The 113935-nt window shown below is 71.1% G+C and carries 102 protein-coding genes and 2 riboswitches (2 of these 104 cut by a window edge); of the genes, 38 read left to right on the top strand and 64 right to left on the bottom strand.

Features of this window, described 5'->3' with window-relative positions; genetic code table 11:
* The 8 genes from ftsW to rsmH all read right to left on the bottom strand — a co-directional run.
* On the bottom strand, window positions 1-1261 hold the 5' portion of the coding sequence (gene ftsW, locus ACQEXA_RS39955; RefSeq protein ID WP_433132477.1) for a putative lipid II flippase FtsW. It extends 74 nt beyond the left edge of the window; only the first 1261 of its 1335 coding nucleotides appear in the window; its start codon is at window positions 1259-1261; its stop codon lies beyond the left edge, outside the window.
* 202 nt (window positions 1262-1463) lie between these two features.
* On the bottom strand, window positions 1464-2891 hold the full coding sequence (gene murD, locus ACQEXA_RS39950) for a UDP-N-acetylmuramoyl-L-alanine--D-glutamate ligase (protein ID WP_433132475.1): 1428 nt from the start codon (window positions 2889-2891) through the stop codon (window positions 1464-1466).
* Window positions 2873-3946, bottom strand: coding sequence for a phospho-N-acetylmuramoyl-pentapeptide-transferase (mraY, locus tag ACQEXA_RS39945; RefSeq protein ID WP_359389167.1), 1074 nt, complete (start codon window positions 3944-3946; stop codon window positions 2873-2875). Before mraY ends, murD begins: the two co-directional genes overlap by 19 nt.
* Complete coding sequence (locus ACQEXA_RS39940) at window positions 3943-5358, bottom strand: UDP-N-acetylmuramoyl-tripeptide--D-alanyl-D-alanine ligase (protein ID WP_432926676.1); 1416 nt, start codon at window positions 5356-5358, stop codon at window positions 3943-3945. Before ACQEXA_RS39940 ends, mraY begins: the two co-directional genes overlap by 4 nt.
* Window positions 5359-5362: 4 nt before the next feature.
* Entirely contained in the window at window positions 5363-6883 is a 1521-nt protein-coding gene (locus ACQEXA_RS39935) for a UDP-N-acetylmuramoyl-L-alanyl-D-glutamate--2,6-diaminopimelate ligase (protein WP_433132473.1), read from the bottom strand.
* A 216-nt stretch (window positions 6884-7099) separates the two neighbouring features.
* Window positions 7100-9097 carry a peptidoglycan D,D-transpeptidase FtsI family protein gene (locus ACQEXA_RS39930; RefSeq protein ID WP_432926679.1) on the bottom strand — a complete coding sequence of 666 codons (1998 nt, stop codon included), beginning with the start codon at window positions 9095-9097 and terminating at the stop codon, window positions 7100-7102.
* Window positions 9098-9102: 5 nt separating this feature from the next.
* The gene (locus tag ACQEXA_RS39925) at window positions 9103-9663 is read right to left on the bottom strand and encodes a septum formation initiator family protein (protein WP_433132471.1); all 561 of its coding nucleotides are present in this window, start codon (window positions 9661-9663) and stop codon (window positions 9103-9105) included.
* A gap of 189 nt (window positions 9664-9852) precedes the next feature.
* Complete coding sequence (rsmH, locus tag ACQEXA_RS39920; RefSeq protein WP_432926683.1) at window positions 9853-10809, bottom strand: 16S rRNA (cytosine(1402)-N(4))-methyltransferase RsmH; 957 nt, start codon at window positions 10807-10809, stop codon at window positions 9853-9855.
* A 438-nt stretch (window positions 10810-11247) separates the two neighbouring features.
* On the opposite strand from rsmH, the gene ACQEXA_RS39915 reads away from it, so the two are divergent.
* The 4 genes from ACQEXA_RS39915 to ACQEXA_RS39900 all read left to right on the top strand — a co-directional run bounded on the left by ACQEXA_RS39915 (window position 11248) and on the right by ACQEXA_RS39900 (window position 16944).
* Window positions 11248-11790 (top strand): beta-class carbonic anhydrase, encoded by a 543-nt coding sequence (locus ACQEXA_RS39915; protein ID WP_433132469.1) that lies wholly within the window; start codon window positions 11248-11250, stop codon window positions 11788-11790.
* Window positions 11791-12062: 272 nt separating this feature from the next.
* Complete coding sequence (locus tag ACQEXA_RS39910) at window positions 12063-13085, top strand: AAA family ATPase (protein WP_432926687.1); 1023 nt, start codon at window positions 12063-12065, stop codon at window positions 13083-13085.
* Window positions 13085-14443 (top strand): DUF58 domain-containing protein, encoded by a 1359-nt coding sequence (locus tag ACQEXA_RS39905; RefSeq protein ID WP_432926689.1) that lies wholly within the window; start codon window positions 13085-13087, stop codon window positions 14441-14443. Before ACQEXA_RS39910 ends, ACQEXA_RS39905 begins: the two co-directional genes overlap by 1 nt.
* Window positions 14440-16944, top strand: coding sequence for a transglutaminase TgpA family protein (locus tag ACQEXA_RS39900; RefSeq protein ID WP_432926691.1), 2505 nt, complete (start codon window positions 14440-14442; stop codon window positions 16942-16944). The genes ACQEXA_RS39905 and ACQEXA_RS39900 overlap by 4 nt, the downstream gene beginning before the upstream one ends.
* A gap of 551 nt (window positions 16945-17495) precedes the next feature.
* Here ACQEXA_RS39900 and ACQEXA_RS39895 read toward each other — a convergent pair.
* The 3 genes from ACQEXA_RS39895 to ACQEXA_RS39885 form a co-directional block, all read right to left on the bottom strand.
* A complete protein-coding gene (locus tag ACQEXA_RS39895; RefSeq protein ID WP_432926693.1) occupies window positions 17496-17888 on the bottom strand; it encodes a DUF3040 domain-containing protein in 393 nt (130 codons plus the stop codon).
* A gap of 448 nt (window positions 17889-18336) precedes the next feature.
* On the bottom strand, window positions 18337-19107 hold the full coding sequence (locus ACQEXA_RS39890; RefSeq protein ID WP_432926695.1) for a methyltransferase: 771 nt from the start codon (window positions 19105-19107) through the stop codon (window positions 18337-18339).
* 262 nt (window positions 19108-19369) lie between these two features.
* Window positions 19370-19909, bottom strand: a complete 540-nt coding sequence (locus ACQEXA_RS39885) for an SAV_6107 family HEPN domain-containing protein (RefSeq protein ID WP_432926697.1) — start codon at window positions 19907-19909, stop codon at window positions 19370-19372.
* A gap of 190 nt (window positions 19910-20099) precedes the next feature.
* Between ACQEXA_RS39885 and ACQEXA_RS39880 the strand changes: the two genes are divergently transcribed.
* The 4 genes from ACQEXA_RS39880 (at window position 20100) to ACQEXA_RS39865 (ending at window position 25854) form a co-directional block, all read left to right on the top strand.
* On the top strand, window positions 20100-21080 hold the full coding sequence (locus ACQEXA_RS39880; RefSeq protein ID WP_433132467.1) for an ATP-binding cassette domain-containing protein: 981 nt from the start codon (window positions 20100-20102) through the stop codon (window positions 21078-21080).
* Window positions 21052-23136, top strand: coding sequence for a YhgE/Pip family protein (locus tag ACQEXA_RS39875; RefSeq protein WP_433132465.1), 2085 nt, complete (start codon window positions 21052-21054; stop codon window positions 23134-23136). Before ACQEXA_RS39880 ends, ACQEXA_RS39875 begins: the two co-directional genes overlap by 29 nt.
* A gap of 56 nt (window positions 23137-23192) precedes the next feature.
* On the top strand, window positions 23193-23825 hold the full coding sequence (locus tag ACQEXA_RS39870) for a TetR/AcrR family transcriptional regulator (RefSeq protein ID WP_432926702.1): 633 nt from the start codon (window positions 23193-23195) through the stop codon (window positions 23823-23825).
* Window positions 23826-24357: 532 nt separating this feature from the next.
* The gene (locus tag ACQEXA_RS39865; RefSeq protein WP_433132463.1) at window positions 24358-25854 is read left to right on the top strand and encodes a phytoene desaturase family protein; all 1497 of its coding nucleotides are present in this window, start codon (window positions 24358-24360) and stop codon (window positions 25852-25854) included.
* Between the two features lie 36 nt (window positions 25855-25890).
* Here the strand turns inward: ACQEXA_RS39865 and ACQEXA_RS39860 are convergent, their stop codons facing one another.
* The 6 genes from ACQEXA_RS39860 to ACQEXA_RS39835 all read right to left on the bottom strand — a co-directional run bounded on the left by ACQEXA_RS39860 (window position 25891) and on the right by ACQEXA_RS39835 (window position 30865).
* Window positions 25891-26823, bottom strand: coding sequence for a hypothetical protein (locus ACQEXA_RS39860; RefSeq protein WP_432926705.1), 933 nt, complete (start codon window positions 26821-26823; stop codon window positions 25891-25893).
* A gap of 56 nt (window positions 26824-26879) precedes the next feature.
* The gene (metF, locus tag ACQEXA_RS39855) at window positions 26880-27803 is read right to left on the bottom strand and encodes a methylenetetrahydrofolate reductase [NAD(P)H] (protein WP_432926707.1); all 924 of its coding nucleotides are present in this window, start codon (window positions 27801-27803) and stop codon (window positions 26880-26882) included.
* Between the two features lie 100 nt (window positions 27804-27903).
* Entirely contained in the window at window positions 27904-28554 is a 651-nt protein-coding gene (gene thiE / locus ACQEXA_RS39850) for a thiamine phosphate synthase (protein WP_432926709.1), read from the bottom strand.
* Between the two features lie 110 nt (window positions 28555-28664).
* Window positions 28665-29030 (bottom strand): Rv2175c family DNA-binding protein, encoded by a 366-nt coding sequence (locus ACQEXA_RS39845; RefSeq protein ID WP_359389114.1) that lies wholly within the window; start codon window positions 29028-29030, stop codon window positions 28665-28667.
* Between the two features lie 225 nt (window positions 29031-29255).
* Entirely contained in the window at window positions 29256-30482 is a 1227-nt protein-coding gene (locus ACQEXA_RS39840) for an NAD(P)/FAD-dependent oxidoreductase (RefSeq protein WP_432926712.1), read from the bottom strand.
* 32 nt (window positions 30483-30514) lie between these two features.
* The gene (locus ACQEXA_RS39835) at window positions 30515-30865 is read right to left on the bottom strand and encodes a hypothetical protein (protein WP_432926714.1); all 351 of its coding nucleotides are present in this window, start codon (window positions 30863-30865) and stop codon (window positions 30515-30517) included.
* A 51-nt stretch (window positions 30866-30916) separates the two neighbouring features.
* Window positions 30917-31028, top strand: a riboswitch (TPP riboswitch).
* On the opposite strand from ACQEXA_RS39835, the gene thiO reads away from it, so the two are divergent.
* From thiO to ACQEXA_RS39805, 6 genes are all read left to right on the top strand, one after another.
* Window positions 31027-32193 (top strand): glycine oxidase ThiO, encoded by a 1167-nt coding sequence (gene thiO / locus ACQEXA_RS39830; protein ID WP_432926716.1) that lies wholly within the window; start codon window positions 31027-31029, stop codon window positions 32191-32193. (Overlaps the previous riboswitch by 2 nt.)
* A complete protein-coding gene (gene thiS / locus ACQEXA_RS39825; protein ID WP_359389103.1) occupies window positions 32190-32390 on the top strand; it encodes a sulfur carrier protein ThiS in 201 nt (66 codons plus the stop codon). The genes thiO and thiS overlap by 4 nt, the downstream gene beginning before the upstream one ends.
* Before the next feature lie 3 nt (window positions 32391-32393).
* Entirely contained in the window at window positions 32394-33188 is a 795-nt protein-coding gene (locus ACQEXA_RS39820; protein ID WP_361821424.1) for a thiazole synthase, read from the top strand.
* 115 nt (window positions 33189-33303) lie between these two features.
* Complete coding sequence (gene pknB, locus ACQEXA_RS39815) at window positions 33304-35223, top strand: Stk1 family PASTA domain-containing Ser/Thr kinase (protein ID WP_433132461.1); 1920 nt, start codon at window positions 33304-33306, stop codon at window positions 35221-35223.
* 70 nt (window positions 35224-35293) lie between these two features.
* Complete coding sequence (locus tag ACQEXA_RS39810; protein WP_433132459.1) at window positions 35294-36193, top strand: deoxyribonuclease IV; 900 nt, start codon at window positions 35294-35296, stop codon at window positions 36191-36193.
* Window positions 36194-36293: 100 nt separating this feature from the next.
* Entirely contained in the window at window positions 36294-36854 is a 561-nt protein-coding gene (locus ACQEXA_RS39805; protein WP_432926722.1) for a DUF4396 domain-containing protein, read from the top strand.
* 26 nt (window positions 36855-36880) lie between these two features.
* Here ACQEXA_RS39805 and ACQEXA_RS39800 read toward each other — a convergent pair whose 3' ends face one another.
* A complete protein-coding gene (locus ACQEXA_RS39800; protein ID WP_359389089.1) occupies window positions 36881-37513 on the bottom strand; it encodes a sulfite oxidase-like oxidoreductase in 633 nt (210 codons plus the stop codon).
* 154 nt (window positions 37514-37667) lie between these two features.
* Between ACQEXA_RS39800 and bfr the strand changes: the two genes are divergently transcribed.
* Complete coding sequence (gene bfr, locus ACQEXA_RS39795; protein WP_432926724.1) at window positions 37668-38147, top strand: bacterioferritin; 480 nt, start codon at window positions 37668-37670, stop codon at window positions 38145-38147.
* Here bfr and ACQEXA_RS39790 read toward each other — a convergent pair.
* Together ACQEXA_RS39790 and ACQEXA_RS39785 are read right to left on the bottom strand one after the other, a co-directional pair.
* Window positions 38144-38422, bottom strand: coding sequence for a (2Fe-2S)-binding protein (locus tag ACQEXA_RS39790; protein ID WP_432926726.1), 279 nt, complete (start codon window positions 38420-38422; stop codon window positions 38144-38146). The two genes, bfr and ACQEXA_RS39790, sit on opposite strands and share 4 nt — an antisense overlap.
* 149 nt (window positions 38423-38571) lie before the next feature.
* Window positions 38572-39924, bottom strand: a complete 1353-nt coding sequence (locus ACQEXA_RS39785) for a class II 3-deoxy-7-phosphoheptulonate synthase (RefSeq protein WP_432926728.1) — start codon at window positions 39922-39924, stop codon at window positions 38572-38574.
* A 96-nt stretch (window positions 39925-40020) separates the two neighbouring features.
* Here ACQEXA_RS39785 and ACQEXA_RS39780 point away from each other — a divergent pair, with 96 nt between their 5' ends.
* Both ACQEXA_RS39780 and ACQEXA_RS39775 read left to right on the top strand, forming a co-directional pair.
* The gene (locus ACQEXA_RS39780) at window positions 40021-40077 is read left to right on the top strand and encodes a trp operon leader peptide (protein WP_359389524.1); all 57 of its coding nucleotides are present in this window, start codon (window positions 40021-40023) and stop codon (window positions 40075-40077) included.
* Window positions 40078-40178: 101 nt separating this feature from the next.
* Window positions 40179-42086, top strand: coding sequence for an anthranilate synthase family protein (locus tag ACQEXA_RS39775; RefSeq protein ID WP_432926730.1), 1908 nt, complete (start codon window positions 40179-40181; stop codon window positions 42084-42086).
* On the opposite strand, the gene ACQEXA_RS39770 is transcribed toward ACQEXA_RS39775, so the two are convergent.
* The 5 genes from ACQEXA_RS39770 to ACQEXA_RS39750 form a co-directional block, all read right to left on the bottom strand.
* Complete coding sequence (locus ACQEXA_RS39770) at window positions 42032-43033, bottom strand: 2-hydroxyacid dehydrogenase (protein ID WP_432926732.1); 1002 nt, start codon at window positions 43031-43033, stop codon at window positions 42032-42034. The genes ACQEXA_RS39775 and ACQEXA_RS39770 overlap by 55 nt on opposite strands.
* A gap of 120 nt (window positions 43034-43153) precedes the next feature.
* A complete protein-coding gene (locus ACQEXA_RS39765) occupies window positions 43154-44182 on the bottom strand; it encodes a 6-phosphofructokinase (protein ID WP_433132457.1) in 1029 nt (342 codons plus the stop codon).
* Window positions 44183-44332: 150 nt separating this feature from the next.
* Window positions 44333-45025, bottom strand: coding sequence for a response regulator (locus ACQEXA_RS39760; protein ID WP_433132455.1), 693 nt, complete (start codon window positions 45023-45025; stop codon window positions 44333-44335).
* A 148-nt stretch (window positions 45026-45173) separates the two neighbouring features.
* Entirely contained in the window at window positions 45174-46409 is a 1236-nt protein-coding gene (macS, locus tag ACQEXA_RS39755; RefSeq protein ID WP_432926736.1) for a MacS family sensor histidine kinase, read from the bottom strand.
* A 30-nt stretch (window positions 46410-46439) separates the two neighbouring features.
* Window positions 46440-47198: a lysophospholipid acyltransferase family protein gene (locus ACQEXA_RS39750; protein WP_432926738.1), complete on the bottom strand. Its 759-nt coding sequence runs from the start codon at window positions 47196-47198 to the stop codon at window positions 46440-46442.
* Window positions 47199-47360: 162 nt separating this feature from the next.
* Here ACQEXA_RS39750 and ACQEXA_RS39745 point away from each other — a divergent pair, with 162 nt between their 5' ends.
* Window positions 47361-48140, top strand: a complete 780-nt coding sequence (locus tag ACQEXA_RS39745) for an alpha/beta hydrolase (RefSeq protein WP_359389059.1) — start codon at window positions 47361-47363, stop codon at window positions 48138-48140.
* The gene (locus tag ACQEXA_RS39740; protein WP_432926740.1) at window positions 48133-48696 is read left to right on the top strand and encodes a hypothetical protein; all 564 of its coding nucleotides are present in this window, start codon (window positions 48133-48135) and stop codon (window positions 48694-48696) included. Before ACQEXA_RS39745 ends, ACQEXA_RS39740 begins: the two co-directional genes overlap by 8 nt.
* A 5-nt stretch (window positions 48697-48701) precedes the next feature.
* On the opposite strand, the gene ACQEXA_RS39735 is transcribed toward ACQEXA_RS39740, so the two are convergent.
* The 6 genes from ACQEXA_RS39735 to ACQEXA_RS39710 all read right to left on the bottom strand — a co-directional run bounded on the left by ACQEXA_RS39735 (window position 48702) and on the right by ACQEXA_RS39710 (window position 54033).
* On the bottom strand, window positions 48702-49460 hold the full coding sequence (locus ACQEXA_RS39735; protein WP_433132453.1) for an endonuclease/exonuclease/phosphatase family protein: 759 nt from the start codon (window positions 49458-49460) through the stop codon (window positions 48702-48704).
* A 215-nt stretch (window positions 49461-49675) separates the two neighbouring features.
* Entirely contained in the window at window positions 49676-50629 is a 954-nt protein-coding gene (locus tag ACQEXA_RS39730) for an ROK family glucokinase (RefSeq protein WP_359389052.1), read from the bottom strand.
* A gap of 110 nt (window positions 50630-50739) precedes the next feature.
* Window positions 50740-51255 carry a DUF5304 domain-containing protein gene (locus tag ACQEXA_RS39725; RefSeq protein WP_432926744.1) on the bottom strand — a complete coding sequence of 172 codons (516 nt, stop codon included), beginning with the start codon at window positions 51253-51255 and terminating at the stop codon, window positions 50740-50742.
* A 102-nt stretch (window positions 51256-51357) separates the two neighbouring features.
* Entirely contained in the window at window positions 51358-52536 is a 1179-nt protein-coding gene (locus ACQEXA_RS39720) for an ArsA family ATPase (protein WP_433132451.1), read from the bottom strand.
* 90 nt (window positions 52537-52626) lie between these two features.
* Window positions 52627-53073: an SRPBCC family protein gene (locus tag ACQEXA_RS39715; protein WP_432926748.1), complete on the bottom strand. Its 447-nt coding sequence runs from the start codon at window positions 53071-53073 to the stop codon at window positions 52627-52629.
* 162 nt (window positions 53074-53235) lie between these two features.
* A complete protein-coding gene (locus ACQEXA_RS39710; protein WP_433132449.1) occupies window positions 53236-54033 on the bottom strand; it encodes a metallophosphoesterase family protein in 798 nt (265 codons plus the stop codon).
* A 302-nt stretch (window positions 54034-54335) separates the two neighbouring features.
* On the opposite strand from ACQEXA_RS39710, the gene ACQEXA_RS39705 reads away from it, so the two are divergent.
* Complete coding sequence (locus ACQEXA_RS39705) at window positions 54336-56132, top strand: AMP-dependent synthetase/ligase (RefSeq protein WP_432926752.1); 1797 nt, start codon at window positions 54336-54338, stop codon at window positions 56130-56132.
* Between the two features lie 18 nt (window positions 56133-56150).
* Here the strand turns inward: ACQEXA_RS39705 and ACQEXA_RS39700 are convergent, their stop codons facing one another.
* The 6 genes from ACQEXA_RS39700 to ACQEXA_RS39675 form a co-directional block, all read right to left on the bottom strand.
* Window positions 56151-57737, bottom strand: a complete 1587-nt coding sequence (locus ACQEXA_RS39700) for a GMC oxidoreductase (protein ID WP_432926754.1) — start codon at window positions 57735-57737, stop codon at window positions 56151-56153.
* Between the two features lie 213 nt (window positions 57738-57950).
* Window positions 57951-59186, bottom strand: coding sequence for an IS701 family transposase (locus ACQEXA_RS39695; protein WP_433132447.1), 1236 nt, complete (start codon window positions 59184-59186; stop codon window positions 57951-57953).
* A 139-nt stretch (window positions 59187-59325) separates the two neighbouring features.
* Window positions 59326-61299, bottom strand: a complete 1974-nt coding sequence (locus ACQEXA_RS39690) for a zinc ribbon domain-containing protein (RefSeq protein ID WP_433132445.1) — start codon at window positions 61297-61299, stop codon at window positions 59326-59328.
* Window positions 61296-61691 carry a recombinase family protein gene (locus ACQEXA_RS39685; RefSeq protein WP_433132443.1) on the bottom strand — a complete coding sequence of 132 codons (396 nt, stop codon included), beginning with the start codon at window positions 61689-61691 and terminating at the stop codon, window positions 61296-61298. Before ACQEXA_RS39685 ends, ACQEXA_RS39690 begins: the two co-directional genes overlap by 4 nt.
* A complete protein-coding gene (locus ACQEXA_RS39680) occupies window positions 61586-61915 on the bottom strand; it encodes a helix-turn-helix domain-containing protein (protein WP_433132441.1) in 330 nt (109 codons plus the stop codon). The genes ACQEXA_RS39685 and ACQEXA_RS39680 overlap by 106 nt, the downstream gene beginning before the upstream one ends.
* A 15-nt stretch (window positions 61916-61930) precedes the next feature.
* Complete coding sequence (locus tag ACQEXA_RS39675) at window positions 61931-63085, bottom strand: glycosyltransferase family 4 protein (RefSeq protein WP_432926761.1); 1155 nt, start codon at window positions 63083-63085, stop codon at window positions 61931-61933.
* Between the two features lie 139 nt (window positions 63086-63224).
* Here ACQEXA_RS39675 and ACQEXA_RS39670 point away from each other — a divergent pair, with 139 nt between their 5' ends.
* Window positions 63225-64457 carry a glycosyltransferase 87 family protein gene (locus ACQEXA_RS39670; RefSeq protein ID WP_432926763.1) on the top strand — a complete coding sequence of 411 codons (1233 nt, stop codon included), beginning with the start codon at window positions 63225-63227 and terminating at the stop codon, window positions 64455-64457.
* Here the strand turns inward: ACQEXA_RS39670 and ACQEXA_RS39665 are convergent.
* A complete protein-coding gene (locus ACQEXA_RS39665; protein ID WP_433132439.1) occupies window positions 64418-65728 on the bottom strand; it encodes an MATE family efflux transporter in 1311 nt (436 codons plus the stop codon). The genes ACQEXA_RS39670 and ACQEXA_RS39665 overlap by 40 nt on opposite strands.
* A 98-nt stretch (window positions 65729-65826) precedes the next feature.
* Here ACQEXA_RS39665 and ACQEXA_RS39660 point away from each other — a divergent pair, with 98 nt between their 5' ends.
* Window positions 65827-66351, top strand: coding sequence for a PadR family transcriptional regulator (locus ACQEXA_RS39660; protein ID WP_432926767.1), 525 nt, complete (start codon window positions 65827-65829; stop codon window positions 66349-66351).
* Window positions 66352-66376: 25 nt separating this feature from the next.
* Here ACQEXA_RS39660 and ACQEXA_RS39655 read toward each other — a convergent pair whose 3' ends face one another.
* From ACQEXA_RS39655 to ACQEXA_RS39635, 5 genes are all read right to left on the bottom strand, one after another.
* Entirely contained in the window at window positions 66377-67597 is a 1221-nt protein-coding gene (locus ACQEXA_RS39655) for a hypothetical protein (protein WP_432926768.1), read from the bottom strand.
* Between the two features lie 44 nt (window positions 67598-67641).
* Window positions 67642-68655 (bottom strand): NlpC/P60 family protein, encoded by a 1014-nt coding sequence (locus ACQEXA_RS39650; protein WP_432926770.1) that lies wholly within the window; start codon window positions 68653-68655, stop codon window positions 67642-67644.
* A 217-nt stretch (window positions 68656-68872) separates the two neighbouring features.
* Entirely contained in the window at window positions 68873-69907 is a 1035-nt protein-coding gene (locus ACQEXA_RS39645; RefSeq protein WP_432926772.1) for an NlpC/P60 family protein, read from the bottom strand.
* Window positions 69908-70235: 328 nt separating this feature from the next.
* Entirely contained in the window at window positions 70236-71585 is a 1350-nt protein-coding gene (locus tag ACQEXA_RS39640) for an NYN domain-containing protein (protein WP_432926773.1), read from the bottom strand.
* A 34-nt stretch (window positions 71586-71619) separates the two neighbouring features.
* Complete coding sequence (locus ACQEXA_RS39635) at window positions 71620-71859, bottom strand: hypothetical protein (protein WP_103843079.1); 240 nt, start codon at window positions 71857-71859, stop codon at window positions 71620-71622.
* Window positions 71860-72014: 155 nt separating this feature from the next.
* On the opposite strand from ACQEXA_RS39635, the gene ACQEXA_RS39630 reads away from it, so the two are divergent.
* Both ACQEXA_RS39630 and ACQEXA_RS39625 read left to right on the top strand, forming a co-directional pair.
* The gene (locus tag ACQEXA_RS39630; protein WP_432926775.1) at window positions 72015-72746 is read left to right on the top strand and encodes a rhomboid family intramembrane serine protease; all 732 of its coding nucleotides are present in this window, start codon (window positions 72015-72017) and stop codon (window positions 72744-72746) included.
* A complete protein-coding gene (locus tag ACQEXA_RS39625; protein WP_265566520.1) occupies window positions 72743-73024 on the top strand; it encodes an Lrp/AsnC family transcriptional regulator in 282 nt (93 codons plus the stop codon). Before ACQEXA_RS39630 ends, ACQEXA_RS39625 begins: the two co-directional genes overlap by 4 nt.
* A 79-nt stretch (window positions 73025-73103) precedes the next feature.
* Here ACQEXA_RS39625 and ACQEXA_RS39620 read toward each other — a convergent pair whose 3' ends face one another.
* From ACQEXA_RS39620 to ctaE, 6 genes are all read right to left on the bottom strand, one after another.
* Window positions 73104-74465: an aminotransferase class V-fold PLP-dependent enzyme gene (locus ACQEXA_RS39620; RefSeq protein ID WP_432926777.1), complete on the bottom strand. Its 1362-nt coding sequence runs from the start codon at window positions 74463-74465 to the stop codon at window positions 73104-73106.
* A gap of 193 nt (window positions 74466-74658) precedes the next feature.
* Window positions 74659-74775: riboswitch (SAM riboswitch) on the bottom strand.
* 629 nt (window positions 74776-75404) lie between these two features.
* The gene (trpD, locus tag ACQEXA_RS39615) at window positions 75405-76469 is read right to left on the bottom strand and encodes an anthranilate phosphoribosyltransferase (protein WP_432926778.1); all 1065 of its coding nucleotides are present in this window, start codon (window positions 76467-76469) and stop codon (window positions 75405-75407) included.
* 140 nt (window positions 76470-76609) lie between these two features.
* Window positions 76610-78271 (bottom strand): cytochrome bc1 complex cytochrome b subunit, encoded by a 1662-nt coding sequence (gene qcrB, locus ACQEXA_RS39610; RefSeq protein WP_432926780.1) that lies wholly within the window; start codon window positions 78269-78271, stop codon window positions 76610-76612.
* Window positions 78268-79326, bottom strand: a complete 1059-nt coding sequence (qcrA, locus tag ACQEXA_RS39605; RefSeq protein ID WP_432926782.1) for a cytochrome bc1 complex Rieske iron-sulfur subunit — start codon at window positions 79324-79326, stop codon at window positions 78268-78270. Before qcrA ends, qcrB begins: the two co-directional genes overlap by 4 nt.
* The gene (gene qcrC, locus ACQEXA_RS39600; protein WP_432926784.1) at window positions 79323-80135 is read right to left on the bottom strand and encodes a cytochrome bc1 complex diheme cytochrome c subunit; all 813 of its coding nucleotides are present in this window, start codon (window positions 80133-80135) and stop codon (window positions 79323-79325) included. Before qcrC ends, qcrA begins: the two co-directional genes overlap by 4 nt.
* Before the next feature lie 113 nt (window positions 80136-80248).
* Entirely contained in the window at window positions 80249-80869 is a 621-nt protein-coding gene (gene ctaE, locus ACQEXA_RS39595; RefSeq protein ID WP_432926786.1) for an aa3-type cytochrome oxidase subunit III, read from the bottom strand.
* Window positions 80870-81057: 188 nt separating this feature from the next.
* On the opposite strand from ctaE, the gene ACQEXA_RS39590 reads away from it, so the two are divergent.
* A complete protein-coding gene (locus ACQEXA_RS39590) occupies window positions 81058-81459 on the top strand; it encodes a hypothetical protein (RefSeq protein ID WP_359388984.1) in 402 nt (133 codons plus the stop codon).
* Between the two features lie 124 nt (window positions 81460-81583).
* On the opposite strand, the gene ACQEXA_RS39585 is transcribed toward ACQEXA_RS39590, so the two are convergent.
* The 4 genes from ACQEXA_RS39585 to ctaC form a co-directional block, all read right to left on the bottom strand.
* Window positions 81584-82861 carry an Ig-like domain-containing protein gene (locus ACQEXA_RS39585; protein ID WP_433132437.1) on the bottom strand — a complete coding sequence of 426 codons (1278 nt, stop codon included), beginning with the start codon at window positions 82859-82861 and terminating at the stop codon, window positions 81584-81586.
* A gap of 131 nt (window positions 82862-82992) precedes the next feature.
* Entirely contained in the window at window positions 82993-83391 is a 399-nt protein-coding gene (locus ACQEXA_RS39580; RefSeq protein WP_359388978.1) for a cytochrome c oxidase subunit 4, read from the bottom strand.
* Entirely contained in the window at window positions 83388-85124 is a 1737-nt protein-coding gene (ctaD, locus tag ACQEXA_RS39575; protein WP_432926790.1) for an aa3-type cytochrome oxidase subunit I, read from the bottom strand. The genes ACQEXA_RS39580 and ctaD overlap by 4 nt, the downstream gene beginning before the upstream one ends.
* Entirely contained in the window at window positions 85121-86080 is a 960-nt protein-coding gene (gene ctaC, locus ACQEXA_RS39570) for an aa3-type cytochrome oxidase subunit II (protein WP_359388971.1), read from the bottom strand. The genes ctaD and ctaC overlap by 4 nt, the downstream gene beginning before the upstream one ends.
* Window positions 86081-86357: 277 nt before the next feature.
* Here ctaC and ACQEXA_RS39565 point away from each other — a divergent pair, with 277 nt between their 5' ends.
* On the top strand, window positions 86358-87734 hold the full coding sequence (locus ACQEXA_RS39565) for a cysteine desulfurase/sulfurtransferase TusA family protein (RefSeq protein ID WP_432926792.1): 1377 nt from the start codon (window positions 86358-86360) through the stop codon (window positions 87732-87734).
* Between the two features lie 30 nt (window positions 87735-87764).
* Here the strand turns inward: ACQEXA_RS39565 and ACQEXA_RS39560 are convergent, their stop codons facing one another.
* Window positions 87765-88739, bottom strand: a complete 975-nt coding sequence (locus tag ACQEXA_RS39560) for a carbohydrate kinase family protein (RefSeq protein WP_432926794.1) — start codon at window positions 88737-88739, stop codon at window positions 87765-87767.
* A gap of 132 nt (window positions 88740-88871) precedes the next feature.
* On the opposite strand from ACQEXA_RS39560, the gene ACQEXA_RS39555 reads away from it, so the two are divergent.
* Window positions 88872-89081: a hypothetical protein gene (locus tag ACQEXA_RS39555; RefSeq protein WP_432926796.1), complete on the top strand. Its 210-nt coding sequence runs from the start codon at window positions 88872-88874 to the stop codon at window positions 89079-89081.
* Between the two features lie 180 nt (window positions 89082-89261).
* Complete coding sequence (locus ACQEXA_RS39550; RefSeq protein WP_433132435.1) at window positions 89262-90797, top strand: hypothetical protein; 1536 nt, start codon at window positions 89262-89264, stop codon at window positions 90795-90797.
* Window positions 90798-90884: 87 nt separating this feature from the next.
* Here ACQEXA_RS39550 and ACQEXA_RS39545 read toward each other — a convergent pair whose 3' ends face one another.
* Entirely contained in the window at window positions 90885-91241 is a 357-nt protein-coding gene (locus ACQEXA_RS39545; RefSeq protein WP_366028572.1) for an iron-sulfur cluster assembly accessory protein, read from the bottom strand.
* Window positions 91242-91609: 368 nt separating this feature from the next.
* On the opposite strand from ACQEXA_RS39545, the gene nadA reads away from it, so the two are divergent.
* Window positions 91610-92794 (top strand): quinolinate synthase NadA, encoded by a 1185-nt coding sequence (nadA, locus tag ACQEXA_RS39540; RefSeq protein WP_432926800.1) that lies wholly within the window; start codon window positions 91610-91612, stop codon window positions 92792-92794.
* A gap of 415 nt (window positions 92795-93209) precedes the next feature.
* On the opposite strand, the gene ACQEXA_RS39535 is transcribed toward nadA, so the two are convergent.
* The 5 genes from ACQEXA_RS39535 to ACQEXA_RS39515 form a co-directional block, all read right to left on the bottom strand.
* Window positions 93210-96335: an efflux RND transporter permease subunit gene (locus ACQEXA_RS39535; RefSeq protein ID WP_433132433.1), complete on the bottom strand. Its 3126-nt coding sequence runs from the start codon at window positions 96333-96335 to the stop codon at window positions 93210-93212.
* A gap of 191 nt (window positions 96336-96526) precedes the next feature.
* Window positions 96527-97207 (bottom strand): response regulator, encoded by a 681-nt coding sequence (locus ACQEXA_RS39530; RefSeq protein ID WP_432926802.1) that lies wholly within the window; start codon window positions 97205-97207, stop codon window positions 96527-96529.
* Between the two features lie 22 nt (window positions 97208-97229).
* A complete protein-coding gene (locus ACQEXA_RS39525) occupies window positions 97230-98456 on the bottom strand; it encodes a sensor histidine kinase (protein ID WP_433132431.1) in 1227 nt (408 codons plus the stop codon).
* 242 nt (window positions 98457-98698) lie between these two features.
* On the bottom strand, window positions 98699-98977 hold the full coding sequence (pspAA, locus tag ACQEXA_RS39520) for a PspA-associated protein PspAA (RefSeq protein WP_433132429.1): 279 nt from the start codon (window positions 98975-98977) through the stop codon (window positions 98699-98701).
* Window positions 98978-99013: 36 nt separating this feature from the next.
* Window positions 99014-99808 (bottom strand): PspA/IM30 family protein, encoded by a 795-nt coding sequence (locus ACQEXA_RS39515; RefSeq protein WP_359388939.1) that lies wholly within the window; start codon window positions 99806-99808, stop codon window positions 99014-99016.
* Window positions 99809-100108: 300 nt separating this feature from the next.
* Here ACQEXA_RS39515 and ACQEXA_RS39510 point away from each other — a divergent pair, with 300 nt between their 5' ends.
* The 3 genes from ACQEXA_RS39510 to ACQEXA_RS39500 all read left to right on the top strand — a co-directional run bounded on the left by ACQEXA_RS39510 (window position 100109) and on the right by ACQEXA_RS39500 (window position 102688).
* The gene (locus tag ACQEXA_RS39510) at window positions 100109-100735 is read left to right on the top strand and encodes a DUF3043 domain-containing protein (RefSeq protein ID WP_433132427.1); all 627 of its coding nucleotides are present in this window, start codon (window positions 100109-100111) and stop codon (window positions 100733-100735) included.
* Between the two features lie 83 nt (window positions 100736-100818).
* Entirely contained in the window at window positions 100819-101520 is a 702-nt protein-coding gene (locus ACQEXA_RS39505; protein WP_433132425.1) for a class I SAM-dependent methyltransferase, read from the top strand.
* 91 nt (window positions 101521-101611) lie between these two features.
* Window positions 101612-102688, top strand: coding sequence for a S1C family serine protease (locus ACQEXA_RS39500; protein ID WP_433132423.1), 1077 nt, complete (start codon window positions 101612-101614; stop codon window positions 102686-102688).
* Window positions 102689-102765: 77 nt separating this feature from the next.
* On the opposite strand, the gene ACQEXA_RS39495 is transcribed toward ACQEXA_RS39500, so the two are convergent.
* A complete protein-coding gene (locus ACQEXA_RS39495) occupies window positions 102766-102972 on the bottom strand; it encodes a hypothetical protein (RefSeq protein ID WP_359388927.1) in 207 nt (68 codons plus the stop codon).
* A gap of 113 nt (window positions 102973-103085) precedes the next feature.
* Between ACQEXA_RS39495 and ACQEXA_RS39490 the strand changes: the two genes are divergently transcribed.
* Window positions 103086-104285 (top strand): bifunctional adenosylcobinamide kinase/adenosylcobinamide-phosphate guanylyltransferase, encoded by a 1200-nt coding sequence (locus tag ACQEXA_RS39490; protein WP_433132421.1) that lies wholly within the window; start codon window positions 103086-103088, stop codon window positions 104283-104285.
* Here the strand turns inward: ACQEXA_RS39490 and ACQEXA_RS39485 are convergent.
* Window positions 104274-105368: a class I SAM-dependent methyltransferase gene (locus tag ACQEXA_RS39485; protein ID WP_433132419.1), complete on the bottom strand. Its 1095-nt coding sequence runs from the start codon at window positions 105366-105368 to the stop codon at window positions 104274-104276. The two genes, ACQEXA_RS39490 and ACQEXA_RS39485, sit on opposite strands and share 12 nt — an antisense overlap.
* Window positions 105369-105541: 173 nt before the next feature.
* Between ACQEXA_RS39485 and cobT the strand changes: the two genes are divergently transcribed.
* Together cobT and ACQEXA_RS39475 are read left to right on the top strand one after the other, a co-directional pair.
* A complete protein-coding gene (gene cobT / locus ACQEXA_RS39480; RefSeq protein ID WP_432926813.1) occupies window positions 105542-106618 on the top strand; it encodes a nicotinate-nucleotide--dimethylbenzimidazole phosphoribosyltransferase in 1077 nt (358 codons plus the stop codon).
* Between the two features lie 90 nt (window positions 106619-106708).
* Window positions 106709-108517, top strand: a complete 1809-nt coding sequence (locus ACQEXA_RS39475; RefSeq protein ID WP_432926815.1) for a phosphatidylglycerol lysyltransferase domain-containing protein — start codon at window positions 106709-106711, stop codon at window positions 108515-108517.
* Between the two features lie 667 nt (window positions 108518-109184).
* Here the strand turns inward: ACQEXA_RS39475 and ACQEXA_RS39470 are convergent.
* Entirely contained in the window at window positions 109185-109949 is a 765-nt protein-coding gene (locus ACQEXA_RS39470; RefSeq protein WP_433132417.1) for a hypothetical protein, read from the bottom strand.
* Window positions 109950-110023: 74 nt separating this feature from the next.
* Between ACQEXA_RS39470 and ACQEXA_RS39465 the strand changes: the two genes are divergently transcribed.
* Entirely contained in the window at window positions 110024-110806 is a 783-nt protein-coding gene (locus ACQEXA_RS39465; RefSeq protein ID WP_432926819.1) for an adenosylcobinamide-GDP ribazoletransferase, read from the top strand.
* Between the two features lie 134 nt (window positions 110807-110940).
* Here ACQEXA_RS39465 and ACQEXA_RS39460 read toward each other — a convergent pair whose 3' ends face one another.
* A complete protein-coding gene (locus ACQEXA_RS39460; protein WP_432926821.1) occupies window positions 110941-111723 on the bottom strand; it encodes an endo alpha-1,4 polygalactosaminidase in 783 nt (260 codons plus the stop codon).
* A 369-nt stretch (window positions 111724-112092) separates the two neighbouring features.
* Between ACQEXA_RS39460 and ACQEXA_RS39455 the strand changes: the two genes are divergently transcribed.
* Window positions 112093-113634 carry a leucyl aminopeptidase gene (locus tag ACQEXA_RS39455; protein ID WP_432926823.1) on the top strand — a complete coding sequence of 514 codons (1542 nt, stop codon included), beginning with the start codon at window positions 112093-112095 and terminating at the stop codon, window positions 113632-113634.
* A gap of 297 nt (window positions 113635-113931) precedes the next feature.
* Window positions 113932-113935 carry the beginning of a dihydrolipoyl dehydrogenase gene (gene lpdA / locus ACQEXA_RS39450; protein WP_432926825.1) on the top strand. It continues 1385 nt past the right edge of the window, so the window shows 4 of its 1389 coding nt (coding positions 1-4); the start codon lies at window positions 113932-113934; the stop codon falls past the right edge of the window.

The raw sequence follows: 113935 nt of genomic DNA, 5'->3' as shown, positions 1-113935 counted from the left end.
CAAAGCGGGGTTGCCGCATGGCAAGCGCCGCCCGCGCAGCGGGCTCCTCGCGCGCGAAGGCGATCAGCAACCCGATGGCGAACATGGTCGGCAGCAGGGCGGATCCCCCGTAGGAGAACAGCGGGAGGGGGACGCCGGCGATCGGCAGCAGGCCGAGCACCGCACCGATGTTGATCACCGCCTGAGCGATGATCCATGTCGTCACACCTCCCGCGGCATACCTCACGAAGGGGTCCTCCGTGCGTCCGGCCACGCGGATACCCGCATAGCCTAGAGCCGCGAAGAGGGCGAGCACCGACAGCGTCCCCGCGAGACCCAGTTCCTCACCGGTGACGGCGAAGATGAAGTCGGTGTGCGCTTCGGGTAGTTGACCCCATTTCTCCACACTCGCACCGAGTCCGGAACCGAAGATTCCGCCCGAGGCCAGGGCATAGATGCCGTGCACGGCCTGCCAGCAGTCGACGGGACCCGCCTGCGGTTCGGTGGCTCCGATGCAGTCGAGGCGGGCCATGCGGTTCGGACTCGTCTTGATCAGGAGGAAGCCGATGGCCGCGGCGACGGACAGCACCCCGGCGAACATCCGGGTCGGCGCCCCGGCCAGCCACAGCAGCCCGAAGAGGATCGCCGTGAGGATGATGGCCGTGCCCATGTCACCGCCGAGCATGATCAGCCCGAGCAGCAGGAACGCCACCGGGACCAGCGGCACCAGCATGTGCTTCCACTGCCCGAGCAGCCGCTTCTCCTGCTTGCGCGCGATCAGGTCGGCGCCCCACAGCACGAGCGCGAGCTTGCCGAACTCACTGGGCTGGATCTGGAAGGAACCGCCCAGCGAGATCCAGTTCTGGTTGCCGTTGACCGCCATCCCTATCCCCGGCACCTGCACCAGCACCATCAGGAAGACGGCACCCGCCAGGATCGGGTACGCCAGCGCCCGGTGCAGCTTCACCGGCATCCGGGTGGCGGCGAGCAGCAGCACGGCACCGATGGAGGCGGCCAGGAACTGCTTGCGGAAGAAGTAGGACCCGGGCAGCGACATCTGCAGCGCGGTGATCTGGGAGGCCGAGTAGACCATCACCAGCCCCAGCACGGTGATCAGCAGACTCCCGCCGAGGATCAGGTAGTAGGCGGTGAGCGGCCGGTCCCAGGCCCGCCGGGCGCGGAGGTAGAGACGGACCAGCGCCTTGTCACGCGGGGCCCGGGAGCCTGCGGGCCGCTTGGGGGTGGGCTGGACGGGAGGACGGCCCGTACGGCTATCGGCCACCGGCGCTCACCCCATCCCGCCGTCGCAGAACGTCCCGCCCCCGGGCTCGGCTTCGCCCGCCCCGGGGGCGCCCCCAGGGCGGCAACGGCTGGCACGGCACCGTGCCGCCGGCGGGAAACCGCCGACGACGCCCCGACCACATCCGAGTCACGCGTCCCTCCAAGGGTCCCCGAAGCGCACCCGCCGTGGCGGAGACCCGCCGTCAGGCGCCCGCTGAGCCGAGCTCGCGCACCGCTTCCGCGAACGCGTCCCCGCGCTTGTTGTAGTTCGCGAACATGTCCATGGAGGCGCACGCGGGGGCCAGCAGCACCGTGTCCCCGGCGTGTGCAAGCCGTTGCGCCTCCCGCACAGCCGCACGCATCGCCCCAGTGTCGGTCCGTTCGAGGTTGACGACGGGTACCTCCGGCGCGTGTCGCGCGAGGGCCTCGCGGATCAGCTCACGATCCGCGCCGATGAGCACCGCGCCGCGAAGCCGCTTCGCCGAAGTGGCGACCAGTTCGTCGAAGGTCGCGCCCTTGGCGAGCCCTCCCGCGATCCAGACGATCGACTCGTACGCGGCCAACGAGGCCTGCGCCGCATGCGTGTTGGTGGCCTTGGAGTCGTCGACGTACGCGATCCCGTCCACCTCCGCCACATGCGCGATGCGGTGGGCGTCCGGGGTGAAGGCCCGCAGGCCGTCCCGTACGGCCTGCGGGGGCACCCCGAAGGCGCGCGCGAGGGCCGCCGCGGCAAGGGCGTTGGCGATGTTGTGCGGGGCCGGCGGGTTGACGTCGGAGACCTCGGCCAGCTCCTGCGCGTTCTTCTGCCGGTTCTCGACGAAGGCGCGGTCGACCAGGATGCCGTCCACGACGCCGAGTTGGGACGGGGCGGGCGTGCCCAGCGTGAAGCCGACGGCCCGGCAGCCCTCCTCGACGTCCGCCTCGCGCACCAGGTCCTCGGTCGCCTTGTCGGCCACGTTGTAGACGCAGGCGACCCGATTCCCCTCGTAGATGCGGCCCTTGTCGGCGGCGTACGCCTCCATGGAGCCGTGCCAGTCGAGGTGGTCGGGCGCGAGGTTGAGCACGGCGGCCGAGTGGGCGCGCAGCGACGGGGCCCAGTGGAGCTGATAGCTCGACAACTCCACCGCGAGGACGTCGTACTGCTCCTCGCCGAGGACGACGTCCAGCAGCGAGACCCCGATGTTGCCGACGGCGGCCGTGCGCAGGCCCGCCGCCTTCAGGATCGAGGCCAGCATCTGCACGGTCGTGGTCTTGCCGTTGGTGCCCGTCACCGCGAGCCAGGGCGCGGCGTCCGGGCCGCGCAGCTGCCAGGCCAGTTCGACGTCGCCCCAGACCGGGACGCCCGCCTTCGCCGCGGCCGCGAAGAGCGGCTTGTCGGGCTTCCAGCCGGGTGCGGTGACGATCAGCTCGGTGCCTTCGGGCAGGGTCGCTCCGTCGCCGAGCCGGACCGTGACGCCGAGCGCCTCCAGCTCCGTGGCCTGCGCCCGGGCCCGCTCGTCGTCGCCGTCGTTGACGACGGTGACGATCGCGCCGAGCCCGTGCAGCACCTTGGCCGCCGGGACGCCGGAGACGCCGAGTCCGGCGACGGTGACGTGCTTGCCCTGCCAGTCGGTCACTTTTCCGCTGCCCATCCCGCGTAGAAGATGCCCAGACCCACGATGACGCAGATGCCCTGAATGATCCAGAAACGGACCACCACAAGGACCTCCGACCACCCCTTGAGCTCGAAGTGGTGCTGGAGTGGCGCCATCCGGAAGACCCGGCGGCCGGTGAGGCGGAACGAGCCGACCTGGATGACCACCGACATGGTGATCAGGACGAAGAGGCCGCCGAGCAGCGCGAGCAGCAGCTCGGTGCGGGAGCAGATCGCGAGACCGGCGAGCGCGCCGCCGAGGGCCAGCGAGCCGGTGTCGCCCATGAAGATCTTGGCGGGCGAGGTGTTCCACCACAGGAATCCGAGGCAGGCGCCCATCAGTGCGGAGGAGACGACCGCCAGGTCGAGCGGATCCCGTACCTCGTAACAGGCGGCCGGGTTGGTCAGGGTCTGCGCGTTGGCGCAGGACTCCTGGAACTGCCAGACGCCGATGAACGTGTAGGCGCCGAAGACGAGCACGGAGGCGCCGGTGGCGAGGCCGTCGAGACCGTCGGTGAGGTTCACGCCGTTCGACATGGCGAGGATCATGAAGATCGCCCAGACCACGAAGAGCACCGGGCCGATGGTCCAGCCGAAGTCCTGCACGAAGGAGAGCTTCGTGGAAGCCGGGGTGTTGCCCCGGGCGTCGGCGAACTGCAGAGCCAGCACGGCGAATGTGATGCCGACGATCAGCTGGCCGGCCATCTTCGCCTTGGCCCGCAGACCGAGCGAGCGCCGCTTGACGATCTTGATGTAGTCGTCGAGGAAGCCAACCAGGCCCATGCCGGCCATCAGGCCGAGCACCAGCACCCCGGAGAAGGTCGGCGGCTTGCCGGTGATGACCTTGGACAGGAAGTACGCGGCGATCGTCGCCAGGATGAAGGCGATACCGCCCATGGTCGGCGTACCGCGCTTGCTGTGGTGCTCGCGCGGTCCGTCGTCACGGATGTACTGGCCGTAGCCCTTGCGGGCCAGCAGCTTGATCAGCAGCGGGGTGCCGATCAGGGTGAAGAACAGACCAATGACTCCTGCGAACAGGATCTGCTTCATCATCGGGCGGCAACCTCACCCTCGGCACCGGTCTCGAGCAGCGCCTGCGCCACGCTCTCGAGTCCGACCGACCGGGACGCCTTCACGAGCACGACGTCTCCTGGGCGCAGCTCGCTGCGCAACAGGTCGACCGCCGCCTGTGCGTCGGACACGTGCACCGACTCCTCACCCCACGAACCCTCGTTATATGCGCCCAGTTGCAGCCAGGACGCTTCCCTGCCCCCGACCGCGACGAGCTTGCTGACGTTGAGTCGGACGGCGAGCCGTCCGACGGCGTCGTGCTCGGCGAGCGCCTCGTCCCCGAGCTCGGCCATCTTGCCGAGCACCGCCCATGTGCGCCGCCCCTTGCCCATCGCCACGAGCGCGCGCAGGGCGGCCCTCATGGACTCGGGGTTGGCGTTGTAGGCGTCGTTGACGACCGTCACGCCGTCCGGGCGCTCGGTGACCTCCATCCGCCAGCGGGAGAGGGTGCCCGCCTCGCAGAGCGCGGTGGCGATCTCTTCCGCGGACATGCCCAGCTCATGGGCGACGGCGGCCGCGGCGAGCGCGTTCGACACGTGGTGCTCACCGTACAGGCGCATGGTCACATCGCTGCACCCGGAGGGTGTGTGAAGGCTGAAGGCAGGCTGTCCACTGTCCGTGAGTCGCACATTCTCGGCGCGTACGTCCGCTTCGTCGGACTCTCCGAAAAGCAGCACCTTCGCCGGCGTACGGGTCGCCATGGCCCGTACGAGCGGATCATCGGCATTGAGTACCGCGACGCCGCCCTCGTCCTTGGAGGGCAGGCTTTCGACGAGTTCGCCCTTCGCCTGGGCGATCTGCTCCCGGCCGCCGAACTCGCCGATGTGGGCGGTGCCGACGTTGAGCACGACGCCGATCCTCGGCGGGGTCAGCCCGGTGAGGTAGCGGATGTGGCCGATACCGCGCGCGCCCATCTCCAGGACGAGGAACCGCGTCTCCTCGGTGGCGCTGAGAGCCGTGAGCGGCAGCCCGATCTCGTTGTTGAACGAGCCGGGCGTCCACACCGTCGGCGCCTTGCGCTGGAGCACCTGGGCGATGAGGTCCTTGGTGCTGGTCTTGCCCGCGGAGCCGGTGAGGGCCACGAGGGTCGCCCCGAGCCGCCGTACGACGTGCCGCGCGAGGGCGCCGAGGGCGGCCTGTACGTCGTCCACGACGATCGCGGGCACCCCCACGGGGCGGGACGCCAGGACGGCGGCGGCACCCGCCTGCACGACCGCGGGCGCGAAGTCGTGTCCGTCCACGCGCTCACCGACGAAGGCGACGAAGAGGCAGCCGGGCTCCACTTCGCGGGAGTCCCGGACGACGGGCCCGGTGACCCGGGCGGACGGGTCCGGTATGTCATGCATCTGCCCGCCGACGACTGTTGCGATCTCGGCGAGGGAGAGGGCGATCACAAGTTCATCCCTGAGTCTTCTGGATAGCTTCGCGAAGCACCTGGCGGTCGTCGAAGGGACGGATCACTCCGGCGATGTCCTGGCCCTGTTCGTGGCCCTTGCCCGCGACCAGCACGGCGTCCCCGGGCCGCGCACGGGCGACGGCGGCGGCGATGGCGGTGGCACGGTCCTCGAAGACCTGCACCTCGCCGCGCTCGTGCGCGGGTACTGACGCCGCGCCCTCGAGCATGGTGGCGAGGATCGCCAGGGGGTCCTCGGAGCGAGGGTTGTCGGAGGTCAGCACGGCGGTGTCGGCGAGCCGGGCCACGGCGGCGCCCATCGGGGCGCGCTTCGTGGTGTCCCGGTCGCCGCCGCAGCCGAGCACGACGTGCAGCTTGCCCTCGGTGACCTTGCGCAGGGCGCGCAGCACCGATTCGACGGCGTCGGTCTTGTGCGCGTAGTCGACGACCGCGAGGTAGGGCTGCCCGGCGTCCACGCGCTCCAGGCGGCCCGGGACACCCGGCACCGCGGCGACGCCGTCGGCGGCGGTCTGCGGGTCGATGCCGGCCTCGACGAGGGCGACGATCGCGGCGAGGGTGTTGGCCACGTTGAAGGGGCCGGGGAGCGGCGACCTGGCGGCGACGCGCTGGTCCTTGGGGCCGATCACGGTGAACGTGGAGTCCAGCGGGCCGACCTTGACGTCCTCGGCTCGCCAGTCCGCGTCGGGGTGCCCCTCGGCGGAGTACGTGACGACCGGGACGTCGGCGTCCTTCACCAGCCTGCGGCCGTACTCGTCGTCGTGGTTGACGACGCCGAGGCGGCTGCGCCTGCGGGTGAACAACTGCGCCTTGGCCCGGTAGTAGTCCTCCATGCCGGAGTGGAACTCCATGTGCTCCGGGCTGAGGTTGGTGAAGACCGCGATGTCGAAGACGCAGCCGTCTACCCGGCCGAGGACCAGCGCGTGGCTGGAGACCTCCATCGCGACCGCCTCGACACCGCGCTCGCGCATGACCGCGAACAGGGCCTGCAGATCGGTCGCTTCGGGGGTGGTGCGCTCGGACTTGATGCGCTCGTCGCCGATGCGCATCTCGACGGTGCCGATGAGTCCGGTGCTGCGGGTGGTCCGCAGACCGCCCTCGACTAGGTAGGCGGTCGTGGTCTTGCCGGAGGTGCCCGTGATGCCGATCTGGAGCAGGTCCCGTCCCGGGTCGCCGTAGACGGTGGCCGCCAGTTCGCCCATCCGCCCCCGTGGATCGTCGGCCACCAGGACCGGGAGTCCGGTGGCGGCGGCGCGCTCGGCGCCGGCCGGGTCGGTCAGCACGGCGACCGCACCGAGGCCGGCGGCCTGGGTGACGAAGTCGGCGCCGTGGGCCCGGGCACCGGGCAGGGCGGCGTACAGGTCGCCGGGGCGGACGGCGCGTGAGTCATGGGTGATGCCCGTGACCTCGGCGGCGCTCTCCGGGGCGGCGACTCCCAGCTGATCGGCGAGCTCCGCGAGGGAAGTGGCGGAGACGTGCACCGGTCGCGGCGGTCCCGGATATGTCACGGAAGCGCCTTTCTGGGTGGTGGGGGACTGATCAGCGTGTGGCACGGCGGTGAGCGTACCGGGAGTACCCCCGACGGGGCTAAAAGGGAGCCCGGCCGAAGCGTGGTCCGGTGGTGCGGCACGGGTGGGCGGGGACGAGGGCGGGGCGTGGTTTCCCGGATCTGGGGTGATCGTTGTCACGAGCTGGTTCCTGGTCGGTCATTCCCGTAGTGCTGATCATGGCGTGAACGTGACGGGCAGGTTCGCGGCGGGCGCCCCGGTGGGCGGGACCTGGAGCGTCTTCAGGGCGAACTCCATGACCTGCTTGAAGATGGGGCCGCAGATCTGGCCGCCGTAGTAGCTGCCCTTGGTGGCGTTCTGGATGGCGCAGTAGACGGTGACACGGGGGTTGTCCGCGGGGGCGAACCCGGCGAAGGAAGAGGTGTAGCCGCGGTACTTGCCGGTGGCCGGATCCACGCGGTTGGCCGTACCCGTCTTGCCCGCCACCCGGTAGCCGGGGATACGGGCCTTGGTGCCCGTGCCCTCCTGATCGTCCACGACGGACTCCAGCATCTGGGCGAGAGTCTTCGCCGTCCGGTCGCTGACGACCCTGTTCTCCTCGGGCTTGGGTGCCGGTGTGAAGCGGCCGTCCGGGCCCTTCGTGCCGCGCACCAGGGTGGGCTCGACGCGCACGCCGCCGTTGGCGATGGTCGAGTACACGGATGCGGCCTGGACCGCGTTGATCGACACGCCCTGACCGAAAGGAATCGTGTACTGCTGCGACGTCGACCACTTGTCCGGCGGTGCGAGGATGCCGTTCGTCTCGCCGGGGAACCCGAGGCCGGTGGGGCTGCCGATGCCGAACTTGCGCAGATACGAGTAGAGGACCCGGTTCGCGTCCTGCTGCGTCTTGCCCAGCTGGCCCGTCGCGAGGATGGTGCCGATGTTGCTGGACTTGGCGAGGACGCCGTTGAGCGTCAGGTCCCAGGTCGCGTGGTCGACGTCGTCCTGGAAGAGCCGGTCGCCGCGGTGCAGCCGGTTGGGCACGACGACGTGGGTCGTCGGAGTGGCGACGTTCTCCTGGAGCACGGCGGCCATCGACATGACCTTGGCGGTGGAACCGGGCTCGTAGGCGTCCTGGAGGGCCGCGTTGCCGAGCGACGTGGCATTGGCCTTGGACAGGTCGTTGGGGTCGAAGCCGGGCGAGTTCGCCATGGCCAGGATCTGGCCGGTCCTGGTGTCCTGCACCACCACGTATCCCCGGTCGGCCTTGGACTGCTTCACCTGCTCGGTGATGGCGTTCTGGGCGGCCCACTGGATGTCGCGGTCGATGGTCAGCTCGACTTCGGAGCCGGCCACGGCGGGTGTCTCGGCGGATCCCGCGGTGGGCACCAGCCGCCCGCCCGACTGGGCGTAGCGGATCTTGCCGTCCTTGCCGGCCAGCTCCTCGTTCAGCTGCTGCTCGACACCGCCGCCGCCCTTGCCCTCGGCGTTGACCCAGCCCAGTATCCCGGCGCCGAGGTCGCCGTTGGGGTAGACGCGCTTGGTGGTGGGCTCGGCGAGGACGCCCGCGAGGACGTTGACCGTGCCCTTGTCCGTCCTGGCCTTGGTCGCGAGCGTGTTCTTCAGGTCCTTGATCTGGTTCCACACCTGAGGGGTCTGCCGGTGGGCCAGCAGGACATAGCGGGTGTGGGGGGTCCTGAGCTTCTCGGTGACCGCGTCGGTGTCCTGGCCGATGATCGGGGCGAGCAGCGCGGCGGCCTGCTCGGGGGCGTCCGGGACACCGGTCGAGTCCGAGGTGAACAGGGTCGGGTCGGCCGTGATGTCGTACGCGTCCTCGCTCGTCGCGAGCTCGATGCCGTTGCGGTCGACGATCTCGCCGCGGACGGCGGCCAGGGTGCGGCCGACATATCGGTTCTGGTCCGCCTTGGCCGCGTACGCGCTCGCGTCCACGGCCTGCACCTGGAGCAGCCGAACGACAAAGGTGATCAGCACCAGGGTCAGGGCGAGTCCGACCATCCGCAGCCGGGGGCGGGGGCTGCCGAGCCGGATGGCACCCCGCGCGGCGCCGCGGGCCTGGACCGGGCGCCGCGCGGGGCGGGCGCCGGGCCTCGGGCGGGCACCAAGGCTCTGCCGGGCGCCTGGGCTCTGGCGGGCGCCGGGACCCGGGCGGCGCCGGGGGTCGGGGCGTGCGGGGCCGGGCACGCGGCGCCGAGGCGGTTCCCTGTCGGACACTTCCGTCACCTGCCGGGGGTCGTGGAGGGGTGTGCGGACGGGGTGGAGGACGCCGTCGGGGAGGTGGGTGCGGTCGGTGAGCCGGACGCGGCCGAGGGGCCGGCCGCCGGGCGCCCGCTCGGTGACGGCGCCGCCGTGCTGGGGTTGGGGCCGAGCACCTCGGGCGGGCGCAGGGCGGCGGGGCTCGCAGCGGGTTGCTGGGGGGCGGCCGAGGGCACGCCCTTGACGCCTCCGCCGGGATTGAGGAAGGCGGGGTCGCCACCGGGGACCATGCCGAGTTCACGGGCGCGGCGCTGAAGGGCGTCGGGGGCCGAGTAGGCGTCCACGTCGCGCTGGAGCGCCTGCTCCTCGTCGGTGAGGTTCTTGGTCTGCCGCTGCAGGTCGTCGAGCTGGAACGACCCCTCGCTGAGCGCGGAGTTCAGCACCAGGAGCCCGATGAGTCCGCCGCCGAGCAACGCGACGACGAGCAGGACGAAGGGGGTGCGGGCGGCTCCGGAGCCACCGCCGACGGGGATCAGCCGGGCGAGCCGCGCGGCCCGCCCCTTGAGTACGGGTTTCCCGCTCACACACCCTCCCGCCGCGCGTTCACGTCCGCACGTCCCCTCGTCATCGGCAACCGGCGCCCTCGAGGTGGCCCGGTGGGGGCGCAGTACCGATTCCGGGGCGTCCGGGGCCCGGGCGGGCGCCCGGCGGCCGTCCGCACGCCCGCGGGTACGCCGGGTCTCCTGGTCACTCCCCCACCCCTCCCGTCCGGCTCACTCGGCGTCCTCACGGATGCGCTCGGCGCCACGCAGACGTGCCGGGGCCGCCCGGCGGTTCACGGCGACCTCCTCCTCGGTGGGAAGTTCGGCACCGCGGGTGAGGAGCTTGAGCCGGGGCTGGTAGCGCTCGGGGACGACCGGCAGCCCGGGCGGGGCGGTCGTGGCGGCTCCGGCCGCGAACACCTGCTTGACCAGGCGGTCTTCGAGGGAGTGGTAGGACAGGACAGCGATCCGGCCCCCCACGGCGAGCGACTTCACGGCCGCGGGGATCGCCCTCTCCAGGACGGCGAGTTCGCCGTTGACCTCGATACGCAGCGCCTGGAACGTGCGCTTGGCCGGGTTGCCGCCGGTCCGCTTGGCGGCCTGCGGCAGCGCGTCCCGGATCAGCTCCACGAGGCGTGCGCTGTTACTGAAGGGCTCCTTCTCGCGCTCGCGCACGATTGCGGACACGATCCGCTTGGCCTGCTTCTCCTCGCCGTAGGTGCGCAGGATCCGCACGAGTTCGCCCGCCGGATAGGTGTTGAGCACCTCGGCGGCGCTCATGCCCGTCGTCTGGTCCATGCGCATGTCGAGCGGGGCGTCCTGGGCGTAGGCGAAACCGCGCTCCGCCTCGTCGAGTTGCATGGAGGAGACGCCGAGGTCGAACAGCACTCCCTGGACCCTGGGGATGCCCAGCCGGTCGAGCACGACGGGGAGTTCGTCGTAGACGGCGTGCACCAGGGTCGCGCGCTCCCCGAACGGGGCGAGCCGCTCACCGGACAGGCGCAGCGCCTCCTTGTCACGGTCGAGCGCCACGAGCCGGGCCTCGGGGAAGCGCGTCAGCAGCGCCTCGCTGTGGCCGCCGAGCCCGAGGGTGCAGTCGACGACGACGGCCCCCGGCTCGGCCAGGGCCGGGGCCAGCATGTCCAGACACTGCCGGAGCATGACGGGCACGTGTCGACTCTTGCTCAACGAGGCCTCTCAGTCCGGCGCGGCCGGGTCCGCGCGGCCGGTCCCCGCCCTCACCCGGCCGTCGCCGGGGCCCCGGCGAATGGGATGGCTGCCGGCGCCGGAAGCGTCAGCCGACCGGGACGGGAGGAGGCCGAGCCGTACGTACGCGCCGCGCACGCGGGGAGAAACCGGCGCGCTGCCGGTGTCTCCGGGGTGAACAGTCCGCAGGGAGATCATCTCGTCTCCCGTTCGCGTCACTTTAGTCCACCCTGTCTTGCGGTCAATCAACCGCCCTGCGCGTCGTGCTTCCGGGCCTCACGGTGGCACGTTTCGAAGGGATTCACACGTCCGGCGGAGGTTTCGCCTTCTGTGTGGGTTGCCTCACAACAAGCATCGAAGACGTTCTTTGTGCGCTCTCACAGCAGGCCGGGATCATCTGTGACCAGTAACGTCGTGGGTATGACGACTTCCGCATCCGTTCCCGCCGGTCCCGAAGGCGCCATAGTAGGCACCGTCACCGATCGCCTCATCGATGCCAATGAGCGGTACGCCGCCGCGTTCACCGATCCCGGGATGGACGCCCGCCCCGTGCTGCGCGTGGCGGTGGTGGCGTGCATGGACGCCCGGCTGGACCTGCACGCCGCGCTCGGCCTCGAACTGGGCGACTGCCACACCATCCGCAACGCGGGCGGCGTCGTCACCGACGACGTCATCCGTTCCCTCACCATCAGCCAGCGGGCGCTCGGCACCCGCAGCATCGTCCTCATCCACCACACCGGCTGCGGCCTCGAGTCCCTGACCGAGGAGTTCCGGCACGACCTGGAGATGGAGGTCGGCCAGCGGCCCGCCTGGGCGGTGGAGGCCTTCCGCGACGTCGACCAGGACATACGGCAGTCGATGCAGCGGGTGCGCACGTCGCCGTTCCTGCTGCACACGGACGACGTACGAGGCTTCGTGTTCGACGTGAAGACCGGGCTGCTGCGCGAGATCGACCCCGCATGACCCGACGGGCGGGGACCCACCCGGTCCCCGCCTCTGTCGTCTGCGAACATCCATTCGGGAAAAAAATCATGGCTGCGGTGCGCCAAAAAGGCCGTAAGGCCGACATATCGCAGTCAGTTATCCACAGGCGAGTGACACGAACCGGTAACGGCAACAAGAATGCGGTTGTGGCGTCACGCGGAACTATCCCCGCGTGGTGTCCGTGTTTCGGGGTGGGCCGGTCCGCATCGCAGAGCGTCGGCCCGGAGCAATAACGGGCCGAGGAGGGCCGGGTGACGACCTATGACGATCGAGCGAGCCTTACTGATCTGACTGCCACTGTGGAGCGCGTCCGCAGCTCGGTGGAAGGAGTGATCGAGGGCAAGCCGGAGGTCGTACGGCTATCGCTGACCGTGCTGCTTGCCGAGGGTCATCTTCTGATCGAGGATGTCCCTGGCGTCGGCAAGACGATGCTCGCCAAGGCGCTGGCGCGATCCATCGACTGCTCGGTACGGCGTATCCAGTTCACTCCCGACCTGCTGCCCTCGGACATCACGGGTGTCTCCATCTGGGACCAGCAGCGCCGGGACTTCGAGTTCAAGCCGGGCGCCATCTTCGCCCAGATCGTGATCGGCGACGAGATCAACCGCGCCTCGCCGAAGACGCAGTCCGCGCTGCTGGAGTCGATGGAGGAGCGCCAGGTCACCATCGACGGCGAGACATACGCGCTGCCGAACCCGTTCATGGTGGTCGCCACCCAGAACCCGGTGGAGATGGAGGGCACCTATCCGCTGCCCGAGGCCCAGCGCGACCGCTTCATGGCCCGCGTGTCCATCGGCTACCCCAGCGCGGAGGCCGAGCTGCAGATGCTCGACATCCACGGCGGGGTGAACCCGCTGGACGACCTCCAGCCGGTGGCGCACGCACACGAGATCGTGAAGCTGGTGGAGGCCGTCCGGGGCGTCCACGTGGCGGAGGCGGTCCGGCGCTATGCCGTGGACCTGGTCGCGGCCACGCGTACGCACCCTGACCTCAGACTCGGCGCCTCGCCGCGCGCCACCCTGCATCTGCTGCGCGCGGCGAAGGCGTCCGCAGCCCTCAGCGGCCGGGAGTACGCACTGCCCGACGACGTGCAGGCCCTTGCCGTCGCCGTCCTGGCGCACCGGCTGCTGCCCACCGCACAGGCCCAGCTCAACCGCCGGACCGCGGAGCAGGTCGTCGAGGAGATCATGCAGCGCACCCCGGTACCCGCGGCACCCCAGCAGGGCCTCACTCTGGGCCGCGGCTACGGCGAGCAGCCGCCCCGGAGGCTGTGATGGCACCCGCGGGGACGGCCCGCACCGGCGCGGAGGACAAGGGCGGGCTGCGCACGACGCTCGCCGGGCTGACCACGCGGGGGCGCTCCTTCCTGGCCGCCGGAATCGCGGCCGCGATCTGCGCGTATGTCCTCGGCCAGAGCGATCTGCTCCGGGTCGGGCTCCTGCTCGCGGTGCTGCCCCTGCTGTGCGCGACGGTGCTCCACCGCACGCGCTACCGCGTCGCGGGCAGCCGCCGGCTCTCCCCCTCGCGGGTGCCCGCGGGGTCGGAGGCCCGGGTCCATCTGCGGATGGACAACGTCTCGCGGCTGCCCACCGGTCTGCTGATGCTCCAGGACCGGGTGCCGTACGTGCTCGGACCGCGCCCCCGCTTCGTCCTGGACCGGGTGGAGGCGGGCGGCCGGCGCGAGGTGTCGTACCGCGTGCGCTCGGACCTGCGGGGCCGCTATCCGCTGGGTCCGCTGCAGCTGCGTCTGACCGATCCGTTCGGGATGTGCGAGCTGACCCGCTCCTTCTCGACCTACGACACCCTCACGGTCATCCCGCGCGTGGAGCCGCTGCCGCCGGTACGGCTGACGGGTGAGGCGAGGGGGTACGGCGACGGGCGGCAGCGCTCGCTGGCGCTGGCGGGCGAGGACGACGTGATCCCCCGGGGTTACCGGCACGGCGACGACCTGCGCCGGGTGCACTGGCGCTCCACCGCGCGCTACGGCGAGCTGATGGTGCGCCGCGAGGAGCAGCCGCAGCGGGCCCGGTGCACGGTCCTGCTGGACACACGGGCCATCGCCTACCGCGGTTCGGGGCCGGACTCGTCCTTCGAGTGGGCGGTGGCGGGCGCGGCGTCCGCGCTGGTCCACATGCTCGAACGGGGCTTCTCCGTCCGGCTCTTGACCGATACGGGCAGTTCGGTGCCGGGTGAGGGCGCGGACGGCTTCGCGGGCGCGAGCCAGGAGTCCGCGGACGCGGCCGGGCTGATGATGGACACGCTCGCCGTGATCGACCACTCGGACGGGGCCGGCCTGTCGCGCGCCTACGAGGTGCTCCGCGGCGGCAACGAGGGCCTGCTGGTTGCCTTCTTCGGGGACCTCGACGAGGAACAGGCCACGATGGCCGCCAAGATGAGCCAGCGCAGCGGCGGAGCCCTCGCCTTCCTGCTGGACAGGGATGCCTGGGGACGCGAAACGGCCGACGCTCAGGGCTCGTTGGACCGGAGTGAGGAGCGGCTGCGGATGCTGCGCGAGGCGGGCTGGACCGCGCTGACGGTGCCGAGGGGCGTCTCGCTGGCGGAGCTGTGGCGCGAGGCGGACCGGCAGCGCACGGGTGTGGGTTCCCTGAGCGCCATGGAGGGACGGTCATGAGCGGAAGGGCCCGGATGACGCTGTGCGCCGCGGCGGCGACGCTGCTGGCGTCCTGCGCCCTGCTGCCGCTGGTGTCACCGGCCACCTGGATCCTCCAGGCGGCGTTCATGGTGGCGGTGCTGAGCGGCGTGGGGGCGCTGGCCCGCCGGGTGCCGCTGGCGCGTCCACTCACCATCGTCTGCCAGGCGGTCGCCGGTCTGCTGCTGCTGACGCCGGCCTTCGCCCATGAACAGGCCATCGCCGGGTTCATCCCCGGCCCCGAGGCCTTCCGCCACTTCGGCGAGTTGCTGCAGTCGGGCGGGGAGGACGTCGGGCGCTACGCGATCCCGGCGCCGCTGACCTCAGGGATCCGGCTGATGTTGGTCGGCGGCGTGCTGGTGATCGGGCTCCTCGTGGACGCCCTGGCGGTGACGTTCCGTGCGGCTGCTCCGGCCGGACTGCCGCTGCTCGCGCTGTACGCGGTGGCCGCGGGCCTCTCGGGTGGCGGCACCGACTGGCTGTGGTTCCTCTTCGCCGCGGTCGGCTATCTGACGCTGCTGCTGGCCGAGGGCCGCGAACGGCTCTCCCAGTGGGGCCGGGTCTTCAGCGGTGCCTCCCGCAGCGCGGGCGCGGACACCGGCGGCGCCGTCGCCCCGGTGCGCACCGGACGGCGCATCGGCGTGGTCGCGCTGGGCACCGCCCTGGTGGTGCCGCTCGCTCTGCCCTCGCTCTCCGGCGGGCTGCTGCACGGCGCCGGGGCCGGCGTCGGCGCAGGCATCGGCGACGGCAGCACCATCTCCGCGGTCAACCCCCTGGTGTCGCTGCGCGACAGCCTGAACGTGGACCAGGACCGCCAGGTCCTGGCGTACCGCACCAACACGGACGACACCCAGGACATGTATCTGCGGATCGTCGCCCTGGACGACTTCGACGGCACGACCTGGAAGCCCGCCCAGCGCCACATCACGGGCGTGCCGGACACGTTCCCCACACCGTCCGGCCTCGCGGGCGGTGTCCGGCGGACCGAGATCGAGACCCAGATCTCGGCGGCGGACTGGTACGCGCAGGACTGGCTGCCCATGCCGTACCCGGCGACAGGCGTGAGGATCAAGGGCAACTGGCGGTACGAGCCGGTGGGCCGGACGCTCGTCGGCGACCACGGGCAGAACACGCGCGGCCTGCAGTACACCGTGAAGAGTCTGATCGTGCAGCCGACCGCGGAGCAGCTGGCCACGGCACCGGAGCCGTCGGCGGCGCTGAAACGCGAGTTCACGAAGGTGCCGGGTTCCCTGCCCTTGGTGGTGGCCCAGACGGCCCGCAAGGTGACGGCGGGAGCGTCGAACCACTACGAGGAGGCAGTCAAGCTCCAGGACTACTTCTCGCTCGACGGCGGCTTCACCTACAACACGCAGGTGCAGGTCGGTACGGGGCCGGGCGCGATCGCCCGGTTCCTGAGGGACAAGCAGGGTTTCTGCGTGCACTTCTCCTTCGCGATGGCTGCGATGGCACGGACGCTGGGGATACCCGCGAGGGTCGCGGTGGGCTTCACCCCGGGCTCGCCGGAGGCCGACGGCTCCATGACAGTGGGCCTGCGGGACGCGCACGCATGGCCGGAGCTGTACTTCGAGGGCGTGGGCTGGACCCGTTTCGAGCCGACCCCGAACCGGGGCACGACACCGGCGTACACGCAGTCGACCGCACCGACCGGTCAGAACCCGATCGCGCCGCATCCGTCGCTGTCGTCGTCCACGGCGTCCTCCAGCGCCCCGTCGGCGAGTGAGAGCTGTTCGCGGGTGGCGCGCAAGCTGGACGCGTGCCCGAGCCAGTCCGCCGGCGCCGCGGTGGTCTCCGGGGATGGCGGGCCTCCGTGGTACCAGATCCTCGCCTGGACGCTGCTGGGACTGGCCGTGGTCGCGGTACCGCTGACGCCGATGCTGTACCGGCTGCGGGCCAGGTCGGTACGCCTGTCCTCCGCCCGGCACGCGTCGTTCGCCCAGTCGGCCCGCCTGCGCCCGGGGAATCGCGGAGCGGCCGATCAGTACACGGACGACGTCTCCGTGACGACCCTGCCGGGCCGGACAACTCCTCCGGAGCGGATGACCGAACTGGCCCTGGGACACACCCTGGCCGTGTGGCGCGAGCTCACGGACACGGCGTGGGACTACGGCATTCCGCCGGACGACGCGCTGACCCCGCGCCGGGCCGCCGAGCGCATCGTGCGGCTGGGCCGGCTGGAGACACCGGCGGCCGAGGCCGTGCACCGGGTCGCGGGCGCCGTCGAGCAGGTGCTCTTCGCACCCGAGCCGCGCCCGCAGGCCGGTCTGGTCGACGATGCGCGCAAGCTGCGGACGGCACTGCGGTCCACGGCGAGCTGGCGGACCCGGGTACGAGCCGTCGTGGCTCCGCGCTCGGCCATGCGTGCCGTGTGGGCCATGAGCGACCGCTGGGCGGACCTCAAGGACCGCTGGACGGCACGCTGGTCGACCCTGCTGCGCCGCCCCTCGGGACAGCAGGGCAGCTGACGCCACGGCCCCGCCCGCGCGGGGCCGTGTGCGGTGGTTGGGACGCGGGTGGCTGCGTGCCGGAGACCGGGCGGGCAGGGTCGTGTGCACCGGCCGGGACGGCCGACTCCGCGTCGGAGACTGAGCGGACAGGACCGCGTTGCCGCCCGAGACGGCCAGCTCCGCGCCGGGAGACCGGGGCCGACAGGGCTGCGTTCACCGCCCGAGACGCGGCCGGCTCCGCGCCGCGCGGCAAGGCGGACAGGGCCGTGCTCACCGCCCCCGAGACGGCCGACTCCCCCCCGGAGACCGGGGCTGGCAAGACCGTGTGCACGGCCCAGGACGGCCGCCTCCACGTCCACGCCGCAGACCAGGGCGGACAAGCGGGCCTACGCGGCATGCCCAGGGCTCGCACGGCCGCACGCGTGCCCAGGAGGCGCGGTGCAAGCCGCCGTGGGGCGCGGGCCACGCAGGTCTCGGGTGGGCGGCCGTGCGAGCCCTGGGCATGGCACAAGGGGGCGACCACCTCACCGGTGGTCGCCCCTGCGCCTGTGTCTGTGTCGCCCTGTGGGCTAGTGGCCCTGTTCGTCCCGGCGGCGCTGCCACCGCTGCTCGATACGGTCCATGAACGAGCGTCGTTGCCGGGTCTGTCTGCGCGCACCCTGCGTGCCCGGCGCGCTCTGCTCACCCGGCTTGGGAACCTTGCGCCAACCGGTCACCACGAGCACCGCACAGCCCAGCATGACGAGGAAACCCACCACGCTGATCCAGATCTGCTTCGCGACCATTCCGGCCATGAGGAGCGCGATACCCACCAGGAAGCCCACGGCCGCCTGGTAGACCCGTCGCCGGGTGTACGTACGCAGCCCGCTTCCCTCAAGCGCTGTCGCGAACTTGGGATCTTCGGCGTACAGCGCTCGCTCCATTTGCTCGAGCATTCGCTGCTCGTGCTCCGAGAGCGGCACGGAGTCCTCCTCATCGTGCAGTCGCCTGGGCGACCGGGGGTCCCCTCCAGGATAGGCAGGGAATCGCCCCCTTGAAACCCGCCCCTCTACGCCAATTGGCCAACCGGAACCCGCCATGGGCGTCCCGGCTCACTGAAGCTTCCATTCCCCAGCGGCCGACCCGTCATGCCGGGTGGTCTCCCTCGATCATACGGCGCGGACCGTCTGTTCGGAGGGCCTGTGGCGTACTCCATCTGCCGCCAAGGCGCTGATCAGCGGGGCGCCTCTCCTTTGGGGGCTCGCCGACCCGCCGGGCGCCCCGGCCGGCTTCGAAGAAACCCACCGTGCCCAGCCCTGCGGACCTGCGCCCTCCCCGGGGCGCTCGGCACCGCCCGCCCTGCCGGGGCCCCACGGCCGCCGCGGCACCAGCGCGCCCCTACGGCTCGCTCTCGCGCCGCAGGCGGGCGTCTCAGCCCTCGGCTGCCTCCTGGGTCTCACCGAGGACATGGAGCTGCGTGGCCACCGAGTGGAAGGCGGCGACCTCGGCGGCCGCGGCCTCCAGTTTGAGCAGCGCCTCCAGCGCCCCGGGCTCGGTGTCCACCAGGACCCCGGGCACCAGGTCCGCGAAGACCCGGACGCCGTGGACGGCGGCGACGCGCAGCCCCGCGTCCTCGACCAGGGCGGTGAGCTGCTCGGCGGTGAAGCGGTGCGGCACGGGGTCGCTCTCGCCCCAGCGGCCGTCGGCGTCCTCCAGGGCCCGCTTGGCCTCCTTGAAGTGCCCGGCCAGGGCCCGGGCGAGCACGGCACCGCCGAGCCCGGCCGCGAGAAGGCTGAGGACTCCGTCGGGGCGCAGGGCGGCGACCGTGTTGCGGACGCCTTCGGCGGGGTCCTCCACGTACTCCAGGACACCGTGGCACAGGACCACGTCGTAGCCGCCTCGCTCGACGACGTCGAACAGGCCGTGGGCGTCGCCCTGGACGCCCTGGACCCGGTCGGCGACGCCGGCCTCGGCAGCCCGGCGCTCCAGTGCGAACAGCGCGTTCGGACTGGGGTCGACGACGGTGACGCGGTGGCCGAGGCGGGCGAGGGGCACCGCGAAGTTGCCGCTGCCGCCGCCGGTGTCGAGGACGTCCAGCACGTCCCGCCCCGTGGCCTTCACGCGGCGGTCCAGGGCGTCCTTGAGTACCTCCCAGACCACAGCGGTACGGAGAGAGGCGCGGGGGCGCAGCGGGTCCGACACGGCAGTTGACTCCTCGGCGCGGCACCGCCTGGTGTTCGGCGGAGCGATCGGACGGCTTTCCGGCCCCGGTACCAGGGGGAAAGGCTTCAGGCGCCTCCAGCCTATTGCCTACACGCCCATGGCCGACGCCCCGTCCACCCGCCGGACGACGCGCCGCCCGCGCCGTCCACCGCCGCCGGAAAACGTCCGGCGGATGCGCCCCCGCGAGCAGGCCCGGCATCCGCCGGCGGCGGCGCGGCGCGTGGCTCCGGCCCCGTACGGCTCACCCCGCGTCCGGTATCTCGTGGTCGGGCCCCTGGCGTGGCTGCGGCAGCACCGGCTGCAACACCAGCATTCGCTCGACCAGGCGCAGGAACATCGCCACGTCGCGGATCAGGTCGTCCGCGTCGCGGGTGCTGGCCGCGCCCTGTATGCCGGCCTCGGCGCGGGCGCGTCGGGAGGCGCCGGAGGCGAACAGCGCGCTCCACTCCGTGAGTTCGGGCGCGATCTCGGGAAGCACTTCCCACGCGCTCCTGATCCTGGCGCGGCGTCGCACAGTGGGCTCCGGGCGCCCGCGGGCGGCGAGCACGGCGGCCGCAGTTCGCAGGGCCGCGAGATGGGCGGTCGCGTACCGCTCGTTGGGCGTGCGGAGAACAGCCGCCTCGTCGAGTCCGGCGCGAGCCTGGGCGAGCAGGTCGAGCGCGGCGGGCGGGGCCGTGGCCCGGCGCAGCACGGGGTGCACGTCGCTCGCCGGGCCGGTCAGTGAGGGGGCAGGGCCGGTGCCGCGGCGCCGGCGTGCGGCGGCTGCGGGGTGGCTGGCCATGACGAACCTCCTGTCGTCTGCGTGACGGCACTGTGGCCGTATGTGCCCATCGTGAGGTATGCCACTGACAATCCGTTCCGACCTGGGCTTTTGCTTCGTTCAGGAGTTCGGAGTAGTTTTTGCACTGACCAGTCAGTTCAAAAGCCGCCGTGATCTGGCGGCCCGACAGAGGAACGAGGTGGACGGGCGCATGCGCGAGCACGAGAAGGCTGCCGGGATCGCTGTCGCTGCCGCGGACTTCGGGCTGAAGGGACCGCGGGGATGGGCGTTCCGGGACGTCGGCTTCGATGCCGAGCCCGGCTCGCTCATCGCGCTCGCGGGACCTTCCGGCAGTGGCAGGACGAGTCTGCTGCTCGCGCTCACCGGGCGGATGAAGCCGAGCGAGGGGCGGGCCACGGTCGGCGGTCACCTGCTGCCGAAGGACATGTCCGCGGTGCGCCGGCTCAGCGCGCTCGCGCATGTGCCCGGCGTCACCGACCTCGACCCGGCCCTGACCGTCGGCGAGCACCTGCGCGAACGGGCCCTGCTGGAGAGTCGGTTCGGGGACTCCCTGCGCGCGCTGCCGCGCCCGCGGGCCGACCGGGTGGCACAGGCGGGGCGGCGGATCGACACCGCCCTCGCATCCGCCCGGCTCGACCTGGCGGCGCTGCCCAAGGGCTCCCGGACCGCCGTACGCGACCTCGAACGTCTGGAGGCGCTGCGGCTGTCCGTGGCCCTGGCCCTGATCGGCCGTCCGCGCCTGCTGGCCGTCGACGACGCCGACCTGAAGCTCGCCGACGCCGAACGGTCCACGGCCTGGGCCCTGTTGAGGTCGCTCACCGAGGCCGGCATCACGGTTCTCGCGGTGTGCGCCGAGGCCCCCGAGGGCGCGGTCGTGATATCGACCGCACCCGAGGCCGGCGGACGACCCGACGGCGGCGACAAGCACTCCCCCGAGGGCAGCCGGTCCGGCCACGGCGAACGACCCCCTGCGGACCGGCGGTCCAGCGACGACGAGCGGTCCCAGCGGCCGGACGAGGGCGAAGACCCGGCGAGAACCGCACCCGAGGAGCGGCAGACACACCGGCAGCCGGACGCGCGTCCCCAAACCACCCCCGACAAGCCGTCCGAGGACGGCGGAGACGACGACAAGGAGACGGCGGATGCGCTCGCCGAGACTGGCCGCGCTTGAGCTCAGGCGCTTCGGCAGGGGGAAGCTGCCGCGCGCCGCGCTGGTCGCGCTCCTGCTGCTGCCGTTGCTGTACGGGGCCCTGTATCTGTGGTCGTTCTGGGACCCGTACGGGCGCCTCGACCGCATCCCGGTCGCCCTCGTCAACAGTGACCAGGGCGCGACCGTGGCCGGCCGGAAGGTCGCTCTCGGCGACGACCTCGTCAAGGAGCTGCGCAAGAGCGGCACCTTCGAATGGCACGAGGTGAGCTCGGCAGAGGCCAGGAAGGGTGTCGAGGCGGGCACGTACTACCTGTCGCTGACCATGCCGTCCGACTTCAGCAGGCGGATCGCCTCGAGTTCCGGCGACACCCCCGAGACGGGGGCCCTCCAGGTGCGTACGAACGACGCGAACAACTACATCGTCGGGCAGATCTCCAAGACGGTGTTCAACGAAGTACGGGCGGCTGCGTCCACGAAGGCGTCGCGGTCGTTCCTGGACAAGATCTTCATCTCGTTCTCGGACATCCACGGGGCGACCGCGAAGGCCGCGCAGGGTGCGGACCGGCTCTCCAGCGGTATCGGCAAGGCGGAAAAGGGCTCCAAGGACCTCGCCGACGGCCTGCGGGAGGCCGAGAAGGGCAGCGGAAAGCTGTCGAACGGCCTCGGGAAGCTGGGCCGGGGCGCGGGAGACCTTGAGGACGGCGCGCAGCAGCTCGCCGACGGCACCGCGGCGCTGGCCTCGCGGGTCGACGGCGCGGCCGACGAGGTGCGTCCCTTCCTCAAGAAGAACGGCAGGCAGATCGCCGACACCGCCACCCTGGTGGCCGACTCGGCGGACGTGATCAGCGACCACCTCGACGCGTTCGTCACCACGGCGCCGGTCGCCGAGAACGGAACCCGCACGGCGTACGAGGCGCTGGACGCGGTCTACGAGAAGCGCTGCCTCCAGCAGCTCGTGCCCGACCTCGCGTGCGACGACCTCAAGAAGGCGAAGGACGCCGCGGCGCAGGCGGCCCGGCTCGCCAAGGACGTCAACACGGGGGTGCGGGACTACCACGGTGACATGACCACCATGAAGCAGGACCTCAAGACCCTCCAGCAGCAGGCCCGAGCGCTGGCCAAGGCCGCGCCGCACCTCTCCGACGACCTCGACGACGCGGTCGCCAAGGTGGACGCGCTCCACAAGGGCGCCGCCGAGGTCGCCAAGGGAGCGAGGACGCTGCACACCGGTCTGGGCACGGCAGGCACGGCGGCGACGGACCTGAACACGGGCGTCGGCACGCTGAGCACGGGCGCGACCGACCTCAACGGAGGCATCTACAAGCTCGGGGACGGCTCCGGCAGGCTCGCCGGCAAGCTGCACGACGGCGCGGAGAAGATCCCCGACTACGACAAGAGGGACCGCGACCTGCGCACCCAGGTCATGGCCGACCCGGTGCAACTCGCCTCCAGGGACCTGCACCACGCACCCAACTACGGCACCGGCTTCGCCCCGTACTTCATTCCGCTCTCCCTGTGGGTCGGCGCGATGGTGGCGTACATGCTGATCCCGCCGATGAACCGACGCGCGCTGGCCGCGGGCGCCGCCGCCTGGCGCATCGCGCTGGCGGGATGGCTGCCGGTGGCCGTCGTGGGCGTGCTCCAGACCTCCGCGCTCATGGCGGTGCTGCACTGGGCGATCGGCCTGCAGATGACGCGGGCGGCCGGGACGATCGGCTTCCTCTTCCTCGTGGCGGCGTGCTTCGCGGCGCTCGTGCAGTGGCTGAACGCACACTTCGGAGCGGCGGGCCGCATCCTGGTCCTCGCCCTGCTGATGCTCCAGCTGACGTCCGCGGGCGGCACTTACCCCGTACAGACCAGTCCGGGGTTCTTCAACGCGATCCACCCCTTCCTGCCGATGAGTTACGTCATCGAGGCACTCAGAAGGCTCATCACCGGCGGCGGCCTCGGGCCGGTGTGGCAGGCGTGCGCCGTGCTGACGGCGTTCACCGCGGGCGCCCTCGCACTGACCGCCCTGTCGGCCCGCCGCAAGCAAGTGTGGACCCTCGACCGGCTGCACCCGGAGCTGAACCTGTGAGCGGGGCAGCCGGGCCTGTGCCCTCTCGCGCGGACGCTGCTGTGACAATCGACGCCATGGAACGCAGCAGCACCGCCGCGAGCGGCGGCTCGAGCCGTCGCGAGGCGACCCGGCAGAAGCTCTACGAGGCGGCCGTCACTCTCATCGCGGAGCAGGGCTTCTCCGCCACGACCGTCGACGAGATCGCCGAACGGGCCGGGGTCGCCAAGGGCACGGTCTACTACAACTTCGCGAGCAAATCCGTTCTCTTCGAGGAGCTGCTGCGGCACGGCGTGGGTCTGCTCACCGCGTCTCTCAAGGAGGCGGCCGAGCAGACCCGCCTGGCCGGGGGCACCAAGGTGGACGCCCTGGACGCGATGATCCGCGCGGGACTCGGCTTCATCGGCCGCTACCCGGCCTTCACCCAGCTCTACGTGGCCGAGCTGTGGCGCACCAACCGGGCCTGGCAGTCCACGCTCATGGTCGTGCGGCAGCAGGTCGTCGCGGTCATCGAGGACGTGCTGCGCGAGGGCGTGGCGAACGGCGAGTTCAGCGACGAGATCGACGTGCCGCTGACGGCGTCGGCGCTGGTCGGGATGGTCCTGGTGGCGGCCCTGGACTGGCAGGCGTTCCAGCCGGAGCGGTCACTGGACGACGTCCACGCGGCACTGTCGCGGCTCCTGCAGGGCCGTGTGAGCGGCAGCCGGTAGGGCGACCCGGCAGACCGCAGCAGCAACCGGTTGGGGCAGCCCGGCGCACCGGAGCGCCGGCCCGGCAACCGGCAACCTGGCACACGAAAGCGCCGGTCCTGGCCGGCCGCGTCGTCCGCGGGCCGCCTGGAACCGGCGCTCCGTCGTGCTCCCCCGTTCGGTCGTTCCCCCGGGTCCCCCCTGCCTCGCTTCCGCCGAACCAGGCCGGCGGAAGGAACGGCCGAAGGGCGGGCACCGTTCCGCCGCCCCGTGCCGGCGGTGCCGGAGCCGCACCCCTCACCGTGTCTCCACTCTCTCGTTCCCGCAGGTCGGGACCCATCCGCGCGGGTACTCAACTCATCGACTGGGTACGGATACTCAGTCCTGCGCGCTCACCCCCAGAACGCTCCGGGGCCCCTGGTGACCATCGCGTCCGTTCCGGTGCTCCCCCCGCCCCGCCCCGAGCGGGCCGAAGACGGTTCCACGGGCCGATGAACGCCCTGGTCACAGGCCCCCGACGGGATTGTCGGCGGTGGCCGATAAAGTCACCGACATGGCACGGATTGCGGTGATCGGCGCCGGGACGGGCGCGATGGCGGCCGCCGCCCGGCTGGCCGTCGCGGGCCACCGGGTGGTGGTGTACGAACGTTCGCAGACGTACGGCGGCGCGGTCCGCCGTTTCACACGCGACGGCTTCCGCTTCGACACCGGCCCGGGCCTGCTGCCGCTGCCCGCCGTCTACCGCGATCTGTTCGTCAAGACCGGCAAGGAGCCCCTGGAGGCGTGTGCCGAGCTGGTCCAGGTGGACCCGTCGGCACGGCACATCTTCGCGGACGGCACGGAGGTATCACTGCCCAACGCCTCACGCGCGGGCACGGTCTCCGCGTTGACCACGGCGCTCGGCGCGGGCGCGGGCGACCGCTGGAGCGACTTCCTGGTGCGGGCTCGCGAGGTCTGGGACCGTACGCGCCGCCCGCTGCTGGAGGAGCCGCTGTGGCCCGACTGGCAGGTGCTCGCGGAGCGCGAACCGTATCCGGCCGTGCCGCACAAGCGGCTGCTGCGCACCCGGCGGGCCTCCACGCTCGCGGAGATCGGCGCCTGGGAGCTGCGTGACCCGCGGTTGGCGGCCCTTCTGGAGAGCCATGCGCTGGCGTACGGCCTCGACCCCCGGACCGCTCCGGCGAGCGCGGCCGTGCTGCCGTACATGGAGCATGCCTTCGGCACCTGGTACGTGCGCGGCGGGCTGCGGGAGCTGGCGCGTGCCGTGTACGAGCGGTGCGTGGCCCGGAAGGTCGAGTTCGTCTTCGGGGCCGAGGTGGCCGGGATCGTCGAGAAGGACGGCCGGGCGGCGGGGGTGCGGCTCGGGGACGGGTCGGTGGCGGAGGCGGACCGTGTGGTGGCCGGGGTCGCCCCTGCTGTCCTGGACCGTCTGCTGCCGGGGACGGCGGGTGGACCGGGCCCCGGCGAGGTCCCTGCGCAGCACGGGATGCCCAGCCGGCTGACGGTGCTGCTGGCGCTGCTCGGCGGCCGGCCGGAAGGCACCGCGCACCGCACGGTGGTGCACACACCGGACCGCGAGGGCGAGTTGGGCAGCCTGTTCGGGGAACCCGCAGAGCTCCCGTCCGCTCCCACGGTGACCGTGCTGCGCCCGGACGATCCCGCGCTGGTGCCCGACGCCGAACACGAGGCGGTCACCCTGACGGTCACGGTGCCCTCGGGCCTGACCGTGTCGCCGTCGGATGCGGACCGGATCGTCGGTGCCGCCGAGCGGGCGATACCGGGCCTCGGCGACCGCGTCCTGTGGCACGAGGTGCGCACCCCCGCCGATATCGCCGAGGACACCGGGGCGCCCGGCGGCGCGGTCCCGGCACCGGCCCTGGCCGCGGCGGCCGGCGCTCTGCTGCACCCGTCCAACAGCACCCGCGTCCCGGGCCTGTTCACAGTCGGCGGCTGGTCCCACCCAGGCGGCGGTCTCCCCCACGCCGGCATGTCCGGCGCCCTGGTGGCCGGGCTGATCGTGGAGGGGCCGGGCTTCCGGGGCTCGCAGTGAGGTCACCGGCGCGCCGGTGACCCCGACCGCGGTCGCTCAGAAGCGGTACTGCTCGTCGAAGCCGTGACCGTGCCCGTGCCCCTGGGTGGTCTGGTTGGCCTGACCCTGGTAGGGGTACTGCTGCTCCGGCGGGAGCTCACCGCCGTACCCGTCCTCCGTGGTGCGCTGTTGGGGGACCCAGACACCGCCAGCCGGGGTCTCGCCATAGGTACCGGTGGCGTACTGGTCCTGGCCGTAGGCCTGCTGGCCGTACTGCTGCTGCCCGCCGTAGGACTGGTCGTACGCGCCGCCGTAGGTCTGCGTGCCCTGGTAGGGGTCGGAGTAGGCGGCGTACTGCTGCTGGCCGTTGTCGTAGCCGTACTGCTGCTGGCCGTATCCGGCGTAGCTGTCGTACGCGTAGGCCTGCTGGTCCTGGGGCTGACCGGCACCGGCGTAGGACGCATCGGCCGCGGCCGCATACGTCTCGTGGGTGTAGACGCCGTAGGAACCGGTGTCCTCGGGCATGGGCTGTGGCTCGTACACGGCGGTCGACTCGGCCGCGCTCTCCATGGGCTGCTGCCCGGAGAAGACGTTGTCGTGGTCGTCGTCGTACGCCCCACCCTGGTGGTACGTTCCGGCACCCGTCGTCTCGAGGTCGCCGTCCTCCGGCTCCAGCTCCGGGTCCTGGTGGGCGCCCTCGCCCCGGCGGCGCTTGCTGTCGCCGTCCTCGCGGGAACGGTTGCCGACCGCCCAGCCCGCGGCGAACCCGCGGCGGAACGACAGTGTGACGTAGGTCTGTCCGACCGCGAACGCGGCCGCACCCACTCCGATGACCACTACGGAGGGGATCAGCACGCCGAACACGACGCCGAGGAAGCCGGCGAAGGCGAGCAGTCGCCAGCGCAGGCGTGCCTTGTACTGCAGCAGCACCTCGCCGAGCAGCCACAACGCGACGATGCCGAACGCGATATAGAGGACCGTCCAGCCCATGTACGCCCCTCTCCCAGTGGCCGCTACGCAGTGTGTCGTATGGCGGTGCGGCCGGTCTAGGCCCGCTGTGGATGGTGCAGACCCAGATTTTCGTAGATTTCCAGGGTCGCCGTGGAGTTGTTGAGTGTAATGAAGTGCAGTCCGGGGACCCCCTCGGCCAGCAGCCTCGAACAGAACTCGGTGGCGAACTCGATCCCGATCGAGCGTACCGCCGCCGGATCCTCTTTCGCTGTGAGGATCCGCTCTTTCAGTCCGGAGGGGATCCCGGCGTTGCTGAGCTGGGGCAGCCGCTCCAGCATCCGGAGGCTGGTGACCGGCATGACCTCGGGAATGACCGGGGTCGCGCAGCCGGCCGCGGCGACCCGGTCGCGCAGACGCAGATACGACTCCGGCTGGAAGAACATCTGTGTGATTGCGTAGTCGGCGCCGGCCCGGCACTTGTCGACGAAGTGCGTGACGTCCGTCTCCCAGTCCTCGGAGCGCGGGTGCATCTCGGGGAACGCGGCGACGCCCACGCAGAAGTCGCCCGACTCCTTGATGAGCCGGACGAGTTCGGCCGCGTAGGTCAGACCTTTGGGGTGCGCGACCCAGTCGCCCATCGGGTCGCCGGGCGGGTCGCCGCGGACGGCGAGCATGTTACGGATCCCGGCGTCCGCGTACTGGCCGATGATGTTGCGCAGCTCCGCGACGGAGTGGTTGACCGCGGTGAGATGGGCGACCGGAGTGAGCGTCGTGTCGGCGACGATCTGCTGGGTCTCCCGCACCGTGCCCGCACGTGTGGAACCACCTGCTCCGTACGTCACGGAGACGAAGTCCGGGGCGACGGCCTCGACCCTCCTCAGCGCGCTCCACAGGTTCCGCTCGCCCTTGGGGGTCTTCGGCGCCGAGAACTCGAACGAGTACGTCGTCTTGCCGGTGGCGAGGATGTCGCGCACGGTCCGCGCGCGATCAGTCCTGGTGGATGCGGTTCCGAGGGCCATGGTCGCAGGTTAACCAGGGGGCGGCGGTCACCCAACCGAAAGCCGGAATATTGCCCGAATTGTCGACTTGTTGTCCACCTGTCGGACAGCCTCCGTTCGGCTAGGCGGCGCGCAGCCGCTTGGCGAACTCCGCTGCCGCGGCTCCCGGGTCGTCCGCCTCCGTGATCGCGCGCACGACGACGACCCGGCGGGCACCGGCCTCCAGCACCTCGTCCAGGTTCCCGAGGTCGATGCCGCCGATGGCGAACCAGGGGCGGTCGGTGCCCAGGGCGGCGGTGTGACGGACCAGGCCGAGACCGGGGGCGGGGCGGCCGGGCTTGGTCGGAGTGGGCCAGCAGGGGCCGGTACAGAAGTAGTCGACGCCCTCCTGTACCGCGGCGGCCTCCGCCTCCGCCTCGGAGTGCGTGGAGCGGCCTATGAGAACGTCGTCGCCGAGGACGGCGCGGGCTGCCGGCACGGGAAGGTCGCCCTGGCCGAGGTGCAGGACGTCGGAGGCTGCGGCATGGGCGACGTCCGCGCGGTCGTTGACCGCCAGCAGCTTGCCGTGGCGGGCGCAGGCGTCGGCGAAGACCTCGAGGTGCGCCAGTTCCTCGGCCGCTTCCATGCCCTTGTCGCGCAGCTGCACGATGTCCACGCCGCCGCTGAGGACCGCGTCGAGGAACTCCGCGAGGTCGCCCTGACGCTTGCGGGCGTCCGTGCACAGGTAGACACGGGCGTCGGCGAGCCGGGCGGTGCGGGCGGTGTCGGGCACGGTGGGTCCCCCCGTGGTCGGTGGCGTACGGGCCGCGGCGGCGCGCGGTCGCCCAGGGCCGTGGCCGGTGGACCGCGGCCCGTACGCCGGACGGTTGTTCTCAGATCGGATCAGACGGCGAGCGCCTGAGCGCGGCGCTTCACCTCCGTACCCCGATTCTCGCTGAGAGCCTGCGCGGGGGTGCCAGGCAGGGTCGGGTCAGGGGTGAAGAGCCACTCGATCATCTCTTCGTCCGTGAAGCCGTCGTCCCGCAGGAGCGTCAAGGTGCCGGACAGGCCCTTGACGACCTTGTCCCCGTCGATGAAGGCGGCGGGGACGTGCAGCGCGCGGTTCTCACCTCGGCGAACGGCGATGAGCTGGCCCTCCTTGACCAGCTGCCGCACGCGGGTCACCTCGACGTCCAGCGCTTCGGCGATGTCGGGCAGGGTGAGCCAGGCAGGGACGAGAGCATCGATGTTTGCGTCAATCTCGGTCACGGGATCAAGCGTGCCATCCCGGACCGACAGTCGGAAGCGGGGCACCTCCGGAGGAGTTCCGGTTGCCTCCGGCGGCGGATGCGGTGTTGCCGGTACGGGCCACCTCCGGACCGTGTGGTCAGCCGCGCGGCAGCACCGTGACGGGCGCCGACGGCGGCTTGCAGAGCCGTGCGCCACCCACGCAGCCGCGCACCACCACCGGATGCCGGCCCCCGGAACCGGTGGTCAGGCCGTCGCCTCTTTCAGCGGGCGGGACGGGTCCGACAGCAGGTCCGGGTCCATGGGGGTGCCCGATTCGATCAGGCGGCGGCCCTGGGCCAGGTCCCGGGGGCGGCCCACCGCCAGGAGCGCCACCAGGCGGTCCGAGCGCAGCCAGCACACCGACCAGGCGGCGCCCTCCGGGTCACCGCGCCACACCGTCGTGTCGGCGCCCGCATGGTGACCCACGTACTGGACGAAGCGGCCGAACTGCTCCGACCAGAAGTAGGGCACCGGGTCGTACGCCACCGGGGTATGGCCGATGATGTTCGCTGCCACCGTGCGGGGACCCTGGAGGGCGTTGTCCCAGTGGTGGACCAGCAGGCGCTCCTCATAGCGGCCGGACGGGAACGACGCGCAGTCGCCGACCGCGTACACGTCCGGCAGCGAGGTGCGCAGGTGTTCGTCGGCCAGCACCTCTCCGTGGACGCCCAGGGCGATGCCCGAGCCGGCGAGCCACGCCGTGGCCGGGCGCGCCCCGATACCTACGACCACCGCGCCCGCGGGCACCCGCGAGCCGTCGTCGAGCACCACGGCCCCCGATTCGACGCGCTCCACGCGCGCGTGCGTGCGCAGCTCCGCGCCGCTGTCCGCGTACCAGGCGGTCATCGGCGCGGCCACTTCTTCGGGCAGCGCTCCGGCCAGCGGCCGGTCGGCGGCCTCCACCACGGTCACCGCGCAGCCCGCCTCGCGCGCGGCGGTGGCGAATTCGGCACCGATCCAGCCCGCGCCCACGACCACGATGTCGTGCTGCTGGGCGAGGACGGGGCGCAGCCGCTCGGCGTCGTCCAGCGTGCGCAGCAGGTGCACGCCGGGCGCGCCCTCGGCACCCGGCAGCTGGATCGGTTCGGCGCCGGTCGCGAGCACCAGGACGTCATAGCCGACGGGCCCCTCGGCGGTGTCCAGCTCGTGGTTGCCGGGGCGCAGCCCGACCACCTCGCAGCCCAGCCGGAGTTCGATGTCGAGGGCCTCGAAATCGACGTCGAAGGCGGAGCCCTCGGCCCTGCCGAGCAGCACCGCCTTGGACAGCGGCGGCCTGTCGTACGGCTGGTGCGGCTCCGCGCCGATCAGCGTCACACCGCCCGTGAAGCCCTGCTCCCGCAGGGCGACCGCGGTCTGCACCCCGGCCATGCCCGCGCCCACGACGACGACGCGCCGCGCCCCATCGCCCCGTGCCTGCGTCTGCTCGCTCACCTGATCACCATACTCAACTGACAAATCGTCAGTCAGCGGGCGTGCTGAGTGACCTCTTCCACAACACTCGTCCCGCTGCCCGACTGGGACTCCCACTCCCACGACTCCTCCAGGCGCACCCGCCCGTCGGGAAGTTCCAGGACCTGCGAGACACAGTGCCCGGACGAGGTGGTCCCGTCCTGCTTGAGCTGCACGTACCGGAAGTCGAGGAGGTCACCTTTTCTGGTACCCACCAGATGACCGCGTACGACGTCTCCGCCCGCGTACTCCGCCCAGATCTCGCCGCCCTTCTCGTGGTAGGCGAACCGGGTACGGGTACCCACCTGACCCGGCGCCTGGTCCCGCACCGGGGCAAAGGTGAGACCGTCGAGCGATCGGGTCATGTACGGAGACTCCCTTACTGAGGCAAACGGCACAGGTTAGGGTGGCCAACGTAAAGCACTCGCGGGAGCCCGGGCGCACCGGGCTGAGAGGGAGGCTGGCGGCCTCCGACCGTACGAACCTGATCCGGGTCATGCCGGCGAAGGGAGGGAGCTGGACGCCCATGTCGTCTACACCCACGTCAGACGTCCTCGTCGTCGGGGGCGGGATCATCGGACTGGTGACCGCCTGGCGGGCGGCGCAACGCGGTTTCGCCACCGCAGTGGTGGATCCCGAACCGGGCGGCGGAGCGGCCCAGGTGGCCGCCGGAATGCTCGCCGCCGTCACCGAACTGCACTACGGGGAGCAGACCCTGCTCGCCCTCAATCTGGAGTCCGCGCGCCGCTACCCGGACTTTGCCGCCGAGCTGGCCGAGGCCACCGGCCAGGACCTCGGTTATCGCAGGTGCGGCACGCTCGCCGTCGCACTCGACGCCGACGACCGCGCCCACCTGCGTGAACTGCACGCCCTCCAGCAGCGGTCCGGCCTCGCGTCGGAGTGGCTGAACGGGCGGGACTGCCGGCGACTGGAGCCGATGCTCGCGCCGGGCGTGCGCGGGGGGCTCAGAGTCGACGGCGACCACCAGATCGACCCGCGCCGCCTGGTCGCCGCCCTGGTCACGGCGTGTGAACGCGCCGGGGTCGTCTTCCACCGGACGTGGGCCGAGCGGCTCACGGTGGTGCGCGATCGGGCGACCGGGATCAGGACCGGCGAGGGCACGGACCTGACCGCCGCCCGGATCGTCCTCGCCGCCGGCAGCCTCAGCGGCCGCCTCGCGGGGGTCCCGGACGAGGTTCTGCCGCCCGTGCGGCCGGTGAAGGGCCAGGTGCTGCGGCTGACGGTGCCGAAGCGGTACGCACCGTTCCTGAGCCGTACCGTTCGTGCCGTCGTCCGGGGCAGCCAGGTCTATCTGGTGCCGCGCGAGAACGGCGAGCTCGTCGTGGGCGCCACCAGCGAGGAACTGGGCTGGGACACCACGGTCACCGCGGGCGGTGTGTACGAGCTGCTGCGGGACGCCCACGAGCTGGTCCCCGGGATCACCGAGCTGCCGCTCACCGAGACCCGCGCCGGACTGCGCCCGGGCTCGCCGGACAACGCGCCGCTGCTCGGCCCGACCGAGCTCGACGGCCTTCTCCTGGCCACCGGGCACTACCGCAACGGCGTCCTGCTCACCCCGGTCACCGGTGATGCCATGGCGCACGTCCTGACCACCGGCGACCTCCCCGACGAGGCCCGTCCCTTCACCCCCCGGCGCTTCGCCGCCGCAGCACTCACGGAGCAGCCCGTATGAACATCTCGGTCAACGGCGAGCGCCGCCAGGTGACCCCCGGTATCGCTCTCGACGCCGTCGTGCGGACCCTCACCGCGGCGCCCTCGGGAGTGGCCGCCGCCCTCAACGAAACCGTCGTCCCGCGTACGCAGTGGCCGTCGACGTCCCTCTCGGAGGGTGACCGTGTCGAGGTCCTCACCGCAGTCCAAGGAGGCTGACCCATGGCCGACGATCCCTTCGTCCTCGGTGGTACCACCTACTCGTCCCGGCTGATCATGGGCACCGGCGGCGCACCGAGCCTCGATGTGCTGGAGCGGGCGCTGGTGGCCTCCGGCACGGAGCTGACGACGGTGGCGATGCGGCGCGTCGACGCCTCGGTGCACGGCTCGGTCCTCTCCGTGCTCGACGGGCTGGGCATCCGGGTGCTGCCCAACACGGCGGGCTGCTTCACCGCGGGCGAGGCCGTGCTCACCGCCCGCCTCGCACGGGAGGCGCTCGGCACGGACCTGGTCAAGCTGGAGGTCATCGCCGACGAGCGGACCCTGCTGCCCGACCCGATCGAGCTGCTGGAGGCGGCCGAGACCCTGGTCGACGAGGGTTTCACGGTGCTGCCGTACACGAACGACGACCCCGTCCTCGCCCGGAAACTGGAGGACGTCGGCTGCGCCGCGATCATGCCGCTCGGCTCGCCGATCGGCTCCGGGCTCGGGATCCGCAACCCGCACAACTTCCAGCTGATCGTGGAGCACGCGCGTGTGCCGGTCATTCTGGACGCGGGCGCGGGTACCGCGTCGGACGTGGCCCTCGCCATGGAGCTGGGGTGCGCGGGTGTGATGCTCGCCTCGGCGGTGACCCGGGCACAGGAGCCGGTGCTGATGGCGGAGGCGATGCGGCACGCCGTGGAGGCGGGCCGGCTGGCGCTGCGGGCGGGCCGTATCCCGCGCCGGCACTTCGCCGAGGCGTCGTCCCCGACCGGTGGTGTGGCACGGCTGGACCCGGAGCGGCCCGCCTTCTGAGGGCGCCTTCCGTGGGGGCGCACGCATGCGGCGTGCGTCACAGGACGGCTGCAGTCATGCCCCGGTGGAGCAGTAACACCGGGGACCGTCAGTGCGCCCTCGTAGACTCACCTGCGTGGATACGACCCTTCAGGACCCCCTCGTCGGCCAGGTGCTCGACGGCCGCTACCGCGTCGACGCGCGCATCGCGGTCGGCGGGATGGCCACGGTCTACCGGGCCGTGGACACCCGCCTCGACCGTGTGCTCGCGCTGAAGGTGATGCACCCGGCGCTGGCCGCCGACGGCTCGTTCGTCGAGCGCTTCATACGCGAGGCCAAGTCGGTCGCCCGCCTCGCCCACCCGAACGTGGTGCAGGTCTTCGACCAAGGGACCGACAGGTCGTACGTGTACCTCGCCATGGAGTACGTCGCCGGGTGCACCCTGCGTGACGTGCTGCGCGAGCGCGGGGCGCTGCAACCGCGCGCCGCCCTCGACATCCTCGAGCCGGTGCTGGCGGCGCTCGGTGCCGCGCATCGCGCCGGGTTCGTGCACCGCGACATGAAGCCGGAGAACGTGCTCATAGGGGACGACGGCCGGGTGAAGGTCGCCGACTTCGGTCTCGTCCGGTCCGTGGACACCGTCACGAACACGACCGGTGCCGTGCTCGGCACGGTCTCCTATCTCGCGCCGGAGCAGATCGAGCAGGGCACCGCGGACCCCCGGGTCGACGTGTACGCGTGCGGGGTCGTCCTCTACGAGATGCTCACCGGCGCAAAGCCGCACCACGGCGACTCCCCCGCCCAGGTGATCTACCAGCACCTGAACGAAGACGTGCCGCCGCCCTCGGCCGCCGTGCCGGGGCTGTCCGTCGAGCTCGACGAGCTGGTCGCGTCGGCGACCGCCCGCAACCCCGAGCTGCGCCCCCACGACGCCGTGGCGCTGCTCGGCCAGGTGATCCGGGCGCGCGGCGCGCTCAGCCCCGACCAGCTGGACGCCGTACCGCCGCAGGCGCTCGCCCAGGCGCACGACAACGCTCACGACCGTACGAGCGTGCTGCCGAGGCTGCTCCCGGTGAACCCGGTGAACGAGGACGAGGACGAGAAGGCGGTGCTCCACCGCACGAGCCGGATGGAGATACCGCCGCCCGAGCCCGCCAGGCGCCGGAGACGCCCCCGCCGCGGGATGCTGGCGCTGATCATCGCTCTGCTGGTGGTCTTCGGCGCGGGCGCCGGCGTCTGGTACATCAACTCCGGCCAGTTCACCAAGGTCCCCCCGCTGCTGGCGAAGACGGAGGCCGAGGCCCGGCATCGGCTCAAGGAGGCCAGGCTCGAGGTCGGGCAGGTCAAGCACGCCTACAGCGACACGGTCAAGCGCGGCACGGTGATCAGCAGCGACCCGGCGACGGGCGCACGGATCCGCGCCAACGACTCGGTGACGCTGACCGTGTCGGACGGTCCCGAGACCGTGCGGGTCCCCGATCTGAAGGGCTACCGGCTGGACAAGGCCCAGGCCCTGCTGAAGCAGGGCGGTCTGGCCGCGGGCATGGTCACCCGGGAGTTCAGCCAGGACGTGCCCAAGGGCTTCGTGATGGGCACGGACCCGGAAGCGGGCACCGAGCGCCACAGCGGCTCGGCGATCGCGCTGACCGTCAGCAAGGGCAGCCCGGTGGAGGTGCCCGATGTCACGGGCTCGTCCGAAGACGACGCCAGGGCCGAGCTGGAGGACGCGGGGCTGCGGGTGCAGATCGCCGACACCCAGGTCACGTCCGAGTTCGACGCCGGACAGGTGGCCCAGCAGTCGCCGGGCGGGGGCAAGGAGGTCGGCGAGGGCGACACGGTCACGCTGACGATCTCCAAGGGCCGTGAGATGGTCGAGGTGCCGGACGTGGTCGGCGACAACGTCGACGACGCGAAGAAGACCCTGGAGGACGCGGGCTTCCAGGTCGAGGAGGACCGGGGCCTGCTGGGCCTGTTCGGCGACACGGTCAAGAAGCAGTCGGTGAAGGGCGGTCAGAAGGCCCCGAAGGGCTCGACGATCACGATCAGGATCCGCTGACGGGCGCGCTCGGTGATCATCCAGGGAGACCGGCCGGGAGGGCGCCGGGGGCGCATGACACCCTGGAAGGGTGACGACCCAGCAGTCCCGTGGCCCCCTTCGCGGGTCCGGTGGCCCCCGCAACCCGATCGGCGCCCACGTACCGGTGGCCGGTGGTCTGAACGCGGTCGGGCTGGCCTACGCGCGTGATCTCAAGGCCGAGACCGTACAGGTCTTCGTCGCCAATCCGCGCGGCTGGGCGACACCCACCGGCAGCCCACGGCAGGACGAGGCGTTCCGGGCCGCCTGCGCCGCCGGGTCCATCCCGGTGTACGTCCACGCCCCCTACTTGATCAACTTCGGCTCGCACACCGAGGCGACCGCCGAGAGATCCGTGGAGTCACTGCGGCACTCGCTGCGCCGGGGCCGTGAGATCGGGGCGCTGGGTGTGGTCGTGCACACCGGCAGCGCCACCGGCGGCCGGGAGAGGACCGTCGCGCTGAAGCAGGTGCGCGAGCATCTGCTGCCCGTGCTGGACGAGCTGACGCACGACAACGACTCCTTCCTCCTGCTGGAGTCGACCGCGGGCCAGGGTGCCTCCCTGTGCTCACGCACCTGGGACTTCGGACCGTACTTCGAGGCCCTCGACGCCCACCCCAAGTTGGGCGTCTGCCTCGACACCTGTCATGTCTTCGCCGCCGGGCACGATCTGACCGCGCCGGGCGGCATGCACCGGACGCTGGACCTGCTGGTGGACACCGTGGGTGAGGGACGGCTCAAGCTGATCCACGCGAACGACTCGAAGGACGTGGTCGGCGCCCACAAGGACCGCCACGCCAACATCGGCCAGGGCCATATCGGGGAGGACGCGTTCCGCGCCCTGATGACCCACCCGGCCACCGAGGGCGTGCCCCTGGTCATCGAGACGCCGGGCGGCAAGGAGGGGCACGCGGCGGATGTGCAGCGCCTGAAGGACCTGCGCTCTTTCTGAACCCCTGGGGGCACAGGGTTCCCGGCTGGTTGTGGAATACCCCCGGGGGTATACCGTTCCAGCCCCGTACGGGAACCGTAGCCACACCCTGGGGGCATCCATGCAGCACGGATCGCACGCCGAGCACGCTCGGCACAACGAGGGGCACATCGAGCACGAAGAGCACAACGACGGGCACCCGCACCCGGAGGAGGAGACCCACCACGGCGGGCACCACCACCACCCTGACGCGAGGTGGAACGTGGCCGTGCAAGCGACCCTCCACTGCCTCACCGGCTGCACCATCGGCGAGGTGCTCGGCATGGTGGCCGGCACGGCGTTCGGCTGGAGCAACCTGCCGACCACCGCCCTGGCGATCGCGCTCGCCTTCTTCTTCGGCTACGCGCTCACCCTGCGCACGGTCATCCGTGCGGGCGTGGGCTTCCGCACGGCGTTCCGTGTCGCGCTGGCCGCGGACACCCTGTCGATCGCGGTGATGGAGCTGATCGACAACGGCGTGATCGCCCTGTGGCCGGACGCGATGGACGCCCAGCTGGACGACGCGCTGTTCTGGTCCTCGCTCGCCCTCTCGCTCGCGGCCGCCTTCGTGGTGACCACCCCGGTCAACAAGTGGACGATCGGCCGCGGCAAGGGCCACGCCGTGATGCACCAGTACCACTGACGCAGGCGCGGGGACGGACCCAGGGGTCAGAGCTCGGGGCCGTCCCCGGGCTCCTCCTGGTACGAGTAGCGCTGTTCCTTCCACGGGTCGCCGAGGTTGTGGTAGCCGCGCTCCTCCCAGAAGCCGCGGCGGTCGGCGGTCATGTACTCGACGCCACGGACCCACTTGGGGCCCTTCCAGGCGTACAGGTGCGGGACGATCAGGCGCAGCGGGAAGCCGTGCTCAGCGGTGAGCAGCTCGCCGTCCTTGTGGGTGGCGAAGATCGTACGGTCCGAGGCGAAGTCGGCGAGGCGCAGGTTCGAGCTGAATCCGTACTCCGCCCAGACCATGACATGGGTGACGGTGGGCGCCGGCGGGGCGATCTCCAGGATCGTACGGGCCGGGATGCCACCCCACTCGGCCCCGAGCATGCTGAACTTCGTGACGCAGTGCAGATCGGCCACCACGGTCGAGTACGGCAGCGCCGTGAACTCCTCGTGGTTCCAGCTGTGCTTCTCGCCGTCCGCGGTGGCGCCGAAGACCCTGAACTCCCAGCGCTCGGGTCGGAACTTGGGGACGGGACCGTAGTGCGTGACCGGCCAGCCCCGCTGCAGTCGCTGTCCCGGCGGAAGCTCGGACCGTACTGCTTCTCCAGATTCGCGCTCCACCGGATGACCCATGACTCCATCCTGACAGACCGCGGAGGGTGCACATGACCAGCGGGATCCCTTTTCCGGACAACCCGTACTGAGCGTGTACTTACTGGACGCCCCTCGATGCCAGTGAAATCATGCGGCGCAACCCGCCAGTCCCCGCTCGGAAGGAGCCCGCGCAATGCAGGGCGACCCGGAGGTCATCGAGTTCCTCAACGAGCAGCTCACCGGTGAGCTGACCGCGATCAACCAGTACTTCCTGCATGCGAAGCTGCAGGAGAACTACGGCTGGTACAAACTCGCCAAGCACACGCGGGACGAGTCGTTCGACGAGATGAGGCACGCGGAGGTGCTCACCGACCGCATCATCTTCCTGGAGGGCCTGCCGAACTACCAGCGGCTCTTCCATGTGCGGGTGGGGCAGTCCGTCACCGAGATGTTCGAGGCGGACCGGCAGGTCGAGGTGGAGGCGATCGACCGGCTCAAACGGGGTGTCGCGATCATGCGGGAGAAGGGCGACATCACGTCCGCGAAGATCTTCGAGTCGATCCTCAAGGACGAGGAGGAACACATCGACTATCTGGACACCCAGCTGGCCCTGGTGGAGAAGCTCGGTGAGGCGCTCTACATCGCACAGCTCATCGAGCAGCCGGACAGCTAGGCGGCCTCTCCCAGACCTTCCGGCTCCTGCGGCCCCTCCGGACGGCGCGGGCCGCTCAGCTCGGTGAGCACCGGCTTCCCCTGGTCGGCGAGCTCACGGCGAGGGCAGGAGCCGCGGCCCAGCAGGGCCTGGATCCGGCGGACGCACGAGCCGCAGTCCGTGCCCGCCTTGCAGGCGGACGCTATCTGCCGGGGGGTGCAGGCACCGTCCGCCGCGTGCTGCTTGACCTGCTGCTCGGTGACACCGAAGCAACTGCAGACGTACACGCGGTTCACCTCCCGGCGGGATCGAGGGTCATGCCGTCCCGACTGATCGGTGAGGCAAACCTAACCTTACCCGTGGCGCGCGGGTGGGAAAAGTGCGGTGGGGCGTGGATCGCATGTGATCCACGCCCCACTTCGACTGCCGGTGACGACCTCGCCGGCTACTGGTCCCGGTACATCTCGGCGACGAGGAACGCCAGGTCCAGGGACTGGCTGCGGTTCAGCCGGGGGTCGCACGCCGTCTCGTAGCGCTGGTGCAGATCGTCGACGAAGATCTCGTCGCCGCCGCCCACGCACTCGGTGACATCGTCGCCGGTCAGCTCCACGTGGATACCGCCCGGGTGGGTGCCGAGCTCCTTGTGGACCTCGAAGAAGCCCTTGACCTCGTCGAGCACGTCGTCGAAGCGGCGGGTCTTGTGCCCGGAGGCCGCCTCGAACGTGTTGCCGTGCATCGGGTCGGTCACCCAGGCCACCACCGCGCCCGACGCCGTGACCTTCTCGACCAGCTCGGGAAGGCGGTCGCGGATCTTGTCGGCGCCCATACGGACGATGAAGGTCAGCCGGCCCGGCTCCCGCTCGGGGTCGAGGCGCTCGACGTACCGCAGCGCCTCCTCCGCGGTGGTGTTCGGGCCCAGCTTGATGCCGAGGGGGTTGCGGATCCGCGACGCGAACTCGATGTGCGCGCCGTCCAGCTGCCGGGTGCGCTCACCGACCCACACCATGTGCGCGGAGACGTCGTACAGCTGCCCGGTGCGCGAGTCGGTACGGGTCAGCGCCGACTCGTAGTCCAGCAGCAGCGCCTCGTGCGAGGAGAAGAACTCGACGGTCTTGAACTCCTCCGGGTCCGCCCCGCAGGCGTGCATGAAGCTCAGCGCGTTGTCGATCTCGCGCGCCAGCTGCTCGTAGCGCTGCCCGGACGGCGACGACTTCACGAAGTCCTGGTTCCAGGCATGCACCTGGCGCAGGTCGGCGTAGCCGCCGGTGGTGAAGGCGCGGACGAGGTTGAGCGTCGAGGCGGAGGCGTTATACATCCGCTTCAGGCGCTCGGGGTCCGGGATGCGGGCCTGCTCGGTGAAGTCGAAGCCGTTCACGGAGTCGCCGCGGTAGGTCGGCAGCGTCACGCCGTCACGGGTCTCGGTGGGCTTCGAGCGCGGCTTGGAGTACTGGCCGGCGATCCGGCCGACCTTCACCACCGGCACCGAGGCGGCGTAGGTGAGCACGGCGCCCATCTGGAGCAGGGTCTTGAGCTTGCTGCGGATGTGGTCGGCGGACACCGCGTCGAAGGCCTCGGCGCAGTCGCCGCCCTGGAGCAGGAACGCCTCGCCCCTGGCGACGGCTCCCATCCGGGCGCGCAGCTGGTCGCACTCGCCCGCGAAGACGAGCGGCGGATACGACTCGAGGTCCGCGATCACTGCGCGTAGAGCCTCGGCGTCGGGGTACTCGGGCTGCTGCGCCGCGGGCAGGTCTCGCCAGGTGTTGCCAGCGCTCGCGCTGGTCTTAGCGTTCACGGTCACCCCATCAACATTACGGGGTCGGGCCGGGCCAACCGCCGCACGCCCAGCAAATGAGACACCGAGTACACCACGTGGACATGGGGTAAGGTGCCTCGCATGTTCGCGCACACGACCCAGAACTGGTGGTGGACCGCTTCTCCGGCGGCCCACTGACGCGCGTACACACGACATCGCGAAGGCCGCCCGAGGGGCGGCCTTCAGTGTTTTCGGCACCGGAGCCGTTCCCTCTCACCTCACCGAGAAGGAAACGGACCATGCACCTGGCCGACCTGCTGGACGACCCCCGCCCGTTCGCCCTGCTGCGCCGCCGCACCCCCGGACGCGACCACGACACCGTCGAGGTGCTGATCGGCCCGGTCGCGCACTACGAGCGCCTCGCCGACCTCCCCGACCGGGGCCTGGCCCTCGTGCCCTACCGCCAGATCCGCGAGCGCGGCTTCGACGTCCGCGACGACGGCACGCCGCTCCTGGCCCTGCTGCCCGATGAGTCGTACGAGGTCCCGCTCGGCCGGGCCCTGGACCAGCTCCCCGGACACCGGGTCCGGGTCGAGGACGGCGGCTTCGACGTCACGGACGAGGAGTACGCCGGGATCGTCGGCCGGGTGCTCGCCGAGGAGATCGGGCGGGGCGAGGGCGCGAACTTCGTGATCCGGCGGACCTACCAGGGCCGGATCCCGGGGTTCGGCCGGGCCGACGCGCTCGCGCTGTTCCGGCGGCTGCTGGTGGGCGAGCGGGGCGCGTACTGGACCTTCGTCGTGCACACCGGCGAGCGCACGCTGGTGGGGGCCAGCCCCGAGGTGCATGTGCGCATGTCCGGCGGGACCGTCGTGATGAACCCGATCAGCGGGACGTACCGCTACCCGGCCGGCGGCCCGACGCCCGAGGACCTGCTCGCCTTCCTCGCCGACGGTAAGGAGATCGAGGAGCTGTCGATGGTGGTCGACGAGGAACTGAAGATGATGTGCACGGTCGGCGACATGGGCGGGGTCGTCGTCGGGCCGCGGCTGAAGGAGATGGCCCATCTGGCCCACACCGAGTACGAGTTGCGCGGGAAGTCCTCGCTCGATGTGCGCGAGGTGCTGAAGGAGACCATGTTCGCGGCGACCGTCACCGGCTCGCCCGTGCAGAACGCCTGCCGGGTGATCGAGCGGCACGAGGTCGGTGGCCGCGGCTACTACGCGGGCGCGCTCGCGCTGCTCGGGCGCTCCTCGGGCGGTGGGCCGGAAGGATCCGCGAGCACCCAGACCCTGGACTCCCCCATCCTTATCCGGACCGCCGACATCGACGCGGACGGACGGCTGCGGGTGCCCGTCGGCGCCACCCTCGTGCGCGGCTCGGACCCGGCGGGCGAGGTCGCGGAGACGCACGCGAAGGCGGCCGGGGTGCTGGCCGCGCTGGGCGTGCGGCCGGCGCGGCCGCGCGAGGAGCAGGCCCGACCGAGGCTGGCGGACGACTCGCGGGTCCAGGCGGCGCTCGACGGGCGCCGGGGCCGGCTCGCGCCGTTCTGGCTGCGGATGCAGGAGCGGCCCGCGGAGACGACGGGGCACGCCTTCGTGGTCGACGGCGAGGACACGTTCACGGCGATGCTCGCGCACGTCCTCACGTCGTCGGGGCTGGAGGTCACCGTTCGCCGGTACGACGAGCCCGGGCTGCGGGAGGCGGCGCTCGCGCACGAGGGACCGCTGGTCCTCGGGCCTGGGCCCGGCGACCCGTCGGACCTCCACGACCCCAAGATGCGGTTCCTGCGGGGCCTGGCCGCCGAGGCCGTGCGTACGCACCCGCACGGAGTCCTCGGCGTCTGCCTCGGTCATGAGCTGATCGCGGCCGAGCTGGGCCTGGACATCGTGCGCAAGGAGGTTCCGTACCAGGGCGCGCAGACCGAGATCGACCTGTTCGGGCGCCGGGAGACCGTGGGCTTCTACAACAGCTTCGTGGCGCGGTGCGACGACGAGGCGGCGGCCGAGCTGGCCGCGCACGGCATCGAGGTCAGCCGCAGCGACCGCGGCGAGGTGCACGCGCTGCGCGGGCCCGGGTTCGCGGGAGTCCAGTTCCACCCGGAGTCGGTGCTGTCGGTGGGCGGCACCGCCGTCGTCCGGGAGTTGCTGGGTCAGCCGGCCGCCGTGGGCACGAGCACGTTCTCGGAGCGGCGCCCGGCCAGGTAGTCGAGGACGTTGCGCACCGTGACGTCGACGATCTGACCGACCGCGTCCTCGGTGTAGTAGGCCTGGTGCGAGGTGACCAGGACGTTCGGGAAGGTGACGAGGCGGGCCAGGGTGTCGTCCTCGACGGGCTCCAGGGACTTGTCGAGGAAGAACAGGCCCGCCTCCGCCTCGTACACGTCGAGGCCCACTCCGGTGAAGCGGCCCGCGCGCAGCTCGGTGACCAGGGCCCGGGTGTCGACGAGCCCGCCGCGGCTGGAGTTCACGAGGATGGCGTCGTCCTTCATGGTCTTCAGGGCCGCCGCGTCGATGAGGTGGGTGGTCTGCGGCATCAACGGTACGTGCAGGCTGACCAGGTCGGATTCGGCGAGCAGCTCCTCCTTGGAGACGTATGTCATGCCGAGGGCGGCGCAGGCCGGGTTCTCGGCGATGTCCCAGCCGAGGAGCCGCATGCCGAAGCCGTGGGCGATCCGGGTGAACGCCTCGCCGATCTTGCCGGTGCCGAGCACACCGGCCGTGCGCCCGTGCATGTCCCGGCCCATCAGGCCCTCGAGGCGGAAGTCGAAGTCACGGGTGCGGTTGCCGGCGCGGACGATGCGCCGGTTGACGGCCATGCCGAGCGTCCAGGCGAACTCGGCGACGGAGTAGGGCGAGTAGGAGGAGACCCGGGCGACCGTGATGCCGAGGCGTTCGGCGACCGGGAGGTCGACGTTGTTGAAGCCGGTGGAGCGCTGGGTGACCATCCGGGTGCCGCCGGCCGCGAGGGTTTCGAGGACTCCTCCGCCCAGTTCGCAGTTGACGCTGCTGCACACGATCTCGTGACCGACGGCGATGGGAGCCGTGTCCTCGTTGAGGAACACGTCAAGACAGCGGAGGTCGGAGTACCCCTCGAACGCCTTCTCGAGCAGGGGCTTCTCGTCCGCCTGCACACCGAACGCGAGGATCTCCACGGGGCCCTCCGGGGTCTGACCGGTATCGCCTGGTACCGCCGAATATACGGCGATGCGGGTGCGTGTACGGCGGGCGCCCCGGAGGGATGCAGCTGGGGGACGGCGGGGAGGCCGCGGACGTCAGCCGAAGAAGACCCCGACCTCCTCGTACAGCTTCGGGTCGACCGTCTTCAGCTTGGCCGTGGCCTCGGAGATCGGCACCCGGACGATGTCCGTGCCGCGCAGGGCGACCATCTTGCCGAAGTCGCCGTCGCGGACCGCCTCGATGGCGTGCAGACCGAAGCGGGTGGCGAGCCAGCGGTCTAAGGCACTGGGTGTACCGCCGCGCTGGACGTGCCCGAGCACGGTCGTGCGGGCCTCCTTGCCGGTGCGCCGCTCGATCTCCTTCGCCAGCCACTCGCCGACGCCCGACAGCCGGACGTGCCCGAACGAGTCCAGGGACCCGTCCTTGAGCACCACGTCGCCGTCCTTCGGCATCGCGCCCTCGGCCACCACCACGATCGGCGCGTACGAGGCCTTGAAGCGGGACGTCACCCAGGCGCAGACCTGGTCGACGTCGAAGCGCTGCTCGGGGATGAGGATGACATTGGCCCCGCCGGCTAGCCCCGAGTGGAGGGCGATCCAGCCCGCGTGACGGCCCATCACCTCGACCACGAGCACCCGCATGTGGGACTCCGCCGTCGTGTGCAGGCGGTCGATCGCCTCGGTCGCGATGTTGACGGCGGTGTCGAAACCGAAGGTGTAGTCCGTGGCGGACAGGTCGTTGTCGATGGTCTTCGGTACGCCGACGACATGGACCCCGTACTCGTCGGCCAGACGCGCCGCGACGCCCAGGGTGTCCTCGCCGCCGATCGCGATGATCGCGTCGACCTCCTCCTTGGCGAGGTTCTCCTTGATACGCCGGATTCCGTTCTCCTGCTTGAGCGGATTGGTGCGCGAGGAGCCGAGAATCGTCCCGCCACGGGGCAGGATGCCGCGCACCGCCGGGATGTCCAACCGTACGGTGTCGCCTTCGAGGGGGCCCCGCCAGCCGTCCCGGAAGCCGACGAAGTCGTAGCCGTACTCCTGCACGCCCTTGCGCACGACGCCCCGGATGACGGCGTTGAGCCCGGGGCAGTCGCCGCCTCCGGTCAGTACTCCGACCCGCATGGAAATGTCCCTTCGCCGCGGTTGCCTGATGCGGGTCACGCTAATGGTGACGCACGTCACTTCGGCATGGCGCGGCCGGTCAATTCCGGTGAAATGTCAGCTAGTTGATCACCGTAAATCCACTCGAAAGTGGTATGCCACATCAATGGTTCACTCGGCGTCGAGCCCCTGCTCAATCGCGTAACGCACCAGTTCCACCCTGTTGTGCAGCTGGAGCTTGCCCAGGGTGTTCTGGACGTGGTTCTGCACGGTGCGGTGCGAGATGACCAGGCGCTCGGCGATCTGCTTGTAGCCCAGTCCCTTGGCGACCAGCCGGAGCACCTCGGTCTCCCGGTCGGTCAGCCGCGGCGCCTTCGGTTCGTCGGCGCCGGTGGCGGGGGCGGGCTCCGAGGCGAGGCGGCGGTACTCGCCGAGGACCAGGCCCGCGAGGCCCGGGGTGAACACCGGGTCGCCGACCGCGGTGCGGCGCACCGCGTTGATCAGCTCCTCCGTGGACGCCGACTTCAGCAGATAGCCCGTCGCACCCGACTTCACCGCCTCCAGCACGTCCGCGTGCTCGCCGCTCGCCGACAGCACGAGGACCCGCAGCGCCGGGTCGGCGCCGACGAGCTCCTTGCAGACCTGCACGCCCGGCTTCACCGGCAGGTTCAGGTCCAGGACGAGCACATCGGGCGCGGCCGCCCGGGCGCGGCGCACCGCCTGGTCGCCGTCGCCCGCCGTGGCGACCACATCGAAGCCTGACTCGGCCAGGTCGCGCGCGATGGCGTCCCGCCACATGGGATGGTCGTCGACCACCATGACCTTGATCGGGTCCCGCCGTTCGCCGGCCGTGTCCGCCGTCATCGCCCCGCCGCCTGTCGCACGGCGCCGGCCGGGCCGGGGAGCGGCGCCGCTCCGTGCGGCGCCGTCGCGTCTCCTGCGGAACGCGGGCCCGGCGGCCAGCCGTCGGACATCGCCTCCCGGACCGGCCCCCGGCCCGGCTGCGCTCCCGTCATCGCTGCTCCGCCTTCCCCCGTGACCCCTGCGGGTCCTTCACGGCCTTCGGTACCTTCAGTTCCACTTCCGTGCCCTGGCCCGGGACCGAGATCACCTCGGCCGTGCCGCCGATGTCGCGCAGCCGGCCGCGGATCGACTGGGCGACCCCCAGCCGCCCCTCTCCCTCCGCCTCGGCGAGCCGCCCCTCCGGGATGCCGGGTCCGTCGTCCCGTACGGTCACCACGATCCCGTCCCGCTCGTCCTCGACCAGGATCCAGGCGTGCGCCCCGTCCCCCGCGTGCCTGCGGACATTGTCCAGGGCGGCACTGACGGCGGCGGTCAGTTCACGGGCTGCGGCGCGGGGAAGCGGTACCGGCACGCCGGGTCCGGAGAGGGTCACCCGGGCACCGGCGTGCGGGGCGAGCAGCGAGAGCAGGTCGACGGGGCCCTCCTCGGCGGCCGGCTCCTCGACCGCACGGACGACCGCGCCCAGCGCCGCGTCCTCCGACACGCGGGAGACCGGCACGAGTCCCGTGGAGACCAGGGTGCGCAGCGCGGCCTCCTGCTCACCGGCCAGCCGGCCCAGCTCGGCGGCCTCACCGCCGAGCGCGGAGCCGCGCCGCTGCACCATGGCGAGCACCTGGAGCACGCCGTCGTGGATGTCCCGGGCCAGCCGCTCCCGCTCGCGGGTCGCGGCCTCGATCTCCAGGGCCCGGGCGAGGGTGCGCTCGGAGGCACGGGCCACCTCGACGACGTATCCGATCCCGATGGAGGCGACCCAGACGAGGACCACGTTGTGGACGGTGTCGCGGGCCGGGGCACCGCGCTCGATCAGGTTCGCCGCGGCGACCGGTGTGGAGGCGAGGCCCGCCCAGCGCCAGCCGCCCTTGATCGCGTACGCCAGGACGGATCCGGCGGTCCAGATCGAGGGCAGGGTGGGGCCGCCCGAGACGATCCGCTCGTGCGTCGCGGCGAGCGGCGTCAGGAGGATGCCGGTGAGCGCGATGGCGAGGTCGGCGGCGAGGAACCGCTTGGTGCAGCTCGCCGCGTTCGCGACCCTGGGGAGCGTGGCGAGTGTCCACACACAGAGCACGACGTAGTACGCGATCGCCAGCCAGGGCCGGGCGAACGCACTGTAGGCGGTCGCGAAGAGCCCGATCGCATAGACCATCGTCAGGACCCGGTACGCCGTGAGCGCGCGCCACAGCGGCTGCTCGACCGACATACTGATGACCCGCTCGCGCTTGGCCACGTCCCCCACCCCCGAGCCGTACGGACGGCGTTATGAGCCCGCCGGTTCCTTCCCGGCCGCCTTCTCCGCGTCCTTCTGCGCCTGTTCGGATTCCTTGTGCGCCTGCTTCTCCGCCTTCGCCGCCTCCGCGATCTGCCGCTTGGCGGCGGTCGCGTACATGTCGACGTACTCCTGGCCGGAGAGCTTCATGATCTCGTACATGACCTCGTCGGTCACCGCGCGCAGGACGAAACGGTCCTGCTCCATGCCCTGGTAGCGGCGGAAGTCGAGCGGCTTGCCGATACGGATGCCCGGGCGCATCAGCTTGGGCATGACCTTCCCCGGCGGCTGGATCTTCTCCGTGCCGATCATGGCGACCGGGAGGACGGGCGCGCCGGTGGCGAGCGCCACGCGCGCCAGGCCGCCGGGCTTGCCGCGGTAGAGGCGGCCGTCGGGCGAGCGCGTGCCCTCCGGATAGATACCGAACAGTTCGCCGCGCTCCAGCACCTCGATACCGCTCTTGATGGCGGCCTCGCCCGCGCCGCGCGCGCCGGAGCGGTCGACGGGCAGCTGTCCGACGCCCTTGAAGAAGGCGGCGGTCAGGCGGCCCTTCAGCCCGGGCGTGGTGAAGTACTCGGCCTTGGCGATGAAGGTGACCTTGCGGTCGAGCATCACGGGCAGGAAGAACGAGTCCGAGAAGGACAGGTGATTGCTCGCGAGGATCGCAGGGCCCTCAGCGGGAACATTCTCGAGGCCTTCCACCCAGGGCCGGAAGGCGAGCTTCAGCGGCCCCCCGATGGCTACCTTCATCGCGCCGTACAACAACCGAGTGCCTCCTGTGTCTGTCGAACAGACCATAACGCGCCCGGTCGGCAAAGAGGCCGACGGCCCTGGTCGGTGTCAGTGCCGTCGCGTACGGTGAAGTACCTGCAATCGACGTGCCCAGCCCCTTTACATGAACAGGAGACCGACGTGCCGGTCCTCCCTGGAGCCGAGCCGTACCGCCATGACGGCGGGGAGGTCGGCGTCCTCTTCTGCCACGGCTTCACCGGTTCCCCGCAGTCGCTGCGCCCGTGGGCCGAGTATCTCGCCGAGCGCGGCCTCTCCGTGTCGGTGCCGCTGCTGCCCGGGCACGGCACGCGCTGGGAGGACATGCAGCTCACCGGCTGGCCGGACTGGTACGCGGAGGTGGACCGCGAGCTGCGGGCTCTGCGCGAGCGCTGTGCTCAGGTCTTCGTGGCCGGCCTGTCCATGGGCGGCGCCCTCGCCCTGCGCCTCGCCGCCAAGTACGGGGACGCCATCAGCGGCGTCGCCGTGGTCAACCCGGCGAACAAGGTGCACGGACTGACGGCGTACGCGCTGCCGGTGGCCCGCCACCTCGTGCGGTCGACGCCGGGCATCGCCAGCGACATCGCCAAGGAGGGCAGTGAGGAGCTGGGATACGACAGGGTGCCCCTGCACGCGGCGTACTCCCTGCGGAACTTCTTCCGTATCGTCGACGGAGAGCTCCCTCAGGTCACCCAGCCGCTGCTGCTTCTGCACAGCCCGCAGGACCATGTGGTCCCGCCGGCCGACTCGGCGCGGATCCTGAGCCGGGTCTCCTCCACGGACGTGCGGGAGATCCTGCTGGAACAGAGCTACCACGTGGCGACGTTGGACAACGACGCGGACCGGATCTTCGAGGAGACCCACGCGTTCATCGGCCGGCTCGCGCCCAGTCTCGGCAAGGAAGGGACGGCCGCAGGTGGCTGAGCACGACTCCGACCGCGAGGACCGCGAGCCGGACGAGAAGGGTGTGCCCTTCGACGAGGAGGCCGCCTGGGCGGCGATCGTCGCGGGGTACGGCGAGGAGCCGGCGGACCCGCCGGGCAGCAAGCCGTACAAGCCGGTCGAGGACCTGGCGCTGCCCGACTGGGAGCCGGACGGCGCCAGGAACGACGACGCGCCGAAGGAGAAGCCGGCCAAGCCGCTGGGCAGCTCGATCTCCTTCGCACCGGGCGTCGGCCCGCGCGACTACACCCCGCCCAAGCCCTCCGAGGACGACTTCGACGAGGACGACGAGGGCCATTTCGTCCCGCCGGAGCCGCCGCCGCTGCCCACGGCGGACACGACGGCGAAGTTCGCCTGGCTCGGGGTGATCGGCGGCCCGGTCGTGCTCCTGCTGGCGGTGCTGCTCGGCTGGGACATGACGTGGTGGCTCACCACGGTCGGCGTCGGCGGCTTCCTCGGCGGCTTCGCGACCTTGGTGGTGCGGATGAAGACGGGCGACGATGAGGACGACGACCCGGGGCGGGGCGCGGTCGTCTGACCGGCCTACGACGCGGGAACCCTGAGGGCGGCCAGGACCGGGAAGTGGTCCGTGGCCGCCCTCAGGTCCGTCTGCTTCACCCCCGGGTGGCCGAGGGGGACACCGCAGCCGAGGACCTCGACGCCGCCCGTGGCGAAGATCGCGTCGATGCGCTGATAGGGGTCGCCGGGCGTCCAGGTGTACTCGTCGCCCCACGGGGCGGTGGCCCAGCCGTCCTGGAGGTCCGTCGCCAGGCGCTTGAATGTGGGCCCGTCCGGGCGCTCGTTGAGGTCGCCGCCCGCGATCACGTGCTCGACGCCCAGCCCGGCCAGCCGGTCGAGCAGCATGCCGCCCTGGGCGTACCGCTCCTCACGCTCCAGGCTGAGGTGGAAGCTGACGACGCCGAGGCGGGCGCCGCCGAACCGCACGACGGCGGTCGAGAAGCCCCTCCGGTGCAGTCCGGGGGTGAGCGGCAGCAGTACGTCCTCGGTGCGTTCGACCGTGGCGCGCAGCGAGCAGAGAATCGCCGGTCCGGCCACGGTGCCGCCGCCGGAGAGGACCACCAGGCCGGAAGCCGCGGCGAGCCGGGCGAGCTTCTTGCGCCAGCGGAAGAAACGCGGGGCCTCCTGGACGAGCACCAGGTCGGGCGCGCAGGCGCTGATCACCCGGGCGAGCGCGTCGGTGTCGTCACGCATCGAGCGGATGTTGTAGCCGAGAACCCTCAGGACGGCAGAACCGCCGGGTTCGGTTTGGGAGTTGGGCAGCAGCGGGGTCGAGGACGCCATGCCGATCAACATACGCCCAACCGCCGACCGCATACCGAGGGGTATTGGCGAGTGAGCCGAGGTGCGCGACGGTGTCGAGAGCCCTTGGGCCCCTCCCACGCACGCGAAGGGGAACGTGGGGGAACGCGGAGACCCGAAGGCTCAGCACGCTCGGGCTCTCGACACCGGCTGCGCCCCGGAGACCGACCGAGGCGCGAAAACAAAGGGGGTGACCGCTACATGATCGGGTCGGGCTCCCGGGCCAGGTCCGCGGCGCCCACCAGGCCCGCCTCGTTGCCCAGCTGGGCCGCGATCACCTGGGCGACCGGGCGCCAGTTGCCGCCGACCAGCCAGCGCTTGTACGACTTACGGATCGGGTCGAGGACCAGCTCGCCCTCGTCGGAGAGACCGCCGCCCACGATGAACGCGGAGGGGTCGAACAGGGAGGCCAGGTCGGCGAGGCCGGCGCCGGCCCAGCGGGCCAGCTCGCGGTAGGAGTCCACGGCCACCGGGTCGCCCTGACGGGCGGCCATCGAGATGTGCTTGCCCTCTATGCCGTCGGGGGTGCCGTCACCGAGCGACAGCAGCAGTTCGGCGTTCTCGGGGGTGGCGTTGGCACGCTGCTTCGCGTACCGGACGAGGGCGCGGCCGGAGGCGTACTGCTCCCAGCAGCCCTGCGAGCCGCAGCCGCACAGCAGGCCGTCCGGGACCATCCGGATGTGGCCGAACTCGGCGGCCACGCCGAAGTGGCCGCGGCGGAGCTTGTTGCCGATGATGATGCCGCCGCCGAGGCCGGTGCCCAGCGTGATGCAGATGACGTTGCGATGGCCCTTGCCCGCGCCGAACTTGTACTCGCCCCACGCGGCCGCGTTCGCGTCGTTCTCGACGACCACCGGGAGGCCCACGCGGGCCTCGACCTTCTGCTTCAGCGGCTCCTGCCGCCAGTCGATGTTCGGCGCGAAGTAGACCATGGAGCGCTGGCGGTTGACGTATCCGGCGGCGCCGATCCCGACGCCGACGATCTCATGTCCGGCACGGGCGCCCTCGACGGCAGCGGCAATCGCGTCCACGATGCCGTCGGGCGTGCCCGGGGTCGGCACCTTATGGGTCGAGAGGATGTTGCCTTCCTCGTCGACCACACCGGCCGCGATCTTCGTGCCGCCGATGTCGACGCCGATGGTGAGTCCCATGAATCCCTCAGTTTCGGTCGAGCCCCGCTACGGCCCACCGTACCCGAGGGGGCTGAGGGGCGGCGGATCGCTCCTGGCAGCAGGGGCCTTCGGCCCCGTCCCCGTCGGGACTAGTCCAGGTCGATGCGCTCCCCCGGACCTTGGTCGTTGCCCGGCCCGCGGGGGTCGAAGTCCTCGGAGGTGCCGCCGGTCCATCGCCTCTCGTGGCCCTCGACGGCCGAGCGGTAGGCGGCGAGCAGCTCCGAGCCGGCCGCGGCGAGGTGGTCGAAGACCGCAGGGTTGCGTTCTATGACGGGGTCCACGGCGGCCTTGGCCTGCTGCACCACCTGCTGTACCACCTGCTGGGCCGCTCCCGAGGCCGCGGCGCCGAACAGCGGCGTCTGCAGCCCGGACAGCTTCTCCGCGACGGCGTCGACGAGCTTGCGCAGTTCCTCGGCGGCCGAGCCGGGCGGCGTGCCGTACCGGGCACGGCGGCGGGCCTTTTCCGCGGCGAGGTCCTCGGCGCACGCCGTCGCCCAGGCGTCGGCATCGGTCGCGGCTTCCCGCTGCGCACCGGCAGGGGGGATGACCGTCTCGTCGGCGGCCCCCTGGTGAGCGGCGTCGGACGTGGGGCGCTCTTCGCTCATGGCGGACTCCTGACTGCGGTTCGTACTCCCGACGTTACCCGAACGGCGGTACCCGTCTCACCATGTACCGGCCCGCTTCCGGCGCCCCGGGCCGGGGGCAGGTCAGCCGAGGCGCGGCCACAGCTCCGGGTCGGGAACGAAGCGGATCCGCAGCTCGCCCTCGCGCAGGGCCGCCCCGGCCACCGTGCAGCGGCGCAGGGCGGAGGGAAGCGGAACGATCCGGCGGAAGGGTCCGGCGGACACCACGAGTTCGTCGCCGCGGCGGACAAGATCCAGTTCGTCCCGTATGGCGCCCGGCAGCGGGATGTGCCACACCAGCACTCCGTCCTCGGCGAGCCGGTCCGCCACCGGCCACTCGACCGGGGCGGGTGCCTCGTTGACGGCGGGCACGGCCAGGTCGGCGAGGTCGTCGGCGCCGCGCGGGTCGCGGCCGAGATGCGGAACGCCGTGAACGCCCTGGACGCCGTACGTCCCCTGCCACTCCTCCAATGCCTTGCGCTGCTGGGCGACGGCACCCGCGAGCCAGGCGTCGTGTCCGGTGTCGGGCAGGACCCGGTTCGCGATCAGCAGTTCGGGGCGCAGGGCGCGCAGGGCGAGGCCGGTGACCGCGGCGCGGAGGGTGTCGGCGCCGGCCGGCCCCGGCTCGGCCACCAGCCGCACGCTGGTGGCGCGGTCGGCGACGACGGCCTCGACGGCGGCCAGCTCCACGTCCCAGCGGGCAGCCGCCTCGTACAGCCACTCGGCGGGCATCGGGACACCCGCGAGACGGCCGAGGACGGGGCGCAGGGCACGGGCGGCCTGCCGCTCCGGCGGGAGCACACGGCGCAGATAGCGGCGGAGCTCCTCGGGGAGGGCGAGCAGGACGAGGGCCTGCGGTACGGGGGGCAGGTCGACTACGAGGAGGTCGTACACCTCGGAGAGGGCGGCGTCGCGCAGGGCGCGCAGGAGGGCGAGTTCCTCGGCGCCGGGCAGCGGGGTGACCTCCTCGGCGTCCAGCCGGGCGGCACCGAGGAGGTCGAGCACTCCGGCCGCGCGGTCCTGGAAGGCGAGGAGATCGTCCCGGAAGCGGGCGGCGGCGTCGGGACGCCAGGCGCTCAGGCCGGGGGCGGCTTCGACGGGGGTGGCGCCGGTCGGGACGCCGAGTACGGCACCGAGGGTGTCTGTGCGGTCCGCGCTGAGGACGAGGGTGCGCGTGCCCTTGCGGGCGGCGTCCAGCGCGGTGGCCGCGGCGACGGTGGTCCGGCCGGAGCCGCCGGAGCCGGTGATCAGGATGGTGCGCATGAGCGTGAACGGTACCGGGGCCCGGCCGACGGGTCGGGCAGGGACATCGGCGAGCCTCGAGTCACGGGGCGGCCGGGGTCACGCGGACGGCTACTTGACGTCCCCGGTTTCCACCCGCTTCTTCAGCCCCGCCAGTGCCCGGTCGATGATGACCTTCTCGGCCTTGCGCTTGATCATGCCGAGCATCGGGATCTTGACGTCCACGGTGAGCTGGTACGTCACCTCGGTGCCGCCCGGGCCCGCCGGCTTCAGAAGGTACGAGCCGTCCAGGGAGCGCAGCATCTGGGACTTGACCAGGGTCCAGGAGACCTCGCGCTCGCCCGTCCACGTGTAGGCGAGCGTCTGGTCGTCCTTGATCGCGCCCGCGTCCATCACCAGGCGTACCTGCTCGGCACGGCCCTGCGCGTTCGTCGCGAGGACCTCGGCCTCCTTCACCTCACCCGTCCAGTCCGGGTAGCGCGCGAAGTCGGCGATCACCCGCATGACGTCGGCCGCGGCCGCCTCGATCGTGATGCTCGAGCTGGTGTGTTCGGCCATCGCCGTGGCTCCTCCAGATGCGGTCCGGTGAGGGAGGGTGAAGTGCACGTGCGCACGTGTGTGCAGCGTGAAGGCTACCGCGCGCGCGCCGCGCCGCTACCACCCCACCTGCCCTCGGGCCACCGGCCCGTCGCCCCGGAGCGGACGCCGCCCGCGCGCCCCTCACCACTCCAGCGCCCAGGGCCTCCCGCTGCCGGCGAAATGCCCCACGTTCACGCACTCCGTCCTCCCGATCCGCATCCGCCGCACCAGCGGCTGGTGGACATGGCCGAAGAGCGAGTAGCGCGGGCGCGTGCGGCGGATGGCGTCCAGCAGGGCGCGGCTGCCGCGTTCGAAGCGGCGCGCCACCGTGTCGTACACCAGTTCGGGAACCTCCGGCGGAATGTGGGTGCACAGCACGTCCACCTCGCCGAGCGCCTCGATCTTCGCCGCGTACTCCTCGTCGCCGATCTCGTACGGGGTCCGCATGGGGGTGCGCAGGCCCCCGCCGACGAAGCCGAAGGTCCAGCCGCCGATCTCCACCCGCTCACCGTCCAGGACGGTCGTACCCGGCTGGGCGTACTCGGACCACAGAGGCGGTATATCGACATTGCCGTAGGTGGCGTACGTCGGCGTCGGGAACGCCGCGAACAACTCGGTGTACTGCCTGCGGACCGCCTTCTCGATGACCGCGGCGCGGTCGGTGCCGATACCGGCCCACAAGTGCGCACCGAAGGCCCGGGCCTCCGCGAAGCGGCGGGCGGTGCGCAGTTCGACGATACGGTCGGCGCTCTCCACGCCGAACAGATCGGGGAAGATGCCGCGCGAGTGGTCGGCGTAGTCGAGGAAGAGGACCAGGTCACCCAGGCAGATCAGCGCGTCCGCCCCGTCGCCGGCTCTCGCCAGGTCACGCGCGTTGCCGTGCACGTCGCTGACCACGTGAACGCACATCCTTCGGTTACCGCCCGGTGTGGGTGCCATGGCGATCAAGGGTAAAGGTGTGCGGCAAACGTGAACAGTGGCGGCCGGACCTGCGATTACTGGCCAGTCAAGAAGCGCGTGGACTACTGTGCGCGAAGGAACGCCAACCCGTGTGACGCACGGAACATCTCGTCGGGCCCCCCTGTCGGAGAGGCCATACCGACGGGTAACGTCCGGGCAGTCCAGTCGTGCTCAGGGTTTCAACCATCCTTGGGAGAACCCTGCGCACCTGACCGAGCCTTGGACCGCACCGTCGCAGCACACACCGTCGTGGCGTCGGCGCCCTATGAGGAGCAGCAGTCTTGCGCGAGTTCAGCCTTCCGGCTTTGTACGAGGTCCCTGCGGACGGCAATCTGACCGACATCGTCCGTAGAAACGCCGCGCAGCATCCCGACGTCGCCGTCATCGCCCGCAAGGTGACCGGTGCCTGGCAGGACGTCACCGCAACCGTCTTCCTCGCCGAGGTGCGCGCCGCGGCGAAGGGGCTCATCGCCTCCGGAGTGCAGCCGGGCGACCGGGTGGGTCTGATGTCGAGGACCCGCTACGAGTGGACGCTGCTCGACTTCGCCATCTGGAGCGCCGGCGCGATCACCGTGCCGGTCTACGAGACCAGCTCTCCGGAGCAGGTGGAGTGGATCCTGAGCGACTCGGGCGCCACCGCCTGCGTGGTCGAGCTGGACGCGCACGCCGCGACCGTCGAGGCCGTGCGCGACCGGCTGCCCGCACTCAAGCACGTCTGGCAGATCGAGCCCGGAGGCGTCGAGGAACTGGGGCGTGCCGGGAAGGACGTCAGCGACGCCACGGTCGACGAGCGCAGCTCGCTCGCCAAGGCCGACGACCCGGCGACCATCGTCTACACCAGCGGCACCACCGGGCGCCCCAAGGGTTGTGTGCTCACCCACCGCAACTTCTTCGCCGAGTGCGGCAACATCGTTGAGCGGCTGCGCCCCCTCTTCCGCACCGGCGAGTGCTCCGTGCTCCTCTTCCTGCCGCTCGCGCACGTCTTCGGACGTCTGGTGCAGATCGCGCCCATGATGGCGCCCATCAAGCTGGGCAACGCCCCGGACATCAAGCACCTCACCGACGAACTCGCCGCCTTCCGGCCGACGTTGATCCTCGGTGTGCCGCGCGTCTTCGAGAAGGTCTACAACTCGGCGCGCGCCAAGGCGCAGGCGGACGGCAAGGGCAAGATCTTCGACAAGGCCGCGGACACCGCCATCGCCTACAGCAAGGCGCTGGACACCCCGTCGGGCCCGTCCTTCGGTCTGAAGATCAAGCACAAGACGTTCGACAAGCTCGTCTACAGCAAGCTGCGCGCGGTGCTCGGCGGCCGCGGCGAGTACGCCATCTCCGGAGGCGCCCCGCTCGGCGAGCGCCTCGGCCACTTCTTCCGCGGGATGGGCTTCACGGTCCTGGAGGGCTACGGCCTGACCGAGACCTGTGCCGCGACGGCGTTCAACCCCTGGGACCGGCAGAAGATCGGCACGGTCGGCCAGCCGCTGCCGGGCTCCGTCATCCGCATCGCGGACGACGGCGAGGTGCTGCTGCACGGCGAGCACGTGTTCAAGGAGTACTGGAACAACGAGACCGCCACCGCGGAGGCGCTGGCCGACGGCTGGTTCCACACGGGCGACATAGGCACCCTCGACGAGGACGGCTACCTCCGGATCACCGGCCGCAAGAAGGAGATCATCGTCACCGCGGGCGGCAAGAACGTGGCCCCGGCCGTGATCGAGGACCGCATCAGGGCGCACGCACTCGTCGCGGAGTGCATGGTAGTGGGCGACGGGCGGCCCTTCGTGGGCGCGCTGATCACCATCGACGAGGAGTTCCTGGGCCGCTGGGCCGCCGAGCACGGCAAGCCGGCGGGCTCCACCGCGGCGTCGCTGCGTGACGACCAGGATCTGCTCGCGGCGATCCAGGACGCGGTCGACGACGGCAACGCCGCGGTGTCGAAGGCGGAATCGGTGCGGAAGTTCCGCATTCTCCCCTCCCACTTCACCGAGGAGTCGGGCCACCTCACGCCGTCCCTGAAGCTCAAGCGCAACGTGGTGACCAAGGACTACGCGGACGAGATCGAGGCCATCTACCGGAAGTAGGGGGCCTACGCCCTCACGTCATGACGCGGTGTCCTCGGCGAGGACCCGCGTCATGGTGCGTTCGGCGAGCGCCGTGATGGTGAGGAAGGGGTTGACACCGATGGACCCGGGCACGAGGGAGCCGTCGGTGACGTACAGCTTGGAGTACCCCTTCACCCGGCCGTAGTCGTCGGTCGCCCGGCCGAGGACGCAGCCGCCGAGCGGGTGGTACGTGAAGTCGTCGGCGAAGACCTTGCTGCCCGTGCCGAAGAGGTCGTACCGGTAGATGGTGGCGTTGGCGTAGTTGATCCGGTCGAACAATTTCTTCGCCATGCTCACGGAGACGGCGCTCTGCGCGGCGGTCCAGCCGAGTTTCGCGGCATCCGTCACCGGGTCGTAGGTGAACGAAGCCCGCTGCGGGTTCTTGGTGATCGCGAGGTAGAGGCTCACCCAGTGCTCGAGACCGGTGGGCAGCGGGGCGATCTCGGCGAAGACGGGGTTGTCGGTGTTGGCCCAGTCGTCGATGCCCATGACGGGGATGGTGGACTCGTTGGCGCCGACCGTGTCCCAGAGGTGGTTGGCGCGGCCGAGCATCACATTGCCGTTCGTCCCCCAGCCGCTGCCGACGCTCGGGTCGAGGGCGGGCAGGGCACCCGTCTCCCGGGCACGCAGCAGCAGTTCGGTGGTGCCGAGGCTGCCGGCGCCGAGGAACAGGTACGTGCAGGAGTACTCCTTGGTCTCCACGACGGCGCCAGTGGTGTCGATCCGGTCCGCGGTGAGCAGATACGACCCGTCGCCCGCCCGCCGTATCTCCCTGACCCGCTCAAGGGTGTTGATGGTGACATGGCCGGTGCCGAGCGCGGAGGCCAGGTAGGTCCTGTCGAGGCTGCGCTTGCCGTGGTTGTTGCCGTAGATGACCTCGCCGGCCAGGGCGGACTTGGTGGCGGTGCCGGCGGCCTCGCGCTGCATGTACGCGAAGTCGTAGACGTTCGGCACGAAGGTGGTCTTCAGACCGGCGTTGGCTGCGGCCTTCCGCGAGGTGCGGGCGAAGCGGTACCACTCCGTCGCCTCGAACCAGGCGGGATCGACGGTGTTGACGCCCAGCATGGAGCGGGCCCGGGGAAAGTACGTGGCGTACATCTCGGTGGCGTCGACGGTGGGGAACTGCTCGCTGAAGTAGGACTGGAGGGGTGTGACGGCCATGCCGCCGTTGACGAGGGAGCCGCCGCCGACGCCCCGTCCCACGTACACGGACATGTGGTCGAAGTGCACACGGTCCAGGACGCCGGGATAGCGGCCGATGTCCTTGTTGACGACGTCCAGCCACAGGAAGGTGGCGAGCGGCGCCTCGGTGCGGGTGCGGAACCACATGGACCGCTGGTCCGGAGCGCTGGTGGAGCAGAAGACCTTGCCGTCGGGACCCGGGGTGTTCCACAGGCGGCCCATCTCCAGCACAAGGGTGCGGATACCGGCCTGGCCGAGGCGGAGGGCCGCCACGGCGCCGCCGTAGCCGGAGCCGACGACGATCGCCGGGGCGGATTCGACCGCGTCGGGCTCGGCAGCCCGGGCGGACTGGAGGTCGATGCGGGTGAATCCGAGGGCGGCCGCCGTCTGGAGGGCGGCCATCCCAAGGATTTGACGTCTCGTCAGGTGATGGTACGTCAGTTTTCCTGTCATGCCCGCAGCATCAGCGGATTTTCGGCTTCCGGCTAGTAGGGCTTGGTTAGGTTGGGATGGGCTTGGTGTGTCTGGGTGGGGGCAGCGGCGTCCGGCACAGCGGGCAGCGCCCGGCCCAGCAGGCCAGCAGGACCTGCAGTCCGGCCACGACCTGGTAGGTCGTCAGGCCGTGGCCGCCGCTTTCGGGGACAGTCGCTCCAGGGTGCAAAACGCCTGGGCGACCGAGGCCAGGGTGAGGTGCCGGTGGAAGCCGTTCCAGGTGCGGCCCTCGAAGTGACCCAGCCCCAAGGCGGTCTTCAGCTCGCGGTAGTCGTGCTCGACCCGCCAGCGGAGCTTCGCCGAGCGCACCAGGTGCCGCAGGGGGGTGTCCGCGGGCAGCGTGGAGAGCCAGTACTTGGTCGGCTCCTTCTCGCCGGCGGGCCACTCGGCCAGCAGCCAGCACACCGGCAGGTCCTCGCCGGGGTGCGCCCGGCGCAGCCGCACTCCGGCGGGGCGCACCCGCAGTGCGGCGAACCGCGAGCGCAACGGGCCCTTGGAGCCCTGCCGCCAGGTCACCCGGTGCAGGGCGCCGTGCCCGGCGTCCTGCACCAGCGTGCGCACCGAGGTGGGTGCCTGCCGGTAGCGGGGCACCGGGGGCCGGCCGGTGCCCGACCAGGCCGGAGCGGTACGCGTGGCGGTCTCGGGCAGCACCGCGGTGTCCGAACGCACCCCGACCACGTAGTCGATGCCGCGCTCTTCCAACGCCAGCCGGAAGGCACCGTCTTGACCGTAGCCCTCGTCGGCCACGATCAGCGGCGGGTCCAGCCCCCAGCACCGCAGCTCGTCGACCATGTCGACGGCCAGCTGCCACTTGGCGACATGCCAGACCTCGTCGGGGATGTGGGCCCGGCGGCGGCGCTTGGCCACCTGGTCGGCGTCCTCGGCGGGCGCGGCGGTCACGTCCCACTGCTCGGGCAGGAACAGCCGCCAGTTCACCGGACAGGAGGCCGCGTCGGTGACCAGGTGCACGCTCGGGGCGACCTGGCAGTTGGCGGTCTTGCCCAGCGCCCCGCAGTACTGCGCGGCCACGCCGGGCGAGGCGTGGCCGTCCTTGGGAAAGGACACATCGTCGATCACCCAGGCGGCCGGGCGGATGACCGGCTCCATGCGCCAGGCCAGCTCGGCCAGCACCATCTGATGGGACCACGGGGCGTCGGCCAGGAACTGCTGCAGGCCCTGCCGGTCCACCCCCAGCCGGGCCGCCATCGGCTCCATCGACTTGCGGCGGCCCGCACCGAGCAGCCCGCGCACATACCGCTCGCCCCACCGCCGCTGGTCGGACCGTCCCAACGGGGCGAACACCTCGGCCGCGAACGCCGCCAACCGGTCCTGGGCCTCCACGAGCTCCTGCGGAGCCATGGCCCTCACCTCCGCGAGGCCAACACGCCCTCCTTCCCCCAAGATAACCAAGCCCTACTAGGGGTTTCGGCGGTTCCGGGCGTTCCGGCCGGGCCGCGGGGAACTGCGCCCGCTACAGCAGTTCCCTGAGCGTCTCTGATTAGCTATGCGATCCTGAGTTGGATTGAGTTTCCGGGATCGTTTCCCACCGTGGTGGGGAGGCGTGGGCGTGGAGGTGGAATCCCGCGCCGAGTGCTGCCCCTCGTGGCTGGTGACCGGTGGTGGGTGTGCTGATCGTGTTCACGCCCTGGTGTCGGTGGGCTGCGCGGGGCAGCCGGGTCCGGTCCGTGTGAGCGTGTCCCTCCGGACGCTGGCCGGCATGACCGCGAGGCCGTGCCGGGGAGGGTGCCCTGCGTCGCCTGGGCGCGGGGCGTGTGGAACGACGCCGGGTGGGGCCGGCCTTGGACCGGTCCCTCCGGCTGGTCTTGGGAGTCGGTGTGAGGACGGCGTTCGCTTCCAGGTTGTCGAGGACCGTCCGGATCACCATGTGGCCGCTGGTACGGTCGGAAACGGTCGTGGCCTGGTGGGCCAGGCCGCGGGCTGCGATACGGCGCCAGGCACCGTGGTCGCGGTCACCCTGCCACCGGCAGTCCTGGTGGGGGCAGATGGCCCATTTCCATCCCGCGAGGGTGGGCCGGTCGGGGGTTTTGCGGTGCCGCAGCGGGGTCAGGCAGTGCGGGCACAGTTTGGACGTGTTGCGGGCTGGAACCGTGACGACGGCGATGCCCTGTTCGGTGGCGAGGTGCCGCATGCGGTCGGCGATCTGTCCGCGGACCTGCTGGGACAGGCGGGTGTTCAGGGTGCGGCCCATGCCCCCGGCCTCCATCGACCGCAGATCCTCGACATAGATCACCGTGGCCCCGGCCGCGATGGCCTGGTCGACGGCCCAGCGTGCAGCAGCCCGCGCAAGCGCGTCGTTGAGGTTCGACCGGCGGTTGGACACGTGCTGGATCTCGCTGCGCAGCACGTCCAGCTTGGGGGCAAGCTGGTGGTCGTCGTGGCCTGCGATCAGCCGCATGTACTGGTCGGCCTTGGTGTGCAGCCGCTCCGAGAGGCGGCGCAGGCGGTGCTGCTTGGCGAGCACACCGGCGGCCCGGAACTGGCCGCCGGCACCGAGCGCGGTCATCCGCCCATCGCCGTTCAGGTGCACGGTGCCCGCGCTGAGGAGCGTGTTCAGGCCCCAGTCCACGCCGAGCGCCACCGCATGACCGGTGCGGTGGGCCTTGGGGACGGCGTGGGTGTACGCCACGTCGACGCGCACCGTCCCGTCTGCGGTGCGCACAGTCGGTAGGTGGAGCACGGCCGATGCGGGGACCGTCGGCGGCAGCGCGATGGGGCAGGCCACCCATGTCCAGTCCCGGTATGTCTGCGGGTCGGGGCGGGTGGGCAGCTGAAGCCGTAGCAGCGCCTGCCCGGTGTCGGTTTCGGAGCGTTCGATCGTGGCCTGCTGCCCGTCGCACGCGGCGAGCAGGAGCAGGCGCGGGATTCTCGGGGTGCCTTCGAGTTCGAACACGTCCACGGGCAGACGGCCGTTGGCCTTGAGATACGTGGCGACCTGCCGGGTGCGGGCGTTGATGATGCTGGACGGCAGATGCTCCCCGCCACAGATCGCCGCCCGAACCTGATCCCACTCTCTCGGGGTGCGTTTACTCGGATCGGCCGGCCACGTCGCCAGCACCCCCAAGACCACATCGGCGCGCCACTTCACTGAGCGCAGCGCCCGCCCGGCCTGCTCCTGGGCCATGCGCACGATCCGGTCGTTGACCTTCACGCCCTCGAGCGGGGCGGCACTCCAGCCCAGACGCCGCAGCGCCATCCACGCGTTCGACGGCAGATTCCGGCCGCCCGCATCGACGCCGGCAGCCAGTACATCAACATCGCCGGTATTGCAGTGTTCGGCCAGCAGGGCGGCGGCCATGTTGGACACGAGGCCCGCGCACCAGCCGACGCGTAACGTCACAGCGGACAGCGACAGGCGTTCGCCGGTCTTCTCATCCACGCCTGTGCGCACAAGGGTGCGGGCGCACGCGGTGCGGGAGGTCTCGCCGTCGGCGAGCAGCGGTTTCCGGCTCACCGGTGACTACCGGCCTGGCATTGCCCGGACTCGGCCAGCAGACGACGCCGGTTCTCAGCCGACCGCATCCCGTACAGGCGGCCGGCGAACGTGGTGACCAGCGAAACGAAGTCCTCAAGGAGTTCATCCCGGCCACCGAGCTTCTTCGGGTGCAGCACCTCAAGACTCGCGCCGTACACGGACAGCAGGTGCTTGAGCCAGCCGACACCAAACCGGGCGAGCCGGTCCTCGTGCGTGACACGCACGACGGTCACCGAGCCGTCAGCAACGGCCCGCAGGAGCCGGCTCAGACCGGGCCGGTCCTCCCGCAGGCCACAGGCCCGGTCACGGAAGACCTTGACGATCTCGCCCGTCGAGGTGGCCCGCAGCTCCTTCTCCTGCGCCTGAAGCAAGGATTCCCCCCCCCGTGGGAGCCGGAGACGCGCACGTACAGGCCCTCCAGGCGGACACCCTCGCCACCGGTGGAGACCTTCATCGCCTCCACATCGATCGAGGAGAACCGGCGCTCACGCCCGACCCACGTCACCGGAATCTTGCCCGAGTCAGCCCAAAGACGAAGCGTCACGGGGTGAACACCCAAGCGTTTGGCGGCCTTTGAGAGTCGAAGAAGTTCCACACGATCACCGTACGATCACTGAGGAACTCTAAGCAAATTGATGAGCCTGTCCGCCAGCAGGTCCCAGCGCCACTTCTCCTCGACCCACCGCCGGCCCCGCTCGCCCATGCGGCGGCGCAGCTCCGGGTCGCCCAGGAGGGTGATGACGCGGTCCGCGGTGTCCTCCACCGAACTGCCGCGGACCACCCACCCGGTCTCGCCGTCCAGGACCGCGTCGGGGGCGCCGCCCGAGTCGCCGGCGACCACCGGGAGGCCGGTCGCGGAGGCCTCCAGGTAGACGATGCCGAGGCCCTCCACGTCCAGGCCACTCCGACGGGTGCGGCACGGCATCGCGAAGACGTCGCCCGCCCCGTAGTGCGCGGGCAGCTCCGACCACGGGACGGCGCCCGTGAAGCGGACCGCGTCGGCGACACCGGTCTCGGACGCGAGCCTGCGCAGGTCTCTCCCGTAGGGACCACCGCCGACGATCAGCAGGACCGCCTCGGGCTCCTTGGCCAGGATGCGCGGCATCGCCCGGATCAGGGTGTCCTGGCCCTTGCGCGGGACCAGCCGGGAGACGCAGACCACCACCGGGCGGTCCGTGAGGCCCAGGCGGGCGCGGACCTCGTCGCCGCCCGATGCGGGATGGAAGGTCTCCTCGTCGACGCCGGGGGGCAGCTGCACCATCCGTCCGGCCGCCTGCGGCGTCAGCGCGGAGGCTATCCGCGAACGCGTGTACTCGCCCAGGTAGGTGATCGTGTCCGTGGATTCACCGATACGGCGCAACAGGCCGCGCGCGGCCGGCAGTTGCGCCCATCCCGCCTCATGGCCGTGCGTGGTCGCCACCAGCCGCTGCGCCCCGGCGCGCCGCAGCGCCGGCGCCATCAGGCCGAGTGGCGCCGCCGCACCGAACCACACCGCGGTACAGCCGTGCTCCCGCAGCAGTCCCACCGCGCGGCGGGTCGCACCCGGCGTCGGAAGCAGCATCGTGGTCCGGTCCCGTACGACGGTGAACGGCTGCTTCGCGTCGAAGGCGGCCGTCGCCCGGGCGCCCTCGTCGCCCCGCTTCCAGGTGGAGGCGTAGACGACGAGCCGCTCGGGGTCCAGGCGCAGCGCCATGTTGTGCAGGAACGCCTGGATACCGCCCGGGCGGGGCGGAAAGTCGTTGGTCACGATCAGGGTCTTGTGCATCGTCGTCGACAGTACCGAACCGGATGTGCGACCGTACTCACAGCTCCGTACGGCCGCGCTTCATGGCACCCGCACGGTGCGCCGGGAGATCATGGCCCCGCACGGCAGAGCGACACGGAACGCGCGAGGACAGGGGCTCATGGACATTGCGGGCAGGCGGCGGTTCCCGGTGTGGCTGCTCGTCACCTGGAGTCTGACCAGGCTGGTCCTGCTCCTCTTCGTCTTCAAGGTGTTCGTCTTCCCCGGTCCGGACGTCACCAGCGACGTCTCGGTGATCTACCAGGGCTGGTACGACACCCTGCGCACCGGCACCTTCCCGCGCAACGACGTCACCTGGCAGTACCCGCCCGCCGCCGCGCTCGCCATCCTCTCCCCCGCGCTGCTGCCCTTCCTGGACTACGCGCACGCCTTCTACGTCCTCGCCTTCCTCGCCGACCTCGTGGTCCTGTGCCTGCTGCTGAATGCGGGCCGGCGGCCCGGCAAGATCATGCGCGGCGCCTGGGTGTGGGTGGTCGGGGTCGCCCTGCTCGGTCCCACCGTGTACGCCCGCTACGACGTGATGGTGACGGCGGTGGCTGTCGCCGCGCTCCTGGCCGGTACGCGCCGCCCCCGGCTGGTGGGGGCGCTCATCGCCGCGGGGGCGCTGCTGAAGGTGTGGCCCGCGCTGCTGCTGGTCGGCACCCTCAAACGCTGGGCCTGGCTCTCCGCGGCGGCGACGGCCCTCGCGCTCGCCGGGGTCTTCGCTCTGACGATGCCCGGGGCCTTCTCCTTCCTGGGCTTCCAGCGCAACCGCGGCACTGAGGTCGAGTCGCTGGGCTCGCTGGTCTTCCACGTGGGCCGGCACTTCGGCTGGCGGGGCCAGGTGGCGCTGAACTACGGCTCGGTGGAGTTCCTCGGCCCGTATGTGGACTGGGTCAGCGCGGCGGCCCTCTTCCTGACCATGATCGCCTTCGGCTGGCTGCTGCTGTGGCGGGCGAGCGTTCGCCGTACGTCGCCGCACACGCTCGCGGACGCGGGCTTCGTGGCGGTGCTGCTGTTCACGGTCACCAGCCGGGTCATCAGCCCGCAGTACATGGTGTGGCTGGTCGGTGTCGCGGCCGTCTGCCTGAGCTTCCGCGCCAGCAGGATGACGCTGCCCTGCGGGCTGGTGCTGGCCGCCTGTCTGGCCACCGTCGTGGAGTTTCCGCTCTGGTTCGGCCACGTCGTCGCCAGCGATCGGCAGGGCGTCACGATGCTGTTCCTGCGCAACGGCCTGCTGGTGCTCGCCACGCTGACCGCCGCCCGGCAGCTGTGGCACGACACGGTCGCCCGGCCGGCCCCGACCGTGCCGCCTCAGGCCACCCGCACCCAGGAGACACTCGCACCCTCCTGACGGCGGCCCAACCGAAGCAGCACACCGCACTGCAACGCCATGGCGACGGCGAGGGCAAGGCAGATCCCCGGCAGTCCCAGCGCGGACAAAGCGCGGGCGAGCGGCAGTTGCACCGCCGTGCCGAGCAGCGTCACACGCAGCAGCAGGGGTGCGCCGCCGCTTCCCTCGAAGACCCCGCCGAGCGCGATGAAGCAGGCCGTCAGCAGCAGGTAGGGGCCGACGCAGCGCAGAAAGAGCTCCCCGTCGTGTGCGACCGCCGGGCCGGCTCCGAAGGCGCGCATGATCCAGGGCGCGAGGAACCCCAGCAGTGCCGCCGCGGCTGCCCCCACCGCCCCCGACAGGAGCACGGCCTGCCGGCCGATGGCCCTTCGCTGCTCCCGGCCGGCGCCCCGGGCATGCGCGGTGTGGATGGCGGCGGCCTGCCGCACCGCGTAGAAGGCCATCGTCGCGATGTACATGACCTTGTAGGCGATCGCATAGGCGGCCACGGCCGTCACCCCGAGCCGGGCCACGATCGCGACGAGGACGAGAGTCCCGGTCTGCCGCACGGTGAAGTCGGCGGACATCGGCACACCGGCCCTCAGCGTGTGCCGCAGGGCCGCCGCGGTGGACTGGGTGGGCGGGGCGCTTCTCGCCGCCCGGAGCTGGGCGTTGCGGCGCAGGGCGCGCAGCCCGGCCGCGAGGGCGACGCAGCGGCACAGCACCGTCGATACGGCGGCGCCCCGGATGCCGTAGGCGTGGATGAACAGCGGGTCGCAGACCAGGATCAGCCCGTTGGCGAGAAGCGCGAGGCGCATCGGCGTGCGGGTGTCGCCGGTGCCTTTGAGGATGCCGTCGACGAGTTGCTGGACGAAGAAGACGGCGATCCCCGGCAGGGAGACGGCGAAGTAGCCGATGGCGAGGGGCAGCGCGGGACCGTCGCCGCCCAGGACCGACCGGGCCAGTGGCTCGCGCAGCAGGAACCCGCCGGTTGCGACGAGCGGGGTGACCACCGCGCACAGCGCCCACCCGCCGCGCACCGCCGCCCCGACGGCTCCCGGGTTCCCGGCGCCCCGCGCGTGGGCGACCAGGACGGTCGTGCCGGAGGCGAACACGAGGGCGATGCCGAGCAGCACGTTCTCCGTGTTGGTCGCGACGGCGACCGCTGCCACGGCCGGACCGCCGAGGCGGGAGACCCAGACGGTGTTGATGATTCCGGCGGCCACGGTGGCGAGCAGGGAGAAGTAGACGGGGTGGGCGAGCGCTATGAGGTGCCTGCGGTGCGAGTTCACGGCCGACGTCCTGCCTCTCGATTCGAGCTACCTCGATTCGAGGTAGCTCGATCAGAGGTACCATGGGCACTCCGACGTCTGCAAGAAGGAGCCGACGGGTGCTGGAGTTGTCGATCCTGGGCTTCCTCGCCGAGGAACCGCTGCACGGATACGAGCTGAAGGAACGGATCAAGGCCCTGACCGGCCACGTCCGCCCGGTCAGCGACGGCGCGCTCTATCCCGCGATCAACCGTCTGATCGCGGCGGGCAAGCTGGACCAGCACTCCGAGCCGGGGGTGAGCGCGGCGCCGCGCCGCGTCCTGTCGCTCACCGAGGAAGGCCGCGCGAACCTCCTGGAACGGTTGCGGCGCCCCAAGCAGGCGGAGATCTCGGACCAGGTGCGCTTCAACACCGTGCTGGCGTTCCTGCGCCACCTCCCGGACCGCAGGGAGCAGGCCGCGGTCCTGCGCCGCCGGCTGGACTTCCTCGAGACCCCGACGAGCTTCTTCTACCGCGACGGAAGCCCCGTGCGGGCCGAGGAGACGGACGATCTGTTCCGGCAGGGTATGCGGCGGGTCGCCCGCGCGACCGGCGAGGCGGAAAGGGCGTGGCTGCGGGAGGCGATCGCGCGGCTGGAGGGCTGACCCCGCTGCCGGGAGCGGCCCGTCCTCAGCCCAGTTGCGCCTCCAGATAGGCCCGCCACTGCCGGGTGAACTCCTCCGGCGTCAGCCCGAGCACCTTCTCCAGTGCGCCCTCGACCGCCCCCGCGCGCTGGTGGTGGTCGCCCACCGCCCGGTAGAACTCGTTCAGCCGGGCCTCCCCCCAGCGGCCCGCGATCATCCGGCAGGCCATCCAGCCGCCCTCGTACGCACGGGCGAGCCTCCCCGCGTCCCCGGCGAAGGCGAAGTCCGCGTCGCCGGGCAGCGCGGCCGGAAGGTGCCCCGGGGCGACCACGCCGGCGAGTTCGGGGGCCACCTGCGCGGGCGTGAGGCCGCTGCTCCGGTAGCCGACCCAGTCGGCGTACCCCTCCGAGAGCCACAGCGGGGTGGCCGGCGTGGTGTGCGCGCGGGTGGCGACATGGGTGGTCTCGTGCGTGACGACCACCTGTCTGCCCACGTCGCCGAGGAGGCTGTACGCCTCCGGATTGACGATGATCCGGTCCGCGGGCGCCTTCGCCGTGCCCCTGGCCTCGCCGGTGGTGACCGCCGCGATCCCCCGGTATCCGGACGGTGCCGCACCGAGCAGCCCCGCCATCTCCTTCAGCGACCGCGGTACGAGCATCACGACGTGTCCCGGCCAGTCGGCGCCCCACGCCGCGGTGACGGCGGGCACCGCACGGTCCGCGAGGCGCGCGTAGTCCCGCAGTGCGCCCGGCGGCTGGCCGACCCCGAGGACCAGGCTGTGCGCCCCGCGGACGACCTCGACGGCGCCCTGCTCCCACAGTTGCCGGCTGGCCCCCGCGGCGGGCTGGTCGGAGCCGATGTACCAGCGTCCGCCGCTGCGGGTCAGCCGCAGCGCGCGGGCGGCGGTGACCGGCGCCCGGTCATAGCCCTGGATGCGGTAGCGCAGTTCGGCGTCGGCGGTGGCGGAGTCGCCGGTGCGGTGCAGGGACGTGAGCCGGTACGACCAGGCGGCCAGCGGCATGGCCCGGAGGTTGTCGAACTCAGCCGCGCCGGAGGCGGACCCGCCCGCCCCGTCGCCGGACGGGGCCTCGGTCGCCAGGAACGCGGAGCGGTCACCGCCGAGGACGGCCGTCGCCCGCCGGTCGAGGACCTGCTGCACGGCGGAGGTCTGGACGTCCGGGGCGGGGCTCCCCGAGCAGCCCACGAGCCCGGCGAGCACCAGCACCCAGACCGCCAGCACTCCCCGAAGACGCCCACGACCAGCCACCTTCCGATCGTACGCGGCGGTGCGACCGCCTATCGCCGCCGTGTTCAGGGCCGGATGACCGACGAGATGGGCATCATCCCGACCGGGTCGTAGCGGACCTCGGCCCCCGGATGAGGGGCGTGGATGACCCGGCCGCCGCCGACGTACATCGCCACATGGCTGGCGTCCGAGTGGTAGACGACCAGGTCGCCGGGCCGGGCCTGGGAGAGCGGCACCCGGTGGCCCGCGTACCGCTGCTGCTGCGAGGTGCGCGGCAGTCCGATGCCCGCCCTCGCGTACGACCACTGCATGAGGCCCGAGCAGTCGAAGCCGCCGGGCCCGTTGGCACCCCACACATAGGGGCGGCCGAGCGCGGAACGTGCCGCGGCGACGGCGGCCGCGGCACGCGAGCCGGGCGGGGCGATGTCGATGAGGCCGGGCAGGTCGCCGCCCGAGCGCGATGCCCGCCCGTAGGCGGCGCGCTCCGCGGGCGGCAGGGAGTTGATCATCCGCTGCGCCGTGGCCAGCTTCCGCTCCACGTCCTTCTTGTGTCGCGCGACGGCCTTGCGGGTCTTCTCCAGCTCGGCGAGTTCGTCGTCCACCACCGCCCGTTCCCGGGCCAGTTCGCGCAGGCTGCCCTGGAGTTCCTTGAGCTGTCCGGCCTGGCGGGCACCGATCCGGTCGAGCACGGCCGCCCTGTCGAGGTAGTCGGCGGGGTTCTCCGAGAACAGCAGCGCGAGCGAGGAGGCGAGGCCGCCGGAGCGGTACTGGGCCCCGGCGAGTGCGCCGAGCGCATCGCGCATGGCGTTGACGCGGTCCTGCTGCCGGGCGATCCGGTCCTGGGCCCGGCCGACCCGGCGGCGCAGCGAACCGGCTTGCTCCCCGGCCTTGTTGTACGCCTCGGTGGCCCGCTCGGCCTCCTCGTACAGCCGGTCCATCGCGGCCCTGGGGTCGCGTGGTGCGGCCTGGGCCGGTACGGCTCCGAGAGCCGCGGCCGCCGCTGCGGCGGACAGGACGGCGGCCGTGGCACCACGGCCCCGGCCGAACCCGGATGGTGCAAGACGTCGATGGGACCCCACGTCCGGTCGCACTCCATTCCGCTGACGAGCCCCCGCCACCCGGCGGGGGAAACGCGGCAGACAGTAGCCGGATGATCACTGCCCGGCCAAAGAGGCCGACCTGCGCAGACAATGTGAAACCCCGCCGCTGACGCAGGTCATCGGCGGGGCACGGGGTCAGCGGGAGACGCTGGAATTCGCTCGTTCGGGCGGGTCGGGAGGCCGCCACGGAAGGACGTCAGATACGGACGCCGAACTGGAAGGGCATGTCGCTGATCGCCTCGTAGCGCACGACGGCACCGGTGTGCGGGGCGTGCAGCACCTGGCCGTTGCCGGCGTACAGGCCCACGTGGTGCATGTCGCCGTAGAAGATGACCAGGTCGCCGACCTTGAGTTGGCTCTCGCTGTAGATGCGGGTGCCGGCGTTGGCCTGGTCCTGGGACATGCGCGGAATGGAGACACCGGCCTGGGCGTAGGCCCAGGAGGTCAGACCGGAGCAGTCGAAGGAAGAGGGGCCGGAGGCGCCGTAGACGTAGGGCGAGCCGATCACGCTCTGGGCGGCCGCGAAGGCCGCGCCGGCACGACCGGAGGCCGTTCCGGGGTTGCCGCTGAGGGCGGTGCGGGCACTGGCCCGGCTGGAGCGGGCCTGCTCGGCCTGAAGGGCGGCCCGCTCCTGGGCGGTGAGGCTGTTCAGGAGCTTCTGCGCTGCGGCGAGCTTGCCCTGGATCTCCCGCTTGTTCTTGCCGAGTTCGGCGCGGGTGGTGGCGAGGTCCTTGAGCTTGTCGGTGGCTTCCTGCCGCTCCTGGGCCAGCTCGCGCTGCTTCTCCTGGATCTTCTTCAGCGCCTCGACCTGCTGGCTGCTCAGCTGGTCGAGCGTGGACGCCTTGTCCAGGTAGTCGTCCGGGTTGGAGGAGAGGAAGAGCTGCACGGAGGGGTCGATGCTGCCGGTGCGGTACTGGGCACTAGCCATCGTGCCTATGCCGTCGCGCAGTTGGTTGAGCTCGTCCTGGCCCCGGGCGACCTTGTCCTGCAGGGTGGAGATCTCCTTCTCCAGCTTCGCCTGCTTCTCCTTGGCCCCGTCGTAGGCCTCGGTGGCCTTCTCCGCCTCTTGGTAGAGGTTGTCGACCTTGGACTTGACCTCGTCCTTGCTCGGCTTCTCACTGGGCGCGGCATTGGCAGCCTGCGCGCTGAAGGCGACGGCAGCGACGGCTGCGGTGGTGAGCACGGTCACACGTGCGCGGCTCGGCTGCTTGGGTCGACGGTGGGACGCCACGGGGGCGAGCTCCTTCTTCCTTCAGCCGCCTACCGACACGCCGGTGGGCGGTGCCCTTCGCCGTCATCCACCCCTTGTGAGTGATCGCCCGTGCGGAGGTTCGAAGCCAGACCCTAGTGACCCATCTGTGATCAGTTCAAATCCCGAGCGGAAAAATCTCAGTCACGCAACGCATTCTTTGCGCGGAACTCACGTGCAGTGATACCGCCTTGACGCTACGTTGTGTGACGATCTCCCCAATTCGGGCATGTCTGACGGATGTTGCGCTTGGTGCGTTGGTGATCCATGGGGTGTTCGGCGCAAGAGGCAAGCCGGGCCGGGGAGTCCGTTATGCCCGGGAAAGTCGCTTCAGTAGCATCGCCGACGCAACCGGGCGCGCGCCCGCCCTGGCGACCCCGTCGGCCACCTCGCGATCGGTGGAGGCCACTATGACCGGTCGGCCCGGCGGCTCCGCGCGCACCAGCTGCCGGATCAACTCGTCGGCGGTGACACCCGGTTTGGAGAACAGCACCCGCACCCCGCGCGGCGGCGCGAGCAGGACGGGCGCGGCCAGTTCCGCCCCGTCGAAGACGCAGGTGACCTCGGCGCCGGTCTGCGCGGCGAGCTGCGAGAGCTGCCCGAGGAGTCTCAGCCGCTGCTTCTCCAGCGGCATCTGCGGATATCCGGTCTTGGTGACGTTGTAGCCGTCGACGACCAGGTGCGCCTGCGGCAGTGCCAGCAACTGGTCGAGGATCGCGGGATCGTTTTCGGAGAGCGCACGGGCCGCGATGTCCTTCGGGGTCATCCGTCCCGGCTCCACCGCGTCCACGGTCTCGGCCGGCCGTACGGAGACCGGCGGCAGCGCCAGCTCCCGCCGCAGCCCCTGCGCGGCCTCGAGCACGGTGTCCAGAAGCAGCCGGACGCGCATGTCCTCGACGCTGCGCCCCTCGCGCGCCGCTCTGCGCGTGGCCTCGAGGTTGGCCTCCACCTCCCCGAGGCGCGCCTTGAGCCGGCGGGTCTCGCTCTCGGCGGAGGACACCGCCGTCTGCCCCTCGTTACGCACGGCCTCGATCTCGCTGCGGGCCTTGCGCAGGGCGGCCTCGCCGCGTTTGACGTCACTGAGGGCGGCACGCAGCTTGCGGTGTAGCGATTCGGCTTCCTTGCGCACCGACTCCAGTTCCGTACGCAGCCGTTCGGTCTCGGCCCGGGTCTGGCCGCGGGCGGCCGCCACCTCCTCGCGCAGCCGCTCCAGCTCGGCCCGGCTCTCCTCGTCGGCACGCTCGGCGTTCGCGCGCTGGGCCTCCTCGCCCGCGGCGGTCACCAGCTTCACCCAGCCCACCGGACGCAGTACATAGGCCGCGGCGGCCACGTCGAGCGGGTCCGCGGCCGCGGGCGGTGAGCCGGAGTCGAGGGCGTCGGCGAGTTCCGGCTGAGCCTCTCGGAGCTTCTCCCCGATCCGCTGCCGGAACAGCGCATCGGTCTCCAGGGACGCCGCCATCGCGTTGCCGGCGAACTTCGCACGGCGATTCGGAGCGAACCGGGCATACTGCCGCAGCTGCGCGGGCAGTTCGCCGAGGGTCAGCCCGCCGAAACCGTCGGAGACGATCTGCACGACCCGGCGACGCACACCGTCGGGCAGCGGACGGTCGAGCACCTCAGCGGTGCCGTCGACCGGCTCCCCGCCCGAAGTCTCCACCATCCGTCACCCCAATGCCTGTGCGAGGCCGCCTCCCTCAGGAGCCGGCGCCCGGCCTGTCCACGAGTTCCACCTGATCCACGGCGTTGCACCAGCGGCACCGCACCGACTCGATGGTCTCACTGACCACCTCGCGCTCTTCGACCTTCGGCTCTCCGGCCAGATCGAGGTGTACGTACTCGACCACCTTCGACGAGCGGGTGACGTCGAAACGCGTGAGGTTGCCGCAGAGCGTGCAGCGCCACCGGGTCGTTTCGGTCGGGAGGGGAACCGTCATCGTGGCTTCTCTTCCTTCTTCCAGTCTCCGTGATGCGCCAGTTTCCCTGGAGCGTGTGGCTCGTAACCCTACGGCCTGGCGAGTACCCGCCGCCTGCCCGTCTCAGCGGCGAGGCATTCTGTGCCCATCAGTGTGGTTACGCCATGCTCTGTCCCATGTTCAGCACCTGGAGCAGGACGGCCGCCGGAGCCCTGCGGGGACAGTCGGCGCCGGTGACGTACGGCCTGATCGCCCTGTGCTGTCTGATCTTCGTGATGGGACCGGCCGCGGGCCTGAATCCGGCGTACGGCACCGGGGACGCGTTGCTGGCCGCCGAGCGCGCCTACTTCGCCCGCTGGGGCGTGGTGCCCGTGGAGCTCTTCAGCGGGACACCGCGGGCCGCGATCACCCCCGTGACGGCACTGTTCGTTCACGGCACCTGGGTGCATCTGCTGGGCAACATGCTCTTCCTCTATGTCTTCGGGGCGATGACCGAGGAGCGGATGGGCCATCTGGAGTTCGCCCTGTTCTACCTGGGCTGCGGCTACCTGGCGCTACTCGGGTACGCCGCGGCCAACGATGACTCGGCCCAGGCGCTGGTCGGGGCCTCCGGGGCGATCTCCGCGGTCCTCGGCGCGTTCCTGTTCCTGTTCCCCAAGGCCAGGGTGACCAGTCTCTTCCCCTTCCTGCTCTTCCTGCCGCTGCGCTTCCCGGCGTGGGTGGTGCTGCCCTTCTGGGCCGCTCTGCAGTGGATGGCCGCGGGCCGCGCCAGCCAGGGCCCGGGGGTGGCCTACCTCGCCCACCTGGTCGGCTTCACCCTCGGCTTCGTCTACGCATGGGTGCGCTACGGCCGTACGAGTAGGGTGAAACCCCCAGCCCAGGCCCCCGAGGGAGAACACCAGCCGTGATCACCGCGATCGTCCTCATCAAGACCAGCGTGGACCGGATCCCCGAGATCGCCGAGTCGATCGCCGCGCTGGACTCCGTCAGCGAGGTCTTCTCCGTCACGGGCACCTACGACCTCATCGCCATGGTCCGGGTCAAGGCCCACGACGACCTGGCGGACGTCATCCCCGGGCGGATCAGCAAGATCCCGGGCGTCCTGGGCACCGACACGCACGTCGCCTTCCGCACCTACTCCCAGCACGACCTGGAGGCGGCGTTCGCGATCGGGCTCGACAACTAGCGGCGCCGGCCGCCGAGGCCGCTCCCCCGTCCGCCGCGGGGCGGACGGGAGGGAGCCCACCCGGCCGTGTCCCGGTGGCTCAGACCGCCGGCACGCAACGGCCGTCCTCCGCGCGGTAGTTCCACTTCGCACCGTCGCGGACCAGTTCCTTGACCGCACCGAGGAAGCGCTCCACGTGCTCGTCGGGCGTGCCCGCGCCGAAGCTGACGCGGATCGCGTTCAGCGACTTCTCACCGGGCGCCGCCTCGGGGGCGCCGCACTCCCCCTGGGTCTGCGGGTCGGCACCCAGAAGCGTGCGCACCAGCGGGTGGGCGCAGAAGAGGCCGTCGCGGACGCCGATGCCGTACTCCGCGGAGAGCGCGGCGGCGAAGTGGGAGCTGTTCCAGCCCTCGACGACGAAGGAGATGACCCCGACGCGGGGCGAGTCGTCGCCGAAGAGGGAGAGCACCTTGACCTCCGGGACCCCGGCCAGCCCTTCCCGGACCTTCCCGATCAGGTACTGCTCACGGGCGACGAGGGCGTCGAAACCGGCCTCGGTGAGGGCCTTGCAGGCCGAGGCGATGGAGTAGGCGCCGATGACATTGGGCGAGCCCGCCTCGTGCCGTGCGGCGCTCTCATGCCACTCCACGTCCACTCCCCCGTCGGTGCGCCGGGTGACCTTGCGGCTGGCGCCTCCGCCCGCGAGGTAGGGCTCGGCCGCGCGCAGCCAGTCGGCGCGGCCGGCCAGGACTCCGGAACCGAACGGCGCGTACAGCTTGTGCCCGGAGAACGCGATCCAGTCGACGTCCAGGTCCTTGACCGACACCGGGTGGTGCGGGGCCAGCTGGGCGGCGTCCAGCACGATACGGGCGCCGTGCGCATGGGCGGCCGCCGCGAGCTCGCGCACCGGCCACAGCTCGCCGGTGACGTTCGAGGCGCCGGTGACACAGACCAGGGCCGGGCCGTGGGGATCGCGGTCCGCGAGGGCGCGCTCCAGGGTCGCGACGGCCTGCTGCGGAGTGCGCGGGGCGTCCAGGCAGGTGACACGCGCACCCCGCCAGGGCAGCAGGGAGGCGTGGTGTTCCGTCTCGAAGACGAAGACCTGGCAGTCGGCCGGAAGGGTGGCGGCGAGGAGGTTGAGCGAGTCGGTGGTGGACCGGGTGAAGATCACCTCGTCCTCTTCGCGGCAGTCGAGGAACGCGGCGACGGTCCGGCGGGCGTTCTCGAACAGGTCGGTGGACAGCTGCGAGAGGTACCCGGCACCGCGGTGGACGCTGCCGTAGTACGGGGCGTAGGCCGCCACGTCGTCCCAGACACGCTGGAGTGCCGGGGCGCTGGCCGCGTAGTCGAGCGCGGCGTAGGTGACCTCTCCGCCCGTGACGAGCGGGACAGTGACATCCCGGCCCAGAACGGGCAGCGGGGCACAAACGGACGGGTCGGCGGCAAGGGTGGAGACGGACATGGGTGCACTCCCGTGTAAGCAGGTGGGATCGCCGTGCCGGACGGCGCGCACGACGGCGCACGGCTGCGTCAGCGGCACGGGAAAAGGTGAAAAGGGGTGAAAGGGGATGCGGAGGCGGGGCTCTGCGGCCCTATCGCATTCGCTTGCTCACGGAAGGCTCCCTCGAACGACCAGGACCCCTGGTGACGCGAGGGGTCCGCGCTTGCCGCAGACCTCGCTGCCCACGGCCTGGTCCTCACCCGGGGCACCCCGCCACGGACGGAGGGTTGCCGGACAGCCGGCCGGGGCCGAATGGCTGTCGCTCATGACCTGCACAGGACGCTACGGGACGTGATCGCCCAGCCGCAACTTCTGTCCGGATGCCGGGATGCACACAGGGTTGCGAAGGGCCGGTAGGGAGAGGGGGCCGCGCGCACGGCTGTGGAGGCCGGGGACGCGCGCACGGCTGCGGAAGCCGGACCGCAGACCGCGACCCACGCACCGCCACGAAGGCCGGACCGCAGACCGCGACCTACACACGGCCACGAAGACCGCACCGGAGACGGGGACGCGAACACGGCCAGGAAGGTCGGACCGCAGACCGCGATCCACACACGCCTACGACGGCCGGACGGCAGACCACGACCTACGCACGGCCACGACAGTCGGACCGCCGACAGCGACCCGCACACCACCACCAAGGCCGCACCGGAGACGGGGACGCGCGCGGTTACAAAGGCCGATTCGCAGACCGCGACCCGCACGCCGCCACGAAGGCCCATCCACAGCCGGGGATGCGCGCACGGCCGCGAAGGCGCCGGAGTGCCGGATGGCCGGCCCGCCGAGCCGGAGATGCCTGGTGGGCCCCACCGGCCCTGAGCCGGTGGGGCACCCCTGTCAGACACACCCGGAACAGCTTGGAGCGGAGCCGAGGAGCCCGCGCCCCGGGCCCCGCGGGCATCAGGCGTGGGTCGCCGCCACCCAGTGGTCCAGCGTCCGCTTGGCGGCCCCTGAGTCGATGGACTCCACGGCCTTCTCCATCCCGGCCCGGATCTGCTCCGCCAGCGACCCGGAACCCGGCTCCAGCGCCACCAGCGCCGCCGCCGAGTTCAGCAGTACAGCGTCCCGTACCGGGCCCGTCTCACCGGTCAGCACCCGTCGCGCCACATCGGCGTTGTAAGAGGCGTCGGCACCGCGCAGCGCCTCCACCGGGACCAGGTCGATCCCCACGTCCCGGGGGTCGAAGGCCTCCTCGGTGACCTTGCCGTCGCGGACGATCCAGACCCGGGAGGTCGATGTGGTCGTCAGCTCGTCCAGGCCGTCGTCGCCGCGGAACACCAGCGAGGAGTTGCCGCGCTCGGCGAGGACCCCCGCCACGATCGGCGCCATCCGCGGGTCCGCGACTCCCACGGCCTGGGCCTTCACCCGCGCCGGGTTGGTCAGCGGGCCCAGGATGTTGAACGTCGTACGGATTCCCAGTTGCCCGCGCGCCGCCGCCACGTGCCGCAGCGCCGGGTGGAACTTCACCGCGAAGCAGAAGGTGATCCCGGCCTCCTCGGCCACCTCGGCCACCCGGTGCACCGGCAGCTCCAGATTGACCCCGAGCTTCTCCAGCACGTCCGAGGCCCCGGACGCGGAGGACGCGGCCCGGTTGCCGTGCTTGACGACCTTGGCTCCGGTGCCGGCCACCACGATCGACGACATCGTGGAGATGTTCACCGTCTTCGCGCCGTCACCGCCCGTACCGACGATGTCGACCGTCGGCCCCGGCACCTCGATCACGTTCGCGTGCTCGTACATCGCACGGACAAGGCCGGTGATCTCCTCCACCGTCTCGCCCTTGGCCCGCAGTGCCACCGCGAACCCGGCGATCTGCGCGTCCGACGCCTCGCCGCGCATGATGCGGTCCATCGCCCAGGCCGTGTCGTCCGCGCTCTGGTCACGGCCGTCCAGCAGCCCGTTCAGCACCTGGGGCCAGGAACGGCCCGCCGCGGTGTCGCCTCCAGCGGGGGTCACAGCGCTCATAAGCCGCTCCTGGGTCGTTGTCCCGGACTACGGGACGCATATCTCGAACAGGTCCACCCTATCCAGCCCGGCAGACGGCGAAGGGCCCCGTCCGAACACCGGAAGGGCCCTTCGACTGTGGCGTGTGGCGTGCGCAGCGATCAGTGGTGGCCGTGGCCGCTCGTGATCTCCTTGTACTCCTCGACCGTGGGCTTGGGGATCTGGTTGGTGTCCCCGTAGTAGCCGTAGCTCAGCTTGGAGCGCAGCTTGTCCGTGGCCTTGATCTTCCGCTCGACGCCGTTCTCGTCGACCGTCGGGCCGATCTCGGCCGGCTTGTACTGCTCGTGCGCCGTGAGCGTGTGCAGCTGCTCCTGGCTGAGCGGCTCGTGGACCTCGATGAACTCACCGTGCGGCAGCCGCTTGATGATGCCCGACTCGCGGCCGTGCAGCACCTTGTCGCGGTCGCGGCGCTGGAGGCCGAGGCAGACCCGCTTGGTGACCACGAACACGAGGACCGGCACCACGAAGAAGGCGATGCGGACGAACCAGGTGATCGCGTTGATCGACAGGTGGAAGTGCGTGGCCCAGATGTCGTTGCCACCACCCATCAGCAGCACGAAGTACCAGGCGATCCACGCGGCACCGAAGGCCGTACGCGTCGGGGCGTTGCGCGGGCGGTCCAGGATGTGGTGCTCGCGCCTGTCCCCGGTGACCCAGGACTCGATGAACGGGTAGACCGCGATCGTCACCAGGACCAGCGGGAAGATCACCAGCGGGATGAACACGCCCAGGACGAGCGTGTGGCCCCAGATGTTGACCTCCCAGCCCGGCATCGTACGGATCAGACCCTCGGAGAAGCCCATGTACCAGTCGGGCTGGGCACCCGTGGACACCTGGTCCGGACGGTAGGGCCCGAAGACCCAGATCGGGTTGATCGTGGCGAGCGCCGCGATGGCCGCGATGACACCGAAGACCAGGAAGAAGAAGCCTCCGGCCTTGGCCGTGTACACCGGCAGCAGCGGCATGCCGACGACGTTGTTGTTCGTCTTTCCGGGACCCGCGAACTGCGTGTGCTTGTGGTAGAAGACCAGGATCAGGTGGCCGACCACCAGGCCGAGCATGATGCCCGGCAGCAGCAGGATGTGGATCGAGTAGAAGCGGGCCACGAAGTCGCCGCCCGGGAACTGTCCGCCGAAGAGGAAGAACGACAGGTACGTGCCGACGATCGGCACGGACAGGATCGCGCCCTCCATGAAGCGGACACCGGTGCCGGAGAGCAGGTCGTCCGGGAGCGAGTAACCGGTGAAGCCGGTGAACATGCCGAGGACGAACAGCAGGAAGCCGAACACCCAGTTGATCTCACGCGGCTTGCGGAACGCGCCCGTGAAGAACACGCGCATCATGTGCACGAACATGCCGGCGATGAAGATCAGCGCGGCCCAGTGGTGGATCTGACGGATGAGCAGGCCGCCACGCACATCGAAGCTGATGTGCATCGTGGAGTTGAAGGCCTCGCTCATGGTCTGACCCTGCAGCGGCACATAGCTGCCGTGGTACACGACCTCGTTCATCGAGGGGTGGAAGAACAGCGTCAGGTACACACCCGTGAGGATGATGACGATGAAGCTGTAGAGGCAGACCTCGCCCAACATGAACGACCAGTGGTCGGGGAAGATCTTGCGCATGTTGGACTTCGCCAGGGAGTAGATCCCCAGGCGGCCGTCGGCCCAGTCCGCGATGCGCTCGCCGGCCGGTGCCCGTCCGCGCGAGCTGTCCGCCGTGCCGGCGGCAGACGGATTCGTGTTGCTCGGTGTAGTACTCATCCGCGCTCCCAGAATGCAGGACCGACGGGCTCCTCGAAGTCGCCGAGCGCCTCGAGGTAGCCGTCCGCGTTGACGCCGATGCGCAGCTGCGGCAGGGCGTGACCGGCCGGGCCGAAGATGACTCGGGCACCGTCGGAGAGGTCGAAGGTGGACTGGTGGCACGGGCAGAGGACGTGGTGCGTCTGCTGCTCGTACAGGGAGATCGGGCAACCGACGTGGGTGCAGATCTTCGAGTAGGCCACGATGCCCTCGTGGGACCACTCGAGTTCCTTCTTGTCCTTGATGTTCTCCGGCTGGAGCCGGACGATCATCAGGGCGGCCTTCGCGATCTCGACCTGGAAGTCCTCGTTGGCCTCCTCCAGGCCCTCGGGCTTGGCGAAGGTGAGCGAGCCCACCGCGACGTCCGAGGGACGCAGCGGCTGGTTCGTGTTCATGTTGACGAGGAGCTTGCCCTTGGACCAGATCGTGTGGCGGAGCTTGGTCCCGGGCAGCGGACCCAGGTCGCGCAGCAGCATGACGCCGGAGAGCGGGACCAGGGCCAGCGCGCCGAACATCGTGTTGCGGATCAGCTTGCGCCGGCCGAGCTGCGACTCCTTGGCACCCTGCTGGAAGTCCGCGACGACCTTCGACTTGACCTCGGGGGGCGCCTCGATCGGGTGACGCTCGTCGGCGATCTCCATGTCGGACATCAGGGTGCGGGCCCAGTGGACCGCGCCTGCGCCGATCGTGAACAGCGCCACGCCCAGCGTCAGACCCAGCGCGAAGTTCATCGCGCTGATGTGCCCGATCGGGAAGACGAAGATCGACTTGTCGTTCGGGATCGTCACGTACGCGGCGATGAAGCCGAGGGTGGCCAGCATCGACACGGTGAACAGCATGGCCACCGTGCGCTCGGACCGCTTGGCGGCCCGCTCGTCGATGTCCTGGATGCGGTGCTCGTGGGGCGGCAGGCCCGGGTCGGCGAACGGGCTCTGCTCGTCCGCCACCGTCACTGCACCGTGCGCGGTGTCCTGCTCAGCGGGCAGGTTCTCTTCTGGAATGTCTTGGCTACTCATGACTTCTTGGCCTTTGCGGTCCGAGCGGCGACCCAGACGGCGACCGCGATCAGCGCGCCGAGGCCGAAGATCCAGGCGAACAGGCCCTCGGAGACCGGTCCGAGGCCGCCCAGCTCGAGGCCGCCGGGGTTCACGGTCTGGTCGCCGTCGACCGCGTGGAGGTACGCGATGATGTCCTTCTTGTTCTGCTGCGACAGCGTGGTGTCCGGGAAGGACGGCATGTTCTGCGGGCCGGTCTGCATGGCCTCGTAGATGTGCTTCGGGGCGACGCCCTCAAGGGTCGGCGCGAACTTGCCGTGCGTCAGCGCACCGCCCTTGCCGCCGGTGTTGTGGCACTGCGCGCAGTTGGTGCGGAAGAGCTCACCACCCCGGGCGATGTCGGCACCCTCGGGGCTGTAGTCGTTCTTCGTCGGCACGGCCGGGCCGGCGCCGAGAGAGGCGATGTACGCGGCGAGCTGGTCGATCTGGGTCTGCGAGTAGATGTTCTTCTTCGCCGGCACCTGGGGGCCCTGCGAGGTCGCGGCGGGCATACGGCCGGTGCCGACCTGGAAGTCGACCGCCGCCGCGCCGACGCCGATCAAGCTCGGGCCGTCGGAGGAGCCCTGACCGCCGGTGCCGTGGCAGCTGGCACAGCCCACCTGGTAGAGCTTCTTGCCCTCCTCGATGGCGAGGGACTGGGCGGTGTCATCGGCCTGTGCCTTGCCGGCGGGCGCGAACGCGGCGTACAGCCCCCCGGAGAGCGTCAGCGCGATGAGTAGGACGACGAGCGCCGCCATCGGATGGCGTCGTCGTGCGGAGAGCTTTTTCACGGATTACCCCGGTGTCAGGATCTTCTGCGTCGATGCTTCTGGAAAAGGATCGGATCGTCTCGGGCGTTCGGTTCTCCCCGATCGGGTGAACGTCCGCCGCGGCCGACGGCCGACTACTTGATCATGTAGATCGTGGCGAAGAGGCCGATCCAGACGACATCGACGAAGTGCCAGTAGTAGGACACGACGATGGCGGCGGTCGCCTGCTCGTGTGTGAACCTCCGCGCCGCGTAGGTGCGGCCGAGGACCAGCAGGAAGGCGATGAGACCACCCGTCACGTGCAGGCCGTGGAAGCCGGTGGTCAGGTAGAACACCGAGCCGTACGGGTCCGAGGACAGCGAGAGGCCGTCCTTCTTGACCAGCTCGGTGTACTCGAAGATCTGCCCGCCGACGAAGATCGCACCCATGATGAAGGTGACGATGAACCATCCCCGGAGCTTCTTCACGTCACCGCGCTCGGCGGCGAACACGCCGAGCTGGCAGGTGAGGGAGGAGAGCACCAGGACCGTGGTGTTCGTCGCCGAGAACGGGAAGTTGAGATGGCTCGCCATCTCCTTCCAGTGAGTCGGCCCTGTCACCGATCGCAGGGTGAAGTACATCGCGAAGAGGGCCGCGAAGAACATCAGCTCGGAACTCAGCCAGATGATGGTTCCGACGCTGGTGAGGTTCGGTCGGTTGACCGACGGGTGCGCGTGCCCGGTTTCTACTGTCGTTGCTGTCGCCACGACCGACATTATGTCGGTCGCTTATCCCGCCCTCACTCCGGGGGGTGCCGTTCGGAGTGTCCGCACCCTCTGGACTGCCCGGATGGCGGATCGAAGCCCTGTCCGAACCGCTGTTGACCACGAGTTCAAGGGAGTAGCATCCGCCCCAACGTTCCGTTCCGTACGACGGCAGACACCACTGCGTACCGGAGGAAGCCATGCAGCCGACCGCCACGGTGCTGGTCTACAGCGACGACTCCAACACCCGAGAGCAGGTACGGCTCGCGGCCGGGCGCAGGCCCGCTCCGGACGTTCCCGAGGTCCGGTTCGTGGAGTGCGCGACACCGGCCGCCGTCGTCAAGGAGCTGGACAGGGGCGGCATCGACGTGTGCGTCCTGGACGGGGAGGCCGTTCCGATGGGCGGGATGGGCGTCTGCCGGCAGATCAAGGACGAGATCTTCAACTGCCCGCCGGTGCTCGTGCTGATCGCGCGCCCGCAGGACGCGTGGCTGGCCACGTGGAGCCGGGCCGACGCGGCGGTGGCGCTGCCGGTGGAGCCGGTCGAGTTCGCCTCCGCCCTGGCCGCCCTGATGCGCCGCAAGGCCCTTCTGAGCGCCTGACGGCCCGTCCGTCCGGTACGGGGACCGCCGGCCGGTGCGGAGGCGCCTGCGGGGGCGTCATGTCCTGTCGCGGCCGTACGACGTCATGGCCCCGCACCCCTGACGGGGCGCGGGGCGCTCGTCCTCACGCGGACTCGGGGCGCAGTCTCGCGCTGCTCAGGTTGCGGCCGTCGGAGTCGTCCGCCACCAGGGCGCTGCCCTTGCGCCATTTCGCCCAGTCGACGTTCCAGTCGCCGAAGCCGTTGCCGAACGGCTCCATCTGCTTGCCTTTGGAGTTGACGACCTTCACGATGTCGCCCTCCCGGACGGTGTTGAAGAACCATCTGGCGTAGGCGTTGCTCATACCGGTGCAGCCGTGGCTGACGTTGGCGGACCCCTGGCTGCCGACGGACCAGGGCGCGGCGTGCACGTACTCGCCGCTCCAGGTGACCCGGGCCGCCCAGTAGACGTTCAGGTCGTAGCCGTCGCTCGAGTTGCTCGAGATGCCGATCGTGGTTCCGCGCATCCGTACGACGTACTGCTTGCCCAGCACCACCTTGACGCCGTTTCGGGTCTCGAAGCCGGGCCTGCCGGTGGTGATGGGTATCTGGTTGATCACTTCGTCGTTCTTGTAGACCGTCATCTGGTGTGCGGCGGCGTCCGTGACGGCGACTATGCGGTCTCCCGTGGTGAGCTTCACGGACTTCGACTTGCCGCCCCAGAGGCGGTCCGCCACCTTCACGCCGTCGAGGTCGCTGTGGGCGGTGATGGTGGCGTGCGTGGGCCAGTAGCTCTGGGGCCGGTAGTGCAGCTCTTTGTCGTTCACCCAGTACCAGGAGCCCTCGACCACGGGCGCGGAGTCCACCTTGAGGGCGCGCTCCACCACCGCCCGGGACGTCTTGTCCTTGACGGGCTCGCTGAGTTCGGCCGTGACGGGCTGGCCGACACCGTAGGTCCCGCTGTTGGGTCCGAAGGTGACCTTCAGCGTCTTGCTCTTGGGGGTGCTGGTGTCGAACTCGATGACCTTGCGGCCGGGTGCGCCGTCCTCGTCCTCCGTGCTCACCGTGACCGTGTAGTGGGTGCCCGCGGCCAGCGGTGAGGTGCTGTGCCAGCGGCGACCGTCGGCGGAGAGCTCACCGGCGACGTAGCGTCCCCGGGCGTCGGTGACCGTGACGTCCGTGATGCGCCCGTCCTCATCCGAGGCGGTGATCTCCAGGGGCTTGTCGGGGTCGACCTTCTTGGCTTTGCCGGCAGGCGCGTTGTAGGCGATCTGGTCCGCCGCGTCGTACGGCCTTGCCGCCAGCGGGTTCCCGTCGGCCCCGCAGCCGACGAGTCCCGCGCCGAGGGCGAGCACCAACAGGGTGCAGCCGACGACTGTGCGGTGTCGCGGGCGCGCGCTCCGGAAGAACACTTTGTGACTCATGACCTCACGCTATGGAGGTCTGTCAACTATGGCGCGCCGAGAGATCCGTGCGGGGGACGCACGGTGCGGCAAAAGAGGGAGCCCGGACATTCCTGACGGAGTGTCCGGGCTCCCGTAGCGCTTGGCGCGTGCTACTGGGTGCGGTTCTCGCCGCGGTAGTACTCGAAGACCCAGCCCCACAGGCCCACCAGGATCAGCGGGGCCGAGAAGTACATCAGCCACCAGCCGATCGCGATGCTCAGGAAGGCGAGCGCGCCACCGACGCCGAGGGCGAGCGGCTGCCAGCTGTGCGGGCTGAAGAAGCCGACCTCGCCGGCGTCGTCCGCGACGTCGGCCTCAAGGTTGTCCTGGGCGCCCGTGTCGACCCGCCGGGCCGTGAAGGCCAGGTAGTAGCCGATCATGATGCTCAGGCCGAAGGCCAGGAAGAGCGCGGTGGTACCGGCCGGCTCCTTGGACCACAGGCCATAGGTGATGGCCACGGCGAGCAGGAAGACGGCCAGCCAGATGAACATCTTGCCCTGGATCTTCACTTGCCGGCCTCCTTGCCACCGGAGACGGCCTTGGTACCGGCACCCGCGTGCTCGAGCTGCTCGAGCGCGGCGATCTCGGGGTGGTGCAGGTCGAAGGCGGGGGATTCACTGCGGATCCGCGGCAGGGTGAGGAAGTTGTGCCGCGGCGGCGGGCAGGACGTGGCCCATTCGAGCGAACGGCCGTAGCCCCACGGGTCGTCGACGCCGACCGGCTTGCCGTACTTGGCCGTCTTCCACACGTTGTAGAGGAACGGCAGGATCGACAGGCCGAGCAGGAACGAGGAGATCGTCGAGACCGTGTTCAGGGCGGTGAAGCCGTCGGCCGCGAGGTAGTCCGCGTAACGACGCGGCATGCCCTCGGCACCCAGCCAGTGCTGCACCAGGAAGGTGCCGTGGAAGCCGATGAACAGCGTCCAGAACGTGATCTTGCCGAGCCGCTCGTCGAGCATCTTGCCCGTCATCTTCGGCCACCAGAAGTGGAAGCCGGCGAACATCGCGAAGACGACGGTGCCGAACACCACGTAGTGGAAGTGCGCCACCACGAAGTAGGAGTCCGAGATGTGGAAGTCCATCGGCGGCGAGGCCAGGATGACACCGGTCAGACCACCGAAGACGAAGGTGATCAGGAAGCCGGTGGCCCAGAGCATCGGTGTCTCGAAGGACAGCGAGCCCTTCCACATCGTTCCGATCCAGTTGAAGAACTTCACGCCGGTGGGTACGGCGATAAGGAACGTCATGAAGGAGAAGAACGGAAGCAGCACGCCGCCGGTGACGTACATGTGGTGCGCCCACACGGTCACGGAGAGACCGGCGATGGCGATGGTGGCACCGACGAGACCCATGTAGCCGAACATCGGCTTACGGCTGAAGACCGGGATGACTTCGGAGATGATGCCGAAGAACGGTAGCGCGATGATGTACACCTCTGGATGGCCGAAGAACCAGAAGAGGTGTTGCCATAGCAAGGCGCCGCCGTTGGTCGCGTCGAAGACGTGAGCACCGAACTTGCGGTCCGCCTCCAGGGCGAACAGCGCGGCCGCGAGGACCGGGAAGGCCAGCAGCACGAGCACACCGGTCAGCAGCACGTTCCACACGAAGATCGGCATGCGGAACATGGTCATGCCGGGTGCGCGCATGCAGATGATCGTGGTGATGAAGTTGACCGAGCCGAGGATCGTGCCGAAGCCGGAGAAGGCCAGACCCATGATCCACATGTCGGCGCCGATGCCCGGGGAGCGGACCGCGTCCGACAGCGGGCTGTAGGCGAACCAGCCGAAGTCGGCCGCGCCCTGCGGGGTGAGGAAGCCGCCGACCGCGATCGTCGAACCGAACAGGTAGAGCCAGTAGGCGAACATGTTCAGCCGCGGGAACGCCACGTCGGGCGCGCCGATCTGCAGCGGCATGATCCAGTTCGCGAAACCGGCGAACAGCGGCGTCGCGAACATCAGCAGCATGATCGTGCCGTGCATCGTGAACGCCTGGTTGAACTGCTCGTTCGACATGATCTGCAGGCCCGGACGGGCCAGCTCGGCGCGCATGAGCAGGGCCATGACGCCGCCGATGAGGAAGAACGCGAACGACGTGACCAGATACAGCGTGCCGATCGTCTTGTGGTCGGTGGTGGTCAACCACTTGACGACGACGTTGCCGGGTCGCCTGCGCCGTACCGGCAGCTCGTTCTCGTACGAGTCCTCAGCTGCGGCGGCACCCTGGGGTTCGTTGAGGATGCTCACAGGTTGTTCGTCTCCCGGTTCTTCTCGTGGCTCGTCTGCGCGATGCCGGCGGGAATGTAACCGGTCTGCCCCTTCTTGGCGAGGTCCTTGAGGTGCTGCTCGTAGCGGTCGGGCGAGACCACCTTCACGTTGAACAGCATCCGGGAGTGGTCGACGCCGCAGAGCTCGGCGCACTTGCCCCGGAAGGTGCCCTCCTGGTTGGGAGTCACCTGGAAGGCGTTGGTGTGGCCCGGGATGACGTCCTGCTTCATCAGGAACGGCAGCACCCAGAAGGAGTGGATGACGTCGCGCGAAGTGAGGATGAAGCGGACCGTCTTGCCCTTCGGCAGCCAGAGCGTCGGACCGGGGTTGCCCGTCTGCGGGTTGCGCGTGGCGGGCGTGCCGAAGTCGTAGACACCGCCGGCGTTCGCCGGGAAGTCGTTCTTGTACCGGTTCGGAATCGCGTCCAGGTTCGCATCGGTCTTCGCGTCACCCGTCACCCCGGAGACCGGAGTGACGTAGTTGAAGCCCCAGCTCCACTGGTAGCCGACCACGTTGACGGTGACGTCCGGCTTCTTGGAGAGGTCGAGGAGCTTCGACTCGTCGCGGGCCGTGAAGTAGAAGAGCACCGAGACGATGATGAGCGGCACGACCGTGTACAGCGCCTCGATCGGCATGTTGTACCGGGTCTGCGGAGGAACCTCGACCTTGGTGCGGCTGCGCCTGTGGAACATGGCGCTCCACAGGATCAGGCCCCACACCAGCACGCCGACGGCGAGCGCGGCAGCCCAGGAGCCCTGCCACAGGGAGAGGATCCGCGGAGCCTCTTCCGTGGTCGGGGTGGGCATACCAAGGCGGGGGAAGTCCTTGTATGTGCAACCGGTTGCGGTCGCCAGGACCAGGCCCGCGGTCAGTGCCTGCAGCAGCTTCCGCCGCATCGGGCGCCGCGGCGAGCGGTCGGAGCCGTTGGGACTCACGTAGCGCCTTCCCGAGAGTCTCGCCCGCGCGGTTGGCTGCGGCCTTCTCGCTGGTCGGTCGCCGTCCTGCGTCGGGCAGGGTTTGATGTTTATGCGGACCAAACCCTACTGGACGCTATTTGGGGCTGCGCGGGGAGGGTGCCCAACGCGCCGCCGGTCACCCCGAAGGGGTGGAATGACCGCTTCTGGCCACCATCTGACGGGGGCTCGAAGGCGGCTCCCCGGAGACCGGGATCCTTCGCCGAGCCGCGCGCTTCGCAAGAGTTAGCGTTGCGGTGTGTCCTACTTCGACGCCGCCTCCGCCGCTCCCCTCCACCCCGTCGCCCGCCAGGCGCTGCAGGCCTCACTGGACGAGGGGTGGGCCGATCCCGCCCGGCTGTACCGCGAGGGGCGGCGGGCCCGGCTCCTGCTGGACGCCGCGCGCGAGGCGGCCGCCGAGGCGGTGGGGTGCCGCCCGGACGAGCTGGTGTTCACCACGTCCGGCACACGGGCGGTGCACTCCGGCGTCGAGGGAGCGCTGGCGGGCCGCCGCCGGACCGGACGCCACCTGATCGTGTCATCGGTCGAACACTCCTCGGTCCTCTATGCGGCGGAGGTGTTCGAGGCGGACGGCGGCACGGTGACCCGGGTGCCGGTCTCCCGTGCGGGAGCGGTCACCCCCGAGGCGTACGCGGCGGCGCTGCGCTCAGACACCGCGCTGGCCTGCCTGCAGTCGGCCAACCACGAGGTGGGCACGGTGCAGCCGGTCGCCGAGGTGGCCGCCGTGTGCCGTGCGGCCGGCGTGCCGTTGCTGGTGGACGCGGCGCAGTCGCTGGCCTGGGGGCCGGTCGAGGGCGACTGGTCGATCCTCACGGCCAGCGCCCACAAGTGGGGCGGGCCGTCAGGCGTGGGGCTGCTGGTCGTGCGCAAGGGAGTGCGGTTCGCGCCTCAAGGGCCGCTGGACGAGCGGGAGTCGGGACGGGCCCCGGGGTTCGAGAACATCCCGGCCGTCGTGGCGGCCGCGGCGTCGCTGCGGGCGGTGCGGGCGGAGGCGGCCGGAGAGGCGGCACGGCTGCGGGAACTGACGGAGCGGATCCGGGCGCGGGTGCCGGAGTCGGTCCCCGATGTGGAGGTGGTGGGCGACCCGGACCGCCGACTGCCCGGGATCGTCACCTTCTCCTGTCTCTATGTCGACGGGGAGACATTGCTGCACGCACTGGACCGCGAGGGTTTCTCGGTCTCGTCCGGGTCGTCCTGCACGAGCAGCACGCTGACGCCGAGCCATGTGCTCAAGGCGATGGGCGTGCTGAGCGAGGGCAATGTCCGCGTCTCCCTGCCGACCGGTACGCCGGCGGAGGAAGTCGACCGGTTCCTTTCGGTGCTGCCTGGTGCGGTGGCAGCGGTGCGCGAAAAGCTCGGCGCACCGTCCCCGCGGACTCTTACGCGCGAGGACGCCCTGGTCGTGGACACTCTCGGCAAACGCTGCCCCATCCCGGTGATCGAGCTGGCGAAGGTCATCGGGGACGTGCCGGTGGGCGGGACGGTGCGGGTCCTGTCGGACGACGAGGCGGCGCGCCTGGACATCCCGGCGTGGTGCGAGATGCGGGAGCAGGAGTACGTCGGGGAGGAGCCGGCGGAGCGGGGCTCCGCCTATGTGGTCCGCCGGCTCTCCTAGACCTGCGCCCGGGGCGCCGCCCGCCCGCGGTCAGCCCAGGTGCTTCTGGACCTGTGTCGCCGCCTCGTCACCGTACGCCTTGGTGAAGCGTTCCATGAAGTGGGCGCGGCGCAGCTGGTACTCCTGGGTGCCCAGCGTCTCGATGACCAGGGTGGCGAGCATGCAGCCGACCTGGGCCGCGCGCTCCAGCGGGACACCCCACGCCAGACCGGACAGGAATCCCGCGCGGAAGGCGTCGCCGACGCCCGTCGGGTCGACCTTGGCCATCTCCTCGGGCACGCCGACCTCGATCGGGTCCGCACCGGAGCGCTCGATGCGCACGCCCCGCGAGCCGAGCGTGGTCACCCGGTGGCCGACCCGGCCCAGGATCTCGGTGTCGGTCCAGCCGGTCTTGGTCTCGATGAGCCCCTTCTCGTACTCGTTGGAGAAGAGGAAGGTCGCCCCGTCCAGCAGTATCCGGATCTCGTCGCCGTTCATGCGCGCGATCTGCTGCGAGAAGTCGGCGGCGAACGGGATGGACCGGGTGCGGCACTCCTCCGTGTGGCGGAGCATCGCCTCCGGGTCGTCGGCACCGATCAGCACCAGGTCGAGGCCGTCCACACGGTCGGCGACCGTCTTGAGCTCGATCAGCCGGGCCTCGCTCATGGCGCCGGTGTAGAAGGAGCCGATCTGGTTGTGGTCGGCGTCGGTGGTGCACACGAAGCGGGCGGTGTGCTGGGTCTCGGAGATGCGTACGGAGTCCGTGTCCACCCCGTGCCGCTCCAGCCACGCTCGGTAGTCGTCGAAGTCCGAGCCGGCCGCGCCGACCAGGATCGGCTGGGTGCCGAGCTGCCCCATGCCGAAGGCGATGTTCGCGCCCACCCCGCCGCGGCGAACGTCGAGACGGTCCACCAGGAAGGAGAGGGAGACCGTGTGCAGCTGATCCGCGACGAGCTGGTCGGCGAAGCGGCCGGGGAAGGTCATGAGGTGGTCGGTGGCGATGGAGCCGGTGACTGCGATACGCACGGCGAGGACACGCTCCTGCGGAGGAGGGGATTGACAGTTCACGCTACCGGGTAAGCCCGGCGCTTCGAAGCAGGCAAAACTACCCGATAGTAGATCTTTCTCGGCGACCCCGGACGTGCTTACGGTTCCGTCATGACGAAGCTCGAGGTTCCCGGCACCGCCCTGGTCGATCCGGACACGGATCTGGCGTCACTGCGCGGCGACTGCGCCCGGATGGTTCCGCACTGGGCCGCACCCGTGAAGTCCACCCCGCCGCACGTCTCCCCGTCCTCGATCCACGGGGTCAGCGTGCCGCCCGCCTCGGCCCGCCTCCTGGACGCGATGTCCGACTACGGGGACTGACCGGGGCGCCTCGGACACGGCGCGCCGGACGAGCGTCGGCGCGCTCCCGGGAACCGTGCGCTCCCCCGCTGCGTCCCATTGCCGCCCCCCGTCCGGGGGCGGCGGTGTGCGACCTTCCTGTGGCGTTCCACGGCACGGCGGGGTCTCCTGGGACAGCAGCGCAGCCGAAGGAGCGATGCGGTGAACACCGAGCGACCCGACGACGCGAGTGACGGTACCGAAGTCACCGGGGGCACCGACGGGACCGTGCCGCGCCGGCGACGCTCCCCGGCGGTCGTCGCCTCGGTCGTGGCCGCCGTCCTGCTCGTCGGGGGCGGCGGGGCCTACCTTGCGGCCACCGCGTCCGGCGGCACCGGCGGCTCCGCTTCGCCGGGCGGGGACGGCGCTCCCCCGACGCTGGCTCTCGACGGGCTCAGCGAGGGCGACGGCACATCCGGGATCGCGGTGGGCGAGCCCAATCCGTACGGCACGACCTACACCGCCCGGGGCGAACTGCCCGACGGCCCGGAGTCGGCGCCCGTGTACTGGGCGAAGGGCGCGGTGACGCGGGCCGAGGTGGCCCGGCTCGCCGGGGCACTGGATCTGAGCGGCACACCGAAGCTGGTCGCGGGGGCCTGGACGGTCGGCGCCGCGAAGGACGATTCAGGACCGCTCCTGCGGGTGGCCGGGCAGGCGCCCGGGACCTGGACGTTCAGCCGGTACGCGGCCGGGTCCGACAACCTCTGCAAGAGCGTCACGACGTGCTCGTCCCGCCAGGACATCCCCGGACCGGTGAGCGAGGCCGCCGCGAAGCAGGCCGCCGCGCCGGTGCTGAAGGCACTGGGCCAGGAGGACGCCCGCCTGGACGCGCACCAGCTCATGGGATCGGTCCGCGTGGTGAACGCCGATCCGAAGGTCGGCGGACTGCCCACGTACGGCTGGTCGACCGGCATCCAGGTCGCCGCCGACGGCCAGGTGACGGGCGGCAGCGGCAACCTCTCGGCGCCGGTGAAGGGTGCCGACTACCCGGTCGTCGGCGCGAAGAAGACCCTGGACCTGATGAACGGCGCGACCACGTCGTACGGCCGCAAGGGCATCGGCGGCTGCGCCAGCCCGGTGCCGCTCAAGGACCGGGACGAGGCGCCCTGCAAGGCGCCCACCGGGATGCCGGAGCGAAGCTCGGCGACCGTGCGGGACGCGGTGTTCGGGCTGGCCGCGCACTCCATGGCCGGAAAGCCGGTGCTGGTGCCGTCGTGGCTGTTCACGGTGCGTCCGGCCGGGACCGGGGACGACTTCACAGTGACCCGTGCGGCGGTCGACCCGCGATATCTGAGCGCACCGCAGCCGCCGGGGCAGCCGCGCGAGACGCCGAGCCCCCGGCCGAGCGCACCGGGCGACGAGCCGACGTCGGCGCCCGCGACGCGTGATGTGAAGGTGATGGGCTACACCGCCGAGGGCCAGGACCTCACCATCACCTACGAGGGCGGGGTCTGCGGCGACTACGCGGCGGCGGTGAGCGAGAGTTCCGGCAAGGTGACCGTGACGGTGACCGAGACGCCCTGGCAGGGCAAGGTCTGCATCATGATCGCCAAGATCTACCACGACACGCTGCGCCTGAAGGCGCCGCTCGGGGATCGCGAGGTGGTGGGCTCGGACGGCAGGCCGATCCCGAAGGAGACGGCGAGCACGCTGCCGCACGCGTCCGTGGGCGAGGCTAGGCCGAACGGGTCGCGCTAGGACGGCCCCGGCCCACCGGCACGCGAAGGCGGCGCCCCCGTCGAGGGGGACGCCGCCTTCCTACGCGTACTGAAGCCCGGTCGAGACTCAGCTGAAGGAGTCACCGCAGGCGCAGGAGCCCGTCGCGTTCGGGTTGTCGATCGTGAAGCCCTGCTTCTCGATGGTGTCGACGAAGTCGACGGTGGCACCGCCCAGGTACGGAGCGCTCATGCGGTCGGTGACGACCTTGACCCCACCGAAGTCCTTCTCCACGTCGCCGTCGAGGGAACGCTCGTCGAAGAAGAGCTGGTAGCGCAGGCCGGAGCAGCCGCCGGGCTGGACTGCGACGCGCAGCGCCAGATCGTCACGGCCTTCCTGGTCGAGCAGGGCCTTGACCTTGGCCGCGGCGGCGTCGGTCAGGATGATGCCGTCGGTGACGGTGGTGGTCTCGTCCTGTACGGACATCTACATCTCTCCCGGGTTGTACGGAGACTGCTTGCCGACGAGTGCAACCGGCGTGGCCGCGGATTCATTCCGGGCCGAGCGCGTTTCTTACGCTCCCTCCTTCATGCTCGCATACGCGGCGGAACACGCACAGCGGCCTGTGGACAAGGTGGGGGACACCGACATGTCGCCTGGTGTACGACTGGCGGACCACCGGGCTTCCCCCTCCGTAGGGTCGACCGGTACATGCCGGGATTCACGTCACATCGACGCTATCGGCATCGTCAAGCTGACGTGAACCGGTTATGATAGATAGCGTCAATTCGACGAAAAGGCATGTCCTGCCGGCCCTCGGGCCGGCGAGCCGCAGAACAGAAAGGGTGCGTGACGTGACCACCGCCCAGACCCAGGAGCTCGACGTACAGCCGACGCCTCTCGCCCTCCTGTTGCTCGGCCGCGAGGCCGACCCGAGGAGCGAACGGGGTGTCGAGTGCCCCGGTGACCTGCCGTCGCCGTCCGACCCGGACCTGGTGGAGCGCGCCCGCGCGGCCAAGGAGAAGCTCGGGGACAAGGTCTTCGTGCTCGGCCACCACTACCAGCGCGACGAGGTCATCCAGTTCGCCGACGTCACGGGCGACTCCTTCAAGCTGGCGCGAGACGCCGCGGCCCGCCCGGAGGCGGAGTACATCGTCTTCTGCGGTGTGCACTTCATGGCCGAGTCGGCGGACATCCTCACGTCCGACGACCAGAAGGTGGTACTGCCGGACCTGGCCGCCGGATGCTCCATGGCGGACATGGCGACGGCCGAGCAGGTCGCCGAGTGCTGGGACGTGCTGACCGAGGCGGGCATCGCCGAGCAGGTCGTGCCGGTCTCGTACATGAATTCCTCCGCCGACATCAAGGCGTTCACGGGCAAGCACGGCGGCACCATCTGCACGTCGTCGAACGCCAAGCGGGCCCTGGAGTGGGCGTTCCAGCAGGGAGAGAAGGTCCTGTTCCTGCCGGACCAGCACCTGGGCCGCAACACCGCGGTGCGGGACATGGGGATGTCGCTGGACGACTGCGTCGTCTACAACCCGCACAAGCCGAACGGCGGACTCACCGCCGAGGAACTGCGCGCCGCGAAGATGATCCTGTGGCGCGGCCACTGCTCGGTGCACGGCCGCTTCAGCCTCGACTCGGTCAACGACGTACGGGAGCGGATCCCCGGCGTGAACGTGCTGGTCCACCCCGAGTGCAAGCACGAGGTCGTCGCCGCCGCGGACTACGTCGGTTCGACGGAGTACATCATCAAGGCGCTCGAGGCGGCGCCGGCCGGCTCCAAGTGGGCGATCGGTACGGAGCTGAACCTCGTTCGGCGGCTGGCCAACCGTTTCGCGCCGGAGGGCAAGGAGATCGTCTTCCTCGACAAGACGGTGTGCTTCTGCTCGACGATGAACCGCATCGACCTGCCGCACCTGGTGTGGACGCTCGAGTCGCTGGCCGAGGGCAACCTGGTCAACCGCATCGAGGTGGACAAGGAGACCGAGGCCTTCGCCAAGCTGGCGCTCGAGCGGATGCTGGCCCTGCCGTAGCGCTTGCCGCTGGGTTGTGACGGGGTTCTGCGCCGTAGCGCTTGCCGCTGAGTTGTGACGGGGTTCTGCGCCGTTCCCCGCGCCCCTGACGGGGTACGTCGTTACCTGCGGGTGCGTCGTGGGGTTTGCGCAGTTCCCCGCGCTCCTATCGAGGTGCGCCGGCGTCTGCGGGTCCGTCGTGGGTTTGCGCCGTTCCCCGCGCCCCTGACGGGGTACGTCGTTACCTGCGGGTGCGTCGTGGGGTTTGCGCAGTTCCCCGCGCCCCTATCCGGGTACGTCGACGGCTGCGGGTCCGTCATGGGGTTTGCGCCGTTCCCCGCGCTCCTATCGGGGTGCGGGCTCTTGCGGTGGTCCGTGAATGGTGAGGCCCGGCCCGCATTGATGTGCGGGCCGGGCCTCTGTCATACCCGGGTGGCTACACCCCCGCGGGCTCCGGCTCCTCGGACTCCGCTGGCTCGACGGCGGTCCCCGCCTTCTTCGCCCGCTTCGCCGCCTTCTTCTTCGCGCGGCGCTCCTTGCGGAGCTCCAGCATCGCGTAGAGGGTCGGGACCAGCAGGAGGGTCAGCAGGGTCGAGGTGATCAGACCGCCGATCACCACCACCGCGAGCGGCTGGGCGATGAAGCCGCCCTCGCCCGTGACGCCCAGGGCCATCGGCAGCAGCGCGAAGATGGTGGCCAAGGCCGTCATCAGGATCGGGCGCAGACGGTGGCGTCCGCCCTCGACCACGGCCTCCACGACGCCGTACCCCTGCCTGCGGTACTGGTTGATGAGGTCGATCAGCACGATCGCGTTCGTCACCACGATGCCGATCAGCATCAGCATGCCGATCATCGCCGGGACACCCATCGGGGTGCCCGTGGCGATCAGCAGACCGATCGCGCCGGTCCCCGCGAACGGGATGGAGACCAGCAGGATCAGCGGCTGGGCCAGGCTGCGGAACGTCGCGACCAGCAGCATGAACACGATCGCCACCGCGGCCAGCATCGCCAGGCCCAGGTTCTTGAACGCGTCGCTCTGGTCGGACGAGACACCGCCGATCTCCGCCGTCGCGCCCGCGGGCAGCTTCATGGCCTTGATCTTCGACTGGAGGTCCGCGCTCACCGCGCCCGTGTTGTCACCGGTCGGGCGCGCCGTGATCGTCGCGGCCCGCTGACCGTCGATACGGGTCATGGACACCGGACCGTCCACGAGTTCCACCGTCGCGATGTCGCTCAGCTTCACCGCGCCCAGCCGGAGGTTCTTCAGCTGGTCCAGGGTCTGCGCCGGCTTCGCCGCCCTGATGACGACGTCCCGTTCGGTGTCGTCCAGGACCGCCTTCCCGGCGGTGGTGCCCTTGACCGCCTCGGTGACGGCCGCACCGAGCGTCTGGTCGTTGAAACCGGCCGCGGCCGCACGGGAGTTGGCCTTGACCGAGATCCGCGGCACGCTCTGCGCCAGGTCGCTCGAGACGTCGGTGACGTCCTTGAGCTTCGCCACCTCCGCGCGGACCTGCTCGGACGCCTTGCGCAGCACGTCCCCGTCGGGCGCCTTCACGACCACGCTCAGGTCCTGGCTGCCGAAGCCGTCGCCCGCCGAGACGGTGGTCGTACCGATCCCGGACAGCCGTGCCAGCCCGTCCTCGATACCGCTCTGGACGTCCGCGTACTTCGCCGAGCCGTCCAGCATGACCGTGTACGAGGCCTGGTTGGTGTCGGTGCCGCCACCGAACGCCGCCATGAAGCCCGACGAGCCGATCGTGACCTGGTAGTCCTTGACGCCCTTGACCCCGGCGATCATCTTCTCGACCTTCTTGGCCTGCTCGTCCGTGGCCGCGAGGCTCGTGCCCGGCTTCAACTTCTGCTTGACCGTGAGGACTTCCTGCTCGCCCTGGTCGAAGAAGTTCGTCTTCAGCAGGGGCGCCATGCCGAAGCTCCCGACCAGCACGACCACCGCGATCGCCACGCTGGTGATGCGGCGGCGGGTCGCGAAACGCAGCACCGGCACGTAGAAGCGCTGCAGCCGGCTCTTCGCCTCCTTCTCCTCCGCCACGCGGCGCGCCTCGGCGGCGTCCTCGGCCCCGATCTTCGGGGCACGCAGGAACCAGCACGACAGCACCGGAACGACCGTCAGCGACACCAGGAGCGAGGCCAGCAGGGCCGCCGTCACGGTGAGGGAGAACGGGCCGAACAGCTCGCCCACCATCCCGCCGACCAGGCCGATGGGCAGGAAGACCGCCACCGTCGTCAGCGTGGACGAGGTGACCGCTCCGGACACCTCGCGGACCGCGGTGAGGATGGCCGACCGGCGCTCCTCCCCGTAGCCGAGGTGCCGCTTGATGTTCTCCAGGACCACAATCGAGTCGTCGACGACACGGCCGATGGCGATGGTCAGCGCGCCGAGCGTGAGCACGTTCAGCGACACGTCGCGCGTCCACAGAACGATCAGGGCCAGGACCACCGACAGCGGGATCGAGACCGCCGTGACGAGGGTCGAGCGGACCGACGCCAGGAAGACGAGGATCACCAGGACCGCGAAGAGCAGACCCAGCGCGCCCTCGGTCGTCAGACCGTGGATGGACTTGGAGACCGCCGGACCCTGGTCGCTGACCACGGTGATCGCGGCGCCGGAACCGAGCTGCTTGCGCAGGTCCGGCAGCTTGTCCTTGACCGCGTTGGAGATGGCTACCGCGCTGCCGTCGTGGTCCATGGTGACGGCCACGGCGAGGCTCGGCTTGCCGTCCGTGCGGGTGATGGAGTCGGCGGTGGCCTCCTGCTGCTCGACCGTGGCCACGTCACCGAGGCGCACGGGCTTCTGGCCGGGAGCGCCCGCGACCATCAGGTCCTCGATCTGCTGGAGCGAGGTGAAGCCTCCGCCGACCTGGACCGTGCGGTTGCTGCCGTTCTCGTCGAAGGAGCCCGCGGGGACCGTGGCGCCGCCCGCCTGCAGGGCCTGGCCGAGCGTGGCCGCGGTCAGCCCGGCCCGGGCGAGCTTCGCGTCGTCGGGCGTGACGGTGACCTGGAGGTCCCGTACGCCGTTGACGGTCACCTGGCCGACGCCGGAGATGTCCTTCAGAGCGGGTACGACGGTCTTGTCGAGCTGGTCGGACAGGGCCTGCTGGTCCTTGTCCGAGGTGACGGCCAGGACGACGGCGGGGATGTCGTCCGTCGAACCGGCGATGACCTGCGGGTCGACCGAGTCCGGGAGCTGGACCCGGGCCCGGTTCACGGCCTGCTGGACATCGGCGACGAGCTGCTTGGTGTCGTTGCCGTAGTCGAAGGACGCCATGAGGACGGCGTTGCCCTCGCTCGCCGTGGAGGTGACGCCCTTGATGCCGTCGACGGCCTTGAGATTGTTCTCGATCGGCTCGACGACCTGCTTTTCGACCACGTCGGGGGACGCCCCCTGGTACGGCGCCAGGACGGACACGACGGGAAGGTTGATGGTGGGCAGGAGTTGCTGTTTGAGCTGCGGAATCGCGATCGCCCCGAAGACGAGCGCGACGATGGACATCAGCGCTATCAGGGCCCGTTGCGCGAGGCTGAATCGTGACAGCCAGGACATGGGTCGGCGGTCTCTCTCTGTGGCTGAGCGGAAGGACGGGCGCAGAGGAGCGCCCACCTCTTACACCCTGCACCATCGGACGATGTGCTTCCGTCGCCCCCAGGTCCATTTCCTTGCGGCGCGCCTACTGCGACCGTAGTACGGCCGGAAGAGCGGCACTCCACCCGTGGACGCACCGGGCCGCGGCCCGCTCACTCCGACCTCGGACGCACCAGCCCCGACTCGTAGGCGATGACCACCAGTTGTGCCCGGTCGCGCGCGCCGAGCTTGGCCATGGCGCGGTTGACGTGTGTCTTGACCGTCAGCGGACTGACCTCGAGGCGTTCGGCGATCTCATCGTTGGAGTGGCCGCCCGCCACCTGGACGAGCACCTCGCGCTCGCGCCCGGTGAGCGTGTCCAGCCGGTCCGAGCGGGCCGCGTCGCGCCCGTCGTCTCCGTCGCCCTGGGCGAGGAAGCGGGCGATGAGCCCCTTGGTGGCGGCGGGCGACAGCAGCGCCTCGCCGCCGTTCGCGATCCGGATGGCGTTCAGCAGTTCCTCGGGCTCGGAGCCCTTGCCGAGGAATCCGGACGCCCCGGCGCGCAGCGACTGCACGACGTAGTCGTCGACCTCGAAAGTCGTCAGGATGACCACGCGGACGTCGGCGAGGGCGGGATCGGCGCTGATCAGGCGGGTGGCGGCCAGACCGTCCGTGCCGGGCATCCGGAGGTCCATCAGGACCACGTCGGCGCGCCGCTCCCTGGCCAGCCGGACGGCCTCGGCGCCGTCGGACGCCTCGCCCACCACCTCCATGTCCGGCTCCGAGTCGACCAGCACGCGAAAGGCGCTGCGCAGCAGCGCCTGGTCGTCGGCGAGCAGGACACGGATGGTCATACGGGCCCTCCCTGGACGGCGGTCATGCGCTCTCCCCTGCCGCGGTCGTCACCTGGTTCCTGACCGGCAGCATCGCATGGACCCGGAAGCCCCCTCCGTAGCGGGGACCGGCGGTGAGGGCGCCGCCGAGCGCGGTGACACGCTCGCGCATACCGAGCAGCCCGTGCCCGCCGTGGCCGTCGTCGGGTGCGGCGTCCTCGCCGGTGCCGTCGTCGAGGACCGTGATCTCCATGTTCTGTCCCACGCGGACGACGCTGACCTCGGCCTTCGCCTCGTGGCCCGCGTGCTTCTGCACATTGGTGAGGGCCTCTTGGATGACGCGGTAGGCGGCCAGGTCGACGGCGGCGGGCAGAGCGGCGCCGTGGTCGGCGCGGGCGACCTCGACGGGCAGGCCCGCGTGGCGGAAGGTGTCGGCGAGATCCTCGAGGCGGGCGAGGCCGGGGGCGGGCTCGGTCGGGGCCTCGGGGTCGCCCGACTGTCTGAGCAGCCCGACGGTGGCCCGCAGTTCGTTGAGCGCCGAGCGGCTGGCCTCGCGGACGTGGGCGAGGGCCTCCCGTGCCTGGTCGGGCCGTTTGTCCATGACGTGAGCGGCGACCCCGGCCTGCACATTGACCAGGGCGATGTGGTGGGCGACGACGTCGTGCAGGTCGCGGGCGATGCGCAGCCGCTCCTCGGCGACCCGGCGCCGGGCCTCCTCCTCACGGGTCCGCTCGGCCCGCTCGGCGCGCTCCCTGATGGCGTGCACGAAGGCGCGACGGCTGCGCACGGCGTCGCCGGCGGCCGCGGCCATGCCCGTCCAGGCGAAGAGGCCGAGGTTCTCCTGGGCGTACCAGGGCAGCGGGCCGGCGTGCATGGCGGCGCCCGTCAGCACGGTCATGGTGAGCAGGCCGACACGCCAGGTGGTGGGGCGGTCGGTGGTGGAGGCGACGGTGTAGAGAGCCACCACGGCGGACATGGCGACGGGGGCGCGGGGGTCGGCGGTGACGAGTTCCACGAGGGAGAGGGCGGCCGTCGCGGCGAGGACCGCCATGGAGTTGCGGCGGCGCAGCACCAGGGCCCCCGCGGAGAGCACCATGAGCGTGAGGCTGAGGGCGGCCGGGGTGTGGGCGGACCAGGTGGGCCCGGTCTCGCCGTGGGGGTCCACGAAGGAACCGGCCACCATGCAGACAAGAACGCCGAGGGCGAGAAGGGCGTCCACGGCGAGCGGATGGGCGCGGAGGCCGTCCCAGGTGCGTTCCAGGGTGCTCACCTCAGCAAAGGTACGGGGCGGAACGGGTGCCGTGCGGTGGCCGGAACGGGGCCTGGGCCGGGCTTGGCCCCCGGGGCCGCCGCCCCGGGCGCCGCTTCGGCCTGAACGGCCTCGTCCTCAAGCGCCGGCCGGCCGAGTCGCCTCAGCCGGCCGGTGCCACGCACAGGACCCGGGGCACGCTTGCCCTCCGGGGGCTGCCGCCCCGGGCCCCCGCTTCGGCCCGAACGGCCTCGTCCGCTTGCTCAGCCCGGGATCAGGCCGTCCTCGTTCAGCATCGTGCGGACCTCTGCGAGGCTCGCGTCCGGTGACGGCAGGATCAGTTCCGACGGTTCCAGGGAGTCGTCAGGAAGCGGGGTGCCAAGACGGCGGACCTCGTCCAGGAGGGCGTGCAGAGTGCGGCGGAAGCCCTGTTCGTCGCCGCTCTCCATCTCCCGGAGCAGTTCGTCGTCCAGCTTGTTGAGCTCGGTGAAGTGGTTGTCGTCCAGCTTCACCTGCCCCTCCCCCATGATCCGTACGATCATGTCGCCCTCCTCAGGCGTGGGACCGGTGGTAGCGGGTCACTGCTTGTCGAAGCGCGGGGTGTCCTGCGGTTGGGACTGGTTCTGGCCCTGTCCCGTGCCGCCCTCGATGGCCTGCTGCTGCGAGGAGCCGCCGGCCAGCTCCGCCTTCATGCGCTGCAGTTCCAGCTCCACGTCCGTACCGCCGGAGAGCCGGTCCAGTTCCGCCTGGATGTCGTCCTTGGCCATGCCGGAGGGGTCGTCCAGGGCACCGGAGGCCAGGAGCTCGTCGATCGCGCCGGCGCGGGCCTGGAGCTGCGCGGTCTTGTCCTCGGCCCGCTGGATGGCCAGACCGACGTCGCCCATCTCCTCGGAGATGCCGGAGAAGGCCTCGCCGATGCGGGTCTGGGCCTGGGCGGCCGTGTACGTGGCCTTGATGGTCTCCTTCTTCGTGCGGAAGGCGTCCACCTTGGCCTGGAGGCGCTGGGCCGCGAGCGTGAGCTTCTCCTCCTCGCCCTGCAGGGTCTGGTGCTGGCTCTCCAGATCCGTCACCTGCTGCTGGAGCGCGGCGCGCCGGGACAGGGCCTCGCGGGCCAGGTCCTCGCGGCCGAGGGCGAGCGCCTTGCGCCCCTGGTCCTCGAGCTTGGTGGACTGACTCTGCAGCTGGTTGAGCTGCAGCTCCAGGCGCTTGCGGCTGGTCGCCACGTCCGCGACACCGCGCCGCACCTTCTGCAGCAGCTCCAGCTGCTTCTGGTACGAGTAATCGAGGGTCTCGCGCGGGTCCTCGGCCCGGTCAAGGGCCTTGTTCGCCTTCGCGCGGAAGATCATCCCCATACGCTTCATGACACCGCTCATGGGCTTCGCGCGCCCCCTTCTGACGGACTCCAGCTCACAGATCTGCGACAGAACCCACAGTACGGGCCCTGCCTCCATTACCGCACTGTCCGGGGACGGATGCGGTCATCCCCAAGGACGACTGCTTACCTTTCCCGGTCCGGCGTAGGGAGTAGTGGTCCCCCGAGGTTACGTACGGGGTGACTCCTGGATTCCCTCAGCCGCCTTCCGGGAGAACGTCGGCTGTCTTCCTTTTGAGGCCCCTCTGTCCCAGTACAGACGACCAGTGTTGCCGGATCGTTCCCCGGGGGGCTGGGGTCCATGCGGGTGTACCCCGTACCCTTGGGTTTTGTGTTCCGTAGCCGTGCCAAGGATGAGAAGGCCCTCGCCGACAAGGCGCCGGTGACCGACTCCAAGCAGACCCGTGACCCGCAGGCCCCGAAGGGCAGGCCCACGCCCAAGCGCAGTGAGGCCCAGTCCCAACGGCGCAGCGTCGCCAACACGCCGACGACGCGCAAGGACGCCGCCAAGCGGCAGCGCGACGAGCGGCGCGCCGCCATGGAGCGGCAGCGCCAGGCTCTGGCCGGTGGCGACGAGCGCTACCTGCCGGCGCGGGACAGGGGTCCGGTCCGCAAGTTCGCGCGCGACTTCGTCGACGCCCGCTTCAACGTCGCCGAGTTCTTCCTGCCACTGGCCGTGGTCATCCTCGTGCTGAGCGTGGTGCGGGTGGCGTCGCTGCAGAACATCGCGCTGCTGCTGTGGCTCATCGTGATCGTCCTGATCGTGATCGACTCGATCTTCTCCGCCATCCGGCTGAGGAAGCGGCTCGCCGAACGCTTCAGTGGCCAGAACACGCGGGGCGCCGTCCCCTACGCGCTGATGCGCTCCCTCCAGATGCGCCGCCTCAGGCTGCCCAAGCCGCAGGTCAAGCGCGGAGAGCGGCCCTGAGCGCCGATTCCTTCTCGGGGCGGGCGGCTGATGCCTGGCTGAGCAAGCTGGGCGGACTGCGCGACGTCGTACGCCAGGAGCTGGTGGCCCGGCAGCTGGACGAGCAGATAGCCGGGCGGTTCCCGGTCGGGCAGCGGCTGCGGGTGCTGGACGTGGGCATGGGCCAGGGCACCCAGGCGCTGCGCCTGGCCCGCGCCGGGCACCGGATCACGGGGCTCGAGCAGGATCCGAAGATGATCTCCGTGGCCCGCGAGGCCCTGTCCGGTGAACCGGAGGGCATCCGGGAGCGCGTGCGGATCATCGAGGGCGACGGCCGGGACACTGGGGTGCACTTCCTGCCGGGCAGCTTCGACCTGGTGCTGTGCCACGGGGTGCTCATGTACGTCGAGGAGCCCGATGCGCTGGTGGCGGGGCTGGCCCGGATGCTCGCGCCCGGTGGCCTGCTGTCGCTGCTCGTGCGCAACGGGAACGCGCTGGCGATGCGGCCGGGGCTGTCCGGTGACTGGGCGGAGGCGCTGGTCGCGTTCGACGCGGCGACGTACCGGAACCGGCTCGGGCTCGATGCGCGCGCGGACCGGCTGGAGACGCTGACCGCCACGCTCGCGGGCATCGGAGCGCCGCTGCACGCCTGGTACGGGGTGCGGGTCTTCACCGACACCGCGCCGGACGGGGCCCAGCTGCCCCCCGATGCCGAGACGCTGCTGGCGGTGGAGGAACGGGCCAGCAGGACGGACCCCTATCGAGGGGTCGCCGCGTTGCTGCATCTGTGCGGAGTGCGGGGCTGAGGACGGCTCGGGGCACCGCCGCCGTGGCCGGGCACCGCCGTTCGGGCGTATCGAGGAAGCGGAACGACCGCCCCGAATCGAGACTCGGGACATGGACCCTTCCCATACCCGTGTCCTCCGGCGGCCGTCGGCGCCGCTCCTGATCTGCGCTCTGGTGCTCCTGCTCGGCGGCTGTACCGGGTCCGGCCCGGCCGCCAGGAGGGAGACCCCGGCGAGCCCGGCGACCACTCGCGCCTCGGCGGGTGACGACCTGGAGCAGGAATACCAGAGGGTCATCAAGGACGTGCTGCCGTCCGTCGTGCAGATCCAGGCCGGCAACTCGCTGGGGTCCGGGGTGGTGTACGACGACAAAGGGCACATCGTCACCAACGCCCACGTGGTGGGGAACGAGAAGACGTTCCAGGTGACCACGGCCAACAGCGAGGCCACGCACACGGCGTCCCTCGTGTACTCGTACCCGGCGCAGGATCTCGCCGTCGTCAAACTGGACAAGGTGCCGGCCGGGCTGAAGGCGGCCGTCTTCGGGGACTCGGCCAAGGTCGAGGTGGGGCAGATCGTGCTCGCCATGGGCTCGCCGCTCGGTCTGTCCTCGAGCGTGACGCAGGGGATCGTGTCGGCGACCGGACGGACCGTCAGCGAGGGAACGTCGGAAAGCGGTGGCACGGGTGCCACCATCGCGAACATGGTGCAGACCTCGGCGGCGATCAACCCGGGCAACAGCGGTGGCGCGCTCGTCGACCTGAACAGCCAGGTCATCGGCATCCCCACGCTCGCCGCGATCGATCCCGAGCTGGGAGGCGGCGCGGCACCCGGGATCGGATTCGCCATCCCGGCCTCCACGGTGAAGGCGATCGCCGACCAGATCATCAAGAGCGGCCGGGTGACCACCTCGGGGCGAGCCGCGCTCGGCATCACCGGCCGCACGGTGGTGAACGGCGGCCTGCAGCCGGTCGGAGTCGCGGTGGTCGACGTCAAGGGCGGCGGGCCGGCCGACAAGGCGGGGCTCCGGAGCGGGGACATCATCACCGGGTTGGGTGACACGGCGATCACCACGATCACGTCCCTCGCCGAAGCGCTCGCCGGTGACCGGCCGGGGCAGACGACGACGATCACGTACTCGCGGAACGGAAACCGGAAGACGACCGACATCACCCTCGGCGAGCAGTAGCGGCCCCGGGCGAGGACCGTGCGGCCCTCGCCCGGGCGGCTACGCCTCGCTCGCGGCCCGTCCGCCGGCCGGGTGCCTCACTCGGCGTGCAGACTCATCGGCCCGTAGATCTCCGTCGTGTCCTCGAACAGCCGTACCTGGTCCGCGCCGCCGTCGCGCAGGTCCCGCCAGTGCTCCCCGATCCATGACTCGGCATCCCCCTGGGTGGTGAACTCCTCGGGCGCGACCGCGGGCTGGACCTCCGCCCCGTCGGCCTTCTCGAACCGCCACGTCCATGCCGCCATGTACGCCTCCCAGATATGAGCACATGCAGAGCAGAGGCCGGATCTTGGTCCGGCTGCTGCCATGAGCCTAGCCGGACGCGCAACACCTGCGAGGACCCGGGAAAATCGGGTGCGTGGAAGTGACGCTGCTCGGTACCGGTGCCCCCGCGGGACTGCCCCGCCCCGACTGTCCCTGTGCGGCCTGCGCGCGTGCGCTGGGTCCTGAGGCCCGCGCGGCTACCGCGGTGCTCGTGGACGGGACGCTGCTGCTGGATCTGACGCCGGGTGCGGCGCTCGCCGCCGCGCGCGCCGGGCAGTCGCTGTCGGGGGTCCGCCAGGTGCTGCTGACGCATCCTCACGAGGGGCCGCCCATCGAGGTGCCCGCGGGTCTGCCGCAGCCCGTACGGGTTCCGGACGGGCGGGAGCTGGCCCTGCTGACCGGGCACCGGGTGCGGGCCCTCGCGATGGACTCGCCGGGTACCGGCTACGTGGTGACCGGCCCGGAAGGGCTGCGGCTGCTGTATCTGCCGCCGGGAGCGGCGCCGGCCGGCCTTGGGGAGCCGGCGGAGTCGTACGACATGGTGATCGCCGATGCCGTGGGACGGCCGGACGCGCTGGCGAAGCTGCGGGCGGTGGGGGCCCTCGGCCCGGCCACCGACGTCGTCGCCGTCCATCTCGACCATGACGTGCCGCCGGGCGCGGAGCAGCGGCGGCGGCTCGCGGCGGCGGGAGCACGGGCGGTGCCGGACGGGACCACGCTGGCCGTCGGCGCCTACGAGGACGTGCCGGAGGTGCCGCAGCGCACGCTCGTGCTGGGCGGGGCGCGCTCGGGCAAGTCGGTGGAGGCCGAGCGGCGCCTCGAGGCGTTCCCCGACGTGCTGTACGTGGCCACGGGCGGCTCACGGAACGGGGACACGGAGTGGGCGGCGCGGGTGGCCGCACATCGCGAGCGGCGGCCGGGGTCCTGGCGCACCGCCGAGACCTGCGACCTCGTGCCGCTGCTGAAGGACGAGGGGCCTCCGCTGCTGATCGACTGTCTGTCGCTGTGGCTGACCGACGCGATGGACACGGTGAACGCCTGGGACGACGCGGAGTGGGCGGGCGGTGGTGAACGGGCGCTGCGGGCGCGCGTCAGGGAGCTCACGAGGGCGGTGCGTGAGACCCGCCGGACGGTCGTCGCCGTCTCGAACGAGGTCGGCTCCGGCATCGTCCCGTCGACCGCGTCCGGCCGCCGCTACCGCGACGAACTCGGCCGTCTGAACGCGGCGTTCGCGGGCGAGTGCGAGCATGTGCTGCTGATCGTGGCGGGGCAGGCGCTGACGCTACGCGGCTGAGGCGCCGCTGCGCGCGATGATCCGGTAGGCGTTGGAGAAGCGGGTGCGCCGCAGCAGCGGGGCCAGCGCGTGGTCCAGAACCGTGGCCGTCGCCATCAGCGGTGCGGTGACCCCGACCAGGGCCGTGCGCAGCGTGCTCTCGACGCGCGACGGCGGTTCGGCCCGCCACGGGGCGTCCGGCGCCGGCACGACACGGGCCAGGGCCAGCGCCAGGGCGCCCGCGATGTCGTACGGGGTGTGCGGCTCACGGCGGTCCGTGGCGACGATCGCGCAGCCCAGCGCCTCCAGTTCGGTCAGCAGGTTGGCCGCCGGCATCAGATGCAGATGGCGCGGCCGGCCGTACGGCACCCACCACTTTCCGAGGAGGGTGCCGAACGCGCTCTGGGGGTCGGGGACTTCGAGGAGCAGATGGCCGCCGGGGCGCAGCACGGTCAGGGCGGCGCGCAGTTCGGCACGCGGATCGGGGGTGTGCTCCAGATGGTGGAACATGCTGACGACGTCGTAGCGGGAACGCAGGCGTGCCAGCATCCGCGGATCGGTGAGGTGCCCGCGGTGGGCCTCCTCGACGCGGCCGGCGGCCCGCGCCTGCTCGACGCGCCCGCTGGCGTCGAGGCCGTCGAAGGACGTGTACGGATGGACCTCCTTGGCCGCTTCCGGGAAGTGGCCGAGGCCCGTGCCGACGTCGAGCCAGCTCTCCGGCTCCGGGAAGGGCAGCATGGCGCGGGCCGCGGCCCGGTGGCGGCCCGCGCTGCCGCGGGCGGTGAGCAGACGGTCGGCGAGTCCGTCGAGTCCGGGGTGGCCGCCGTGGAAGTCGCGGTGATGGAAGGCGAGCCCCTCGGCGGTCAGCCGGGGGTTCTGGAAGGCGTGGCCGCAGTCCCGGCACTCGTCGACGACGAACGTGCCCGGCTCGCACCACACGGGGTCCGGGGTGCGCAGCCGGGTGTGCAGTCGCGCCGAACCGCACCACGGGCAGTCCTCGCGGCGCGGCTCGTGCAACCGCTCGGTCCCCCGGACGGGTTCACCGGCGGACTCGGCACCGGAATCGGCACCGGACTCGGCGGCCGGCTGCGGGGTGGCGGGCATGGGCGGCTCCTGTGGGCGGCGTGGACGGCGTACGGCTGTGGCGACGCGAGAGGCCACGCGGGTCCACGACATTACGCCTCTAAACGGTGCGTACGGGATACCACTCAGGGACGCAATGACGTGCCGTCGACGTGGCGCCTCAGCGTTCGATCGCTGCCGGTACTGTTCGGCCAATGAGCTCGCTTAATCTCGACGACTTCACCGATCTGATCGAGCGCCCCGACGGTGGGGTCCGCCGCGACGCGGAGGCGCGCCGGGAGCGTCAGATCGTGCCGCCCGGGGCGCTGGGCCGCCTCGACGAACTGGGTGAGTGGCTGGCGGCGGCGCAGGCCGCCGTACCGGTGCGGCCGATCGAGCGGCCGCGCGTGGTGCTGTTCGCGGGCGACCACGGGATCGCCGCGCTCGGCGTGTCCGCGCGCCCCGCAGGCAGCGCGGACCGGCTGGTGCGGGCGGTGCTGGAGGGCGGCAGCCCGACGTCGATCCTGGCGCGGCAGCTGAACGTGCCCGTACGCGTGGTCGACATGGCACTCGACTGCGAGCCTGACGAACTGCCGGCCGAGGTCGTACGGCACCGGGTGCGGCGCGGCAGCGGGCGCATCGACGTCGAGGACGCGCTGACGCCCGAGGAGGCGGAGGCGGCGTTCCGGGCGGGGGTCGCGGTCGCGGACGAGGAGGCGGACGCCGGTACCGATCTGGTGGTCCTCGGCGATGTGAGCGTCGGCGGGACGACCCCGGCGGCCGTACTGGTCGCCGCGCTGTGCGGGACGGACGCGTCGGTGGTGACCGGGCGCGGGGGCCTCGCCATCGACGACCTGGCCTGGATGCGCAAGTGCGCCGCCGTGCGTGACGCGCTGCGGCGGGCCCGGCCGGTGCTGGGCGACCAATTGCAGTTGCTGGCGGCGGTGGGCGGGGCCGATCTGGCCGCGATGACGGGCTTCCTGCTCCAGTGTGCCGCGCGCAAGACCCCGGTGATCCTGGACGGGGTCGTCTCAGCGGCGTGCGCGCTGGTCGCCCAGCGGGTCGCGTTCCGGGCGCCGGACTGGTGGCTGGCCGGGCAGAACAGCGGGGAGCCGGCGCAGGCGAAGGCGCTGGACCGGATGGCGCTGGAACCGCTGCTCGACCACGGGGTGACGGTCGGCGAGGGCACCGGCGCGCTGCTGGCGCTGCCGCTGGTCCAGGCGGCCGCGGCACTGTCGGCGGAACTTCCGGTCGAGCCGGAGCAGACCGACGGCAACGAGGACCAGGAGTAGAAGGAGGCCGGTCCTCCCACCCGCGACCGGCGCATTCCGGCTCGTACCGATCCCCCACGCACCCGTAGGCGCCCCATATCATCGCCCTTCATGGGAGATGCCCGTTTTCATGCGGAACAGGAACGCACGATTCGGCCGGGGGACGCGGCGCGGCGGTCCGGTCCGGCCTCCCGGCGGGCCGCCGCGTTCGCCGTCTGGTATCTGCGCGCCGTCACCTTCATCAACTTCCTCTCCGCCGTATGGGTCTCTCTCGGGCAGGACGTGCGGCGGCACAACCAGCAGAACTTCTTCACCCCGTACCTGCTGACCGCCGGTTTCGCCTCCGGCGTGTTCACGATGTTCCTCGCCGTCACCATGCGCCGGCGCAAGCGGGCGGCGTGGATCCTCAACCTCGCGCTCAGCGGGCCGTTCCTGCTGCTGTTCGCCTTCGCCATGGCCTTCCCGGAGATCCGCCAGTACGCGCAGAACTGGGTCTCCCTGGTGCTCACGGCGGCCTTCGTGGGCTCGCTGCTCGCCGGACGGCGGGAGTTCTACGCCAAGGGCGACCGGTCCAATCCCCGGCTCGCCGCCGTGGTCGCCGTCGGCGGCCTGCTCGCCTCCTCACTGCTCGCCGCCCTGCTGGTCACCGTCACCAACACCGCGCACGGGGCCCCTCGTTCGACCTTCCTGGAACGGTGGCGCTACGGCACCCTGCGGCTGGTCTCCGTCTCCGTCGACGGCACGCACTACCCCGGCATCTCCCCGCCCAACTGGGTCAACGTCGCCATCAACGTCTGCAGCACGCTGCTGGTCCTCGCCGTCCTGTACGCCGCCTTCCGCTCCCGGCGCGCCGTCGACGCGATCAGCGAGGACGACGAGAAGCGGCTGCGGATACTGCTCGACCGGCACGGTGACCGCGACTCGCTCGGCTACTTCGCCCTGCGCCGGGAGAAGAGCGTGATCTGGTCGCCCACCGGCAAGGCGGCGGTCGCCTATCGCGTCGTCGGCGGGGTCTCGCTCGCCTCCGGCGACCCGATCGGCGACCCGGAGGCATGGCCCGGCGCCATCGAGCCCTGGCTCGCCGAGGCACGTGAGCACGGCTGGATCCCCGCCGTGATGGGCGCGAGCGAGGAGGCGGGGACCGTGTACGCGCGGCACGGAATGGACGCGCTCGAACTCGGTGACGAAGCGATCGTGGACGTCGCCGAGTTCACCCTCGAAGGACGCGCCATGCGCACCGTCCGCCAGGCCTACAACCGCGTGAAGCGGGCCGGTTACACGGTCCGCATCCGGCGCCACGCGGACATCCCCGCCGACGAGATGGCGTTCCTGCTGAAGAAGGCCGACGACTGGCGGGACGGGGCCACCGAGCGCGGGTTCAGCATGGCCCTGGGACGGCTCGGCGACCCCGAGGACGGGCAGTGCGTGATGCTCGAGTGCACGGACAGCCGAGCCGGCGAAGGGGCGGGCGAGTTGCGCGCCCTGCTGTCCTTCGTGCCGTGGGGGCCCCACGGTCTCTCGCTCGACCTGATGCGGCGTGACCGGGACTCCGAGAACGGGCTGATGGAGTTCATGGTCATCGAACTGCTGCAACGCGCCCGGGAGATCGGGATCACCCAGGTATCGCTCAACTTCGCCATGTTCCGTTCCGTCTTCGAACGTGGTGCTCGCCTTGGTGCGGGACCGGTGCTGCGACTGTGGCGTTCGCTGCTCAGCTTCTTCTCACGCTGGTGGCAGATCGAGTCGCTGTACCGGGCCAACGCCAAGTACCGGCCCATCTGGGAGCCCCGGTTCCTGCTCTTCGAGAAGAGCGCGGACCTGCTGCGCATCGGCCTGGCCTCGGCCCGTGCCGAGGGGTTCCTGGAGGCTCCGGGACTGCCGAAGTGGGTGCACCGCAAGCACCTGCAGTCACACCGATGAGAGGCGCCGGACAGATGAGGACCGCCGGATGAACGCCCTCGCCCGCCTGGCGCGGGCCGAGTGGGGACTGCTGTACGCGACCGTGCGGCAGGCCCTCGCGCGGCGGCGCCTGCGGGCGATCCCGATGACCTGGGCGGCCGTGTGCCTGACATCGCTGCTGCAGTTCGTGCAGAACCAGCCGTGGGGCTTCGGTCTCGTGCAGGACATCGGGTCCGTGCGAGCCGAGGATCCGCTGTGGGTGGCCCTGCTCCGCACTCCGTCCTCGCTCTTCGTCCCCGCCCTCGACCTGCCGGTCTGGGGCGCGCTGCTGCAGATCCTCATCGTGTTCGGGTTCGCCGAGATCTGCCTGGGCTGGTGGCGCACGCTCGGCATCGCGTACGTCGCCACACTGGCCGGCACGCTGTACGCGCGCGTGGGCATCGCCCTCGGTCCGCACCATCCGCTGGGGCTGCCCGCGGGGAACGCCCGGGTCGTCGACACCGGTCCGTCCGCGGCGGTGATCGGGCTCGCCCTGTTCCTGTGCTGGCGCTACCGCGCGCACGTCACGTCGGGCGCGGTGATCGCGGCGATGACCGTGGAGCTCGTGGTGAAGGACAACCTGGCGGGCAAGGAGCACATCGCCGCGATCGGCGCGGTCCTGACGCTGTGCGGGCTGTCGGCGCTGCGTTCAGGGACGGCGGCCGGGCAGCCGGGCCGGCTGCGGATCGGGTTTGCCGCCGATCCAGTCCTGCAGTCTGCGGCTCGGGGCGGTCCAACGACGGTCGTGGCGGTACGCCCGCAGCCCGGCCCTGGCCCGGGTGTGCGGCCGCCGGCGGTAGAACCGCCTCGCCCATGGCGAGCCCGGTCGGGCCAGGCGGACGGCGCCGACCAGGGCGACCACCGGGACGATCACCCCGAAGATCGCGGTGCGGGCCTTGCCCTTGCTCAGGGCCAGCAGAGAGAGAAGGAAGTTCACGCCCACGGTCACGATGACGGTGCCGCGGTCCTGCAACTCGTCCTGGGAGAGGTTGTCGACGCCGAACGGCACGAAGCCGGCGAGGACCAGGGCGACCAAGGCCGCGGTGACCACGACGACCTCGACGCTCTGACGTCCCTGCTCGGTCCAGTAGACGTCCGCCAGGTGGAGGATCAGTGCGAACTCGTCGAGGACGAGGCCCGCGCCCACGCCGAAGACGACCGCGAAGAGGCCGGAGCCCGGTCCCTGGCGGCCGGCCAGGGCTCCGAAGCCGCCGGCGACGGTCAGGACGACACCAGGCACGACATGGTGGATGTGCAGCCCGCCCGCCTCGACGTTGCCGAACGGTCCCTTGCCGGCGCGGATGAGGCGGGTGACGGTGCGGGTGATCACGAAGGTCAGCACAAAGGCGCTCAGCGCCAGCAGCAGGGGTAGTTTGCCCGGCTCTAGGATGTTGCGCTGCAGCCAGTGGCCCATGGGTGCAGTGTGCCCGCGGGCCCGCACCGCCGCCTGCTTGCGCGAGGCCGGGGGGTGACGCCTACTCTGCGCCGGTGCTCAAGATCCCGCCGCTCCACGGCCTCCGCTTCGCCTTCGGTACTCTCACCGTCCTGCCCGTCCGGGTGACGCGCTGGGACCGGGATGCCGCGCGCGGCGGGATGGTGTGGGCGTCCCTCGTCGGACTCGTGGTCGGCGCGCTCGCGGGGCTGCTCGGCGCGGTGCTGGCCGTCGCGGGGGCCGGTTCGCTGCTCGCCGCCGTCTCCGCCGCCGCCGTACCGGCCGTGCTCACCCGGGGGCTCCATCTGGACGGGCTCGCCGACACCGCCGACGGGCTGGGCAGCGGGAAGCCCGCCGAGGAGGCGCTGCGGGTCATGAAGCAGTCGGACATCGGGCCGTTCGGTGTGGTCACGCTGGTCTTCGTCCTGCTGGCCCAGGTGGCGGCCCTCGCCGACGCGTACAGCGACTCCTGGGCGCGGGGGGCGCTGGCCGCCGTCGTCTCGGCGACCGCCGCCCGGCTGGCGCTCACGCTGGCCGCACGCCGCGGGATACCGGCCGCGCGGCCGGAAGGGCTGGGGGCCGCGGTCGCGGGAGTGGTCCCGGCCGGCGGCGCGCTGGCGATGGCCCTCGCCGTCACCGCCACGGCGGCCGCCGGGGGTGCGCTGTGGGGGGCGGACGGCGTCGTCCGTACGGCGGCCGCCGTGCTCCTTGCCGTGGCCGCCGCGGAGTTGCTGCTGCGGCACTGCGTCCGTCGCTTCGGCGGCGTGACGGGCGATGTGTTCGGCGGGCTCGCGGAGACCGCGGCGACGACCGCGCTGGTTGTGCTGGCCCTGGGGTGACCTCCACCGCACGCCCCGCGGAGCCGCCGCCCGTGGTGCCGGCCCCGAGGGCCTCCGCGCGGACGGTGCGGCGAGGAGCGCGACGGCTTCCGTGGTCCTGAGGGCCCGGTGCACGCGGTGCCCAACGCCGTGGTTCAGCAGGGGCGCCGCCATGCCCCCAGTCCGTACTTCTTCAGCATCGAACTCAGCTTCAGCCGCCGGGATTCGGCGCAGAAACGCCCGGTGGGCAGCTCGTACTCGACGTGGAAGACGGCCTTGCCGGCGGCGGTGAACGGTTCCAGCCGTCCGCACTCGCCGTACTGGGCGCACTGCTCGTTGACCGCGAAGTCGAAGTCGCGTACCAGCCGGGGGATCTGGTCGAGGTCGTTCTTCAGGCCGACGGCCATCCCCCGCTCGTGGGCCAGTCTGGCCACGAGGCGGTTGTAGCGGAGTTGGTCGGAGGCCTTGAGGGGGAATCCTGTGTGGTTGCGGTAGCCGTCCATGTTGTCGGGCTCCACTGCGTCGAAGCCCTTCCTGCGGCACATGTCGAAGCGGTTCGCCATGAGGGGTTCCAGGACGTCGGTGCGGCGGATGTCGAACCAGCGCTCGCCCTTCCAGCCGTTGCCCTTGCCCAGCACGGACTTCGGGAACTTCTTGGCGTCCGGACGGAAGCCCTCCCAAGCACCGGTCGACACATAGCAGACGGCCTTGCGGCCCTCGCGGTGCAGCGCGGTGACGGTCGCCCTCGAGTGGTCGAAGCCGTCGATGTCGTAGACCGGTACGTCGACGGAGGTGTCGAGGCGCCCGCTGAGCTGCCACTGCCAGGCGACACCGGGGCGCGGCTGCCAGCGGGCCCTGCCCGGCTCGCTGTCCTCGGTGACGGTGGTGCATCCGGCGAGCAGCAGGAGCAGGGCGACGAGCGGGATCGGACGCTTCACGGGGCGGGTTCTCCAGGGCGTGCGGCAACGTACCCCCAAGATGATCGCCGACGTCCCGGGCCACGAGGCGCAGAACGCTCCGCGGACGCGTGGCCTGACCGGGCGTTCCGCGCCGCGCACAGGGCCGCGCGGAACGCCGGACACGAGGGGTGCGGCCCGTACCGCGGGGAGCGCGTTCGGGATGTTGCGGGTGCGCCACCGAGAGATGAACACCGGGGGCATGAGCGAACGCCGCACCCGAGCGTAGGCTCATGTCGGGTGTCCCTGCCCTGGTGAAGACCGAACGAATCGAGCGATCCGGGCCGGGACCCGGGCCGGTCGACCCCATCCGTTCGGCCGAAACTCAATCGGAAGCGAGATTTCACCACCGTGACTGCTCTCACTCTCAGCACCGCCGCGGCGGCCGGCCAGCGGGCCGACGCGATCGTGGTCGGTGTCGCGAAGGGCGCGGAGGGCCCGGTCGTCGCACCGGGCGCCGAGGCCGTGGACCAGGCGTACGACGGCAAGCTCGCCGCCATACTGGAGACCCTGGGCGCCACGGGCGCCGAGGGCGAGGTGACGAAGTTGCCCGCGCCCTCCGGCTTCAAGGCGCCCGTCGTGGTGGCGGTGGGCCTCGGTGCCGACTCCGAAGACCCGGAGAACGCCGACGGCAAGGAGGCGTCCTTCGCCGCCGAGTCGCTGCGCCGCGCCGCCGGCTCCGCCACCCGTGCGCTCGCCGGTTCCAAGAAGGCCGTCTTCGCGCTGCCGATGGCGGACGCCGACGCCGCCGCCGCCATCGGCGAGGGCGCTCTGCTCGGCGCGTACTCGTTCGACACGTACAAGGACAACGGCAAGAACGGGAAGAACGGCAAGGCCCCGCTCGGCGAGGTCGCCCTGCTCGGTGCCAAGCCCCGCGACAAGGCGTACAAGGCGGCCGTCGAGCGCGCCGTGGCCGTCGCCGAGGAGCTCAACCGCGCCCGCGACCTGATCAACACCCCGCCGAACGACCTGACCCCGGCCGCCTTCGCCGCCATCGCGCAGACCGCGGCCAAGGAGCACGGCCTCAAGGTGCAGGTGCTGGACGAGAAGGCACTGGCCAAGGGCGGATACGGCGGCATCCTCGGCGTCGGCGTGGGCTCGGCCTCCCCGCCGCGCCTGGTGAAGCTGTCGTACACGCACGCAAAGGCCGATAAGCACCTGGCCCTGGTCGGCAAGGGCATCACCTACGACTCGGGCGGCATCTCGCTCAAGCCGGCCGGCCACAACGAGACCATGAAGTGCGACATGAGCGGCGCCGCGGCCGTCTTCGCCACGGTCGTGGCCGCCGCCCGCCTGGGTCTCGAGGTCAACGTGACCGGCTGGCTCGCCCTCGCGGAAAACATGCCGTCCGGCTCGGCCACCCGCCCGGGTGACGTGCTGCGCATGTACAGCGGCAAGACCGTCGAGGTCCTCAACACGGACGCCGAGGGCCGGCTGGTCCTCGCCGACGCGCTGTGGGCGGCCTCCCAGGAGCAGCCCGACGCGATCGTGGACGTGGCGACCCTGACCGGCGCGATGGTGCTGGCGCTCGGCAGCCGCACCTTCGGGATCATGTCGAACGACGACGCGTTCCGCGCCGCGGTCCACGCGGTCGCCGAGGAGGTCGGCGAGGAGTCCTGGCCGATGCCGCTGCCGGAGCACCTGCGCAAGGGCATGGACTCCCCGACGGCCGACATCGCCAACATGGGCGAGCGGATGGGCGGCGGCCTGGTCGCCGGCCTGTTCCTGAAGGAGTTCATCGGCGACGGCATCGTCTGGGCCCACCTCGACATCGCCGGCCCGGCCTTCAACGAGCAGGGCCCCTTCGGCTACACCCCGAAGGGCGGCACCGGCTCGGCGGTGCGCACGCTGGTCCGGCTCGCGGAAGTGGCGGCTGCGGGCGATCTGGGCTGAACCGACCCGCGCATGAGGGCGGCCCCGGGCTCCTGCCGAGCCCGGGGCCGCCCTCATGGACGTACCGGCGTTACGCCCTCGACGAAATCCCTTCGGGCCACGCCGCCGCGACCTCCCGACGTGACGGATCAGACGCCCCACACCCGGGCCCGCCGCTTCCCGTGCCGCCGACAAGTGCGAAGATGGGGCACGGCAGGACAGGGCCCCACCGAAGGGCCGAAGCTCAAGCGGCCGGACACCAGCCGCCTGCCGGTCATCGGAGACCGGCGTACGGCGCACATGCATGGAGGACGTGACGTGG

It is taken from the genome of Streptomyces sp. CA-106110 (assembly GCF_050936285.1).
Taxonomy (GTDB): domain Bacteria; phylum Actinomycetota; class Actinomycetes; order Streptomycetales; family Streptomycetaceae; genus Streptomyces.
The sequence above is the reverse complement of the archived record's forward strand: the minus strand, read 5'-3'. Positions and strand labels throughout refer to the sequence as shown.

Coding starts and splice junctions, on each gene's coding strand:
- cobT (WP_432926813.1), top strand. CDS start 105,542: ATGAGCTCGCTTAATCTCGACGACTTCACCGATCTGATCGAGCGCCCC.
- pspAA (WP_433132429.1), bottom strand. CDS start 98,977: ATGATCGTACGGATCATGGGGGAGGGGCAGGTGAAGCTGGACGACAAC.
- ACQEXA_RS39620 (WP_432926777.1), bottom strand. CDS start 74,465: ATGTCCGTCTCCACCCTTGCCGCCGACCCGTCCGTTTGTGCCCCGCTG.
- metF (WP_432926707.1), bottom strand. CDS start 27,803: ATGGCCCTCGGAACCGCATCCACCAGGACTGATCGCGCGCGGACCGTG.
- murD (WP_433132475.1), bottom strand. CDS start 2,891: ATGGGCAGCGGAAAAGTGACCGACTGGCAGGGCAAGCACGTCACCGTC.
- ACQEXA_RS39905 (WP_432926689.1), top strand. CDS start 13,085: ATGGCACCCGCGGGGACGGCCCGCACCGGCGCGGAGGACAAGGGCGGG.
- ACQEXA_RS39915 (WP_433132469.1), top strand. CDS start 11,248: ATGACGACTTCCGCATCCGTTCCCGCCGGTCCCGAAGGCGCCATAGTA.
- ACQEXA_RS39530 (WP_432926802.1), bottom strand. CDS start 97,207: ATGACCATCCGTGTCCTGCTCGCCGACGACCAGGCGCTGCTGCGCAGC.
- mraY (WP_359389167.1), bottom strand. CDS start 3,946: ATGATGAAGCAGATCCTGTTCGCAGGAGTCATTGGTCTGTTCTTCACC.
- ACQEXA_RS39585 (WP_433132437.1), bottom strand. CDS start 82,861: ATGAGTCACAAAGTGTTCTTCCGGAGCGCGCGCCCGCGACACCGCACA.
- thiO (WP_432926716.1), top strand. CDS start 31,027: ATGTCGTCTACACCCACGTCAGACGTCCTCGTCGTCGGGGGCGGGATC.
- ACQEXA_RS39760 (WP_433132455.1), bottom strand. CDS start 45,025: ATGACGGCGGACACGGCCGGCGAACGGCGGGACCCGATCAAGGTCATG.
- ACQEXA_RS39635 (WP_103843079.1), bottom strand. CDS start 71,859: ATGACGGTTCCCCTCCCGACCGAAACGACCCGGTGGCGCTGCACGCTC.
- ACQEXA_RS39675 (WP_432926761.1), bottom strand. CDS start 63,085: ATGCACAAGACCCTGATCGTGACCAACGACTTTCCGCCCCGCCCGGGC.
- ACQEXA_RS39695 (WP_433132447.1), bottom strand. CDS start 59,186: ATGGCTCCGCAGGAGCTCGTGGAGGCCCAGGACCGGTTGGCGGCGTTC.
- ACQEXA_RS39750 (WP_432926738.1), bottom strand. CDS start 47,198: ATGAAGGTAGCCATCGGGGGGCCGCTGAAGCTCGCCTTCCGGCCCTGG.
- ACQEXA_RS39860 (WP_432926705.1), bottom strand. CDS start 26,823: ATGGGCTGGACGGTCCTCTATATCGCGTTCGGCATCGTCGCGTTGTGG.
- ACQEXA_RS39870 (WP_432926702.1), top strand. CDS start 23,193: ATGGAACGCAGCAGCACCGCCGCGAGCGGCGGCTCGAGCCGTCGCGAG.
- ACQEXA_RS39670 (WP_432926763.1), top strand. CDS start 63,225: ATGGACATTGCGGGCAGGCGGCGGTTCCCGGTGTGGCTGCTCGTCACC.
- ACQEXA_RS39885 (WP_432926697.1), bottom strand. CDS start 19,909: ATGGCCAGCCACCCCGCAGCCGCCGCACGCCGGCGCCGCGGCACCGGC.
- ACQEXA_RS39475 (WP_432926815.1), top strand. CDS start 106,709: ATGGGAGATGCCCGTTTTCATGCGGAACAGGAACGCACGATTCGGCCG.
- ACQEXA_RS39880 (WP_433132467.1), top strand. CDS start 20,100: ATGCGCGAGCACGAGAAGGCTGCCGGGATCGCTGTCGCTGCCGCGGAC.
- ACQEXA_RS39495 (WP_359388927.1), bottom strand. CDS start 102,972: ATGGCGGCATGGACGTGGCGGTTCGAGAAGGCCGACGGGGCGGAGGTC.
- ACQEXA_RS39900 (WP_432926691.1), top strand. CDS start 14,440: ATGAGCGGAAGGGCCCGGATGACGCTGTGCGCCGCGGCGGCGACGCTG.
- ACQEXA_RS39590 (WP_359388984.1), top strand. CDS start 81,058: ATGCAGCCGACCGCCACGGTGCTGGTCTACAGCGACGACTCCAACACC.
- ACQEXA_RS39720 (WP_433132451.1), bottom strand. CDS start 52,536: ATGCGCACCATCCTGATCACCGGCTCCGGCGGCTCCGGCCGGACCACC.
- ACQEXA_RS39470 (WP_433132417.1), bottom strand. CDS start 109,949: ATGGGCCACTGGCTGCAGCGCAACATCCTAGAGCCGGGCAAACTACCC.
- ACQEXA_RS39765 (WP_433132457.1), bottom strand. CDS start 44,182: ATGCGGGTCGGAGTACTGACCGGAGGCGGCGACTGCCCCGGGCTCAAC.
- ACQEXA_RS39500 (WP_433132423.1), top strand. CDS start 101,612: ATGGACCCTTCCCATACCCGTGTCCTCCGGCGGCCGTCGGCGCCGCTC.
- thiS (WP_359389103.1), top strand. CDS start 32,190: ATGAACATCTCGGTCAACGGCGAGCGCCGCCAGGTGACCCCCGGTATC.
- ctaE (WP_432926786.1), bottom strand. CDS start 80,869: ATGTCGGTCGTGGCGACAGCAACGACAGTAGAAACCGGGCACGCGCAC.
- ACQEXA_RS39485 (WP_433132419.1), bottom strand. CDS start 105,368: ATGCCCGCCACCCCGCAGCCGGCCGCCGAGTCCGGTGCCGATTCCGGT.
- ACQEXA_RS39820 (WP_361821424.1), top strand. CDS start 32,394: ATGGCCGACGATCCCTTCGTCCTCGGTGGTACCACCTACTCGTCCCGG.
- ACQEXA_RS39700 (WP_432926754.1), bottom strand. CDS start 57,737: ATGGCCGCCCTCCAGACGGCGGCCGCCCTCGGATTCACCCGCATCGAC.
- ACQEXA_RS39555 (WP_432926796.1), top strand. CDS start 88,872: ATGACGAAGCTCGAGGTTCCCGGCACCGCCCTGGTCGATCCGGACACG.
- ACQEXA_RS39805 (WP_432926722.1), top strand. CDS start 36,294: ATGCAGCACGGATCGCACGCCGAGCACGCTCGGCACAACGAGGGGCAC.
- ACQEXA_RS39710 (WP_433132449.1), bottom strand. CDS start 54,033: ATGGCACCCACACCGGGCGGTAACCGAAGGATGTGCGTTCACGTGGTC.
- qcrA (WP_432926782.1), bottom strand. CDS start 79,326: ATGAGTAGCCAAGACATTCCAGAAGAGAACCTGCCCGCTGAGCAGGAC.
- ACQEXA_RS39775 (WP_432926730.1), top strand. CDS start 40,179: ATGCACCTGGCCGACCTGCTGGACGACCCCCGCCCGTTCGCCCTGCTG.
- ACQEXA_RS39730 (WP_359389052.1), bottom strand. CDS start 50,629: ATGGGACTCACCATCGGCGTCGACATCGGCGGCACGAAGATCGCGGCC.
- ACQEXA_RS39875 (WP_433132465.1), top strand. CDS start 21,052: ATGCGCTCGCCGAGACTGGCCGCGCTTGAGCTCAGGCGCTTCGGCAGG.
- qcrB (WP_432926780.1), bottom strand. CDS start 78,271: ATGAGTACTACACCGAGCAACACGAATCCGTCTGCCGCCGGCACGGCG.
- ACQEXA_RS39545 (WP_366028572.1), bottom strand. CDS start 91,241: ATGTCCGTACAGGACGAGACCACCACCGTCACCGACGGCATCATCCTG.
- ACQEXA_RS39715 (WP_432926748.1), bottom strand. CDS start 53,073: ATGGCCGAACACACCAGCTCGAGCATCACGATCGAGGCGGCCGCGGCC.
- ACQEXA_RS39640 (WP_432926773.1), bottom strand. CDS start 71,585: ATGGTGGAGACTTCGGGCGGGGAGCCGGTCGACGGCACCGCTGAGGTG.
- ACQEXA_RS39835 (WP_432926714.1), bottom strand. CDS start 30,865: ATGACCCGATCGCTCGACGGTCTCACCTTTGCCCCGGTGCGGGACCAG.
- ACQEXA_RS39800 (WP_359389089.1), bottom strand. CDS start 37,513: ATGGGTCATCCGGTGGAGCGCGAATCTGGAGAAGCAGTACGGTCCGAG.
- ACQEXA_RS39510 (WP_433132427.1), top strand. CDS start 100,109: ATGCGGGTGTACCCCGTACCCTTGGGTTTTGTGTTCCGTAGCCGTGCC.
- ACQEXA_RS39630 (WP_432926775.1), top strand. CDS start 72,015: ATGTTCAGCACCTGGAGCAGGACGGCCGCCGGAGCCCTGCGGGGACAG.
- trpD (WP_432926778.1), bottom strand. CDS start 76,469: ATGAGCGCTGTGACCCCCGCTGGAGGCGACACCGCGGCGGGCCGTTCC.
- ACQEXA_RS39515 (WP_359388939.1), bottom strand. CDS start 99,808: ATGAGCGGTGTCATGAAGCGTATGGGGATGATCTTCCGCGCGAAGGCG.
- ACQEXA_RS39865 (WP_433132463.1), top strand. CDS start 24,358: ATGGCACGGATTGCGGTGATCGGCGCCGGGACGGGCGCGATGGCGGCC.
- ACQEXA_RS39535 (WP_433132433.1), bottom strand. CDS start 96,335: ATGTCCTGGCTGTCACGATTCAGCCTCGCGCAACGGGCCCTGATAGCG.
- ACQEXA_RS39725 (WP_432926744.1), bottom strand. CDS start 51,255: ATGAGCGAAGAGCGCCCCACGTCCGACGCCGCTCACCAGGGGGCCGCC.
- bfr (WP_432926724.1), top strand. CDS start 37,668: ATGCAGGGCGACCCGGAGGTCATCGAGTTCCTCAACGAGCAGCTCACC.
- ACQEXA_RS39735 (WP_433132453.1), bottom strand. CDS start 49,460: ATGGCGTCCTCGACCCCGCTGCTGCCCAACTCCCAAACCGAACCCGGC.